The organism is Collinsella sp. An307 (assembly GCF_002161805.1).
GTDB lineage: Bacteria > Actinomycetota > Coriobacteriia > Coriobacteriales > Coriobacteriaceae > Coprousia.
In genome coordinates this window covers 1-114257 of the sequence record NZ_NFIP01000009.1, presented here as the reverse complement: position 1 = coordinate 114257, position 114257 = coordinate 1, and the positions used below count along the sequence as shown (strand labels likewise).

The window sequence follows — 114257 nt, the reverse complement described above, 5'->3', positions numbered from 1 at the left end:
TCATTACCAACCCGCACACGCTCGCGGAATCGGTGTCGCTGCATTCCGTATGCCACGATGCCGTCTACTACGAGTACAGCTTCAACCTTGTGCATCTGCTGCAGTCCAAAGACCGCATCCATCGCCTCGGCCTGCCTGCCGGGCAGGACACTCGCTATTATTTCCTGAGCGAGACATACGACCAGGGAGGAAAGCCCTACTCCATGGATCAGGAAATCTACGAGAGGCTGCAGATGAAGGAACAAACGATGCTTCGCGCCATCGACGCCGAGCTCATCGAGACGCAGCCTACCACCGAAGAAGACCTGGACGCCATCTTCGCTGGCCTATTCGACGACTAACCGCACCCCACAGCCGACCTGCCATCGCCTAAAGGACCCTGCATGAAGCCCATCGAGATACAGAAGCGCTTGAACAGCCTCTTCCAAACAAGTCCTGTCATCATCTGGAATGACGCCGGCGCTGAGTTTGCCGAGACCCTTGCGGAACTCGACTTGCCAGGCGTTGAGGTATTCAGCGATGTAGACGGCGATAGGTTCGTGCTCAAAGAGACGCTTAACAACCTGGCACCCAACGCGCGCCTTTTGATCTATCGCCCAAATGCATCCGCAAACGAACCCGACTGGTTAGCGGACGCCGTAAGCTATGCCCCCGCTTTTGCCGCAGACCGCGTTACGCTTCTTCTTGATGAGCTGCAGGCAAGCGACACGCCTGAGATGCGCTCGGCACTTGCCACCTTCTCCTCGTTCCTATCGGCCAAAGGACGCCTACGCCACGTTCAGGAGCTTAGATCGCACTACGCCACACCGCAGCAGCTTGCTCTCGCCGTTATGGCAACAACGCTTGGGCGAGATGTTTCAGCAGACCCCGGCTACGTCATCGTTGCCTATCTTTGTCGGGCCTATGAGCAAGGGGGCGAAGGGGCTCAAGAACTGCTAAAGCGTTCTGGCGTACTGCCGGCATTCTGTCAATTGCTTGAGGACTATGTTGGCTATGCCGGCGACGTTGCTTGCGAGCAGGACCTCGCTACGCACGTGCTGCTCTCAACGCTAACGCCCCTCGCAATTCCAAATCTTCCCTCATCTGCCTGCAGCGAAATGGACCTTCGCCATGCCAACGACATCGCACGCCTCTGGCTGCGGCTCGCACAAGGTGACCCCACCGTTCGTAACACGCTTCTTCGCGCCGCCTCCTCTTTTGAGGCAACATATTTTCTCAAGGAGCATCTACGCCCATTGCCCAGCACTGAGCTTGCGGACATATCTTTCTTCCCGGTCGTTGACGAACTTCTCATCCGCCGCATCATTGTCGAGCTTGGCCGCACTAGCTTTGATTCGGACGCCTTGCGTACCATACTGGATCGCCGTCGCGCAGGCATCTGGGTCGAAACCTTCCGTACGTGCTACGCTGCCCTCGACGCTGCCCTCGCGCTGCGCACATTCGCTGTTGCACATCGTGGCTCTCTCGCCCAAGAAGATGCCGTTGCGGTCTGGCGGGAATATACGACCAGTTGGTCGCTTGTCGACACAGCCTATCGTCGATTCCACACGGCTTTTGCCGACATTCGGCTCAACGCACCTCGAGATCTCGATGCACCTTTTCATGACCTCGCCGAACAAATCGAAAGTTGGTATCGCGGCTGGTTCCTGCGTAAGATCTCATCCGCTTGGGAGACCTGCGTGGCAGAGCCCATCGCCCAACACGGCGCAGCCCCCGGCATTCCCCGGCTCACCGACTTCTATATCACGCACGTTGATTCCCTTGCCCGAAAAAAGAAGCGCACATGGGTCATCATTTCTGACGCACTGCGCTACGAAGTTGCACGGGAACTTGCTGAGGCGCTCGAAGCATCAACCCAAGGACAAACGGATCTTACAAGTATGCAGGCGCCCTTTCCGTCCATCACGCTCTGCGGCATGGCGGCCCTGCTTCCACACGATAGTTATCTATTATCGGCTTCCGGCACCTCTGCCCACAACGGCATCACAGTGACCGTTGATGGCATGCCCACCCAGGGCACGCCCGCACGCAGTGCCATCCTTGATCAATACCTCACTACGCATCAGTCAAACGCACAGGGTCTTGCCCTCCAGGCGGCAGACTTTACGCGTCTCAGCAAGGCGGAGCGGAAGGAAACCGTTGGAGAAGCGGCTGTTATCTATCTCTACCACAACCGCATCGATGCAACGGGCGACGACGCAACAACCGAAAACGATGTATTCCGAGCATGCACTGATACCGTTGAGGAGCTTTGCAAGCTTGTCTCGCTTATCGTTCGCGATTTTCGAGCATCTGACATTCTCATAACGGCGGACCACGGGTTTCTTTACACCTATCGGCCGCTTGCGGAGACCGACAAAATCTCTCAAGAAGAAGTCAGCGGGTCGGTCGTCGCCCTCGGCAGACGCTATGTTGTAGGCGACCGCGCACTTTCCTCCCCGGTAATGTTGCCCGTCTCCCTCGATCTTGTAAGCAACGGCGAGCTTGCAGGCCTCTGCCCGCACGAAGCGGTGCGCCTCAAAAAAGCCGGCGGCGGTGATAACTACGTTCACGGTGGCATCTCGCTGCAGGAGCTCTGCGTGCCCGTTATCCACTTCAAAAACTATCGAGCTGGCATGCTCGGTTTTGCCGAGCGTTCGCACGTCACGCTCTCACTCGTCACGCAGCTCTCGGCCATCACCAATCTCACCTGCTCGCTCGAGGTTCTGCAGAACGATCCGGTAGGCGGGAAAGCGCTATCCGCCACCTACGAGGTTTACCTGCAAACGCTTGGCGGTGAGCTCATCAGCGACGTGGCGACCATCCATGCCGATCGCACGAGTGCCGACGCCACCAAGCGCACGTTCGCGTTTGCCCTTCATATTCGGTCAGCATATCTTGGTAAGAGCGGCGTTCCTTGCCAGCTTGTCGCGCGCCTTGTAGCTGACAGTAGCGCGACCGTGCTTCCCGACGACCAAGGCCCCACTGTCCTCTCCGACACACAGCTGCAGATCGCCTTTGCACCAGAGGAGAACAGCACCTGGTGGTAGCCGTCCAACACACCCATCGGTGTCGGCCTACATCCGCGTTATATCGTCCGTTGCTTTGGCCGCCCTCAACGCATAGCTCACGCCACCGTCCCTGCACACGCAGGTGAATCCGGTCGCGTATCATATGCCGAGCGCATACGACGCGCAATCATAGGAGGACATTCATGAACGGAACCATGCTGCAGGGCTTCTCTTGGTACCTGCCCGCCGACGGGTCGCACTGGTGCCGCCTGGCCGAGCAAGCGCCCACCTTTGCCTACGAGGGCATCACCGCGGTGTGGATGCCGCCCGCCTACAAGGGCGAGCACGGCGCCGAGGACGTGGGCTACGGCGTCTACGACCTGTACGACCTGGGCGAGTTTGACCAGAAGGGCAGCGTTGGCACGAAGTACGGCACGCGCGCCGAGTACGAGGCCGCCATTGAGGCACTGCACGCTAACGGCATCCAGGCGCTCGCCGACATTGTCCTGAACCAGAAGCTCGGCGCCGACGCCTGCGAAGACGTGGTTGCCCGCGAGGTCCAAATGAACGACCGCAACGCCGTCGCCGAAAACACCCAGACCATCTCCGCCTGGACGCGCTTCACCTTCCCGGGGCGCGCGGGCGCCTATTCGGACTTTACGTGGGACTGGACGTGCTTCCACGGCGTCGACTGGGACGACAAAGCCAAGCGCAAGGCGCTCTTCCTTTTTGACGGCAAGCACTGGGACGCCACCGTCGACCATACCGAGAACGCCAACTACGACTACCTTATGGGCGCCGACGTGGACGTAAACGACCCGCGCGTGTACGAGGAGCTCGTGCGCTGGGGCACATGGTACGTGGACGCCTGCAAGCTCGACGGCTTCCGCCTGGACGCCCTCAAGCACATTGACCGCGGTTTCTACCTGCGCTGGCTTGCCGCCATGCGCGAGCACGCCGGTCGCGAGCTCTTTTGCGTTGGCGAGTATTGGAAAGACAGCATCGACGAGCTCGACACGTACCTGGGCCAGGAGCGCGCACTCTCGCTCTTTGACGTGCCGCTCCACTACCATCTCTACCAGGCGTCGTGCTCCAACGGTAACTTTGATCTCTCCAAGATCTTTACGGACACGCTCGTCGAGCGCGACCCGGCGCACTCCGTGACCTTTGCCGAGAACCACGACACGCAGCCCGGCCAGGCCCTGCAGTCGTTTGTGCAGACGTGGTTCAAGCCCGCGGCCTACGCCCTCATCCTCTTGCGCGAGGCCGGCTACCCCTGCGTCTTCTACGGCGACCTCTACGGTATGCCCAACGACGACAACATTCCCGCCGTGCGCGAGCTGCCACTGCTGATGGAGATCCGCCGCCGCTTTGCCTTTGGCACGCAGCACGACTACCTCGACGCGCCCGACGTCATTGGCTGGACGCGCGAGGGCGATGCCGAGCATGCGGGCAGCGGCGTTGCCGTGGTGCTCACCGACCGTGACGGCGGCGAGAAGCGCATGTTCGTGGGCAGCGCGCACGCGGGCGAGACGTGGACCTGCGTTGTGGGTGAGCAGGACGACGTTGCCATTGATGCGGAGGGTTGGGGCACGTTCCACACTCTCGGCGGGCGCCTTTCGGTCTATCTGCCGGAGAAGACCGCCGATGCCCTCGAGCACGACCGCGAGCTCCATCGCATCGTCCGCGAAACGGCCGAGGATACCGAGGAGCTGCGCGCGTAGAGCCAAACACGAACTACAGGCGAGCCGCTCGAGATTATCGAGCGGCTCGCCACCTTTGACCTAAACGACACTCAGGGAACCCGTTACGGAATTGAACGTCACAGCGGTTGCGCCGTCACCGTATACGTAGGCTCCATCATCCCGCACGGTGCCGATCGTACGGCTGCTCGATACATCGCCCGAGACAGTTGCCGCCTTTACGGTAAAGCCAGCGTCTTCGGGCAGCTTCAATGTGGCATTTGCCCCTACAGAATCGAGAAGGATATCCCCTGGTAACGTGCCCACCAACTGGATGTTTTGCTTTCCTGAAACGGTGTTGATCTCTAGCACCGACGTCACCGTGCCATTTACCGTAACCGACCCGTGCACGGTATCGATGGAGACAACGTCCGCCGTGAAGCCACGTAGCGTGCACGCAGACGACGCTGAGTCGATCCCCACCTCTTCACACGTCACATTCTGGATGGAGATATCCGCCACGATGCTCTCGACCGAGATGGATCCAAGGGCCTTACTTGTCTCTTCAGGTAGCTCAATGGTGAGATGCGACGCAGGATAGGTGTCACCACCGTCGTCAGGGAGACGATCGTCGATCTGCAAAACCCCCTCATGCACGATATCGGCCGTCGCGCGCGTCGGGTCCATGATATAGCTGCCCGCCGGAATCTCTTCGCGCACGACTACTTCGTCAACCGCGCCGCGCTTAATCTCAACCGTGCCACCATGCCATGCGATATCGAAATCGCGCACAGAAGCCGCGTCGAACGTATGGGTGCGCTCTACAGGCTCTTCCAGCGTTGTCGGATCATATGAGGAACCCGGGGTTCCTTCTGAATCAAGGTGAATACCAAACAAGGGAAGTCGCCAACCGCCAGTGACGGCGTCTAGGACCGGCACCGCAACAACCGCGAGGATGAGCGCAGCCGCAACGGCGACCTTAATCTTTTCGGACTTGGTGAGCTTTGCCATGGTCACTCCTCCCCGCTATCGCTCGCAGGGCTATTGTCCACTGAGGGCCGTGAGGGACTGCACCCGCCGCCAAACTCGGTGTGTTCCTCGCGAGCGAGGGCGCCGTCCATAATGTTGGCAAGCCAGTGGTACAAAGGAATAGTTAGAAATATGAGCCACGACGTCCCAAACGAGCCCCAGAATCCCAAGACGAAGAACAACAGGGTCGCCACCACCCCATAGGGAAACGACCGCCACGGGCCGCGACGGTGCTTGCCCTCCACTGCGTTCTGGCTTGCCTGGGCGGCAGCCTCGGCGGCCCTGGCGGCAGCACGACTCGCCTGGGCCGCAGCCTCGGCAGCCTGCGCGGCAGTAGCGCGGTCTGCGGCGCGCGCCTCGGCATCCGCTGTCTCACGCTCGATACGCTCCGCAGCCATCGCCGCCTCACGCTCGGCACGCTCGGCGTTCTCAAACGCCACATCGTCCTCAACCTCAGGGGCAACGCGAATCAGCTCATCGAGGCTCACGCCATATAGCTTTGCGAGCGCAATCAGGTTCTCGGTATCCGGCGAGCTCTCCGCCCGCTCCCACTTGGACACCGCCTGGCGCGAGAGGCCCAGCGCGTTGGCAAGCGCCTCCTGGCTGTAGCCCTTCTTGCGCCTGAGCTCGGCCAAGCGCTGTGCAATCTCTACGTTCATGGTCTCTCCCACCCTACGCCGCTCCCGTCCGGACGGTCGCTCCTACATGGTATCGGTACCGCTTGTCTCCACCCTACGGAACGGGGGTTATACATGCCAGCATCTCTGGTGGGAATTTCCGCAACTTTCGGTTGCGGCCACGTTGAACAGCGGTTATTTGCTAAGCGCGGGCAGCCTCAATCTGGTCGGCGAGCCATGTGCTCCACGCGTCCATGCCCTCACCGGTGCGGGCGGACACGGCAAAGCGCGGCGCGGTGGGATTGAGGTCGTCGAGCACCGCGTTGTAGGCGTCCCGGTCGAAATCGAAGGCCGGCGCCACATCGACCTTGTTGAGCAGCTGCGCGCCCGCATGCTGGAAGATGCCCGGATACTTAACGGGCTTGTCGTCGCCCTCGGGAACCGAGAGGATCATCACAGAGAGGTTCTCGCCCAGATCAAAATCGACGGGACATACGAGGTTGCCCACGTTCTCGATAAAGATGACGTCGATGTTCTCGAGCCCCACGCCCTGGTCGAGCGCGTCGATGGCGTCGCGGATCATATTGCCCTCGAGGTGACACAGGCCGCCCGTGTTGATCTGTACGGCCGGCAGCCCGGCCTCCTTCATGGTCTGCGCGTCGACGTCGGAGGCAATATCGCCCTCAATAACCGCCGAGCGCAGGCCGCGCTCGCGCAGGCGCGCGTCGGTGGCGAGGATCGTGGAGGTCTTGCCCGAGCCGGGGCTCGAGAGCACATTCACCACAAAGGTGCCCGTTGCGCGGAAGCGCTCGCGCAGCTCGGCGGCGAGGCGCTCGTTGCGGCTCAGGATGGGGCTTTCGATGGTGAGGGTCTCCTCGGACATGGGCTATCTCCTTCCAACGGTTTGCGCAAACCGAGTCAGGCATTAGTCGGGGTGCTCGACCTCGATGGACACGATATCGAGCTCGCGCCCGTGCACAAGACGCGTGTCCGCGCTGCCGCAGACAGGGCAACGCAGATGAAAGCGGTCGTGGGAAAACACCGTGCCGCACGCGTTGCAGACGCTCTCGGGGTGCACGTCCTCGGTTGCAAGCTCGCAACCGTCTGTGAGCGGGTCCTCCTCGCAGAGGACCTCCCACGCAAGCGCCATCGCCTCGGGCACAACCTCGCGCATATCGCCAATGCGCAGGTTCACCTTGCAGATGCGCGAGGCCCCGGCGTTGCGCGCCACGGCCGTCACGCTCTCCAAGATACCGCTGACGATGCCCATCTCGTGCATGATGCGGGACTACTCGTCGTCGGCGAACAGGCTCACGCCGCGCTTGGTGAGACCGGCTTTGCCCTCGCGCGCCACGATGACAAAACGCGTGATCGCAAGCGCGATCTCGTAGAGCGAGATGAGGACGGCAAACATGAGAAGCATCGTGACCGGGCTCGCGTCGGGCGTGATGCAAGCGGCAACCACCGCAAGCACCACATAGATGACGCGCCAGGACGCGCGGAACGCGGCGTAGGGCACAATGTGGAAGACGGCGAGGTAGAAGACGATGAGCGGAAGCTCAAAGGCCACGCCAAAGCCAATCATAAGGAGCATCTCGGTGCCGATGTAGTCGTCGAGCATGGCGAGCGGGTTGGCGATGGCCGCGACCTCGCTCGTGAGCCACTCAAACGCCGGCGGCACGATGAAGAAGTAGCAGAAGATCATACCCACAAAGAAGAGCGCCGTAGCGGCGAGCACCGTCGGGACGACCCACTTGCGCTCGTTGGGCTTGAGCGCCGGCAGGAAGAACGCCAGCAGCTGCCACACGATCATGGGCGAGCACATCACGAGCGCCGTGCGGAAGCCGATGGTGAAGCGCGTGGTGAAGCCACCGAGCGCCGAGCCAATGTAGAACTCGTCGCCCACAAAGGGCTTGATGGGATCGGTGAGCAGGTCAATCACCGTGGAAGAGGCGAAGTACATAACAAGCGTGGTGGCGATGAGCGTCACGACCACGATGGTGAGGCGGCGACGCAGCTCACCCAGGTGATCCATAAGCGGCATACGCGCGGGTCCGATGGGCATTACTGCTCACCCCCTTCCTGGGCGGCGTCCTGGGTGGGCGCCTCCGGGGCGGCGTCGCTTGCAGCGGCATCGCTCGCAGCAGTGTCCGCGGTGGGCGCGGCATCCTCGGCGGTCGCAGCCTTGGCGCGCTTGCGCGGACGGCGAGCGTAGAGGTCGGCGGTGGTGCGGACGGCGTCCTCAGCAGGCGCGGAGGCCTGGTCTTCGGCGGCAGGGGCAGCCTCGGCGGGCGCGGCGTCCGCAGCGGGTGCGGCGGCCTCAGCGGCAGCGGGCTCGGTCGCCGAAGCAGCAGCCTCGGCGGCAGGTGCCTCAGAAGCGTCGTCAGCCGGAGCAGCCTCGGCCTCGGCCGCAGCCTTCTCGGCAGCAAGGCGGGCACGGCGCTCGGCAAAGGTCTCCTTGCGCGGAGCGGGCGCGGCGGACGCGCCGTCCTCGGCATCGACATCTGCGTCGTCCGCAGCGGCGGCGCTCGCGGCGGGCGAGGCCTGCGCGGAGGCGTTGATGGTCGCCGCCATGGGGTCGATGACCTCGGACTGCACCATGGACGTCATGCGCTGCTGGGTCTCGCGGAACTGCCTGAGGGCGCGACCGATCGTGCGGCCCATCTGAGGCAGCTTGTCCGGGCCAAAAAGCAGGAATCCAAAGATCACAATGATGAGCAGCTCGGTACCACCGATACTCACGAGTTACCTCCTGGGTGTTGCGAATCGCGTCCCGCGCCGGCAGCGCCGCGCGAGACATAACCGATTAAGTATAGCGTTCGCACGCGCCGGGCGTCACGCACAGACGGACTTACTGGGCGGAGATGGCAATCTCCTGGTCAACGCCGAGCAGCTGCGCCACGCGCATAACGCCCGCCTGAGCGTTGATGGCGCTAAAGCCCTTGCCGTGGTCGGCCGCGTGATGCGCCGCGCCCACGAGCACGCCAATGCCCGTTGAGTCGATGTAGGCCACGTCCGTAAGGTCGAGGCAAATCTCCTCGGTCGGCTGCTCGAGCGAGAAGTCGATGGCCTCGCGCAGCTTGTCGGCGTTAGAGATGTCCACCTCGCCGCTCACGCGGATGGTGTAGCGCTCCGGCGTGGGGCTGGTGCTGATGTTGAGTTCCATGTTTCTCCTATCTTGGGGCGTATGCCCTGGTCGTCGTGGTGGCCGAGTGGTCGGCGTGCCCGTCATACCGGGACGAGCAACGCGGACCGTCCGTGCCTAGCCGAGTGCGTCGAGGCGCCCCTGAGCGTAGTCGCGCACGCCATAGGCGTCGGTCTCGCCCGCCGCCTCGATGGCGGTCTCGTAGGCGTCTCGCGCCTCGTTGGTGCGGCCCTCGCTCTCCAAGAACATGCCGAGGTTTGCCCAGGCGGGAGCAAAGCCGGGGTCGGTGTTCTGGACGAGGTCCTCGAGCGCCTCGATGGCGGACGTGTGGTCGCCCGCGTAGAAAACGCAGATGGCGCGGTCCACCATGGCGGACTTGGCCTCCGGGTTATCGGCGAGGTAATCGTCGTAGTAGCCAACGGCCTGGTTGAGGAGCTCGATCGCGTGGGCAGAGCCCTCGTCGTCCGTTGCGTGGTTGAGAGCAGCCACGCCCCAGTCAAAGTAGCCGTTTGCCACGTTGAGAAGCGTCGTGGGGTTGGTGGGATCCTGCTCGTACTGGGCAAGAAGCGCCTGCGCGGCCGTGCCGTACTGGGCGTCGACCGTCTCCATCGCCTCGGCAGCGTCTGCAGAAGACGAAGTGCCCGCCGTGTCCGCGGCAACGTCGCCCAAGGTAGCGGGCGCAAGACCGCCCATGACCACAAAGGCGGCGAGCCCGGCCACAATCACCAGGGCCGCAATGAGCACCGCGGCGCGTGCGCGCGAGGCCTGTTGGGTGTTGAACGCCATGGGCCCTCCTACTCCGTCGCCTCGGTGCCCTCGGCAACATGCGCCGTGCCGTCCTCGTCGACCTCTACCTGCGGGTGCCCCGCGGGCAGGGCGTAGGCGTCACTCGAGGTATCGGTCGTCTGGGCCGCCTGTGCGTCCTCCTGGGCAGCCATCATGGAGCTCATAGCGGAGGAGGAGCCGAGCAGGTAGCCAATGATCACGCCCAGAAGCAGTGCGATTGCCGTGATTACGAGCACCATCCAGAAGGGCGGCGGTGTGGGACCGGTGCTGGCAGAAGACGCGTCGGCCGGCGCCTCGGTGCGCTTGGGGCGGCGCGCAGAGGCGTCCGCGGCAACATCGCGCTCGGGCACAGCAGCGTGATCGGGGTCAACGTCGCGAGCGGGGCCCTCGGCAGCGGCCTCGAGCTCGACCTCGTCATCAAAGAACTCGTCGGTCACCTTGTCCGTCATGCGGCACGCTCCCCTTGCGCGAGCTCGGCCGAGGTGAGCTTGGTTGCAAGCACGAGGATGTCGAGTGCCTGCTCAAGCTCGTCGACCGTGGGATAGGTCGGCGCGATGCGCAGGTTGGTGTCGTCGGGGTCGTTGCCGCCCGGCCACGTGGCGCCCGCCGGCGTGAGCGTGACCCCCATGTCGGAGCAGAGCTGCCAGATGCGCTTGGCCGAACCCTTGGGGCCATCGAACGAAACAAAGTAGCCGCCGCGCGGATGCGTCCAGCGGGCGCAGCCCAGACCGCCCAGGCCCTCGGTGAGTTTTCGCTCGACCGCCTCAAAGCGCGGACGAAGGAACTCGGCATGCTTGGCCATGTGCGCCTTGACCGCCGCCATGTCGGGCAGAAAACGCGCATGCATGAGCTGGTTGAGCTTGTTGGCCGAGATGAGGCCGACCTGCAGGGTGCGCGCGACCTCGTCGACGTTGGCCGGGCTCGAGCCAAAGAAGGCAATGCCCGCGCCGGGGAAGGTGATCTTGGAGGTGGAGGCAACCTCGAGGATGCGGTCTTCGTTACCCACCTCGCGCGCCACGTCGTGGATGTTCAGGAGCTGGTCGCCCTCGTCAAAGAGGTCGTGCACGGCGTAGGCGTTGTCCCACACGATGCGGAAATCCGGCGCCGCCTTCATGACGGCAAGGCGGCGGACCGTCTCGTCGGAATAGGTGATGCCCGTGGGGTTGGAGTACTTGGGCACGCAGAACATGCCCTTGATCGAATCGTCGGAGGCGCAGAGGTACTCGACCTGATCCATGTCGGGGCCCTCGTCGGTCATGCGCACCGGGATGTTCTCGATGCCGAGGTCCTGCGTGAGGCCAAAGTGACGGTCGTAACCGGGGCTCGGGCAGAGCCACTTGACACGGGGCAGCTTGCACCAAGGGGTGTAGCCGGGCACGCCCTTCTCCCAGTAGTGGATGAGGACGGACTGCATGATGTTCAGGCTCGAGGAGCCGAGCACGATGGTCTGCTCGGCCGGCACGCCGAGGAAGGCGCCTGCCAGGCGGCGCGCCGAGGGGATGCCGTCGAAGCAGCCGTAGTTGGAGCAGTCGATGCCCTCATCGGTAAGGTCGGAGTCGTGGGTGAGGATGTCGAGCATGGGGCGCGAGATGTTCACCTGAGCAGGGCTCGGCTTGCCGCGCGCCATGTCGAGCTTGAGGCCGAGGGACTTGACCTCCTCAACCTCAGCACGCAGCGCCTCGATGCTCTGGGCAAGCTCGGCGTCGTCCATACGCTCATATACGTTTCGGGTAAGCTCGGCTTCTGCCTTCTCGTAACTCGTCTGCATGCGCAAACCTCCTGCAGCTCATGATGCGGCGGCGTCGGGTGCCGCCCGCGGGCGCGTGCCCGCACCCGGGAAAGCCGGGTCAAAAGGTCAATCTGTACCAGTATAGCGGCACCCCCTCTGCCGGGCCTCTCCGGCAGCTTTGCGCGCAGGTGTTGTAACGATATCCCCATGAACGAACATAATCTGAGCACGAACGCGCTCGCCCTGCACGGGAGTTGCGGTGCGCGCCGGCGGGGCCTCCGCGTAGCCGCGGCGTGCAAGATGCGCGCATCGCCCGCGCGCACCGGGTAAGATAAGACGGCATACGAACGACGGCGAAAGGACCCCTATGACCGCCCGCAGCACCGCACGCATCGGCGCCGCGCTCGCCCTCGCCTGCCTTATAGGCGCAACCGGCTGCTCGGCAGCGGCGCCGGCCACCTCGGGGAGCGGCACCGCCAGCGCCGCCCGCAACATCAGTGAGGAGGATGCCATGTTTGAGAGCGAGGCCCTCGTCATCGCCTCCGATGAGGCCGGCCTTCTGTTTGTTGATACCGAGACGGAGACCCCCTATACGCCCGGCGACCTCGCGCAGGCGCGCATTGTGGGCACGGACGGCGAGGAGATTTCTGCGTCCGACCTTGCGCGCGGCAACCTGGTGCGCGTGGTTGGCAACGGCATCATGCTCGAGAGCTACCCCGCGCAGTACCCCGGCATCTCTGAGGTCGAGGTGCTAAAGACCGGCTCTGCTGCTGACGCCGATCCCTACAATGAGCTCGTGGCGCGGGTGCGCCCTACCAAGGACCCGGCCGAGCCGCCCTACGCCGCCCTCTCCTACCGCACCGATGACGCTGTGGTAACGGTCGCGCTCACGCTTGTTAGCTCCACGTGGCAGGACGGCGAGGACGCGACGGGCGAGCGTCCCGCGCCTGCTGTCGCACTTGCGCCGGACGCTCTTGCGGACGCGCGGATTCCCCACGCGCTCGAGGCAACCGTCGAGCTTGATACCCCGGCGACGGCGGTGCGCGCGGTGCGCTGGAACGAGAGCGACCTCGCCCGTGCGGCCGAGGCGGCCGGCGGCTACACGGCGCTTGAAGAGAACCAGCCCAACGAGGAGGTCGCCGTCTCCACCGCGGACGGCGCCGCATCACTCACGATCGAACCCGGCTGGCGCTACGCGCTCACGGTAGAGTTTGCCGACGGCGAGGTCACGTACGCCTTCACCGTTGTCGACCCTGGCGCCGCTGCCTAGCCGCCCGACCTGACCGCCGCTCTAGCTACCCCATCTGACCCACAGGGAGCCCATCATGCAGTTCCAGAACTTTCAGGCAGAGGCCTTTGGTGATCTCCAGCGCCTCGTGGACAGCCTCTTTACCGGCCGCGACGCCGTGGAGCGCCTCGACGTAGTGGTGCAGGCCGAGCTTGTGGACCTCGACGCCGACCTTATCGAGGTCGTAAACCTCCTGCCACCCGGCCGCTACAGCCGCCAGCGTCTCTGCGACCAACTGAACTCCGCGCTCGCCGCACACGGCTGGGGCGCCACGTACGGAACGGTGGAGTAAGGCGCCCCGGAGGAAGCGCCTTCGAGCAAACCACGTTTACCAGCGCATTTTTGGCCCTATTTCGCTGGTAAGCGTGGTTTCGTGAAGGCAAGCGCTGCAAACGCCGGGCGGAACTACGCCACGGGATTAGGCGGCGTGCTTGCGGCAAGCGACGCGCATATAGGCAAGCCCGATAAGTGCGGCCGAGACCGAACCGGCAAGAATGGCGGTCTTAGCAGCCAGAAGCTCGGCGGGGATCTGCGTGAAGGCAAGGCCAGCGATAAGAATCGACATGGTGAAGCCAATACCACCCAGAATGCCCACGCCTACGATGTGGCGCATCCCCACACCCGTGGGAAGGTCGGCCACATGAGTCTTGACCAGAAGAAACGTCATGCCCGCGATGCCGAGCGGCTTGCCGAGCAGCATGCCCGCGTACACGCCAATCGCAACGGGGTCGAACACGAGCGAGAGCGGATCGACCCCCACGAGGCGGACCTGCGCGTTCACAAAAGCAAAAATGGGCAGGATGAGGAAGTTCACCGGTGTGGCGATATAGTGCTCAAGACGCTGCAGGGGCGGCGTCACCCGGTGCACGACGCGCTCCACCCCGCGGGCCGCGTGGGTGAAGTCGTGCTGGCCGAGAATGTGCGCCTCGTCGTCAAAGCGGTCCTCGAGCTCGGGGAGCTTGGCGCCCAGCCAGCCGACGAGCTCGGAGGCAACGATGTCGGAGCGGGCGGGAATGGTAAACGCCAAGATCACGCCGGCGAGCGTGGCGTGGATGCCCGACTGGAACAGGCAGAGCCACAGCACCAGGCCGAGCACCAGATAGGGCGCCAAGCGGAAATGGCGTCGCACGTTGAGCAGAACCAGAAGCCCCGTCACCACCGCGGCAGCAGCGAGCCAGCCCAGATGCGGCGCGTGACCGTAAAACAGGGCGATCGCGGCGATGGCAAGAAGGTCGTCGGCGATGGCGAGCGTCGAGAAGAAGACCTTGAGCGCCGGCGGCACGCGGCTGCCCAAAAGCGAGAGCACGCCGAGGGCAAAAGCGATATCGGTCGCCATGGGGATTGCCCAGCCGTAGACCGCGCCGCCCCGATTGATAAAACCGTAGATGCACGCGGGCACGACCACGCCGCCCACCGCGGCGAGCATGGGCAGAAGCGCCTGGCGCGGGCGACGGAGCTCGCCCACCGTCATCTCGTACTTGAGCTCGATGCCCACGAGCAAGAAGAAGATCGCCATCAGAAAGTCGTTCACAAAAAGCTCTACCGATAGCGAGAAGTTCCACGGGCCAAAGGTGATGGCAACCGGCTCCTGCAAAAACGCGTGCACGGCGTCAAAGGCGGGCGTGTTGGCGCAGATGACCGCCGCAACAGCGGCAACAATCATAACGAGGGCCGAGATGGTGCCGTTTCCGGTAATGCGCTCAAACGTGCTGCGGCGCTCGAGACGGCGGCGCTGCTGCGGCGTGATAAGCGACGCCGGCGCCGTGACACCCCCAACCGGAAGCTCCGCCGCAAGCGCCTTGCGCTCAACCGCCTTCACGGTCGGACGGGCGTTCTTGCGTACGGTACGCTTGGCCATGTCGAGCTGCCGCCTTTCTTCTTGGGTGGGGCTTGGCGCCCCCTTTACATACATCGCGCCGCCATTAGGGCTGCGCTTCAAAAAAGACGAGGCACGCGGGGCGCCTCGCCTTTTTGTGTTGCATATATTGTTACCCAACCCGTGCCGTTTCAGCAGGGTCTTGCCGAGCGCATCCAGACCAAATCCACAGGTCTCTCGCGCTGCAAACTACTCGGCGGCAGCGAGGATGGGAGCTGCAACCTGCTTCTTGCGCGAAAGCACGCCGGGGCACCAGACGCCCTCGGCCTCGTCGGTGATGCCGAGGCCCTTCTGAGCGATGGCGGTGTCGCCCTCGAGAAGCACCTGCGAGCCCTCCTCCATGATGTCGGTCACGCAGAGCACGATGCCGTCGGCGCCCTTATCGGCCTGATAGGCGCGCATGGCCTCGCGAATCTCGGGCACCATGCCGAGCGCGCGGGACTTGTCGACCGTCTCGTACTGACCGATGAGGAGCTTCTTACCGCCGACCTCAAAGAGCTTGATGTCGTTGCCGACCATCTGCTCGGGCGTGAAGGAACCGGACGGGCGGGAGAGGAAAACCTCCATGCCAAACTTGACCGGATCAACGCCGAGCTGCTCGCCGAGCGCGGCCGCCACAACGCGATCAACCGCGGTGGTGGTGGGGCTCTTGAGCATGAGGGTGTCGGTCATCATGGCAGCGAGCAGGCACTTTGCTTGAGCGTCCGTGGGCTTCTGGCCCAAAACGTCAAAGAGCTTGGTGACGATGGTGCAGCTCGAGCCCCAGGGCATGGCCACAATGGTGAGCGGGGCTGCCGTGGTGAAATCGCCAAAGCGATGGTGATCGACCACGCCAACAACCTGAGCGTTCTCGATGCCGGCAACGGTCTGACCGACCTCGTTGTGGTCGGTCAAGATTACCTGCTGCGGCTCGTCTGCAGCCGGGATCTCCTCAAGGAGCGCCGGCTCGTCGATGCCGAGGTCGCCAAGGAGCTTGGCGGTCTCAGCCGGCAGCTGGCCCAGACGGCGGGCCTCGTAGGTATCACCGTTGTAGTTCACCTGGTTCAGAAGCTGGGAGAGAACGACCGCCGACATGATGGCGTCGTTATCGGGGTTGAGGTGTCCGAAGACAAGAACGTTGCTCATGGATGAGCCCCTTTCTGATGCGTATCGCCAGATATCCCTATCTTAGCGAAAAGCGCCGCCCCGGACAGGGCGGCGCCAAAAACGATGCGGATATGCGCAGGCGCAAGCCGCGCATGAACAGACGCTACTAGGCCTCGCGGCTCGCGCGAAGGGCAACGTAGGCCGCGCCGATGATGCCGGCGTCGTTGCCAAGGGTCGCAACCTCAATGGGCGTGTCCTTGCTCACCTTGAGGGCGCGGTCGGCAAACTTCTTGCGCAGCGTCTCCAGGTACACGTCGGAGGAGGCGGAGGCGCCACCACCGAGGACGTAGATCTCGGGGTCGACCACGGCGGAGATGGTCGTGAGGCCAAGGGAGAGGTAGTCGGTCATGGTCTCCATGGCCTCGAGCGCGACCTCGTCACCCTCGCGGCAAAGCTGGAAAACGGTGCGGGAATCGCTGGAGCCGGAGAGCTCGTGCGGCTCGACGCCGTGGGCCTTGCAGGCGCGCAGGTAGTTGGTGACCACGCCGGAGGCAGAGGCGTACTGCTCGAGGCAGCCGCGGCGACCGCATCCGCAGGTCTCGGTCTCGTCGGGGTTCACCGTAATGTGGCCGATCTCGCCACCTGCGCCAAAGGCACCACCGATGACGTCGCCGTTGACGACCACGCCACCGCCGAGGCCGGTGCCGATGGTCACCATGACCATGCTGTCGCGACCCTGGGCACTGCCGCGCCAAAGCTCGCCCATCGCTGCGGCGTTGGCGTCGTTGACGTAGCGGACCGCCGCCTCCGGGCAATGACCCTCGAGTGCCGCCTTGAGCGCGGGCGGATCGATCTCGATGTTGGCGGCAAGCGTAATCTCGCCAGAAGAGGGAACCGGGCAGGGCACAGCAAGGCCGACACCCTTGACCGCGGCCGCCGTGGCGTCCGCACCGGCAACGAGCTGATCGATGCCCGAGATGACCGCGTTAAAGCCCGCCTCATCGGTAAGCGGCGGCGTAGGCACGCTGATCTTGCCCAGAAGCTCGCCGTTCTCGTTGAAGAGACCCTCCTTGACGGAGGTGCCTCCCACGTCGATACCAATGTAGAGCTTGATATCGTCCGCCATGTGAATCCCCTTTCATTGCCAAGGGCGCCGCACATCCGGCACCCCGCATCCGTATGCCGTCTCCGATTGTGGCACAGCCACGGCATGAGCGGGAGATGTTTCCGGTGAACGCTCTCAACTATACTTGAAGAGGTACCAGCGAAGCCCGGGGCTATTAACCGGAGCGGGCGGCGCGGGTATTCCCGACTAGAGAGCCCGGTGGCACCCGGGTTCTACTAATTACTTAGTGGCGCTTGCCAAGCGCCGACAGGCAGATGCCGAGCACCATTCCCACAACGGCGAGCAAAACCCAGCCGAGCCCCATATCGGCAAACGGCAGGGCGTCGAAGATGACCCTCGTGCCGGGCGCAAAGGCGTCACGCAGGCTCACCACAACGCTCGAGACGCCCACAAGCCCAACGGTCACGGGCCACGTGAGCGGATAGGCGTCGAGCACGCGGTGCGCCATGCCGCCAATGACAAGCACGATCGCCACCGGGTAGAGGGCGTTTAGGAGCGGGACGGAAAAGGCGAGAATGGCATCGAGCCCAAAGTTGGAGATGACGCACGAAAACGCTGCAAACCCGATCGCCCAAACGCGGTAGGGCACGCGGGGCAGCTCCTCAGCAAAATAGGTGCCGCAGCAGCTGATGAGCCCGGTGCACACGTTCAGGCACGCAAGCAGAAAAATCGCCGCAACAACCGCCGTGCCGAGCACGCCGTAGTGCATCGTGGCGGACGCTGTGATGACCTCGGCACCGTTGGTCGCCCCTGCAAGCGCGGCAGAAAGGTCAAAGCCCACCACCGCAAGACCACCGTAGATCGCCATCATGAGCACGCCGGCGATGACGCCCGCACGGCACACCTCGCGCATGACGCCGCCCGTATCGGTCACGCCGAGGTTGCGGATGTTCGTGGCGATCACAAGGCCAAAGGTGAGTGAGGCGAGTAGATCCATCGTCTGGTACCCGGTAAGAAAACCCTGCACCGCCGCGTTGGCATCGTAGGGCGCAACCGGCGCGGGCGCCGCCTGGACCTGCCCGGTAGCGAGCGACACAAGCGACGGCACCACCACGCCAACGATAAGCAGGATAAGCGCGGGGCCCGTCACGCGGCCCAACAGGCGCGTAAGGCGCCCAGGGTGCATGGCGAGCGCAAACGAGAGCGCAAAGAACCCGACGGAGAATACGAGGCGCGCCACCTCGACGGAGATGCCGGCGGGCAGCAACGGGGCGAGCATCTCAAACGCCGTGGACGAGGTACGCGGGATGGCAAGGCACGGCCCGATGGCAAGATACACCGCCGCCACGAACACGCGGGAGAACACGGGATGCACGCGGTCGGCGAGCTCGCGCACCGTACCGGCGAGCGCCACCGCAACGATGCCAAGCACCGGCAGTCCCACACCCGTGATAAAGAACCCTATGGTTGCGGGCAGTGTTGCTGTGCCCGCCTGCACGCCGAGTAACGGTGGCAGGATGAGATTGCCCGCGCCAAAGAACATCGAGAAGAGCGTTGCGCCCACCATAAGGGTCGCTTTAGGGCTCAGAGCTTTTGCGTTGCCGGCCATGGTCTATCCCACCTTCACGATGGGGGCAAACCCCTTCATGAGCTTCTTGGTCTGACCGCTCTTCTCAAAGGTGACCTCGAGCATATCGCCCGCCACGCCAATGACCGTACCGGTGCCAAACGTCTTATGGCTCACCTTGTCGCCCACGGCAAAGGTCTCGGCGCGCTTGGCGGCGTCGGGCCGGCGCTGCTCGACCACATGACCGTCCGCACCCATAGGCGTGCGCCGCCGCGGCACGCCGCTGCCAAAGGTCGCGGGCTTGCGCCCCGCATCGGGGCTGATGCCCGTGTGGCGGGACACGCTCCCACCGGTCGAGCGGGTGTAGGAGCCAAAGACACGGCCGCCGTACATGTCCTCGCCCACGCCGGAGCCATAGGTGCCGCGGCGATCGCCGCGCTTCTCCCAACCGATGCCCTCAAAGCCCGCCGAGCCTACGCCCGTGAACTCGATATCCGCATCGGGAATCTCGTTCAGAAAACGGCTGCGTGGGTTTGCCTGAGTGGAACCGTAGGTGCGGCGCGTGGCCGCGTAGGTGAGAAAGAGCCTCTGGCGGGCGCGCGTGATGGCCACGTAGGCAAGACGGCGTTCCTCCTCGAGCTTGGCGGGGTCGTCCGCCGCGGCAAAGTTGGCCACGTGCGGGAAGATGCCCTCCTCAAGGCCCGCCACAAACACCGCGGGGAACTCCAGGCCCTTAGCGGAGTGCACCGTCATCATGGTGATGGCGTGGCTCTCCCCCGCAAGCGCGTCAAGGTCGCTGCGCAGCGCCAGCCACTCGAGGAGCGCGGGCAGAGCACGGCAGGCAAGGGCGCCATAGGTGCGCTCGATCTCTGCGGCGGTCTGGGCGGCATGCTGTGGCGGCACGGGGGCGGCGGCCAAGGTGTTGCCGGCGATGAGCTGGGCGAGCGCCGCTTGGGCGCCCGTCAACGCCGCATCCAGCGTATCGGCGGAAACGGACATCTCGACGCTGGCGGACGCAGGGGTCATGGGCGCTGCGGCCGCAGACGCCGCCTCGGCGGCGGGACCGGCAACGTGATCTGCACGATTTGAACCCGTCCCCAACGAAGCATCGGCGATGCCGGCGGCGCGCAGCTCCTCCAAGCTCTCGAGCGTGCCCTCGATATCGTCGTGCGTCTCCTCAAACTCGGCGGCAACGCCCAGGAATTCCTGAATGTTCTCGACGCGTCCCTCGGACTCTACCGTGCCCTCGGCACGCAGCGCCTGTATGAGGCCCGTCTTCTCGACAATGGCCTCGACCACGCTCTGAAGCTCGCCGTCCATGCGGCGCCCCTCGCGCACGATGGAGACAAAGTCGCCGAGGGCGGCGCGCACCTTGGCGGTAAAACGACCGGTCTCTGCAGTGGCGATCTCGCACGCTTGGAAGAAGCTGCAGCGGTTCTCGCGCGCGAGCTCCTCGATCTTTTGGATGGAGGTGGAGCCAATGCCACGGCGCGGCGTGTTGATGACGCGCTTGACGCTCATCTCGTCCGCCGGGTTTACGATCATCTTGAGGTACGCCATGACGTCGCGAATCTCTGCGCGGTCGAAGAAACGCGTGCCGCCCACGATCTTGTACGGCACGCCCGCACGCAGGAACATATCTTCTAGGATGCGCGACTGCGCGTTGGTGCGGTAGAAGACGGCGATGTCGTCATAGCTCATGCCGCCTGCATGCAGCTTCTCGATCTCGCCGGCAATCCAGCGGCCCTCGTCGCGCTCGTCCGATGCTTGGTAGGCCTGAATCTTGTCGCCATCGCCCGCCGCGGTAAAGAGGCGCTTCTCCTTGCGCTGCGAGTTATGGCGCACCACCGCGTTTGCCGCGGAGAGGATATGGCCCGTAGAGCGGTAGTTCTGCTCGAGCTTGACGACCTTGGCCGCGGGGAAATCCTTCTCGAAGTCGAGAATGTTGGTGATGTCGGCACCGCGCCACGAGTAAATGGACTGGTCGTCGTCGCCCACGACCATGAGGTTCTGGTACTTGCCCGCAAGCAGGTTTGCGATCTCGTACTGCACATGGTTGGTGTCCTGATACTCGTCCACCGAGATGTAGCGGAAGCGCTCCTGATAGCGGTCGAGCACCTCGGGGCGCGTGCGCAAAAGCTCGAGGGCGCGCACGAGCAGGTCGTCGAAGTCCATGGCGTTGGCCGCGCGCAAACGACGCTCGAGCTCTTGGTAGACCTGCGCCGCCTTCTGCTCTTGCGGGGAGCTGGCCTTTGCCTGGAACTCGTCGGGGCCGATCATGGCGTTCTTGGCGGCGCTGATCTTGCTCCTGATCATGTTGATGGGGTAGCTCTTCTGCTCGATGCCGAGCGCCTGCATGATGTCGCGCACCATGCGACGCGAATCGTCATCATCGTAGATGGTGAACTGCCCGGTGTAGCCCAGCAGGTCGGCATCCTCGCGGAGCATGCGCACGCACATAGCGTGGAAGGTGCACACCCACATACCACGCGTACCGTCCGGCAGAAGCGCCTGGAGACGCTCGCGCATCTCGGCCGCCGCCTTGTTGGTAAAGGTGATGGCGAGCACCTGCCAAGGGCGCACGCCCAAATCCGCAATCATGTGCGCGATGCGGTAGGTGAGCACGCGAGTCTTGCCCGAGCCCGCGCCCGCAAGCACCAGAAGCGGACCCTCGGTGGTCAAGACCGCCTCACGCTGGGCGGGGTTGAGCGAATCGATATCAACGGCATACGCAGCCATGGAGTGCATCTCCTCACAGACGGACGCCTTGGGGCGGCGTGTGTTTGAGCCTACCTAGTATACCGACCCGTACGGACAGGGGCCACGGTCGAGCCGCGGCCCCTGTGGCTTTTGGAGTCGTTAGCCTTGCGTTGCGCCTAGCTACGCAGCGATAAACAGAAAGTACGCGAGCACAATGGCGCCGAGCACGATGCGGTAGACGCCAAAGGCGATAAAGGTGTGCTTGCGGACAAAGCCCATGAGCCACTTGATGGCAATGAGCGACACCACAAAGGCAACCACGCAGCCCACGCCCATGATGGCGAGCTCGTTCATGCCAAAGGTGCCGCCGTCGAGCACCACGTACTTGACGAGCTTGAGCGCACTTGCGCCAAACATGACGGGGATAGCCAAGAAGAAGGTGAACTTGGACGCGACCGAGCGGGTGCAGCCCAAGAGCAAACCGCCGATGATGGTGGAGCCGGAGCGCGAGGTACCCGGAATGAGCGAGAGCACCTGGAAGCAGCCGATGCCAAACGCCGTGGAAACCGGCAGGTCCTCCACGCGCGTGATGGCGCCAAAGTCGTTGCCATCGGCGGGCTCGGCGGCCGCGGCATGCGCAAAGTGCGAGCCAGCGGGTCGGCCCGCGGGGGCAACGTCGCCCGAGGCGATGCGGCGCGCGAGCGTGCGCTTGCGCCACATCTCGATCACGATGAACGCAATACCGTAGGCGATGAGCGCGAGCGCGACCACCGTGCCGTTATAGAGGTGCTCCTCCATAAAGTCGTCGAGCGGGATGCCAATGACAGCGGCGGGTATGCACGCCAGCACGATCTTGCCCCAGAGCGCCCAGGTGGCGCGGCGCCCCTCTTTGCCCTTGCTCGGGCTGAAGGGGTTGAGCTCGTGGAAGAAGAGCGCGCAGACGGCGAGAATGGCGCCGAGCTGGATGACCACGAGGAACATGTTCAGGAATTCCTCGGTGACGTTCAGCTTCATGAACTCGTCGACGAGAATCATGTGGCCCGTCGAGGAGATCGGCAGCCACTCGGTGATGCCCTCGACCAAGCCGAGGAACGCGGATTTCAAAAGTTCGATGGGATCCAAAGATGCCTCCCCTATCGCAATACGGCAAGCGCGCAACACGAGCGTGCGGCGCGGCTGTGAACCATTATCGGACAGCGCGCACAACGTCTGGAGCTCGCAGGCCTACGTTCACGGAAACCCAAGAACGATTAGGGGCATTGCGGGTATAACTCGGGCGAGGCATAAACGTCCGGCGGCAAAACGCCCGCCACGACACAAGGGAGGCTCGTATGAAGGAAGGCTATTCGAAGGTGTTCGTTGCGCTTGACGGTACCGAGCAGCAGGACTTTGTCCTCGCGCGCGCCATCAAGGTCGCTGCCAACAACGGCGCCAAGCTCATCATCGGGCACGTCATCGATTCGACGGCGCTCGAGTCCGCAGGCGCCTATCCCGCCGATCTGGTGAAGGGGCTTGAGCAGGCGTTCCGCGACTCTATCGCCGCTCAGGTTGAGGAGGCAACCGCCAACCCCGATATCCCCGAGGTTGACGTCCTCATTCGCGCCGGCCGCATTCGCGAGACGCTTAAGGACGAGATGCTCGACGTGGTCCAGCCCGACCTGGTCATGTGCGGCGCGCGTGGCCTGTCGTCGATCAAGTACGCGCTTTTGGGCTCGATCTCGACGTTCCTGCTGCGCTGCACGGAGTGCGACATCCTGGTCGTGAAATAGGTTTTGCCCATCAAGGGGGTTGCAAACCCCGCCTGGCAATCTTTGGGGAGGGAGGCTCTCGGCGGCCTCCCTCCCCTTTTGTGGCGTCACTCGAAGTACTGGAACTTATTGGTGGAGAACCGCAGCGTAACGGTGAAGCCTTCGCCTTGAACCGAGGACGCACTAATACCCACGCCCATCTTGTCGCACAGCCGCTTCACCAGGTAAAGGCCAATACCCGTGGAGCGCTTGCCTGTGCGCCCGTTCTCCCCGGTGAAGCCCTTCTCAAAGACGCGGGGCAAATCCGCCTCCGACACGCCGCAGCCGTTGTCGGCAACCGTGAGCTCCACGGCCTCGGTCGCAAGCCCCTCGTCAACCAAGCGGGCGGAAAAGGAGATGGTGGGCTGCTCGGCATCGGCGTATTTGACGCTGTTTTGGATGATCTGGCCCAAGATGAACGCGCACCACTTCTCGTCGGTAAAGACCTCCAGGTCTAGGCCGTCGACCACCGGGGCCACGTGTGCGGCAATCAGCGACGGCGCGTTCGCTTTGATGGCGGCGTTCACCAGGCTTGTCAGACGATACTTGCGGATAAGGTAATCGCGCTCAACCGCCTCGGAACGCGCGTAGAACAGCGCCTGATCGATAAAGCCCTCGACGCGGCGCAGCTCGTCGCCCACCGCCTCGATACGCTCGTAGCCGAGCGTATCGCCCGCGCGCTCCTCGAGGTTCTCGAGCATAAGGTGAGCCGCGGCAAGCGGGGACTTTGCCTCGTGCACCCAGGTCTCGATGTACTCGCGGTATTCCATGAGCTGACGGCGACAGGCGGCCTCGTCGTCGCTTGCCGCCTTGGCGATCGCGTGCACTACATCGTAGACGAGCTCGCCCTCGAGAAAATCGGGGCGCGCAACGGTTTCGGCAACCCAACGGGGCTCCGCGTCCCCGGCGGTGGCCCGGGCAAGGTCGCCGAAAAAGGCCCGCTTCCGCATGAAGGAAAGCGCAAACGCAGCGACAATACCCGCAAAAACGAGCAGCGTCACGAGCGCGGTTATGTATGGGTTCACGCCGGCGACGGTAAGGATAAACGCCGCGAGCGCATCTACCGCAACGAGCGGTGCCCACGAAACAACGGTGTCGCGAAGGTATGCCCTAGCGGTCATGGCACCCTCCTATACCGAATACCCGCGCCCACGATGCGTGGTGAGGTAACCGGTGACGCCGATCTTCTCGAGCGTTGCGCGCAGACGGTTGATGTTTACGGTAAGCGTGTTGTCGTCGACAAAGGCATCGGAATCCCACAGCTCGCGCATGAGCGCCTCGCGCGAGACGATCGTGCCCGCGCGGCGCATGAGCAACGCCAAGATGCGCATCTCGTTTTTGGTGAGCTCCACCTGACCGCCCGCGGCGACGGCAACGGAGCGCGACAAGTCGAGGGTAAGTCCCTTGTGCTCGAGCCCGCTTTTTGTGTCGGGGCCGGCGGCACGGCGCAGCAGCGCCTGGATGCGCGCAACGAGCACCCGTGCGCTGTAGGGCTTAGGGATAAAGTCGTCCGCCCCCATGGTCATGCTCATGACCTCGTCAATCTCGGTCACACGACTGGTGAGGACGATGATGGGGACGTCGGAGGCGGCGCGCAGCTCACGGCAGATAAACTGTCCGTCGGTGCCGGGCAGCGTGAGGTCGAGCAGGACGAGGTCGGGATGCGCCGCGATGATGTCCTCGGTCACCTGCGCAAAGTCGGTGGTCGCCACGGTATCGAATCCGTTGCGCTCGAGCACCTCTATAAGCTCGCCGCGGATGGCGGCATCGTCTTCCACTACGTAGATGAGGGGCATGAGAACTCCTTTGCGGTGGGCATCCGTTCCACAGCGCGGCTAGACACGCAACTTATCGTAGCCTTGGGCGAGCATCTCGATAAAGGCCGATTCCTCGCCCGCGAGCGCAGCGTCGGTTGCAATGACGACGCCGTGCTCGTCGGACAGCAACGCAAGCGCACCCGCGCAGGCGCCCGAGAGCGTACGGTACGCGAGCGCCGGGTCCCGCTCGACGCGCAGGCCACGCGTCTCGGCAAGCTGGAGGGCAAGCGATGCCGTCCCGGCAAGCGCATCGTCCTCCGATACGCCAAGCACCAGCGCGCCGTCCGCAGCGCAGGCAAGCACCTCGGGCGCCACGCCCGTCTCGTCCGCCTCACGACGGGCGCCGAGCGCGCGGTAGGCAAGCGCCTCTGCCGCGATGTTGGCAAGCGGTTCGTAGACACCGGTCGACATAGCGGCATGCCCCGCCTTGTCGATAACGAGCATGAGCACGCCGTCGTCCGGCACGGCAACGGTCGTGTCATCCGCAAGCGACCACTCGATATGCTGCTTTGCCCACGACAGCAGGCTACGGGGCACGGCCTCTCCGTTGAGGCGCCGGGCACCGAGCGCCCGAATATGCCGGTTGAGCAGCGGCACGCGACGCGCCGTCATGCGCCAGCGGCACACCAGCGCAGGCTCGCCCAGCGTAAAGGCCTCTTCTTGGGGCGTAGGTTCCTGCGTATCCATACTGCTTCGCTTCCAATCGCTCGGGCCCTGCACACAGGGCGGATGGACGAGCGCCCCGAGCCGCCTCATGGGGCTCGGGGCGCTGTTGCACACGCTGCGGCTGCCTCCCGTATAAGAGGGCAGACGTTAGTGGCGGAAGTGGCGCGTGCCAGTGAACACCATGGCGATGTTGTGCTCGTTGCACGCCTCGATGGATTCGTCGTCGCGCACCGAACCGCCCGGCTGGATGATTGCCGTCACGCCGTGGGCCGCGAGCACGTCAACGTTGTCGCGGAACGGGAAGAAGGCGTCGCTTGCGCAGGCAAACTCGCCCTTCTCGATGCCCATGCGCTCGCACGCATCCTCCGCGCGCTCGCACGCAAGGAGCGCCGAGTCAACACGGTTAGGCTGGCCGGGGCCCATACCAATGCCGGCCTCGTTCTTGGCGATGAGGATGGCGTTGGACTTGACGGTCTTGACCACGCGCCAGGCAAAGAGCAGGTCGCGCATCTCGGCGTCAGTGGGCTTGCGCTCGGTGGGATACGTGAAGTTCGCGGGATCCTCCTCGACCGTGTCGACCTGCTGCAGGAGCATGCCGCCGTCGACAGAGCGGACCTCGAGGCGGGCATGCCCCTCGGCACCGCCCGTGGCGAGCACGCGCAGGTTCTGGCGCTTGGAGAGGCGCTCGAGGGCCTCGGCCGAATAGCTCGGCGCGATAAGGACCTCGACAAACTGCTTGTTCTGATCGGCAAAGTGCTCGACAAGCGAGAGCGGAACCTCACGGTTCACCGCGATGATGCCGCCAAAGGCGCTCTTGGGGTCGCACGCAAAGGCGCGGTCATAGGCGGTGGTGACATCCTCGGCGGTAGCGGACCCGCAGGGGTTCTGGTGCTTCAGGATGACCACAGCGGGATCATCGAACTCGCGCACCGCGTTCCATGCGGCGTCGGCGTCGAGGAAGTTGTTGTACGAGAGCGGCTTGCCCTGAATCTGCTCGGCACCAACCAGCGGGTTGGCGGAGCTGCCGTAGGCTGCAAACTCCTCGGAGAAGCGGTAGACCGCGGCAGCCTGATGCGGATTCTCGCCATAGCGAAGATCCTGCGTCTTGGCGAGGTTCAGGGTGAGCACCTCGGGCGTCTGGAAGCCCTCGTCCCCGCTCGCAGCGGCAACAGCGGGCTCCTCAGCGGCCAGGTAATCGTTCAGCCACGTGGAGATGGCCGAGTCGTAGGCAGCCGTGCGGGTGAAGACCTTGGCAGCGAGGCGGCGGCGCGTGGAGCGCAGCGTCTTGCCCTCGTGAAGGCGCATTTCCTCGAGGATGGCCTCGTAGTCGTTGGGATCGCAGACAACGGTCACGGCATCGTTGTTCTTGGCGGCAGAGCGGAGCATAGAGGGACCACCGATGTCGATGTGTTCGATGGCATCGGCAAAGGTGACGTCGGGGTTGGCAACCGTCTTCTCGAACTCATAGAGGTTCACAACCACCATGTCGATGAGCTGGATGCCGTGCTCGGCGGCCTGAGCCATGTGCTCCTCAGAGTCGCGGCGGGCAAGCAGCGCGCCGTGGACCTTGGGGTGAAGCGTCTTCACGCGTCCGTCCATCATCTCCGGGTAACCCGTGAAGTCCTCGATGGGACGTACCGGAACGCCCGCCTCCTCGATGGCCTTCGCCGTACCGCCCGTGGAGACAATCTCCACCCCGAACTCCTCGACCAGCGCACGGGCGAAATCGACAACGCCCGTCTTGTCGGTCACCGAGATCAGCGCACGCGCGATCTTACGCTCAGTTCCCATATATCCTCCTTGCCTCCTGCCGACCCCGCCCGATGCGGCGCCGCGAAAGAAGTCCCTCTAATGTAGCGCAACCGCGCACATCCGGCACGCGAGAGATGCCGCCGGCACCTTAAAAGGTACCGCCGCCTCCGCCACCGACGCCGCCTCCGCCGCCAAAGGAGAAGCCACCGCCCGTGCCCGCCGCGGGGCTTCCCGCGCTCACAGCAACGCTCGCCACGGCGCTGCCGTATGCATCGCTCGCGTCGCGCATAGGGCTTGCGTGCATACCGTAGTGCGGCCAGAACCACCACATGAGCGGATAGGGGTAGGATGCGACCCCCGCATAGGCAACGTCTGCCACACCAGCGGCGGCATGGGCAGAGGACTCGTCTGTCTGGGCCACAAGCCTGCGCAGCGCCCCCTCACCCACGCCGACCGCTGAGGCGTAAACGAGCATGAGACGCCCCTCCTCAGAATCGAAGTCAACCGCCTCGCCCGTCCGTGCTGCGCGCTCGATCCAATGGCGAAATGCCTCGCAGCGCGCTCTGAGCTCGGCAGCCTCACGCGTGACGATACGGGCGGTAAGCGCAATCACCAACGCGACGATGGTAAGTGCGAGACCGATGCCAAAGGGCAAGAGGGTCGCCCCGTCTGTGGCAAGAGCGAGAATGAGCGAAGCGCAGAACAGGACAGCCGCCGCCACGGTTGCGACGGACTTGAAGGTGTCTACAGACGCGACCAAGCCGCGCACCTTGAGGTCGCGCTCGACGGCGTCGGTGAATCCCGAGGTGAGCGCCTCCGCGGTGGAGGCATCACCCGACGTGCAGGTAGAGAGCGCCGCAAACGATGCCAACTGCGCGTCCTCGCGGAAGAAGAGACGCAGCGCCGCACCATCGATACCCGACTCCGCAAGGCGCGCGGGATCGCGCAAAACGAGACGGTAGGATGCCTCGCCCGCGGCATCTTTAGCCGGGTGATCGGATACGTCGATCACGCCCTCGTCGGTCAGCTTCATCAGCGTGACAACAAACGAGCGACGCCCCACGCGCCCGTCATCCATAGAAGCCGCGACGGTTGCCGGATGGGCATCGGTGGGCACCTCGCGAAGATACTCCTGCTGGAAATCCGCCTTAGGGGCACGGCAGCACAAGATGCGGTAGGCGGCGACCACTACGAGGAGCACCGCGGGAAGGGCAATCTGCGCGCCCGAGCCGACGGAGATGAGCGCCTGCATCTGGGCGCGACGCGCGTTGGCATCCTCCGCAAAACCCGCCTCCTCGGAGAGGACGCGGTCCATGCGCTCCGTCTGGGCGGCATCGCCCACCGGTGCCAGTCCTGGCACCCAGCTACGTGGGAAGACCACACGTACCTCGGCATATTCGCCGTCACGCACGCGCGGCACGGTTGCCGTCACGCTGGGGACAGCCCCGTCGAGTGCGACCTCGCCCTCAAGCGGGCCGTGCGCCCACGCACGAAAGTTCTCGCCCACAACGCCGTCCTCACCCGAGGCATCAGCGCCCGCAAAGCGGACCGTGAGCTCGACGTTCTCCGAGCTCTCCTCCCAGTCCGGCCCCACAAACTTCCAGTACAGCTCGGCCGTATCCGCCCACGCCATAACGGCACCCGTAAGGCCGTAGCTCAGGCGAAACGTTGCCTGTGTATCATCTGCGTGCGGCGAGAAGAGCTGGATACGAATCGCATCGTCCTCTTCTGTAACGGTAAAGACCCCGTCATCGCCCGGCTGCGCCTCGCCCACGCGCTCAAGCGCGCGCTCGGCGCCGCCCTCGTCCACAATAGCGGCACTCAGAGATGCCACATCTACCCAAGAGGGGCGCCCCTGCTCGTTTGAGGCAATGGGAATCGTCCAGAAGACGCCGTTCACCTCGTCATCAAACGCGAATGTGCGCTCCTCCTCCACATGAAGGGCGCCGTCCTCGAGCACCGTCGCCTCGATGCACACGCGCGGCATCTCGTAAGCTTCCGCAGACAGTGGCGTAAGGGCCGCAAGCGCGCAGGCCGCAACAAGGCAGGCAATCACAGCGAGGGTTCGCGTGACGATGGGCCGCAGCGCCGCCCGTGCAGGGATCGAGACGTTCATGTCGTGCATGGGGACCTCCCATCGCTTTTGGTTAGAGCCATTGTACCGTCGCGTGCGGACACCTATACGCCGCGCCCTCGCTTGCGGGGCGAGTGGCAATTGCGGAGAGGAGATGGGGCGGACGTGGGGGAATTGTGGACGCGTTTGAACGGCGCCACGCGGGTATACAGACAGTGCGACTCGGAATCGCACACACAACGGATGGGAAAGGAACACTCATGGCACTCACCGAACAGGTAACGACGGTCCTGAACGATCAGATCAACAAGGAGCTCTACTCCGCCTACCTGTATCTCACCTTTGCCGATTACTACGAGGATCGCGGCCTCAAGGGCTTTGCCAACTGGTACGAGATCCAGGCGAAGGAGGAGATGGACCATGCCATGGCCATCCGCCGTTACCTCCTCGATAACGACTTCACGCCCACGATGGAAGCCATCGCCAAGCCCGACAAGGTCTTTGAGAACGACCTCCAGCCGCTTGAGGCGGGTCTTGCACACGAGGAGTATGTGACGAGCCTCATCCACCACTGCTACGAGGTCGCGCATGAGCAGCACGACGTTCGCACCATGAAGTTCCTCGATTGGTTTGTAAGCGAGCAGGGCGAGGAGGAAACCAACGCCCGCGACATGATCACGAACATGAAGCTCTTTGGGTGCGACCCCAAGGGTCTCTACGACCTCGACCGCGAGTATCAGGCGCGCGTCTACACCCAGATGACCGCGCTTCCGCTCTAGCCTCCCTTCCTTTGCGGGGCGGCTCCCCCCTAGCCGCCCCGCACAAACCGTCCCCCCTTTTCCAGGAGCCCCCGGGTATGCAGGCCCGGGGGCTCCAGCCGTTTGCGGGTAGACGCCCGGCACGCCGCATACCATGACGGCACGCTTTTCTGGCCGCGAGCGCGGCAGCTCCCCTATACTCTCTAACCATGAGTAGCACATCCAACATAGTCGGGCGCTTTGCCCCCACGCCCTCCGGCCGCATGCACTTGGGCAACATCTACGCCGCGCTCGTGGCATGGCTATCGGTCCGCAGTGCCGGCGGGCGCATGGTGCTGCGCATAGAGGATCTCGACCCGCGCACCCAATCGGGACCGTGGACAGACTACCTGCTCGCCGACCTGCACTGGCTTGGTCTCGATTGGGACGAGGGACCCTACTACCAGCGTGACCGTGTTGAGGCGTATCAAGCCGCCCTCGAGCAACTCCGCGACGCGGGACTACTCTACCCGTGTTTCTGCACACGCGCCGAGCTCCACGCCGCAAGCGCACCCCACGCGAGCGACGGCACGCCCATCTACGCGGGCACCTGCCGAGGTCTCTCCCCCGAGGAGGTCGCGCGACGCTCTGCCGAACGCCCCGCGGCGCTCCGCCTTAGGGTGCCCGACCATGATGACCCCGCGGGCACGATTTCCTTTATCGACCGTGTCTTTGGCCCGCAAACCGAGGTCCTCGCCCGCGATTGCGGCGACTTCCTCGTCCGCCGCAGCGACGGCGTCTTTGCCTACCAGCTTGCCGTGGTAGTTGACGACGCGCTGATGGGTGTCACCGAGGTTGTCCGCGGACACGACCTGCTCAGCTCCTCCGCACGCCAGATCTATCTGCAGCGCCTGCTCGACTACCCAGAGCCCGCCTATGCCCACGTGCCGCTTCTGGTTGCCCCCGACGGACGCCGCCTCTCCAAGCGCGACCGGGATCTCGATATGGAGGGCCTGCGTGAACGTTTTGGCACACCCGAGCGCCTGCTGGGGTGGGTCGCCGGCACCGCTGGCCTTGCGCCGGATACCGAGCCGCGCAGCGCATCCGGACTTGCCGAGCTCTTCAGCTGGGACCTCGTCTGCGCGCATCGCGGCGATATCGCGGTAACAACAGCCAGCGACTTCTGTCAGTAGCCAGCAGATCTTGTCAGCAAGCGCACCGCTACGCTACGTGTTGCCCCTTTGCCTGGAGCACGATACTGCGAAGCTCTTCCGAGCGCGTCCAGCCATGGGCGAGGGCGCGCTCATCTACAAATGACATGAGGGATACGGGGAATCGCACGGTATAGGGCCGAACTTCTTCAGGGGCAAGCGATGGCCTTCCTCGGCGAGGTTTACGGAGCGTCTTTTCGTCCCACGTGTCCTCTTCGTACGACGTTCCACGCGCATCGGCTTCGGCTTCGGTCATCCCGATACTCTGCAGCAGTCTTTCATCGCTCATGGAAATCACTCCAATCCCAATTCACGGCGTGCTTTGGGCGTCGGCGGTGTAAAGGCATGCCAAATAACCCAGTCGCCGTTTTCGTTTGCTCTGCCCACCATTTCGATAAGCCTTCCGCGCGCATCGTAACCAACCGCAAGATATTCAAATGGCCTTGCATCGGAACGTGCCGCCGAAACAATGGCGTGCTCCCAAGCGTGCGCAACGTCCTCAGCTCTCAGTTCGGGATGGCGAGCATGAATCCTTTCCAAAACAAATACCATATGCCTGCTCCTTTATTGTAAGACAATATTTAAATGAGCGCATGCCTCCCTCCGTCCTTTCTCCTTGCTGCGGCCAGATAACAAAAAACGCCCGCCTCCCAGCAGGGAAACGGGCGTATCAAATTCGGCTGGCGGAGAGCTGGGGATTCGAACCCCAGATTCCCTTTGGGGGAATACTCGCTTAGCAGGCGAGCACCTTCGGCCTCTCGGTCAGCTCTCCGTTAGCAGCATCACATAATACCGTACTTGCGCGCCGCTGCACAAGTTGCATGCGGAACTTTCGCAAACACGTCGAGCATTCAGGCGGAACCACACGGGCAAACCGCCCGTCCGCGCCAGAGCGCGTCGCAGTCCCTATGCCTCGGCCAAAAGCCGCGCGAGCTGCTTACCGTCCGGCTCGTAGGGCTCGCGCACGTCATGGCGCAGCATAAAGGCATCGTTGCCCTTGCCGGTCACCACTACAACGGCCGGGCGCTTTGCACCTTCCACGGCACGCACGATAGCCTGAGGACGATCGAGCACAATCTCCCACCTGTTATGACCCTGTGCGCTCACCGCGCGGGCGATAGCGTCGCAGATGACCGCCGGGTCCTCGGGGCCGGGGTCGTCCTCCGTGATGATGATGCGGTCGGCGAGCTTGCCGGCTGCCTCGCCCATCGTGTCGCGACGATCGACGCCCTTGCCGCCGGTGGCTCCAAAGACCACCGTAAGCTCGCGGTCGGGGTAACTCTCCCGCATCTCGCCAAGCAGCGCCGTGAGGCTCATGCCGTTGTGCGCGTAATCGACCACGCCCACAATCTCGCCCGACGCACTCGGGTAGACCTCCATACGACCAGAGACGCGAACCTCGGCAAGACCCTGGACGATATCCTCAGCATCCACGCCGAGCGCCTCTGCGCACGAGATAGCCCCGAGCGCATTGGCAAGGTTGAAGTGAGCAGGGGTGGGGAGGTAAACGTCGCAGGTAAAGCGCGGCGTGCGGACCGTAAAGGAAATGCCCGAGCCCGCGCGCTCCCAGCGCGTGAGCACCACATCGGCGGCATCGTTCTCAAGCGAATAGGTCAGCACGCGCTCGCAGGACTGCGCCGCCTCAAGCACCTGCGGGGCTACCTGCATGTCGAGGTTCACCACGGCGGTACGGCAGTTGCGGAAGAGCATGAGCTTGCTTGCGAGGTAGTCCTCGACCGTCGGGTGCTCGATGGGCGAGATATGGTCCTCGCCAAAGTTGGTAAACGCGCCCACGGCAAACTCCACGCCGAGCGTGCGGTGGAGCTTAAGGGCCTGGCTCGACGCCTCCATCACAAAGATGTCGCGGTCCGCAAAGACCGCATTGGCAAGGCGCCGCTCGAGTTCGGGCGCCTCGGGCGTGGTAAGCACGCTCTCGCCGCGCTCCGCGCCGTCGTCGTACTCCACGCCGGTAATGAACGCGGCCTCGGGCGCACCCGTGCGCTTGGCGCGCGCCGCAAGAATGCTCCGCAGGTAATACACGCTCGTGGTCTTGCCCTTGGTGCCCGTGAACGCACAGACCTTGATGCGGCCCGAGGGGTGGTCCCACGCTGCGTCGGAAAGGATGCCGAGGGCACGCCTGATATCGCACGCATGAATGAAGGGGATATTGACCCCATAGTCGACCTCGGAGATGTAGGCAACCGCACCCGCCTCGATGGCATCGAGCAGGTAGTCGCGCTTAAAGGAGGCGCCTTTGCAGATAAAGAGCGTGCCGGGCTTTACCGCATGGGAGTCGCACGAAACCCAGCGGATGGGCAAATCGGCGAGAATCGGACCCGCCGGGGGCTCTGTCACCAGCGCGTCGTACGCGCGGAGGATCTTTAGGTAATCACGCAGCGAGCGGACTCTTTGAGATGCGGGCACAGCGCCTCTCCCCTCTTGTCTGCCGGCAATACGCCGCAGCCGTTGCGGCCGCACAGCGCCTGACGCTGCAGCTATTGCGCGCCAAGCGGGTAGCCAGAAACACCTTCGCGAGCTACCTTACCCCCGTAGAATCTCGCGGGCAAGACTCAAATCGCTTTTTACCTCAGGATAGCTGTCGCCACGGTGCTGGCGCGTCTCGTCCCCCTTGGCAAGCAAGAGCACGGCCGAGGGCCGCTCGTCGGCAAGGGCCGCGTGCAGAGCGTGCGCGACCGCCTCCTCGCGGTCGGGGATTATCTTGTAGGCAACACCTGCCGGCGTGTTTGCCGCAAGCTCGGCGCAGATGTCCTCCACCGCCTCGTGCGCGGGGTCTTCCTCGGTGTATATGAGCAGGTCAGCATAGGCGCCGGCAACGCGCGGCAAGGTGCTGCGGCGCTCTTGCGCCTTATCGCCCGGCGCACCAAAGACCGCAATGACCCGGCGATCTGGATACTGGCGCTTGACCGACGAGAACAGCGCGTCAAAGGAAAGTTCGTTGTGCGCGTAATCGACAATGGCGAGCACATGCCCGTCGCCCGAGCTCACGAGCTCCATGCGCCCGGGGACGCGAACATGTGCGAGGCCGCGGGCGATGGCATCGTAGTCAAATCCCATCAGGCGGGCGATGGCACAGGCGGCAAGCGCGTTGTCGACGTTGAAGAAGCCCGTCATGCCAAGCACGATGTCATGGCGCGTCGTGCGCATCGTGCCCGCCGCACCGCGCGCCTCCACCGTGAAGGCGATGCCCCCGTCAACCGTCTCAATTTCAGTTGCGCAAAAGTCGGCATTGCAACCGCGCGCGGACGCCGCCGAGCCCTCAGCCGAGACCGCGGGTGCATGATCGGTGTGCAGGGTTACCAGCCGCTTTGCCGAGGCGGATGCAGCAGCAAGTACCTCCTCTACGCGCTCGGTATCGAGGTTCACCACGGCGGTTTCGCACTGCTCAAAGATACGCAGCTTGCTCTGGAAGTAGTCCTCAAACGTGGGATGTTCGATGGGCGAGATATGGTCGCGTCCGATGTTCAAAAAGCAGGCGATTTCAAAGGGAACACCGAGCACGCGGCCGTACTTGAGACCCTGGCTCGACACCTCCATGAGCATCACGTCTCGCCCGGCATCCACCGTGTTGCGCAGATGCAGCCACAGGTCGGGTGCCTCGGGTGTAGTGTTGTGGCTCTCAAACGCGCACACGCCGTCGTCCGTCTCAATCGAGCCCAAGATGGACGGCGTCACGCCCGCCGCGCGCAGGATGGAGCGCAGCATGTAGACAACGGTCGACTTTCCCTTGGTACCCGTGATACCCACAATGGTGAGGTCATGCTCAGGATGCATGTAGATGAGCGGCGCCACGAGCGCCATGGCACGGCGGACCTTCCCCTGATACACTACGATGCAGGGTACGCCCGGTGCTTGGGCGGAGAGCTCCTCGGCCCGCTCATCGTCCTCACAGAGATACGCAGCGGCGCCGTGGCGCACGGCATCCGCAAGAAACGCGGGACAAAACGCGGCGCCCTTGCAAACAAAGAGGTTGCCCGGGGAGACCTCACGCGAGTCAATGGCCATCCCGTGCACCTCGGTACCTTCGTCGCCACAAACGCGTGCCCCCATGCCTCCCTCACCAAGAAGGGAAGCGGCCGCACGCAGCGAGACGGCGGGAAAACGATCGATAGCAGGCAGATGCTCACCCATGGTAGCCTCCAGATGGCTGTTGACCATGAAACGCGGACAGGACGCGACCTCGCTATACATAGAAGTATGCGGCCGGAAATGTATCCCGACCGCATGAATGGCATCCGTACATCGATTGTTCCGCACATCACCACATTCCGCACATCGCGGAACGGAGAGCGATTACTCGTCGATAAAGTAGCGCTTGTACCAGATGAGGAACGTGAGCGCGGTATAGATCTTGCGCTGGTTGAGTGCGCGACCCTCAAAGTGATCGTCGAGCATCTGCATGAGCTTGCTCGTATCGAAGAACTCCGACGCCCACGGAGCTGTGAAGTACTCCTTCACGTAGTCGTAGTACTTCTGCTCGCGCAGCCAGAACTTGAGCGGCACGGGGAAGCCCTTCTTGGGGCGCGTCGCCCACTCGTCGGGCAGGCAGCGGTTCGCCGCATGGCGAAGCACCTGCTTGTTGCCGTTCTCGTTCACGCGGAAGCGCGCGGGCACGTGCTCGGCAAACTCCATGACCTTCTTGTCGAGGAAGGGCACGCGCAGCTCGAGCGAGTGTGCCATGCACATCTTGTCCGCCTTGAGCAGGATGTCGCCCGGCAGCCACATGTTCATGTCGAGGTATTGCTGTTTGGAGAGGGCGCAGAAGTTCTTCACGCGCCCGTAGACCGGCGCGCAGAGCTCAAAGGCGTCCGGGCCCTTGGCGTACGCGGGCTTGAGCACGTCGTTTGCCTCGTCCTCGCGGTAGACAAACGCCTGGCCCACAAACCACTTCTCGGGCATCTCGGCGCCCTTGAGCAGGAAGTTCCTGCCCTTGAAGTAGTGCTTGTTCTCCACAAAGCGGCCCAGCGCGCGACGGATGGCGCGCGGCACGATGCGCTTGTAGCGCGCGACCTCGCGGGTGTCCTCGTACCATGCGTAGCCGGCAAAGAGCTCGTCGGCGCCCTCGCCCGAAAGCACAACCGTGACGTCCTTGGCGGCAAGCTCGGCCAAGAACCACAGAGGTACGCTCGAGAGGTTCGACTGCGGCTCGTCCATGTGGTACTGGATCTGCGGGAGCACGTCAAAGAACTCGTCTGCCGTAATCATCTTGCGGACGTTCTTGATGCCGAGCTTATCGGAGAGCTCGGCGGCGTAGTTGGTCTCGTTGAAGTCCTTGTAATCAAAACCCACCGAGAAGGTGGTATCGGGCATGAGGCAGGCGGCAATGTAGCTCGAGTCGACACCGCCAGAGAGGAACGAACCCACCTTAACGTCGGCGATGCGGTGCGCGGCCACGCTCTCGTGGACCACCTGGTCGCACGCCTCGACGTACTCCTCAAAGGTCTTGGAGTTGTCGTCGGAGAAATCGGCGTCCCAATAGCGGCGGATGTCGATGGAACCGCTCGCAAGGTCATAGGTGAAGCAGTGGGCCGCGGGCAGCTTGTAGACACCGGCGAAGAACGTCTCGTCGGTGGCGGGGAACTGCAGCGTGAGGTAGGGGCGCAGCGCCTGGGGGTTCACGGCCTTCACGAAATCGGGGTGCTCGAGGAAGCTCTTGATCTCGCTACCAAAGAGGAAGGCGCCCGTGTTGGGGCGGCCGTCGCGGCCGTCGGCGCGATAGTAATAGAACGGCTTGATGCCAAAGATATCGCGCGCGCCAAAGAGCTTGTGGGCGCGGCCATCGTAGATGACAAAGCCGTACATGCCGCGCAGACGGTCGACGAGTTTCTCGCCCCACTCCTCGTAGCCGTGGACGAGGACCTCGGTGTCGGCATGGCAGTGGAAGGTATGGCCGGCGGCCTCGAGCTCGACGCGCAGCTCCTGGAAGTTGTAGATCTCTCCGTTGAACGTCACAAATACGCTGCCGTCCTCGTTGCCCATGGGCTGAGCGCCTGCCTCGGAGAGGTCCAAGATGGAAAGACGGCGGAAGCCCAGGGCCACCTCGTCGGTGAGATGGCTACCGCCCATATCGGGGCCGCGATGGACAATGCGGTCCATCATGGCGTCAAGAACCTGCTGCCTGTTATCTATCTGGCCGGTAAAGCCGACGAATCCGCACATAGAGACGTTCCTTTCATGCGGTGTGCTCGCGCATAATCGCTATCTGAGTAAGCGTACCACGCCTCACCGCCTGCGCCTTAGGGTGCATGTAATCTCCGTGCTATGTAACCAACTGTGCATCTAGAAGACAAAGGCGCGCCGCCGGCTTCGTACCGGCGGCGCGCCTCACAAGCGTTCTATCGCAGAACAGCCAAAGCTACTCGGCGTCCTTCTTGGCGCGAGCCTCGAGGGCGGCGCGCACCTTGGCGGCCTTCTCGGGGTCCATGGCAGCGAGCTTGGCCTCCATCTTGGCCTTGCGCTCGGCCTCCGCCGGATCCACGTCGGCGGCAGGAGCCTCAGCGGGCTTCTCCGCCTCAGCGGGAGCCTTGCCGGCCTCAGCAGCCTTCGCGGCCTTCTTGGCAGCGGCGGCCTTCTTGGCTGCCTCAACGCGAGCCTGCTGCTCGGGGGTGAGCTCCTTCTTGGGCTTCGCGGCGGCAGCGGCACCGGCGGCGGCGCCAGCCTTGGCAGCGGGCTTTGCCGGCATGTCCTTGTGAAGCGTAATGGTCGAGAGCTCCTCGGCGGGCTCCGTCGGCCAGAGGCCCATCGTCAGGCAGTTCTTGGGGCACTCATGCGTGCAGCTCGCGCAGGCGATGCACATATACGGGTCGAGCACCCAATCGCCGGCCTTGCGGTCGACCGTGATGGCGCCCACCGGGCAGGCGCGCTGACACATGCCGCAGAGGATGCAGGCGTCGATATCGTTCTCAAGATGTCCGCGCATGCTCGGGAAGAGGTTCTCGATGTCGCGCTTCTCATAGGGGTAACGCACCGTCACCGGTTTGTGGAACAGCGAGCGGAGCGTCATCTTGCCCAGTTTGAAAGTTCCCATGCCGGCCTACCTTTCCGTGCAGCTGATGCACGGGTCGATCGTAAGGATGATCATCGGGACGTCAGCAAGGTCGACGCCCTGCAGCGCCTTCACCAGGCCGCCCAGGTTCTGCGAGGTGGGCGTGCGCAGGCGGAAGCGGTCGAGGTACTTGGTGCCGTTGCCGCGGACGTAGTAGAACGCCTCGCCGCGCGGCTGCTCGATGAGCACGTGGCTCTGGCCCTCGGGGACGACCTTGGCCTTGGACTTCTGACCAATACCATCGTGCGGGATCTTGGAGACGAGCTCCTTGATGATGTCGATGGACTGGATGACCTCCTCGGCGCGGACCTTGCAGCGCGCGTAGCAGTCGCACTCGGTGGAGATGATGGGCTCGAAGTGGTCGAGGTCGCCGTAGGCGCCGTAACCGGTCGAACGGATATCGTGCTCGATGCCGGAACCCTTGGCAAAGGGGCCAACCATCGAGAGCTCCATGGCGTCCTCAAAGCTGATGACGCCCACGCCGCACAGACGGCTCTTGACCGAGACGTCGTTCATCATGGTGTCCATGATCTCGAGGTAATCGCGCTTGATGCTGTCAAGCTTGTCGCAGATGGCCTTGAGGTCGGCGTCGTCGATATCGTGCGCCAGGCCGCCCACCACGAGGATGGAGAGGATGATGCGGCCGCCGCAAGTGCGCTGGAAGATGTCGAGAATGGTCTCGCGCAGGCGCCAGCAGTGGTTGAAGAGCGCCTCGAAGCCAAAGGCGTCGGCAAGAAGGCCGAGCCACAGCAGGTGCGAGTGCAGGCGCGTGAGCTCCTCCAGGATGTCGCGGATGTAGACGACGCGGCGCGGGACCTCGATGCCGAGGAGCTTCTCGGTGGCGCTCACGTAGCCGTAGCCGTGACCGTGGCTGCAGATGCCGCAGGTACGCTCGGCAACGTAGACAAACTGGTTGTAGTCACGCTTCTGCGTGAGCTTCTCGAGGCCGCGGTGGATGAAGCCGATCTGGGGGATGGCCTCAACGACCTTCTCATCCTCGACAACGAGGTCGAGGTGAATGGGCTCCGGCAGCACGGGGTGCTGCGGGCCAAACGGAATGACGGAACGGGTTGCCATGCTTACTCACCATCCTTTTGCGCGGCCTTGGCAGCAAGCGCGGCGCGAACCTTAGCGGCTTTCTCGGGGTCCATGGCGGCGAGCTTCGCCTCCATCTTGGCGGCGCGCTCGGCCTCCTTGGCAGCAGCGTCGCCAGCGGCGGCAGCCGGGTCGGCCTTGTCGGCAACGGCGCCGGCGCTCTTGCCGGCCTCGACGGCAGCGACCTTGGCGTCGGCGGCGGCGTCGGCCTCGGCAGCCTGCTTCTCCTCCGCGGCCTTGCGGGCCTTGGCGGCAGCGGCGGCGCGCTGCTTGGCGAGCTTGTCGCGCTCGGCCTTCATCTCGGGCGTGATGATCGTCATAGGAGCCTCTTCGGCGACGTTGAAGAAGTTGCCGCCAAAGTCGAGCTTCATGTTGGTGAAGTGCACGCCAAACAGGTCGTGCGTCTCGTTCTCGTAGCTAAACGCCGCGAAGTAGAGCTCCTGGATCGAGGGAACCTCGCTCTTCTCGTCGATACCGTAAACGCAGAGGTTGTAGGCGTTGTCGACCGTCTCGTCGTAGAACGTGTACAGCAGGTCGATGCCGGCCTCGGTGGTCTCGGCGCACATCTGGACAAAGCGGAAGCCCTGATGCTTGAGCGTCTGCACGCGATAGAGCAGCTCGCCCAGCGGGACGTCAACGAACTCGGTGGTATACATCCGCGCCCTCCTTAACGGTTCTTCTCGGAGGCGCCCATCTTGGCGGCCTTCTCGTCGAGGATCTTCACGGCCTTGAGCACCGCGTCGATGATGGTCTCGGGACGCACGGCGCAGCCGGGGGCGTACACGTCGACCGGGATCGCCTTGTCGGCGCCGCCGATGACGTTGTAGGCCTCCTTAAAGACGCCGCCCGTGCAGGCGCAGATGCCGCAGGCCACAACGACCTTGGGCTCGAGCATCTGCTCGTAGATGTGCTTCACCACGTTGACGTTCTGGTGGTTGATGGCGCCCGTGATGAGGAAGATGTCGGCATGCTTGGGGTTGCCCGTGTTGATGATGCCAAAGCGCTCCACGTCGTAAAGCGGCATCATCGAGTCGAGCACCTCGATGTCGCATCCGTTGCAGCTCGACCCATCGTAATGGATGAGCCACGGTGACTTAGATGAATAGCTCATAGCTGCGCTCCCTTAGATGAACGGGGTGATGAGGACGTAGAACAGGTTCACGACGCCCACCACGAGCGCCACGAGCCACGCGCCGGACAGGCAGTTCTGCCACTTCATACGCGCGAAGTTGTTGTCGATGAAGACCTCGAAGAACCACGCTGCGAGCGCCGCCACAATGGCGATCACGATCGAGATGGGGTTGTCCCAGACAAAGAACATGCCGACCCACATGAGGAAGAGCACGCTCTCGCACCAGTGCATGATCTCGACCTTAGCGAGGGTGCGACCGGTCATCTCGGTGGTGACGCCCTTGACGATCTCCTGGTGCGCATGGTGGCTGTAGGAGAGGTCAAACGGCGACTTGCGGAGCTTAATGGTCAAGATGAACATCAGGCCAAGGAAGATCGGGAGCAGCGGGATGATGATGGGCGACTCGATCTGGAAGAGGCGCGCCACATCGAAGGACTGCGTTGCGGTGAAGAAGCCCACCGTCATGATCATGAGCATCGGCTCGTAGGACATAACCTGCAGGCACTCACGGTCGGCGCCGGTGTCGGCGTAGGGGCTGCGCGCCGAGTAGGCGGCAATGACCATAAAGAGCGTGGCGAGCGTCACGAGGAAGACGCACAAAAGCAGGTTCGAACCGGAGATGAACATGCCGCCCGCGAGGATGGCAAAGATGAGTGCGCAGGTGACGTAGGCCTCGTCGACCGCGTTCACGCTCGCGTCCTCCTTACCGAGGAGCTTGCGCACGTCATAGTAGGGCTGGAGGATGCGCGGACCAACGCGACCCTGCATGTGGGCAGAGATCTTGCGGTCGCAACCATCGAGCAGGCAGCCCAGGACGGGGGCGACGACGGCAAAGACCACGACGCCGATGAGGATGCCGATGAGGTTGGGGCCAACGAGCAGCACCGTACGCTCCACAAAGAACGAGCCGCCCACAAGGAAGGGCACGGAAAGGATGAAGCACGCGGCGAAGGCCATGATGATGATGCTCGTGCAGAGAATCACGCCGAGCGGGGTCAGGCGGGACTCCGGGAAGACATCAGCCATGTACCAGTTGCGCTTGGACGAAGTCATGGTGCGGCCCATGGAGCCGTGATACTGGCGACCATCGGGGTCGGTGCAGGTGCCGCCGAGGTAGACCGCAACGCGGCGCTTGTCGGTGGCGCGGCCCCACGGGGTCAGAAGCACGATGGCGATGAAGACCACGATAGCGGCCATGATGAGCAGGTTGTCAACGCCAATGAGCTGCGGCACCACCTGGTACACGCCCTCGAGGTACGGGCCGACGACGACCTGGGAGATAACCGGGAGCAGCACGCAGCAGGCGAGCAGCAGCACGGAGATGAAGCCGATGGCGGCCCACTCGCTCTTGTGCACGCCGCCCTCGACGTTCTCGGCCTTCTGCGCCACGCCGGCGAGCTTGCCGAGCCACTTGGCCCAGAAGAAGAAGGTCGCGGCGGAGCCAAAGGCGAGCAGGATCAGGAACAGGATGTTGCCGGTCTCGGCGAAGGAGACGAGCGTTGCCCACTTGGAGATGAGCATGCCGAAGGGCGCCACGAACATGCCCATGATGCCGAGCATCATGAAGCGCGTGAGGCGCGGCAGGCGGCTGAAGAGGCCGTCCATATCCTCGATGTTACGGCTGCCGATGCGGTGCTCGACCGTACCGACGCACAGGAACAGAACGGACTTGGAAACGGTGTGGAAGATGATGAGGAAGATGGCCGCCCAGACCGCCTCGGCGGTACCCACGCCCGCGCAGGCGGAGATGAGGCCGAGGTTGGCGATCGTGGAGTAGGCGAGCACGCGCTTGGCGTTGCTCTGGGTGATGGCCATGAACGAGCAGAGCGCGAAGGTGACGCCACCGATGGACACGACCATAGCGGACGCGGCCGGGTAGACGAGGTACAGCGGCGCGAGCTTCACCAGAAGGAAGACGCCTGCCTTGACCATCGTCGAGGAGTGGAGCAGAGCCGAGGTGGGCGTGGGCGCCACCATGGCGCCGAGCAGCCAGCTGTGGAACGGCATCTGCGCGGCCTTGGTGAGGCCGGCGATGGAGAGCAGCATGATGGGCAGCACGAGGGTCGGCGAGAGGTAGGAGTTCGCGACCGTGGTGAGCGAGGCGAGCGACAGCGGCAGACCCCAGATCTGGATGATGAGGAGCGCCACGAGGAACGCGATGCCGCCAATCATGTTCAAGATAATCTGACGGAAGGAGTTCTTGATGGCCTCGGGCGTGCGGGTGTAGCCGATCATGAGGAAGGAGCACACCGTGGTGATCTCCCAGCCCGTGAACATCCACTCGAGGTTATCGGAGAGGACGATGACAAACATCGCCGAGAGGAACAGGAACATGAGGGCCGCGAAGAAATGGCGGCGGTCAGGAGCACCTGCCGGCTCATGATGCTGGAAGTCCTTCATGTAGCCCAGCGCATACACGCAGATGGCGCTGCCGACGAGGCCGACGATAAGCACCATGATGACCGAAAGCTGGTCAAAGTAGATGGGCGTGGTGAGCATGTGCTCGGCGCCGTGCGGAAGCGTAAGGTTGGCGAAGTAGATGACGCCGACCGTCTGCACGAGGCCGATAACAAGCGCGAGCTTGTTCTTATAGCGGATCGAGAACCAGAGGATCACCGCGCAGAGCACGATGTCGACCGCCGTCATCACAAGCGTGATGATGAAGCTCGTCTCCTGCGGGAGCTCGTACACGGTGTAACCGCCGAGCAGGTGCTGGAATGCGAAGATCGCGGACGCAACGCCCGTGATGCCCGCAGCCGCGATGGTGATGACAGCGCGCTGGCTCTCGCTCCTAAAGAGCATGAGCGCAACCGCGGCCACCAGAGGTGCGGCGACGAGAAATGCGATGAGACCCATAGCTTTTCCCCTCTTGACCTGAGATTCGAGCGCCTCTGCGCTCGAGCCAATATCCGCATTATTGTAACGGATATGCACACACACTTCGCCCACAAATGGCTGCTTCCGGGCGAGGGAGAGCCCCACGACGGACGCGCGCCTTCCTGTTAACAACCGATAGACAGGTATTGCACTTTAGTTTGGTAAAGAGTATGCTGCTGTCGTTTCGTAATTCACTTTAGTTTAGTAAAGTACTTTCTGGAAGGATAGCTCATGAAGACCATCTCCGCCCTCTCCCTCGACCGTCGCGCGTTCCTCGGCCTTAGCGCCGCCGCCCTGGGGTCCGTCGCCTTCCTCGCCGGCTGCTCCACGGGCGGCACGGCAACAGGCTCTGCCGGCGCCGGGTCCGCGCCGGCCTCTAGCGACGACACGAGCGCCGTTGCCACCGGTACGCTGATCGTTGGCTTTGACCAGTCCTATCCGCCCTACGGCTTTGTGGGCGACGACGGCGAGTACACCGGCTTTGATCTCGACCTCGCCCAGGCCGTTGCCGACCGCGAGGGCTGGGACGTCCAGCTCGAGGCCATCGACTGGGACGCCAAGGACGCCCTCTTGGGCTCTGGTGCCATCAACTGCATCTGGAACGGCTTCACGATGGAGGGGCGTGAGGACGGCTACACGTTCTCCGAGCCCTACATGCTAAACGGCCAGGTCGTGGTCGTGCGCGCCGACAGCGGCATCGCGAGCCTCGACGACCTTGCCGGCAAGGCCGTCATCACCCAGGTTGACTCCGCCGCACTCGACGTGCTCGAGGGCGACCAGGCGAGCCTTACCGCAACCTTTGCCTCGCTCGAGACCATAGGCGAGTACAACACCGCGTTTATGCAGCTCGAGAGCGGTGCGGTCGACGCGGTGGCGTGCGACCTCTCCATCGCCGAGTACCAGATGGCCGCCAACGAGGGCGCCTACACCCAGCTGCCCGAGATGCTTTCTGAGGAGCACTACGCCGTCGGCTTCAAGAAGGGCGACGACGCCACCGCCGAGGCCGTCAACGAGGCGCTGCGTGCGCTCGTTGAGGACGGCACGGCGCAGGAGCTCTGCGACAAGTACGCCGAGTACGGCATCTCCTTTGAGAACTGGGTCCTCGAGTAGACCCTCCCCTACCGGGCACGATACACTCATTCCTTGCGGCGCCCGCCCAACCGGCATGGGCGCCGCTCAGCGCAAATCCGCGTCTTGCTGCATCCGAAAGGCCGCGTATGTCCTTCTCCGTCATGCTGACGATGCTCACCGAGGGCTTCCTCGTGAGCCTCCAGATATTTCTCTTCACGCTTCTCGGCGCTGTGCCGCTCGGCGTGGCCGTGGCGCTTGCGCGCATGAGCCGCATCGCGCCCGTGCGCTGGATTGTGCGCGTCTACATCTCCATCATGCGCGGCACGCCCCTTATGCTCCAGATGTTTGCCATCTACTTCGCACCGTACTATGTCTTTGGCATCCAGCTCACACCTGACTCCAAGTGGCAAGCGACCATTGTTGCATTCATCGTCAACTACGCCGCTTATTTTGCCGAAATCTACCGCTCCGGTCTGCAGTCGATTCCGCGCGGCCAGATCGAGGCAGCCGAGGTGCTTGGCTACGCCCGCGCGCAGACCTTCTGCTATATCGTGCTTCCGCAGGTGGTAAAGCGCATTCTCCCCGCCATGGGCAACGAGATCATCACGCTCGTGAAAGACACCTCGCTTGCCTTCTCCATCGGCGTGGCCGAGATGTTCTCCACCGCCAAGGCGCTCGTCGCCTCGCAGGTGAGCATGGTGCCCTTTGCCATCGCCGCCGCGTTCTACTGGGTATTCAACTTCCTCGTCGAGATCGTGCTCGGCGCGGTCGAGAAGAGGCTGGATTACTACCATGACTGAGTACGTAATGTCGCTTGCCGGCGCCCGCAAGGCGTTTGGCGCAAACGAGGTCCTGCGCGGCGTCACCCTCGAGGTGAGCCCGGGCGAGGTCGTGGCCATCATCGGCCCCTCCGGCGGCGGCAAGTCAACGCTTTTGCGCTGCGCCACCCTGCTTGAGACCCTCGACGGCGGCAGCCTCGCCTTTGGCGACCTCACGGTGGCGCACGACGAGGCGGGGCGCACGGTATATGCCAAAGGCGACGCCCTCAAGGCAGCGCGCAGCCGCTTTGGCCTCGTGTTCCAGAACTACAACCTCTTCCCGCACCGCACGGTCCTGCAAAACATCGCCGATGCCCCGCGCCGCGTGCAGAAGCGCGATCGTGCGGAGGCCGAGCGCGAGGCGCGCGAGCTCATTGCCAAGATGGGGCTTGCCGGCTGCGAGGACAAGGTGCCCTGCCAGCTCTCCGGCGGCCAGCAGCAGCGCGTGAGCATCGCGCGCGCCCTCGCCCTCCACCCCGAGGTCCTCTTCTTTGACGAGCCCACGAGCGCCCTTGACCCCGAGCTCACCGCCGAGGTGCTGCGCGTCATCAAAAGCCTTGCCGCCGAGCACATGACGATGGTCATCGTGACGCACGAGATGTCGTTTGCCCGCGAGGTGGCCGACCGAGTCGTCTTTCTCGACGGCGGCCAGATTGTAGAAGAAGGCCCCGCCGAGCAGGTCATCGACCGCCCGCGCGAGGCCCGTACCAAGGCATTTCTCTCCCGACTCGCCGATTAAACGGAATGCTGCGGCGTCACCTCGGGCATGAGCTCCTCGGACATGACGGTGAGCATCTCCTCGAGCTTAGCGAGGTCCTCGGGCGAGAAGCGCTCCTTGATGCGCTCGATCACCTCGTGCACGTACGAGGCGCTCACGTTGTAGTAGTCGAGGTACTTCTGCGTGGGGCGCAGGTGGTACTCGCGCCCGTCGAGCTCTGACTGCACCTTCTCGACGTAGCCCTTGCGGATGAGGCTGCCGATCTTGTAGGCGGCGTTTGATGAGGATATGCGCATGAAGTCCGCAAACTCATGGATCGTCGGCGCACCGAGCGCGTAGATGGCCTCCATGGCAAAGGACTCGACCGTGGTGAGACTCGCCTCGCGATTCTGGAAACGCGCAAACGTCTCACGGTAGAAATGCAATTTGAACTTGCTGTACACCTCGTTGAACCGATCTTCGAGCATATAACCCCCTAGGTGCGCGGTCGCGCCTAGCGTACACCCTCACCGGAGCCCAGCGCGAGCGTGAGCTCGGCCGTGGCCGCGACCTTGCCGTCGACGCGTGCCTCGGCGTCGATAAAGGCAAAGGCGCCGCGGGTGCGGGTCACGCGCGCCTCGAGCTCGAGCACGTCGCCCGGGCGCACCTGCTGCTTAAAGCGAGCGTCCTTAATCTGGGCAAAGAAGCCGAGCTTACCGGTGTTCTCGGGAAGCGAGAGCATGGCCACGGCTGCCGTCTGGGCGAGGGCCTCGACGATGAGCACGCCAGGAAGCACGTGGTAGCTCGGGAAGTGGCCGCAAAACACCGGGCTCGAGGTGCTCACGCAGAGACGCCCCCGTGCCCATACGCCCGCCTCGCCATCGGTGATGCGGTCGACAAGCGCAAAGGGATAGCGGTGCGGCAGGATCTGGGCGATCTGGTTGGAGTCGAGCACAAGGTGCTGTGCGCTCGCCTCGGTAGCAACAGCGTTATCAGCCATGGGTTAGCCCTCCCATTTCTTGAGGAGCAGGCACGCGTTGTGCCCGCCAAAGCCGAGCGAGTTGGAAAGCGCGTAGGCAATGTCCGCCGCGCGGCCCTCGCCAGGAACGTAATCGAGGTCGCAGTCAGGGTCGGCCTCGGCGTAGCCGATGGTGGCGGGCAGGTACTGGTCGCGAAGGGCGAGCGCCGTAAAGATCGCCTCGACCGCACCTGCGGCACCGAGCATGTGACCTGTCATGGACTTGGTGGACGACACGGCAAGCTCGTAGGCGTGGTCGCCAAAGACGGTCTTGATGGCTGCGGTCTCGCTACGGTCGTTCAAGGGCGTCGAGGTGCCGTGGGCGTTGATGTAGCCCACTGCCTCGGGCGCGACGTGGCCCGCATCCTCAAGCGCCTGCGCCATAGCACGGGCACCGCCCTCGCCACCGGGAGCGGGCGCGGTGATGTGGTGCGCGTCGCAGGTGACGCCGTAGCCCACAACCTCGGCAATGATCTGGGCACCGCGAGCGCGGGCGTGCTCGAGCTCCTCGAGCACGAGCATGCCGGCACCCTCGCCCATCACAAAGCCCGAACGGCGCGCGTCAAAGGGGATGGACGCCGCAGCGGGGTCGTCGCCCGTGTGGAGGGCGCGCATGGTGGTGAAACCGCCGATGGAAAGCGGGGTGATGGCCGCCTCGGAACCGCCGGCGAGCATGACCTCGGCATAGCCATCACGGATGTGGCGGAAGGCATCGCCCACCGCGTTGGAGCCGCCGGCGCAGGCGGTCACCGGACAGGTGCACATGCCCTTGAAGCCCATCTCGATGGCAACCTCGCCGGCCGCCATGTTGGAGATGCCGGAGGGGATGTAGAAGGGCGAGCAGCGGTCGAAGCCGCGTTTCAAGCAGCTCGTCTGCTGGTTCTCGGTCTCTTCGACGCCACCGATACCGGAGGACACGATCACACCGGCGCGTGTAGCGTCGATAGCGTCGGTGTTAAGGGCGGCCTGGGCCACGGCCTCGCGGGCGGCGATAAGGGCAAACTGGGTGAAGCGCGCGAGGTGCTTGGCGCGCTGCTTGCCCAGAAGCTCGGCGGCATCCCAATCCTTCACCTCGGCGGCGAGCGTCACCTTGCGGTCGGTGGGATCGTAGCGGGTGATGCGGCCGATGCCGCAGGTGCCGGCGCGAACGGCGTCCCAGCTCTCGGCAACGGTGTGACCGATGGGGGTCACCGCGCCCATGCCGGTGATGACCACGCGGCGCTTCTCTGTGCTCATGGATGGCTCCTTTCGGGAGAGGTCAATAAAAATCGAAAGCCTTCGACAAACCTCCGGGCGCCTCGGGTGCGCCGGATCGCCACGAAAGCGGAGGGCATAGGCCCGAGGGCCATGCCCGAACGCTTGAGCGGCGAGGCGGCGTGCCCGAGTCGTCCGGCTACATGGACATGCCGCCGTCGATGGCTATAACTTGCCCCGTAATGTAGGCGGACTCGTCGGAGACGAGGAACGCGACAGCATGCGCCACGTCCTCGGGCTCGCCGAGGTGGCCCGCCGGAATCTGGGCGAGCGTTGCGGTGCGCGCGGCCTCGGACATAGCGTCGGTCATGTCGGTTGCAATGAAGCCGGGGGCGACCGCGTTCACACGGATGCCGACAGCGGCGACCTCGCGGGCGATGGACTTGGTCATGCCAATAAGGCCTGCCTTGCTAGCGGCGTAGTTGGCCTGGCCGGCGTTGCCGCGCAGGCCCACGACCGAGCTCAGGTTGACGATGGCACCGGCGCGGGTGCGCATCATCGGGCGCAGGACCGCCTTGGTCATAAGGAATGCGCCCGTGAGGTTAGTGGCGATGACGGCCTCAAAATCCTCGGCGCTCATGCGCGCGGCGAGCTTGTCGCGCGTGATGCCGGCATTGTTGACGAGGATATCCACCCCGCCGAGCTCCTTGGCCGCATCCACCAAGGTGCCCGCCGCCTCCGGGTCGGTCGCGTTGGCCTGGATAGCGCGGACCTCGACGCCGAACGCCGCAACATCTGCGCGGGTCTTCTCTGCCGCGGCGGCGTTGCCCGCGTAGCTAAAGACGATGTTTGCCCCGCGCGCTGCAAGCTCGAGTGCGACGGCACGGCCGATACCGCGGCTGCCGCCGGTGATGATGGCGCACCTACCGGCGAGGTTCTTGGGATAGTCCTGCATGGCGATCCTTTCTTGCGCGGGGCCGGCAAGCCGCCCCGCCCCTTTAGTCACCGTTGATTACTACGCGAGGGCCTCGACGTCTGCCACCGTCTCAACAGGCGTGCAGGTAATGCCGGGCTCCGTCTTGCGCACAAGGCCCGAGAGCACCTTGCCCGGACCGATCTCGATCACGCGGTCGACGCCGAGCTCGGCCAGGCGATGAATCGTCTCCTCCATACGCACGGCGCTTTGCACCTGGCGGACAAGGAGGCCGGGCACAACCTCGGCCGTGTTGCCGGTAAGTGATGCGGCGTCGAGCTCGGCCTCGCCCATCTCGCGCCCAAGGGTGTTAAAGAGCACCGGCACGCGCATGGCGCCAAAGCTCTCGGTCACAAAGCGCTCACGGAGCGCCTCGCCCGCAGGAGCCAGAAGCGAGGTGTGGAAGGGGCCGGAGACCTTGAGCGGGATGCAGCGGCGCGCACCCGCCTCCTTGGCGCGTGCCGCGGCGTCGGCCACAGGCGCGGCGTCACCGGCAATGACCGTCTGACCAGGGCAGTTGTAGTTGGAGACTTCAACGACCTCGCCCGCGGCAGCCGCTGCCTGGGCCGCCTCGACCGCCTGCTCCACCTGGGCGCGGTCCGCACCCAAGATGGAGATCATCGCGGTGTCGCGCCCCGCGGCGGCGTCGGCCATCGCGCGCCCGCGGAACGCCGCAAGCGCCACGGCCTGGGCCGGCTCGAACACGCCCGCGTAAGCGAGGGCGGAGTACTCGCCCAGCGAAAGGCCGGCGGCAAAGTCGGCCTCGATGCCGCGCTCCGCCAGCACCGCCGCCACGCCGCAGGCAAAGGCGACCATCGCCGGTTGGGTGTAGGCGGTATCGGAGATCTTGCCCTCGGGATCCTCAAACATAAGGGTCTTGAGGTCAAAGTCGACGGCCTCGTCCGCCGCGTCAATCACGCGGGCAAACGTCGGGTAGGCCTCGTACAGGTCGCGGCCCATGCCCGCATGCTGCGAGCCCTGGCCGGCAAAGAGAAATGCGCACGCCATGACGTTTACGCCTCCAATCCGGCAATGACCGAGCGGCAGCCGGCCATCATGTCCTCCAGAATGGCGCGGACGGGCCGCACCTCGTGCACCATGCCCGCCACCTGGCCGCACATAAAGCTGCCGGTGTCCACGTCGCCGTCAAACACCGCGCGGCGGAGGCTGCCGAGGGTGAGGGCCTCGAGCTCATCGCGCTTGGTGTCGGTGCGCTCGAGCTCCAGATACTTCTTGGTCATCTTGTTCTTGAGGCAACGCACGGGGGCACCCGCCGGACGGCCCGTGACCACGGTGTCGTTCACGCCCGCAGAGACGACCTTCTCCTTATAGTTCTGGTGGATGGGGCACTCCTCGCTCGCGAGCAGGCACGTGCCAATCTGCACACCGCAGGCGCCGAGCGCAAAGGCAGCCGCCATGCCGCGGCCGTCGGCAATGCCGCCCGCCGCGATGACGGGAAGCCCCGGCACGGCATCGACCACCGCGGGAACGAGCGCCATCGTGGTGGCCTCGCCCACGTGCCCGCCGGACTCGGTACCCTCGGCAATGATGCCGTCGATGGGCAGGCGCGCGAGGCGCTTGGCAAGAATGGGCGCGGCAACCACGGGGAACACCTTGATGCCGGCCGCCTTCCACGCCTCGATGTACTTAGCGGGGTTGCCGGCGCCGGTGGTGATGACCGAGACACCCTCCTCGATAACGACCCGCGCGCACTCGTCGATGTGCGGGTTCATGAGCATGAGGTTCACGCCAAACGGCTTGTCCGTCGCGGCGCGGGCAGCGCGGATCTCTTTGCGCAGGCTCTCGCCGTCGAGGCCGCCGCCGGCCACAAGGCCGAGCGCGCCGGCGTTGGAGCACGCGGCCGCAAACGCGCCGGTGGCGATATTGGCCATGCCTCCCTGGATGATGGGGAACTCGGTCCCCAGAATCTCGTTCAACTTCTTCATAGGTAGTCGCAACCCTTTCTATCGTTTTGCCGCCGCCTGTTTGGGGACGGGGTCGTTTTGCTCATGCCTTGCTGTCACGCTGGGGGCAGGCCGCTTCATGAGCAAAACGACCCCGTCCCCAAATGAGCGTCTATGCGAGCTCGGCCAAGCAGCCCGCCCAGGTGAGGCCGGCGCCAAAGCCTGCGAGCACCACGCGGTCGCCCGGGCCAAGGGCGCCCTCGCGCACGAGCTCATCCAAAAGGATCGGCACGCTCGCCGCGCTCGTGTTGCCCGTATGGTCGATGTTGCCGGCGCACTTGGCGGAGTCGAGCCCGAGCTTTCTCACGGCAACGTCCACGATGCGCTTGTTTGCCTGGTGGAATACGTAACGGTCGACGTCTGCGGCAGAGGCGCCCGCGCGCTCGAGCACCTCCGCGCAGCAGCGCGGCAGCACCTCGGTCGCAAAGCGAAAGACCGCGCGGCCGTCCATGGCGAGATACGACGGACGCACCGCACCCGCCTCGTCGCGCGCGGCGTTCACGCCCGGCGCGGCGAGCGCCTCGCCGTTGCCGCGCGAGCCCCAGACCGCGTGCAGGGAGGGATAGCCCTCCGCGGCCTTAAGCACGCACGCGCCGGCGCCGTCACCAAAGAGCACGCAGGTGGTGCGGTCGGCCATATCCATCACGCGGCTGAGCTCCTCGGCACCCACCACCAGGGCGTAGCGCTTGCCACCGCGGGCAAGCAGGCTCTCTGCCACCGCAAGCGCATAGACAAAGCCCGCGCACGCCGCGTTGACGTCCAGGCAGAAGGTGTCCTCGGCTAGGCCCAGGTCGCGCTGGATGAGGCAGGCCGCAGACGGCGTTGCCGCGCTGGCCGTGAAGGTCGCCACGAGGCACACCCCCACCTCATCGGGCGTGATGCCGGCAGCGTCGAGCGCGCGCTTTGCGGCGTCGCGAGCAAGCGTGTACTGGTTCTCGCCCGAGGCGCACCAGCGGCGCGAGCGAATGCCCGTGCGGGTGGAAATCCACTCGTCGGAGGTATCGACCATCTGCGCCATGTCGTCGTTGGTGACAACACGGCTCGGCAGCGCCGACCCGGTGCCGACAATCTTCACGCCCCTCATGCGCGCCCCCTCTTGACGGCGGCGGCGCCCATAGCGCGGAACTTGCGATAGCGATCCTCGGCCACCGCGGTACGGCTCATCTTGGTCACGCGCGCGAGCTCGCGAGTGAGATAGGTGTCGAGCACCTGGTAGAGCGCCTGCGGGTTCTCGTGCGCGCCGCCCTCGGGCTCGGGCACCACGGCGTCGATCACGCCGAGGGAGAGGAGGTCTGCCGCGGTGAGCTTCATGACCTCGCAAGCCTCGTCCGCGCGGCTCGCGTCCTTCCACAGGATGCTCGCGAAACCCTCGGGCGAGAGCACCGAGTAGACGGCGTTCTCGAGCATGAGCACGCGGTTGCCCACGGCGAGCGCGAGCGCTCCGCCCGAGCCGCCCTCGCCGGTGATGACGGCGATGGTGGGAACGGTGAGTGCGCTCATGAGCTCGATGGTGCGGGCGATGGCCTCACCCTGACCGTGCTCCTCGGCCTCGAGGCCAGGGTAGGCACCAGGCGTGTCAACAAAGGTGATGATGGGGCGGCCGAACTTCTCGGCGGCGCGCATGATGCGCTGCGCCTTGCGGTAGCCCTCGGGCGAGGGCATGCCAAAGTTCATTTCGACGCGCTCCTCAATGTTGGAGCCCTTGCGATGGCCGAGTACCGTGACGGGGACCCCGTGAAAAAGGGCGATGCCGCCCATAATGCTCGGGTCATCGGTGGAGGAGCGGTCGCCCTTCTGCTCGAAGAAGTCGCTAAAGAGGGCCTCCACAATCTCGGCCGTGCCGGGGCGACCGGGGTGGCGCGCCAATGCCACGCGCTCCGCCGCGGTGGGCGCGCCCACCGTGATTGCCGCGCGGGGTGCGCCAGCGCTTGCGGTCGTATCGGCGCTTACGGCCGTGACCTCATGCGTGTTCTCGTTGGTGCTGTTAGCGGACATATTCGGCACCTCCCTTGCCATGAAGCGCAAGCAGGCGGATGAGTGTGCGGCGTATGCGCGCACGCGGAACCACGGCATCGATGAAGCCGTGCTCCATCTGGAACTCGGCGCTCTGGAAGCCGTCGGGGAGCTTCTCGCCAATGGTCTGCTCGATCACGCGCGGGCCGGCAAAGCCCACAAGCGCGCCGGGCTCGGCAAGCATGATGTCACCGAGGCTCGCAAAGCTCGCGGTCACGCCACCCGTGGTGGGATGTGTGAGTACGGAGATGAAGAGGCCGCCGCGCGTGGAAAAGCGCTCAATAGCAGCGGAGGTCTTGGCCATCTGCATAAGCGAGATGATGCCCTCCTGCATGCGCGCGCCACCCGAGGCGGAAAACACGATAAGCGGCAGGTGCTGGCGCGCGGCACGCTCAATCAGACGAGTGAGTTTCTCGCCCACCACGGCACCCATGCTGCCCATGAGAAAGCGCGTGTCGAGCGCGGCCACGGCCACGCGCGCGCCGCCGATCTTGCCCGTCGCGGTGACGAGGGTGTCGGCGAGGTCTGTCTTTTTCTGCAGGTCACGCAGTTTCTCGGGATAGCCGGGGAAGTCGAGCGGGTTTTTGGAGACGAGGTTGCGGTCGAGCTCGCGGAAGCTTCCGTCGTCCAGCACGAGCGCGAGACGCTCGCGCGCGGGCATGGCAAAGTGGAAGCCGCAGTAGGGGCAAACGCGCTGGTTGGCGACGAGTTCCTCTTCAACCAAGGGCCGCCCGCAGCCCGGGCAGGTGCGGCGCTCGGCCTCTACCGCAGGCGCGCCGCCGCGAAGCTTCTTGAGCGCGAGCAGACGGCGCCGGCGCTCGGCAAGGATTCCGGACATCAGGCCTCGCCCTCCTTTGCAGCATCGGTTGCAGCGGCGCCCTCGGCCAGCTCCTCGTCCACGCCCGCGCTCCAAGCAAGAAGCGTTTCGAGGTTGGCGTCGATAAACGACGTGTCGTAGGTGCCGCGCACAAACTGGGGGTGGTACATGATCTGGTGCAAGAGGTCGATGTTGGTAGTGAGGCCGTCGACGATGGTCTCTTCCAGCGCGCGGCGCATCCGGCGGATGGCCTCGAGGCGCGTGGGCGCCCAGACGATGAGCTTGGCGATGAGCGAGTCGTAATACGGCGGCAGCTCACAGCCCGCATAGAGGCCCGAGTCCACGCGCACGCCCGCGCCGCCGGGCAGATGCAAAAAGCCCACGTGCCCGGGCACGGGCAAGAAGTTGCGGGAAGGGTCCTCGGCATTGATGCGGCACTCGATGGCGTGCCCGTGCGGGCGGATATCATCCTGCGTGAAGCTGAGGGTGAGGCCGGCGGCCACGCGGATCTGCTCGCGCACGAGGTCCGTGGCCGTCACAATCTCGGTGATGGGGTGCTCAACCTGAATGCGCGTGTTCATCTCGATGAAGTAGAACGCGCCCGAGGGGTCGAGGACGAACTCGATGGTACCGGCGTTCACGTAGCCGGCGGCGCGGGCTGCGCGCACGGCGGCGGCGCCCATCTCGGCACGGAGCTCGGGCGTGAGCTGGCGCGAGGGGGTCTCCTCGATCATCTTCTGGCCACGGCGCTGGATGGAGCAGTCGCGCTCGCCGAGCTCGACCACGTTGCCGTGGGCGTCTGCCATGATCTGGAACTCGATGTGGTGCGGGTTCAGGACGAGCTTCTCGAGGTACATCTCGTCATCGTTGAAGCACGCGCGCGACTCGGCGCGGGCCTCCTCAAAGAGGTCCTCAAACTGCGCGGGGTCAAAGACGCGGCGCATGCCGCGGCCACCACCGCCCGCCGCGGCCTTGATGAGGACGGGATAGCCAATTTCCTCGGCAATCTTGGCGCCTGTTTTGGCGTCCGGTACGCTGCCGTCGGAGCCGGGGACCACGGGCACGCCTGCGCTCTTCATGAGCTCGCGCGCGGCGGCCTTGTTGCCCATCTGCTCGATGACCTCGGCAGACGGACCGATAAAGGCGATGCCCTCCTCCGCGCAGCGACGCGCGAAGTCGGCGTTCTCGGAAAGGAAGCCGTAGCCGGGATGGATGGCGTCGCAGTGTGCCGCCTTGGCGACGGTGAGGATGGCGTCGACGTTGAGGTAGCTCTCCGCAGAGGGCGCCGGGCCAATGCAGTAGGCGTGCTCGGCGAGCTGCACGTGCAGCGCCTCGCGGTCCGCCTCGGAGTACACCACCACGGGCTCGATATCGAGCTCGCGGCACGCGCGGAAGATGCGGACGGCGATCTCCCCGCGGTTTGCGATCAGAATACGCTTGAACATGGCGGCCCCGTTAGTCCTCGCGATAGCGGATGAGCGGCGCGCCAAACTCCACGAGCTCGCCGTCGGCGACGAGCACCTCCTCGATCGTGCAATCGCAGGGGGCCTCGACCTCGCTCATCATCTTCATGGCCTCGAGCAGACAGACCGTGTCGCCCTTCTTCACGTGATCACCCGGCTGGACGTAGGGGTCCTTGTCGGGCGCGGGCGCGGCGTAGAACACGCCCACGAGCGGGGCGGTAATGGCGGGCGCGTCGCTCGCAACCGGCGCGGGCGCGGCCTCGGCGGGCGCCGGGGCTGCAGGTGCGGCTGCCGGAGCGGCAACGGGCGCGGGCGCTACAGCACCCGGCATGGCCGGCACGGCGACCGGCATGATCTGCGGCGCCACGGGAGCGGTCGCCCCGCCCTTCTCGAGCTCGAGCTCGACACCATCCCAATTGAGCTTGAGGCGCGTGGCGCTACCCGCCTCGAAACGGTCCATCAGATCGTAGATGTCCTGAGCTTTCACGCCCATGGGTCCTCCTTCACACGTGTGGCGCGCGCCCGCGCACCCTGACAAAAACGCACCTGCGCGGGGCCTAGGAGGCGAGGCGCAGATGCGTTTTTAGGCGATGCCTCACGGGCATCGAAACAGCAGTTAGGCGAGCTTGCCCTCGACGTAGTCAGCGAGGTCGCCCACGGTCTTGAACTGATCGAGCTCGGCATCGTCGATCTCGACCTCAAAGGCCTCCTCAAGAGCCATAACGAGCTCCATAGCGGCGAGGGAGTCGGCGCCGAGGTCCTCCTCGAGCTTGGCCTCGCGGGTAACCTTCTCAAGGTCGCAACCGACGGTCTCGGAGATAACCTCACGCATCTTCTCGAAATCCATGATCTGTCCTTTCCGGGCGCGAAGCCCTTCATCTCGTGTGAACGGAGCGCCACGCGGATCTGCCGACGCGCCGGAGTCTATTGAGAGCGGCTCACAACCAATTCTCTCAAAAAACTTAGTTAAAGTATTTTAGTTAAGGATTTTGAGATATAGCTGAGAACCTCGGATTTCTCCATTCTCCTTATGCTCTGCACAAATTGACGTTTATTGATATAGCGTCAATACATTTTGCTGCACATCGTTCTTGCGATTCGGCTGGGCTGCGCCCGCTTCAAATTGCCGCGCCCCTGTCTCAGAAATGCAGCTATTCAATAATCTCAGGCGAAAGGGCGAAGTATCCCCCCGCACCTTCCCCTGCGTCTATCTGGGAAATCCGACGCACATCATGCTGGATAGTCACGCACTCTGCGCAGGATTATTGAATAACTGAAAAACGTCTTCACATCAGGGCACAATTGCCTTGTTACGCGCCGCGCTAGAAGACGACAATCCGCTTCGGGAGGTTCACATGAAGCAGCTGCTCATCCGCGCCGATGACATTGGATATTCGCACGCGGTGAACGTCGGTATCGCCCGCACGGTCCACGAGGGACTCATCCGATCGGTGGGCGTTATGCCCAACATGCCCGAAACGGCGCGCGGCGTCGACTGGGTGCGGGATGCAGACATCGCCATCGGCCAGCACACCAACCTCTGCCTCGGCACGCCCTGCTCCGACCCTGCCGCGATTCCTTCTCTGATTGACGAGAACGGCCAGTTCAAGAGCAGCCGCACCTACCGCGAGGCGTTCAAGCGCGGCGAGGACTTCGTGGTCTTTGAGGAGGCCGTCGCAGAGATCGAGGCGCAGCTCGCACGCTTCCTCGAGGTCGTGGGACGCGACCCGGACTACTTCGAGGCGCACGCCGTGGTCTCCGAGAACCTCAACCGTGCCATCGAGCACGTTGCGCGCGAGCATGGCTACCGCTATCAGGCGGCATCGTTCGATCCGGCAGCAACGGTCACGTGCGGCACCACGCCCGTCCGCATGGTGATGCGCTCGATGACGCCCGGCTACAATCCTGCCGCCGCGATCCGCGAAACGGTGGAGGAGATGGGCACCGATGAGACCGTGGTATTTGTCTGCCACCCCGGCTACCTGGACCAGTTCATTCTGAGCACGTCCTCGCTCACCGAGGACCGCACCAAAGAGGTCGATGCCCTCGTCTCGCCCGAGCTCCGCGCTTGGCTCGAGGCCCAACCCGACCTCAAGCTCATCGACTACCGCGACCTGTAGGGCCGCCCAGGCAATACGCCCAACATAACGTCGAGTACTCGACGCAAGTTTTGTCGAGTACTCGACGTTTTGATTTGTCGAGTTGTCGAGTTTTATCGCACACAGGACTGGGTTTCCCAGGTGCCGCAGATCGGTGCGAAAGAGGAGGGCATAGGCCTTGCGGCCATGCCCAACGATTGAGCGCCGAGGTGCGGCGTCTGGGGAAGCCAGGCTACTCCGTGCGCAGGGCCGTGACCGGATCCTTCTTGGCTGCCATGCGGCTGGGCGCCAAGCCCGCCACCCACGAGAGCGCAACCGATATCACCACGAGCGCGATACCCGGACCAACCGGCACCGCCGCCAAGTTCTCCACCCCGGCGACCGCGTAAATGATCGCGTTCACGGGGATATCCAGAAGCACCGTAATACCTACGCCAAGCAGGCCGCTCACCAGACCAATAATGAACGTCTCCGCCGTAAAGATACGGCTCACGTCGCGCTTGCTCGCACCGATGGCGCGCAGGATGCCGATCTCCTTCGTACGCTCGAGCACCGAGATATAGGTGATGATGCCGATCATGATCGAGCTCACCACGAGCGAGATGGCCACAAACGCAATCAAGATGTAGGTGATGGCGTTCACGATGTCGGTCACGCTCGACATGAGCATGCCCACAATGTCGGTGTACTGGATCTCGGTCCCCTCACCGTCGGCGCGAATCTGCGCATTGTAGTCGGCGATGAGCTTGTCGATGGTTTCCTTCGCCTCAAAGTCGATGGGATAGATGCTGATGGTCGAGGGACTGTCGAGGTCGCCCTTGCCCAGCAGCTCGAGGTTGCCCTCGTAGGTGGCGTTGTCGGTCTGGTTCGCCATCTGCTCGGAAAACGCCTCGGCAATCTCGTCGTCCGTGAGGCCCTCGGCGCGGAGCTCGTCCACATAGGACTGCAGCTGAGCTGCCTGCTCGCCACCAATCTGGTCGAGCATGAGCTCGATGGCCTCCATCGTGAGCCCGGTCGAGCTCTCCTCAAACGGCAGGCCCGTAAAGATGTCCGTCGTGGGGTCCGCCTCCTGCGCCTTCACGGCGGCGCTCTCGTCACCAAGCTCAATCACATGCTCAATAAGCTCGGGCGTGTAGAGCAGCGTGCCCCAGTTGGTCTCGTCGTTACCCTCGGCGGGGCGCACGATACCTACCACGTGCAGCTCTTCGGCGGAGTTGATCACGTCCGCCATATAGGCATCGTCGTCGCTCTTATCTGCCCATGTGCCGTCCGCCTGCTCGGCATACTTCGACGCCTCGGGCACGAGCTTGAACGTGAGCCCCATGAGGTCGTCGTAGGTGTAGCTCGTCCCCTCGACCTCCTCCACCTCGCGGCCGGCGACCACGTCTGCCATCATGCCGCGCAGGTCGCTCTGGTCAAGCAGCCCCAGCGCATAGAGCGTGTAGTCGGAGATGCGCCCGTTCTCGTCCACGTACAGCACGACCTCGTCCCAGCTCTCGGGCATATGCCCAGCAAGGACCTCGTAATCGGTCTTCCACGTGTCACGGTTGGGCAGAAGCTCGGTAAAGACGTCGTAGGACGAGCCCATGGAAGAGAGCATCTCGCCCTGCGTCTCGCCAATGGAGAACCCCAGCGCGTCCATCACGGTCGCAGGGTTCACCTGCACGGGGCCGTCCGAGGTGTCGCTTGCGTAGATGTTGAGCGGCACGTCGTAGGTGTACTCGATCGCCGTGGTGATGTCGTCAATGTCATCGGGGTTGGAGTCGAGCCACTCCTTAATGGTGGGCATATCGTTCTCGTTGGCGCCATCGGCCACGCCGGTCACCATGTCGGTCACCAGGTCCTTGGAGGCGACCGTGCCCTCCTCCACCGCGCTCGCGGCGGTCTCTGCGGCAGAGCCCATCATCGAGGTCATCATGCTCGCCATGTCCACGCTCGTCTCGTTGATGGTGAGCGGGTAGCTTCCCATAGTGGACTGCTCGGTCTCGGCAATGTAGTTCTGCGCGCCGTCCGAGAGCGAGAGGATAAGCGCAATGCCAATAATGCCGATGGACCCGGCAAACGCCGTGAGCAGCGTGCGGCCCTTCTTGGTCATGAGGTTGTTGGCAGAAAGCGAGAGCGCCGAGCGGAAGCTCATCTGCCGCTTGCCCTTTTTGACGTCCGCCACGGCGTGCGCCTGAATCTCCTCGGGCGTGAGACGCTCGCGCGCTGCATCCACCGGCGCGGTGTCGCTTGTGATGAGACCGTCCGAGATGCGCACGATGCGGTCGGAGTACTCCTCCGCCAGCTGCGGGTTATGCGTGACCATGATGACGAGCCGGTCGCGCGAGAGCTCCTTTAAAATCTCCATCACCTCAACGGAGGTCTCGGTGTCAAGCGCGCCGGTGGGCTCGTCGGCGAGGATGATCTCGGGGTCGTTCACAATGGCGCGGGCGATGGCCACGCGCTGCATCTGCCCGCCGGAAAGCTGGTTGGGCTTCTTCTTGAGGTGCTCGCCCAGGCCCACCCGGCGCAGCGCCTCCTCCGCGCGGCGGCGGCGCTCGGCCTTGGGCGTGCCGGAGAGCACCAGCGCCATCTCTACGTTGGAGATGACCGTCTGGTGCGGAATGAGGTTGTAGCTCTGAAACACAAAGCCCACACTGTGGTTACGGTAGGTGTCCCAGTCGCGGTCGAGGTAGCTTTTGGTCGAGCGGCCGTTGATAACAAGGTCACCGCGGGTGTACTGGTCAAGGCCGCCAATGATGTTGAGCAGCGTGGTCTTGCCGCAGCCCGACTGGCCAAGGATGCTTACAAACTCCTGGTCGCGAAAGGTGACGGAGATGCCCTTGAGGGCGTGGACGACGGTGTCGCCCGAGGGGTAGTCCTTGGTGATGCCTTTGAGTTCGAGCACGGGTCGGGACCTTTCTTGCAAGGTGCGGGTGGCCGAGCAACGCGGCTGCCCGTCTATCTGTTTGCGCGGCGCATGCGCGCGTCGCACGGCGGTTCATGATGGTCATGGTACCCGCAAGCGGCGGGCTGAATCATGCGAGGGGCTCAAGTGGCAGCAGGTGACGGCGAACCTACAAACCTGTGTTTTTCGCAAAGCGCATGTTGCCTGCGCATAATAGAAATAACCAGCCGCTCACTCCCGGGCATCGCCCGGCGCATAAGGAGAGGACGCCCGCGATGCGCTCCCGCACCCAACGACCCGCGCAGAAGAAGCACAGCGCGCCCGCAAAGCACGGCGAACGCGCCAAGCAAGCCGCACACGCCAAACGCACCGCGCATACCAAACGCGCCGCGCAAAGCAACCAACCTGCACCGCGTCCCTCGGCATCTGCCGAGCGCCGCGCCCGCAAGGACGCCGCCGGCCCCTGCCCCATCATGCGTGCCTGCGGTGGCTGCGCGTGGATCGGCATGCCCTACAAAAAGCAGCTCGCCCACAAACAGGCGACCATCGAGGAGCTTTTTGCACCGCTTATCGCCCAGTTTGGGTGGGACGTTGTGCCCGACGCTGTGGCAGGCATGCGCGCCAACGTGGGAGACGCCGCGCGCGAGCCCGGCTACGACCCCCTCCGCGACGGGACCATCACCGCGGCTGAGGGCAAATGCCCCGCGCCCCGCGCTTTTCGCTATAAGGCGGCAACGCCCTTTGCGCCCGGCCCCAACGGTGAGGTGCGCTCGGGCTTCTACGCGCGCGGCACGCACGACATTGTTGCCGTCCCCGACTGCGTGGTCGAGGCCCCGGGCGCGCGCCGCACGTTGAACGAAGTTGCCCGCGCGGCAGAGCGCCTGGGCATTCCCGCCTATGACGAGGACCGGCGGCGCGGCATCCTCCGCTACGCCGTGCTGCGCCTGGGCTGGCGGAGCAGCGAGGGCATGCTCACCCTGGTGACCGCGCAGCGCGACGTGCCCGCGCTCGAGGAGCTCGCGCGCGAAATCATGGCCTTTGACCCGCGCATTGTCACCGTGGCGCAAAACATCAACGGGCGCGAGGGCAACGCAATCTTGGGCGCCGAGACGCGGCCCCTCCTGGGCCCCGGCACCATGAAAGATGGCCTTCTTGGCTGCACGTTTGAGATATCGCCCACCGCGTTCTACCAGACAAACCCTCAGCAAACCGAGGTGCTCTACCGCCTTGCCATCGACGGGATGGGCCTGCGCAGCGACGACGTTGTAGTGGACGCGTACTGCGGCAGCGGCACCATCGGCATCACCGCGGCGCATGCGGCACGTGCGGCAGGCGCAGAGGTGACCCTGCGCGGCGTGGAGCGCAACCCCTCTGGCATTGTTGACGCGCGTCGTAACGCCGAGCTCAACGGTATGGCCGATACCTGCGATTTTGTTGCCGAGGACGCAACGCACTATCTGCACCGTGCCGCGACAGAAGGCCTTGCGGCAGACGTGGTTGTGCTCGATCCGCCGCGCGCCGGCTCCACGCCGGAGTTTTTGGCAGCAGCTGCGGACATCGCCCCCAGGCGCATCGTCTACGTGAGCTGCAACCCCGTCACGCAGGTGCGCGACCTCGCGCTTTTGGGCGAGGCGGGCTACCGCATGATCCGCCTGACGCCTGTGGACATGTTCCCGCACACCGACCATATCGAGACCGTGGCGGTGCTTGAGCGCAGCTAGCTTTGGGGCGTACCCACAAAGCTCGCAAGCCATGCGATGTAGACGCTCGGATAGTGCGCGTACAGGAGCTCCCACGGGCTCACGCGCAAAGCAACGGTCGACGCCACCGACGCCACGCCGGCGGGCGTGTAGAGCTCCTCTACCGTCTTCACCTGGCCGGCGATGTCTGAGGTAAGGCTCTCGATCAAAAGCTCGTCGTCGGGGTTATAGGGCGAGGTCGCGCCCATAACCTGCTCAAAGGTACGCTGCATCTTTTCGTAGCGAGCGGCAAAATCGGCGTCCGTCACGCCGGGAAGCGTAACGTCCACCCCGTAGCGCGCGTATCCCCACTCCTCGAGCGGCAGGTGCGTCATGATGTCCGCCGGGTTGGCGATGTTGAAGATGTTTGCGTAGCGGGCGCATGCCGCATCGGCGGAAAGCGTCGTTGCCGGGGAGGCATAGGTGTAGGCGCGCACATTGACCCCGTCCCCAAATAGGGCATCGTCGGCGCGGGCGGCCACCAAGTTGGCGATTGCACCGCCGCGGCTGTGCCCCACGAGCAGAAGCTCCACAGCAAGACCCGCCTCTTGTGCGCGCTCGATGCGCGGCGCCAGTGCGCGGGCGACCTCGTCAGCCGCACCGGTGTAGCCGGGATGGTCCTCCCCGCCCATGACCGAGAGGTTGCTCAGCCATTCCGACCCGTAGCTGCCGCGGATGCTCGCCACAATGAGCTGGCGCTCCTCGCCCTCGTTGCTCACAATCCGCTTCTCGGCAATGCCAAAGGCCGCGCCGTCCGCCTCTTGCGTCACCAAGCCCAGCACCTCGTCCACCACCTCGCTGCGGTAGCGGTACGAATCGGTGGAGATGTTGGTCATGCCAAGCGCAGACAGGCCGAGCTCCATATAGGGCAGGCAATCGGAATCCGCCTGGTAGTAGCCGGACTCCGCATAGGCAAGGCTCGCAATCACCGAGCCCGCGCAGGCAAGCTCGGGGTTGTATGCCGTGCTCTCGTCAAAAAACCAGTTGTCGTCCCAGGTGAGCGCAATCTCGGTCTCGCCGTCGCCCGGCACGGCAAAATCCGTGAAGGCGATGTTTGCCGTGAAACGCCCCGCGCGCGCAAGGTCGTCGCCCCACGCGGTCGTGGCGTTGAGCACCGGTCCCTCCACCGCGCCGACGCCGAGCGTGCGCTGGCAGTGGCGGACGTAGAGCGAGATGGCCCCGATGAGCATCATAACGAGGACCGTGAGCCCGGCCGCGAGGACCAGACGGCCGAGCGCCTGGCGGACCGGGTGTGCTGTGGCTATATGCGAGGGGTGGCGGCGCACGGGTCTCCTTAAGGCTCAGACGTCGCCTGCAACGATGTCGTCCACAGAAAGCTCGGCACCTTCCACATAGTACACGTGCTCGCCGGCGCAGCGGCGGCAGTACACGTGGCCGTCACGCTCGATGCCGCGACCGTCGTGGATGCGCTCGCCGCAGCGCTCGCATACCTGCGTCTGGCGCGGCTTGCCCGGCAGGTCGTACTCGGCAAAATCGGGAAGCTCCACCTCGTGAACGCGGAAGAACTCGGCGTCCGAGAAGCGGGCGTAGAAGGCGCGCATGTCCTCCCCCTTGGGGCAGTGCGGCGAATCGGGCTGCTGCGAGATGCGGATAGCGCGGCCGCTCGCCAGGTCCAAGAAGCTTGCAGACATGATGCCGTAGTCGTACCACTTGAGGCGGCGGCGCCCCAGATGGCAATTGGCGACCGAGATCACCGCGTCGGCGAGGCAGCGGTCGCACTCAACAAAGGCGACGAGGTCACGGTAGGTGTCCGTGTCCTCGATACCAAAGTAGGTAAGGGCAAGGCGTGCCATGCGCGTGCCGATGATCTGCCCGCCACACAGGTGACCGTGGAAGGCGATGGCGCGGTCGAGGTCCTCGTCGAAAGTTCGCTTGAGCATGGTGATCCTTTCTTGCGGCGCGGGGGCGGGTGCGCCGGGCGGTGCGGCGCGTCGGATGCGCCGGGTCCGCCGGGTGCGTGGCCGTCAGCCTACTTGACCTCGAGCCCGGCTGCCGCCATGGCGCCAAGCAGCGCGTCGCGGCCGCGATTCATGATGAGCTCCTCGGGGAAGTGAATCTCCTCGAGCATGCGCTCGGCACACGGGAACTTACCGATGGCAGGCGCGATGTGCGCGTCGCTCGACACCACAATGCCCACACCGAGCTCGGCAGCGCGCTCGGCGATCTTTTGGCAGACGTCATGGTGGCGCCTGCTCTCGAGGCTGTGGTTGTTGATCTCGATAAGCTTGTGGTTCTCACGCGCAACGGTGAGCACCTCGTCAATATCAAAGGGAATACCGGAGCGGCCTGCATGGCCAAGCACGAGCACGCGTGGGCTCTCCAGCACGGCGGTGTACATGGCCGTGGTCTGGGCGACGGTGGCGCCGTCGGCAAACATGCCGTTGTGCACGCTCGCAATGAGGTAGTCGAGGTCGCGGGTCACGATGTCAAACAGCGTGCTGCCGGGGCGATTGAGATGGCCAACGATGCCCTCGGGACAGGGGATGTCCTGCCCAAAGAACGTGCCCGCAAGGGAGACGATGTCCACCTCGGCACCGTGCAGCACCGTGACGCCGTCCCACTCGCGCGGCCAGATGCCCTGGTTGATGAAGAACTGAAAGTTGCGGATGTGCTGCTCGGGGTAGAGCATCATGCTGAAGTGGTCGGTCGAGCCCAGCACCTCGACCCCGGCGGCGCGCGCGGCGGCGACGTTCTCGCTGATGGTCGCGTAGGCGTGGCGCGAGGCCAGTGTGTGGGTGTGGATATCGCCAGCGATGGTGTAAGGCACGGTACCGTCCTTCCCGCGATGGGCCATGTACCCGCGTGCGCGGGCCGCCGCTATTGTCTCACGTATGCGGGCGCGCGGAGGCGTGAGTGCGCTTCTAGCGGTAACTCTCCGCAAGGGCGCGCCACGCGGGAAGCGAGCGCTCGATGGTCTCGGGGGCCACGCAGTAGCCCACGCGCACCCAGCCGCCCACGCCAAAGCTGTCGCTCGGTACCGGCAAAAGCTCAAAGGCGCGCGCCCGCTCGCAGAAGGCCTCCGCATCGGGCTCCAGCGCACGCACCCACAGGTAGAAGGCGCCGTCGGGCTCCACATAGGTGTAGCCCGCCTCGGCAAGCGCTTGCGTGAGCATGCGGCGGTTGCGGGCGTAAGCCTCCACATCGGTGGGCGTATCCACGCAGTCGATGACCACGCGCTGGAAGAGTGCCGGGGCGCAGACAAAACCGAGCGCCCGCGCCGCGCCGGCAACTGCCGCCATAACGCGGCGGGCGCCCTCGCTTACCTGCGGGACCAGAATCCAGCCCACGCGCTCGCCGGGAAGCGAAAGCGATTTGCTGTAGGAGTAGCAGACCACCGTGTGCTCGTAGAGCGCCGGCACCCAGGGGACCTCCGCGCCGTAGGTGATCTCGCGGTAGGGCTCGTCGGAAATGAGAACGACGGGCTGCGGGTGCCCCAGCTGTTGCTCGCGCGCTTGGTTGACGAGCTCAAGCTCGGCGGCGAGCGCTTGGAGCGTCTCGCGCGGGTAGATGGCGCCGGTGGGGTTGTTAGGCGAGTCGATAATGACCGCGGCGGTGCGTGGTGTGATGGCCGCAGCGACCGCTGCCGGATCTATCTGGAACGTCTCCTGGTCCGCCGGGACCTCAACGCAGGTCGCGCCTGCCGTCTCAATCCACACGCGGTACTCGGGAAAGTAGGGCGCGATAACGATGATCTCGTCACCCGGGCAGGTGACGGCGCGCAGCGTGCACGAGACCGATGCCGCGGCGCCCACCGTCATGAAAACGTCCGCGGCGGTGTAGGCGGTACCAAAGCGCCGGTTGAGCGAGGCCGCAACCGCCTCGCGCGCCGCCGGCAGGCCGGGCGCCGGCGTGTAGCCGTGAAGCTCCGCGGCGGGCACCTCGGCAAGCGAACGCTCGATGCTCTCGCGCACCGCATCGGGCGCGGGGATGGAGGGGTTGCCCAGGCTAAAATCGAACACGTTCTCGGCGCCGATCTCTGCCTTGCGCGCGCAGGCGTAAGAGAAGATCTCGCGAATCTTGGAGCTCTCCGCTCCGTAGGCGTACATCTGCTCGTTGATCATGGGGCCCCTTCCTATCACGTTGCGACGCGCAACGGCGCTCCGCCGTTTCATTGTAGGCCGAAGCCCAGCGCGGGCAGGGCCCGAAGCGCACCTGAGACCTTACGGTAACCAAAACGGGGGAGCGGCGCTTGCCACTCCCCCGCATGCGCTAGCGCTTATGGGCGCGTGTGCACGTTTTGAACCCGTCCCCAAATGTGCAACTAAGCGCGGGCGTCCTCGATGACCTTGGCCACCGTCTCCTGCAGCGCAGTGAGGTTCTCCTCGCTGGGGATCCACTGCTGCGCCACGACCGGGCACGCCATGTTGAACTTCATGTTCTCCATCTCGGTGTAGACCTGCTTGGGACCAAGCGGCGCCCAACCGTAGGAACCAAACGCGATGCCGATGCGCTGCGTGTTCACCGGCGAGAGACCGCGCATATAGGTGAGGAAGCTCGCCATGGTGGGCATCATGTTGGAGTTGAGCGTGGGCGAGCCGCAGGCAACGTAGCGCGCGTCGCACAGCTCGAGCATGATGTCGGAGATGTGGGTGTGCTTGACGTCGATGAGCTCGGCCGGCACACCCTCGCGGATGAAGGCGTCCACGATCTCGCGCGCCATAGACTCGGTGGAGTGCCACATGGAGTCAAAGACCACCACGGCCTTCTCCTCGGTCTGATAGGTACTCCACGCCTGATACTTCTCGAGAATCTTGGCGATGTTGCTGCGCCAGATGACACCGTGCGACGGGGCGATGAGCTTGATGTCGAGCCCGCCGAGAGCGCCAAGCGCCTTTTGCACCTGAGCGCCGTAGGGCCACACGATGTTGGCGTAGTACTTCTTGGCCTGCTTGAAGACCTCGCAGAGGTCGTTCTCGTCATCGAAGCGCTTGGTCGAGGCAAAGTGCTGGCCAAAGGCATCGTTGGAGAAGAGGATGCCGTCCTCGGGGCACCAGGTGACCATGTTGTCCGGCCAGTGCACCATGGGCGTCTGCACAAAGTGGAGCGTGCGCTCGCCGATGGAGACGGAATCGCCGGTCTTCACACCCTCGACCTCAATGCCGTAGTGGGCGCGAATCTCGTTCACGCCGGCGGGGCCGCTCGCCACCAGGCGGGCGTTGGGCGCGAGCTCGTGGATCTTGGGGAGGCTCCCGGAATGGTCCATCTCCACGTGATTGGTAACCACAAGGCCGATCTTGGCGGGGTCGACCACCTGGCTGATGCGCTGGAAAAACTCATCGGTAAACGTGGCCTTGGCCGTGTCGATAAGGGTGATGGTCTCGTCCATGATGAGGTAGGCGTTGTAGGTGATGCCACGCTCGGTGGTGTAGCCGTGGAACGAGCGCTCGTTCCAGTCGATGCCGCCAACCCACCAGACCTTGGGCGAGATCTCGATTGCGTTAAGCATGACGCGTCCTTTCTGCCGCCCCGGGCGGCGTTGCCGCATGCCGCGGCGAGGTTGCTTTGCACCCATCATACCACGCGCAAACCCGCGAACCTCCTGCTAGAAGGGCAGTTGCGGGTTTACGCATAAACGCTACATTGCTTCTATCATTTAGATGTCGTCGCGGCGCTCTCCGCTGGCAGGACGCCGACCACGGCGCTTCTCCACTAACGCGTCGGCGCCACCGTCGCGGTACTTGCGGCACCACATCTTTACCGAGGACTCGCTTGTCACCCCGTGGGCAATCATGACCTCGCGAACCGACTTACCGCGCTCGACACGGTCGCGCGCAACGGCGAGCTTGGTCTCAAAATCGTATGCCCTGTGGTGTGACCCGCCGTTCATCACCGCGTCCTCACCGCCCGCGGCAAAGGCGCGCGCCCACTGGCGCGCCGTAGCGTCGGGAATGCCCAGCTCGCGCGCAAGCGAGCGATGCCCGGCGCCCTCGCTCAAGATGCGCACGGCCCGTCGGCGCATCTCCTCGCCATACGCGTTTCGTCCTGCTTGTGCCATAGCTATCAGATCCCATCGGCCGCACCGCGACCCTCAGACGTGCAGAGTTGCTACCGCTCGATATGCCCAGCGTGAGGCAGCCTATACCGGCAAGCGCCCGGCGCCACGCAACAACAACAGCTTCATCACGCACCGTCACAAAACGGTAAGGAATCCGTAAGAGCTCTCTGCGTTTTACGCGAAGTAGCGCCGCCGACCGCCGGTTTGCGGTATCGTCTGCTGCCAGCTGCGGCAAAGACCTATCGCGGCGCCGCCCGTGCGCGGCGCGCAGAAACCGCAAAGGAGGTCCCCGTGATTACCTGCTACAAGACCGACCTCAATGGCATCACCTCGCTTATCGAGGCGCCCGAGCCCGGCGCGTGGATCAACGTCGTCGCGCCCACGGACGAAGAACGTCGTTGGCTGGAAGACGAGATCGGCGTTCTGCCCGAGTTTGTGCGCTCCGCCCTCGACGAGGAGGAGACCTCCCACATCGACTACGACGACGACGTCAACCAGGCCCTCATCATCGTCGACTACCCCTGCGCCGAGGATGCCGAGGACATGCAAGACCCCACGATGCTGCAGTACACGACGCTGCCTATCTCGTTTTTCTCGCTGCCCGAGAAGAGCCTCGTGGTCACGGTGAGCCTAGACGAGAACGCGATCGTCGCCGACATGGCGGCCGGGCGCGTGCGCGGCCTCAATACGCGCCTGCGCACCCGCTTTCTGCTGCAGATGCTGCTACGCATCTCGCAGAGCTACCTTGTGCACCTGCGCCGCATCGACAACCTCTCCACCGCCACCGAACAGCGCCTCTACGGCTCGATGCGCAACGAAGAGCTCCTGCAGATGCTCTCGCTCGAAAAGTCGCTCGTCTATTTCTCGACCTCGCTTAAATCGGCCGAGGTCACGCTCAATAAGATTCAGCATGGGCACATCATCACCCTGTACGAGGACGATCAGGACCTGATGGAAGACGTCATGATCGAGGTCCATCAGGCGCAGGAGATGTGCAACATCTACTCGAACATCCTCTCGGGCACGATGGACGCCTACGCGAGCGTGATCTCCAACAACCTGAACATCGTCATGAAGGTGCTCACGGTCATCACCATCGTGATGGCAATCCCCAACATGGTGTTTGGCTTCTTTGGCATGAACGTCACGCTGCCGCTTGCCGGCGCGGGCGGCGACAGCTGGATCTTGCCGACCGTTATCACCGTCGTTGCCTGCGTTGGAGCGGCCTACGTCTTCAAGCGCAAAGGGCTCTGGCGCTAAGGCGCCGAGGGGCCGAGCGCTTGGGGCCGGGCTCCCTACGCTCGAGCTGCCGAGCGCTCCGTAGTCTAGGCGCCAAGCTAGAGCTCGACCGTAGAACCGCAGGCGAGGTAGCTTACGCGCGGGCCAAGCTCGTCGCGCAGAACGCTGTACGCGGCGAGCCCGGTGCAATGGAATGTGAAGTAACGTGCGGGGTGCGCGGCGAGCTCTCGGGCGAGGGCGCGCACCGTCGCATCATCCGCCGTGCCCAGCGCCGAGGGCGCCATAAGGTGAAAGCCGGCAACAACCACATCGAGCGGCCTGGCCGCCAGACGCTCGGCCTCGTCCATGATGTTCAGGATGCCCGCGTGCGAGCAGGCGGATATGAGGACCGTGCGCCCACCCTCGCGCACGAGCAGGCTCTGCTCGTGGGAGAAGTCATCTGCAACAACCTCCGCGCCTGCGGCATCTGCCGACGTGCCGGCCGGCACGGCAAAGAGCCGAGCGTTGGAGGCGGGCTCCGGATGCGGGCGAGCCGTCGTCGCAAACAGCGTGAGGCCAGGCGCGATGTCGAGGGCATCTTCTGTAACCGTCACAAGGCGCGCCGCGCCTGCAAGCGCGGGGTCGAGGCTGATGGCGTGGCGGCGCTCCCCCGAGCCCGAAAGATGCACGTCAAAGGCATGGGCGCGCACAAAGATCGGCACTTGCGCGCTGCGTGCGTCCGCCGCTGCAAGGTATGCGCCGAGGCCACCGCCGTGATCGGCGTGACCGTGGGAGAGCACTACGGCATCCGCCGTGGCCGCATCGATGCCGAGCTCCTCGGCATTAGCCAAAAACGCAGCGTCCGGCCCCATATCAAAGAGGATGCGCCGGCCCGCCGCCTCGACCCAAAGCGCAAGGCCGTGCCGCGCGGCAAGGCGGCTCGTGGGCGTGGCGTTCTCTAACAGAACCGTGACCTTCATGCGCTCCCCTTTCCCCTTTGCCTTGCTACCATAGGAGCATACCAGTCAAAACACCCCCGCAGAAAGGGCTCCCATGAAGCACCTCTACCTCATGCGCCACGGCGAGACGCTCTTTAACCTCCGCCACAAAATCCAGGGATGGTGCGACTCGCCGCTGACGGAAGAGGGCATTGCCCAAGCGCGGCGCGCGGGAGAGGCGCTGACCGAGCGCGGCGTTGTGCCCAGCCTTGCCTTTTCCAGCACGGCGGAGCGCGCCTGTGACACGCTTGAGATCGTGCTCGGGACGCTCGGCCGCCCCCTTGTCTACGAGCGCGTCAAGGACCTGCGCGAGCGCTACTTTGGCACCTTTGAGGGCGAGAGCGAAGACCTCAACCCCGCGCCCGAATACTACGACAAGCTCTTTCCCCTATACGGGGGCGAGACGCGTGCCGAGGTCCGCGAGCGCATGCGCGGCGCGCTGACCGAGATTATGGAGCGCCCCGAGAGCGATACCGTGCTTGCCGTCTCGCATGCCGGCGCCTGCATGAGCTTCACCTCGCACCTCACCGATCCTCGGGAGCTGATTGGCGGGCGCCTGCCCAACGGTGGCATCCTCCACTTTGGCTATGAGGACGGGGCGTTCTCGTTTATCGAGCTCATCAGGCCTTAGCGCGCAGCGGCGCTTTATTTCTGACGGAGGCGCCTGGTGACGACACCCGCCGCCGTAAGCACGGCGCCCGCCGCCACCAGCGCGGCGATGACAAAGAACGCAAATGAGAAGCCCGCGAGGAAGAGTTCGGGCTCTCCCGGCACATACGATGAGACCGTGTGTCCGGCGAGCGCGCTCATGCGCCCGTAGAGAAGCGCCGTGCCCCCGGTGATGCCCACCGCCATACCGAGGTTGCGCACAAGCGAGACCATGCTCCCCGCAAAGCCAAGGTTAGCGGTATCAACCGTGCCCATAACGAGCGAGTTGTTGGGCGCCTGGAACATGCCGGTGCCAAGCGACATAACCACAACGGTGAGATAGATGCGCGCCGCGCCCGCGTCGGTGGGAAGCACGCCCACCACCGCGATGCCGATGGCGTAGATCCCGAGCCCCACGAGGCACGGGATGGCGCTGCCCACACGGTCGGACACCGCGCCCGCGATAGGACCTACCACCGCCATAGCAAGCGGGATAGAGGTGAGCATCACGCCGGCAACATCGGGCGAAAAACCGCAGGCGTCCTGCAAAAAGAAGGGCAGCAACAGCTCGGTTGAGCCCACGGCAAAGAAGCAGAGAAACATCGTCACGAGGTTAAGCGTGAAGGCACCGTTAGCAAACAGGCGCCAGGGCGAGGAAGGCGCCGCCGGCTCCAACGTGGCCGCGGTACTGCACCCGTCGGCGGGCGCGCGCCGAGGCGCATCCGCCGGCAGCGTCCACAGTCCTGCCGCAAAAGCGGCAATGCCAACCGGCACGTTGACCAAGAAGATGGACTCCCAGGGGAAAGCCGCCACGAGCATGCCGCCGAGCACCGGGCCGCACATGAGGCCGAGCGACACGAACGTGCTCACGATACCAAGGGCGCGTCCGCGCTCCTGCGTGGGGAACGTCTCGGTAACGATACCCATGTTGTTAGAAAGAGCGCTCGACGCACCGACGCCCTGCACCACCCGCGCCGCCACGAGCACGGGCAGCGTTGTTGCAAGGCCGCACAACAGCGAGCCCAGCGTGAAGAGCGCCACACCGAGCTGGAAGTAGCGCACCTTGCCGCCGCGATCGCCCAGCCGGCCAAAAGGAACGGCGGCGGCGCAGCAAACCAGCAGGTAGACGCTCGACACCCACTGGATGTCGCCCGCCGAGACGCCGAGCTCGCGTTGCATGGCGGGAAGGGCAACGTTCACGACGCTACTGTCGAGCGTCGACATGAACGACATCACAACTACCGTGAAGAGCACGGCCCATTTGTTATACGAATCTGCCTGCGTGCGTCGGGCGCGCATGATACCCATGGCTTCCTCCTCCAAACGAGCTGAGTTGGTACGCGCCATGGCTGCGCGCCTCCCCGGCAAAGCCGGGCGCTATAGTGCGGCATCGCCGCGCGCGAGGCGCTGGGCCCCGACGCGCCAAACCGCAATTGGCCACGTGATGATACCAGATTCGCAGCTGGGACAAGCGTGATGAGCCTATTTGCCCCACAGCCACCCGAACGATACAAGTTCGAGTCGATAATGGGTATCAAAATGAGTTTCGTTCCAAGTACGCTTTATCTTTCTAAAGTACTCCCTGCGGATTTTGCTCCGCATTCAACCGATAGAAAGGGCGCTCCGCACGCAATCGATTATTTGATGCCCACTTCCGGGCCCAGCCCGCCGCGCAAGGGCGCCAAAGCAAACACGGCGCGGCAAAAAGACGCCCATTTACTTGAAGGCGGCGAGCAGGACCCCCATGCACGCGCTGCTCCGCACACAAAGGAGGCCCAGCCGGGATTCCCTAAGCGAACATTCCGCAGGCCGCAAGGCCGAGGACGTTCGCTTGGGGAACCCAAGCGAGGCCTCCCGATAAGAATCGAGCGCGTTGCTCGTTACTTGTTCACCTGGCCGGCACGCACCGCGGCCTTCTTGCGATCGGTCGCGTTCAGGATGCGCTTACGCAGGCGGATGTTCTTAGGCGTGACCTCCACAAGCTCGTCGTCAGCGATGTACTCGAGCGCCTCCTCAAGCGTGAAGGTGCGCGGCGGGGTGAGCTGCACCGCAATGTCGGCAGTGGAGCTGCGCTGGTTGCCGAGGTTCTTGGTACGAGCGATGTTGACCACCATGTCGCCCGGCTTGTTGCGCTCGCCCACGAGCATGCCCTCGTAGCACTCGGTACCGGGCTCCACAAAGAGCTGGCCGCGCTCCTGCAGCGTGCCGAGCGCGTAGGCAACGGCCTTCTCGGTCGTCATCGAGATCATGGCGCCGTTGTTGCGCCCGCCCAGATCACCCGCAAAGAGGCCGTACTCCAAGAAGGTGTGGTAGAAAACACCCTCACCGTGGCTGACGTTCAGGATGCGGTTCTTAAGACCCATGATGCCGCGGGTGGGGATGCGGAACTCAATGTGGGTCACGGTTGAGCCCGCGTTCATGCTCGTCATGGTGCCGCCGGCGTTACCAAAGACCTCGATGACCTTGCCCGCGTACTCGTCGGGGCACTCCACCACGGCCTGCTCGATAGGCTCGAGCTTGTTGCCGTGCTCGTCAGTCTTGATGAGGACGCGCGGACGGCCAACCTGGAACTCGTAGCCCTCACGGCGCATGGTCTCCATAAGAACCGACAGGTGCAGGATGCCGCGGCCCGAGACCTCGACGCCGCTCTTGTCCTCGAGCTCCTCGATCTTCATGGTCACGTTGTTCTCGGCCTCGGCAAAGAGGCGCTCCTTCAGCTGGCGCGCGCCCACAATGTCGCCGTCGCGGCCCACGAGCGGCGAGGTCGACGCCTCAAAGACAACCGACAGCGTCGGCGGGTCGATCTCGATGGGATCGAGGTACACGGGGTGCTCCGGATCGGTGTAGACGTCGCCGATATCGGTGCGGTCGATACCCACCACCGCGGCAATGTCGCCCGCCTGAACCTCCTGGCACTCGGTGCGGCCGAGGTAGTCAAAGGTGTAGAGCTGCTTCACCGTGGCCGTGGAGCTCGAACCGTCGTTTTTGACCACAAGGATCTGGTCGCCATTGTGGATGGTGCCGGAGTACACGCGGCCGATGCCAATGCGACCGACGTAGCTCGAGTGGTCGATGGTCACGCATTGCATGGCGAGCGGCGCGCCCTCCTCCACCTCGGGCGCGGGCATCTCGTGGATGATCATGTCGAGAAGCGGATACATGTCGTCGCCGTCGGCGAGCGGGTCGAGGCGCGCGTAGCCGTTCACCGCGCTCGCGTACACCACGTGCTCCATGGCAAACTCGAGCTGCTCGTCGGTAGCACCGAGGTCGGCCATGAGGTCGAGGCAGTCGTTGTAGGCGCGATCCGGCTCAGCACCCGGGCGATCGATCTTGTTGATAACGATCATAATCTTGAGGCCGCACGCGATGGCGTGAGAGAGCACAAAGCGCGTCTGGGGCATGGGGCCCTCAAAGGCGTCCACCAGAAGCAGGGCGCCGTCGGCCATCTTGAGCACGCGCTCGACCTCACCGCCAAAGTCGGCATGGCCGGGGGTGTCGATGACGTTAATCTTCACGCCCTTGTACTCAATGGAGCAGTTCTTGGCGAGGATCGTGATGCCGCGCTCGCGCTCCTGATCGTTGGAGTCGAGCACGCGCTCCTCGACCTGCTGATTGGCACGAAACGCGTCCGTGGCGCGCAGCAGCTTGTCGACGAGCGTGGTCTTGCCGTGGTCGACGTGTGCGATGATGGCGATGTTCCTCAGGTTCTCGACGCGCATACTTGCAGTTCTCCTTGCCTCTTCTATCCCCAAAGGTTGCCCGGCGCCGTACTCTTCTCCCGCGCTCAGCTTCGCACAGCTCAGAAATCGCGCGGAAGAAGAGCGCGGCGCCGGGCACGCCGGGTTGTAGACGATATCAATCAGAATGCGCAGTAGGGCCATCGGCCGGGTAGGACCAACAGGTCATAGGGGCCAAGGCGTCTCTAGCGCAAACGGTACTAATAGTAAACGATGTGCCGGTCAGCGGTTGTTTGCGTTCTGTAAACGCAAGGCGGCTCCACACACCTAGATGAGCGCGGGCTCCTCGCCTGCCGGCTCCGGGTCGCTCCAGCCAAAGCGATCCCCTGCACCGGGGTTCTCGTACAGAACGTAGGCGGAATAGCCCGTGGGCAAGGCGCGCTCGTAAAAGCTCACGAGCACAGCATCGCGATAGGCGCCCCCAATCTCAACGGCACCCGTGCAGGCAATGGCATAGCGGTCGATAGCGCGCAGCCCTTCCTCGGCATTGCCGCGGGCGTTATCCGTGATAAACGCCTGCGCCGCCTCCAGACAGGCTTCCTCGCCGTCGTCGGTAAAAACGGCCTCAATGCGCCCGTCCGCCTCGTCCTCTGCGCAGGCAGCGGTGCCGGGGTCGCGCCCCTCGGCAAGCTCGTCGAGCATATAGCCGATGAGGTCGCAGACCATCTCGTCGAGTTCCGGCGACACGGCGCTGGGGTTCGAGTTGTGGTTCGTCATGTCGCAGGTCCTCTCTCTCGCAGGGCCATTCTAGCACGCAAAACGTATCTGGTCGCGGGCCGCCTACAGCTCGCGGGCGCGGCGCGCAATGTCGGCGGCGCTGTCGCGCTGGCGCAGAAGGTTCTTGGCGCGACGGTCGAGCACGCGCGTCTGGCTGGCAATCATCACCACATCGACGATTCCCCACACCGTGAGCATAGACGCCACCGAGAAGATGAGCGTGCCGAGGGTGCCGCGCATGCGCATGGTAACGAGCATAACAAGCGCCGAAACCACAGCGAGCGTGAGCATCCCGCCGCGGCGCTCGCGCAGCGTCCGCGCCTGGGCCACCACGGCAAGGCGCGCCGTCTCGGCGGCATGCGCCCGGACCTCCGCCTCAAAGGCGATGGAGGCCGGCGTGCGTGAGGCACCTGCAGAGGACCGGACGCCGGAGGCAGCGGGGCCGCCCGCGGACCGCGCACGTTGCCCAAAACCCTTGAGCAGCATATCGCGCGCCTCGTTGATGGAGCGCATCTGCGCCTCGGCACGCTCACGCAGGCGCTTGTTATCGGCAAACTTATCTGGATGGAGCATTTGGGCGAGCTCGCGATAGGCAACCTGCACCTCATCGCGCGTGGCACCGGGCTTGAGCCCGAGCACCTGCAGAGCTTCGTCGTGGGTCATCGTTCGCCCCTCGCCATCGCACCCCGATACAAAAAAGGCTCCGCAAGCGCGGAGCCGTCGATTCTATGGTGGAGGTTAGGGGGATCGAACCCCTGACCTCAGGCTTGCAAAGCCCGCGCTCTCCCAGCTGAGCTAAACCCCCGATGTAATAAACACCCCAGCGGCGACTCGGCTCTCGCTGGGGTGTTTATTGCGAAAGGAATGGTGGACCTGACAAGATTCGAACTTGTGACCTCCCGGTTATCAGCCGGACGCTCTAACCAACTGAGCTACAGGTCCAACGCACTCGGAAATATTACCTCGTGCCCCCGTACCAAGTCAACAAGTTTTTTTGAACGACTTTGCCAATGCCGAATTCCTGTATTCTGCGTGAAGACTTGTGGGCAGACCGGCGCGGCCCGCGCCGTCGCTCGCTTTAAAACATGCCCTTTTACCTGCGCGGTTAGAAAAGACAAGATTCCTTTTGGACCGCCGTTTGCCCTTAGTTAGAGACGCCTTTATTTCTGTTAGAGCACCGGGCGTATCCTTCCCTCCCGTTTTCGAGGGGAAGGAGAGCCATGGGCACCAAGCCATTCAGGCCACGCCAGAGGAGCGCGTATTCAGGTAGACATGCAAGATCCGCTATGCCGCCAGGGTCGTATTGCCGCAACCTAAAACCAACGCTACGCAGGGCAAAGAGGCGCGGGGTGCGCCTAAAGGGCCTTCTGCCCCTCTTGCTCGCTCTGCTCGGCTGTACCGTCGCTGCGCTTCTTATCAGCCAAAGCGCCCGCGCGGCAACCACGCTCACCATCGACCAGGCCCTCGGCTGCACGCGCACCATCCAGTCTGTTCTCGAGGCGCACGCGTCAGACAGCTACTATCTGGGCACGCCGTACGGCAACACCGGCCCCAACGGCGAGGGCGGCCTCAAGGCCGACTGGGACTGTCGCTGGCCCAACGGCAGTCCCAAACCGGGCGTGGGCGCCTACATGAACTGCGCGGGCTTTGTCTCGCGTGTCATCATGGATGCCGGCGGCGACGTGTCGGGCGTTGCCACCTGGCGCTCGTTCGCGAACGGCGCGAACCCCGACTACAAGAGCAACGATACGAACGCGCGCAAGTGGTACTACTGGGCGCTCGACCACGGTGTAGCGACCTACCGCTTCGCGACCAAAGCAGAGATGCTCGCCTCCGGCGTGTTGGAGAAGGGCGATATCATCTTCATCGATACCAATCGAGCAGTGGCGGGAAACGATTATCATATCGGCTTCTTTTGGGGCAACACGCCCTCTGAAGACAAGTTCTGGCACAGCTCGAGCCACGGCGACGGCCTTACTGCCGGTTCCCAGCCGGGCAACATGATTTCCCAGATAACACCGAAAAGCCCCGCAACAGGGTTTCTCGTCATCAAAACACAGCACACCATTGAGATAGACTTTCAGAAAGCCTCTTCCATGCCCGAGGTCAACACAACGGGAACGTTCTACAGCCTCGCTGGAGCAACCTACGAGATCCGCCGCACGCAGGATGACACACTTGCCGGCACAATCACCACAAATGCCGACGGTCGCGCCTCAATAACGCTCAAGGCAGGGGAGTCGTATTACGCACAAGAAACCAAGGCGCCAAAAGGCTATGTGCTCAATCCCGAACGCATCTCGTTTACCGCTGGTGACACAGCAAACGTCGTGCTGCCCGAGGAGCCATATGTTCCGGTGACGTTTCGAAAGGTAAGCTCCCTTCCGCAGGTTGATGTAACGGTTGAGGGCTACTCAACTGCTGGAGCCGGTTACGACATCTTTATGAACGATGGAACGAAGGTTGGCTCCTACACAACCGGTGATGATGGAACGTTCATGCTACACCTTAAACCCAACACCGATTACTACGCCGTAGAGACCAACGCCCCGGAAGGTTTCACGTTGAACCCGGAGAAGATCGCGTTCAACACCGGCAGCGGCAGTACCGTCGCCCTGCCCGATGCCCCACATGTGACCGTTACCTTTACGAAAGTGTCAGCGGATGCGACCGTAAGCGACGGCAACGAAGAATATGCCTACGCTGGAGCGGTCTATGAGATATTCCGGGCCTCGGACGACAAGCACATGACGACTATCACTACTGACGACGCAGGCCACGCCAGCTATCGGCTCGATGCAAACGAGCGCTATTACGCTGTGGAGAAGCAGGCGCCCGTTGGGTTTGCGAAAAACCCTGAGCGCATCGCATTTGCGACCGGCAGTGCGTCCTCCTCCGTTACTCTCACCGACGAGCCCGGCACCGTCACGCTGCGCATCGCGAAAAAGGACTCTGCAACCGGCGGCGCACCCCAGCCGGGCGCCTCGCTCGAAGGCGCAGTATACAAGCTCATCGATGCCAACGGCGACACCCATACCGCAACGACCGACAGCGCCGGGCACGCCAGCTTCAATCGCATCCCCTTGGGCAGCATACGAGTGATGGAGGACGAAGCGCCTGAGGGCTACAAGCTCGACAGCACGGTCCACACTTACGTTGTCCATGCGGGACAGATAACGGATGCCGGCACATTTGTGCTCGAACCAGAGGACGATTTTGTTGAACACCCGATCGCCTTCGACATCGAACTCGTAAAGTACCTCGACACGGGCGAGGAGGGCTCCGGCCTCCAGCAAGCCGCTGGGGGCGTGCGCTTCGAGATCGTGAGCAACACCACCGGTAAGGTCGTGGGCTCCCTCGTAACCGACGAGAACGGCAAGGCCACGACAGACGGCCTCTGGTTCGGGGAAGGCGAACGCAATGGGGAAATCTCTGGCGCGCTGCCCTACGACGCCAAAGGCTATACCGTACGCGAGGACGCCTCAACGACGCCCGAAGGCTTCGCCGCGGCGGACGAGTGGCAGATTGGGCCCGACCAGATGGTCGACGGTGCCACGCTGCACTACATCGTGGACAACGCGCAGGTGCAAGGCAGACTCCGAATTGTGAAAACCGACGCCGAGACCGGCCTCACGGTCCCTGCCGCCGGCTTCACGTTCCAGCTCCTCGATAAGGACAAGAACCCCATCACGCAGGAGGCATGGTACCCCAATCATGTCGAGCTCTCCGAGTTCGCCACCGATGAGACAGGATCGGTGACCTTGCCCGAGCCGCTTCAGGCCGGAACCTACTACATCCGTGAGACTGCCGCCTCGCCGGTGTATCTCCTCGGCGGTGAGGACCTCGAGATCGAGATTTCCGGTACCGCGGTCGCCGCCCCGCTCGCCGCGGTCGCATTCCCCGACGAGCAGGCCATGGGCCGTGCGACCGTCACCAAGACCTGCACCGATGGAGAGCTCGATGGCGAGCACGTACATGACGAGGGCTGCGCCGGCACGCTCGCCGGCGCGGAGTTCGACGTCGTCGCGATGCAGGACGTCATCTCCCCCGACGGGACCGTCCGCGCGGTCGAGGGCGAGGTCGCCGACCACGTCGTGACCGGCGAGGACGGCAAGGCGACCACCAAGGACCTCTACCTGGGCGCGGGATCCGCGACCTACGCCTTCGTCGAGACCGTCCCGCCCGCGGGGCACGTGCTCGACGAGACGCCGCACGAGTTCACGCTTGCCTACGCCAACGCCGAGACCCCGCTCGTGGAGGTCGGCGTGGAGGTCTCAGACGCCCCGACCGAGATCGTGCTCGACAAGACGGTCATGGGCCACAGCGACGCCCTCCCCGGGGCGGAGTTCGCGGTGTGGAGCGCCGATGACGAGCTCGCCGTGACGCCCGACGAGGGCATGGCCGCCCTCGCGGTCGACGCCGACGGCGCCGGGCACAAGATCGAGCTCTCGTCGCCGGCCGCCTACGCGGAGCTCGCGGTCGAGATTCCCGACTCCCTCGCCGCCACACTCACCGGGGAGGACGGCACCAGCTTCGCTGTGGAGGCTGGCACCGTCGCGCTCGATCCGGGCAAGTACGCCCTCGAGCTCCTCGACCCCGAGACCGGCGAGGCGGCGGAGTTCGACGGCGACGACGAGCTCGAGCTTGCAGCCGACACGTCCTACACGCTCACCGTATCGGAGAGCTTCTTCACGGGGATCACCTCGGCCCTCGCGACGGACGGCCGGGTCTCCGAGACCGTCGAGGTAGCCTACGACGAGGATCTCGGCGCCTGCGTCGCCACGTCCCTCGAGCCCAGAACCTACCGGGTCGCGGTCGACGGCGAGGACACCGGCGGTATCAACCTCATCGCGGGGGAGACGAAGGTCTACGGGCTTGGCGAGGAGTGCTCGCTCACAGAGCTTCCCGCGCTGCTCGCCGACGGGACCGCGCCGCAGACGGTCACGACCGGCGATGACGGCCTCATAACGATCCGCCACCTAGCCGAGGGCAGCTACCGGATCTGGGAGACGTCCGCGCCGGACGGGTTCCTCCCCGACGGCGTGGTCCACTACTTCACGGTTGACCGCAACGGAATGACCGAGGGGCAGCCGAGCTACGGCATCCACATCGAGGACGACTTCACCAAGGTCGACCTCTCCAAGCGCGACATCACCAACGAGGACGAGATCCCCGGGGCGACGCTCACCGTCCTCGACTCCGAGGGCAACGTCGTCGACACCTGGGTCTCCACCGAGGAGGAGCACCGGATCGAGGCCCTCGCCCCCGGCGACTACACGCTCGTCGAGGAGATGACGCCCCACGCCTACGACGAGGCGACCGCAGTCGAATTCACGGTCGAGGAGACCGGCGAGGTCCAGCGCGTGGTCATGTACGACGAGCCCATCGAGATTAGCGGTGAGATCGACAAGCGCCAGCAGATCGCCGACCCGACGCACCCCTACACCGACGCCGACGCGACGGCCGATGAGGGCGGCAGCAACAATGCCCCCGTCACGGTCTCCGAGGACGGCAGCTACGACTACACGGTCGACTTCCGCAGCACGAGCAGCACCTGGGTCGACGAGTTCACCGTGACCGACGAGCTCCAAGCGGTCGCCGACGGCTTCGCGGAGCTCACGAGCATCACCACGGCCTCCGCCGGCGAGGACTACGACGGCCTCGTGAACGTGTGGTACAAGACGAGCGCAACCCCCGCCGACTACGTCGACCCGAGCGGCGCCAACGCCACGCTCGGCGACGGGCACGACAACCCCTGGCTCTCCGACGAGACGACCGCCGAGCGCCTAGGCGACGACGGCCGGGTCATCGACTACACGGGCTGGCGCCTCTGGGCGGCGGACCTCTCCGCCACCGAGGCGACCGAGCTCAGCGTCTCCGACCTGGGGCTTGCCGACGGGGAGACCGTGACCGCCGTGCGCCTCGAGTACGGCCGTGTCGAGGAGGGCTTCACCACGCGCGCCGGCGGCTGGGACCGCGACGGCCTCAAGGACGCCCACGACGACATCGAGGGCATCGGGGAGGACGAGGCTGGGTCTCCGCTCACGCTCCACATGGCAGTCACGGACTCGTACCGTGCCGGCAGCGGGCTCGAGAACTCCGCCTCCGTGGCGCTCTACCGCAACGGAGGCAACATCGAGGAGCACGAGCGCCTCGAAGATAATGACGAGGACCGCGTCGAACAGACTCCGGTCGAGGCGCTCCCCCGCATTTCTACTGCACTCGTCAATGCGGATGCAGGCACGCATGAGGCGGCGCCCGGATTCGTCAAGCTGATTGATACCGTCACGTTCTCTGGACTCGAATGCGATGTCGAACACGTTCTGGTCGGCACGCTTTATGACCGCGAAAGCGGACAACCCTTACGCAACGCCGACGGAGACGAGTTGAGCGAGTCCATTGTCTTTGCACCTCATAAGCGCGAGGCCGCCATTGAGATGGGATTTCACATAGACGCCGCGGAGCTCTCGGGCCACGATATCGTGGCGTTCGAACGGCTATATCTAGTCGATGATTCGAAACCGGACAGCAGGCGCCTCGTTGCCGAGCACGCCGACCTTAACGATGCAAACCAAACAGTCTCCATCAAAGAAAGCGAGCCGGAAGAAAACCCGGCGCCCGATCTGCCTCAAACGGGGACTTTCAGCATCTGGCCAATCCTGCTCAGCATGGGCCTTATTATCGGCATCGGTCTCGCGGCGACGCCTGCGCGAAAAGGCGGACACCCCAAACGTAACCGCCGGGCACGATAGGAGGATACGTGGATCCTGCCCAGAGCCGCGAACGCGGTAGAAAACCGTTGCGAAATCTCGTACGCATAACCAGCGTCGGCCTCTGCATCTGCGCCGGCATAAGCGCCGGCATCGCGTCCCTGGGCGAGATCCCCTACATGCGCCTGCAAGACACCGTCGCGTACCAAAGCGCCGCTGAGGTGATGACATCACTTGACGGCGACAACGTTTCACACGCCTGCGCTTGGCTTGAAGTCGCAGGCACAGATATCGCCTATCCTGTCATGGAGCTCAGCGCCCAAGATCCCGACGATTATTTCCTCACACACGACGCCTGGGGCGCCCCATCCCCTATGGGGTGCCCCTTTCTCGATCGACGCACGAACCCGGACGGCTCCCATCTCATGGTGTATGCTCACAGCGCTTTTGGCAGCAGCGCCATGTTCGGTCCGCTTCACCGCGCGTACTTGCCTGACATCTTCTCGTCGATTGGAAACGCTGCCTGGCACGATGCTCGGGGCCAAGTAACAAAGTTCCGCCCGCTATGTGCCCTACAGGTTGATAAGCGGTTTGCAGCGATACAGCAGTTTGACCTTACGGACGATAAATGCGCGCACCTCGTATACGATCTGGCACAGCAAGCAAGCGCGCGCTCGACGCGATGGGAAACTCAGGCCGCATCTTGCGCCCGAATACTTACCCTTGTGACCTGCTCACAAAATGCGCCCCGCTCAGCGGGGCGCACCCTCGTCATCTTCACGGCGACGGCGTGAGAACACGCTCAGTCCGCAGCAACCTCTCCTGCCTCATCAACGACCTCACCGGAGAAATCGTTCAGGCCCTCATCGACGCTGCTGAGCTCATTCTCGCGCTGCTGCTCGCTCTCGCGACGCTCCGCCCGTACGTCAACGGGCGTCGACCCGATTACACCGACAACATAGGAGGCGCTGAGCCCAAGCGCAACGGCAACCGCTACGCCGATCAAATAGATGAGCCAATGCTCCTTGATATATCTGAGCACGGTGCCCCCTCTCCCTAATTACGAGCGACGAATGACCTCGGTCACAACGTCAGCTACGCGATTGATATTATCCACATCGAGGTTAATCGGCAGGTCTTCCTCGCTATGCGAGCATGCAAGGCAAGAACCCTCCACGCCAGCTATGGTGAGTGAGCGCAGGCTCATGTTCATTGCCACATATGCGTCGGTAGCGAGATAGGGCATCTCAACAGAGCCGATCTCGTGATGGAGTGCCGAGGAAACGCGGCTCACCAGATTCATGATGCGCTTATCGCCCTTAAGCACACGCCGATCTCCTTCAGTTGCAAGCATGGCGAGCTGACCCGCGCCCACGCACTCGAGATTGATGAGGAACACGCCGCGCAGCTTATCACGATGGGAGGCGAGGAACGCCTCAAGCCCGGCGTTTCCGTACTCAGATGCGCCCGTTGCCACAAACCAGATATCATGTCCGAGAAGCTCGTCATCACCAAGCGAGGTCACCGCATCACGAAGCTCGTCAGCCCCGACGCCCGCAGCACCGGCTGCGCCACCTTTCCAGCCATCATCCTCGAAGTTCTCCCACGAGCCAATGTTGCGACCGGAACGCTTGGCGTCGAAATCATCGTCGACACCCAAGTACTCGCTCATGGAGGACTCATCCTTCTTCTTGCGACGAAAGAGGCCGCCAAGGCCATGGCGCTTCTCCTCCTTCTGATAGCTCACCATCGGCGCGTCGGAGGAGATCACCTCGAAAGCACCCGTTGCGGTGGCAGGAGCCGTGACGGGGGCAGAGGGTGTAGGCGACGGAGCCGCGGCAGGGTCAATTACGTTGAACGAGCGACGCTTGCCGGGCGCTTCGGAACGGGCGACCGCGGGCAGCGACCCCGTAGCACTCTGCGGCGCGAAGGGATCCACCTCGGGCGCCGAGGGATCGGGAAGATCAAACAGCGACGACCGACTAGCAACAACTGGCTGATTTAGCGAGGGATGCTGAGGGTCAGGAATGACCATGCTCGGGCGTTGTCGCGGCATATCGGACGGGTCAAGCTGCGCCACGAGCGCATCCATCGTATCGCCAAGGTTGGGCGCAACAGGGACGCTCTGCGAAGCGGGTCCCGCCGCAGTGGACATCATCTCGGAAGACGGCGTCGTAAATGCTGCCGTCTCACCCAGAAACGGACCTGTGCTCGCGTCCTCATTAGTGGTGACGGTATCGTCGGAAACCTCCGACGATACCTCAAACGAGGGGAGATCCATCGGATCGACAGCGTCTTCGGGCTCATCCTCAGACACCTTGCTCGTCATGGAAATCTCAGCGGCACTATCCCCATTGACGGGGCCTCCATCGGCAGATTCGTCGACGGCGTAATCCTCACCAGCGAGATCCTCGGCAGTAGCCACGTAGCTCTCATCCTCCGGCAAAGCATCCTCTACCGTCTCCGCTGAAAGATTGGAATCTACCTCGTCGTCGACGACATCGCCATCATCCTCAGTAGAAACCGGAGTGAAGACCGCCGTGCTTTCCGTGGTCTGGCCGACAGAAGACAGCTCGGGCGCGGTGTCGATGGCCTCGGTCGCTGAAAGCGCCGTATCCGGGATGGCCTCGTACGCAACGGTCGGCTGGTCGACCGTTGAGACCTCCTCACCCTCGAGATCTTCCTCATCATTGTCGAACCCGATAGTCTGATCGGAGAACAGCTCCTGCTCATCGAGCTCGGAACGCTCATCGGCAAAATCGTCCACGCGCTCGGCAGAAGAACCTAAGCGCCCGGCCATATCGCGAGCGGTGTCCTCGAGGTTACGCAGGGCTTCCCTACCACGATTGAGCGCGTCACCAAAGAAGCGTGACGCACCGGCACCTACCGCAGAGAGTGCTCCCGCGATACCCGTAGCACCACCGCCGAAACGTGCGAGGCCGTTCGTATCGTAGGCAGAAGGCTGATAGGCAAAGTCGGAGAACTCACCGTCATAGTCGTCGTCCTCGTCCTCGCCCGCGTCCTCAAAGTTATCGTTCGCATCCGCGTAACTGCCGTGGCCATCATCGTCATAGTCGTCGTAATCGTCGCCGAGGTAGTCTTCCTCGTCGTCGGTGTAGGCGTCGGCATAAACGTCTGCCTCGTCGGCAACCTCGTCCTCGGCAAAATCGCTCGCCTCGGCCTCGGTCTCCTGCTCGGCCTCGTCCTCAACAGGAGCAGGGGCAGGCGCGGGAGCGGGCTCCGCCACGGGCTCGGGAACCGCGGGCTCCTCATACTCGAGAACACAGGACTTGGAAACCATTCCGAGCGAGCGGATGGTTTCCTCACCAAAGCGATAGTTTCCGGCGGCGTTGAGAATGCTGGGCTCCGCAGGGGCAGCCTCCACAGGGGCAGGCTCCTCCACTGGCTCCTCGTCAGCCTCATCGTAGGCAGCATCGACGTAGAGATCCTCGGGCCCTGCCGTCTCCTCTGCAAACGCGTCGGCGTCGGCCTCGCCCTCAGCTTCGGGCGCCTCGTCGGCATTGGCAATGCCCTCGGCAATCGCACCCGCGGCAGCACCAACGAGCGTAGCCCCAAGCGCGGCCTCGGCCACCTCGGTAGCATCGACAGCGGCACCCTCGGGCGCCTCGTCAACAGCGGCAACGTTGGCAGTGGCAACGCCAGCGGCGGCAACGTCTTCAACGGGCTCGCCATGCTTGGCCGCCTTGGCGGCAGCCTCCGCAGCAGCGGCCTCAGCAGCGGCACGGGCCGCAGCCTCGGCGGCACGACGCTGCTCGCGCATGTACTTCTTGAACGGAACGTCAGCGGGGAACTCCTTGTCGCCCTTAAACGGGGCGACGGCGTTCATCACACCGAGCATGGCGGCAACGGAGGACTTATTGCACACCGCGCCGGAGGTGTAGGGCAGCACGAAGCGGTTGGCGAACGTGGCAACCGCGGCCGCGAGGGGCACCAGCGCAGCGACGATCGCGAGGACCCAGAGGACAACCTTAAGTGCGCCCGGAAGCGGCAGCAGGCGAACGATGGAGATAACCGCAGGCGCCAGCATGGCGTAAGGCAGGAGCTTGACGATCAGCGGTCGGTACGCCGCGTAGGGCATCTGCGAGAGCAGGTCGGCGCGCGGAGAGTCGTAGTGGGCGACCACCACAACGGGGCGGTTGCGCGGCGAGGCAAGCGGGCCGGACGCCTTGTGGTAGGCAATCACGTTCTGGGAGAGACCCGCCGCACCAATGCTCGACAGCGACGTTTTGCCCATGCGCTCGAGCGTAAAGAGCACACCGCCGGCGATGGCCAACAGAATGCCGATGAAGCCGATAGCACCGCCGATGCCCATGAGCAGGGCGCCCAAAAAGACAAGCACGCCCAAGACCGCGTTCACGATCTTCTTTGAGCCCGAAGCGCTGAACTCCTGCAGCTCCGGCTCGAAGCCGTGGTTGCGGAAAATCTGCGCCAGGTCCTCGGCGGCAAGGCGCTCCTCCTCGCTGCATGCGGGCGTGATGCCCGAGCTCTGGAGCAGGTGGTTGATATAAGGGCGGACGTTAGCCATAGGGGACTCCGCATCGCTGTGTTCTCAGATGCTCCCGCCGGGGGCGAGGCATTCTCCGTATGTAGTCGAAAGTATAGCGCGAGTTTGCTGTTTCTGCAGCTATCGACCCACCCGTTATGGTGAGAACGCGATGGCGCGCGCCGCAGCGGGCGCATCGTCTAGAATGGGGCACCGAGACAGGCGCCGCGAGCGCCCTTGAGCGTTGCCCGCACAACCGCACGGAGGGAGGCCGCAATGGCAGATCGACACGCAGCCGAGGCGCATGACGACCCCGAGCCGATGCCCGTCGACGAGACGGCTCAGCGCCTGCTGAACCTCCTGTTTGTGCTCAATGCCGCCGTGCGCCCTCTTGCCACCGAGGAGATTGTCTCTGACTCGGACCTTGGTTACGGGTCGGGCAACCGCGCCTCAGACCTGCGTAAGTTCAGACGCGATCGCGAGAAACTCGAAGAGCGCGGCGTGTATATCGCCGAGCTTAAGACCCCCGGCTCTTCCGAAACCGAGCAGAGCGCATGGGCGCTCGACCGCGCGCGCACCTTTGCCACCGGCGGCCTCGTGCGCGAAGAGGACGCGCGCCTGCTCGTGGCCACCATCGACGCCCACCTCGCCGTGCCGGGCTCGCCGTTCGAGCCGCCGCTGAGGGCAATCCGCACCAAGGCGCTCGAATCTCTCGAAGCGGTGGAGGGTGAGCTGTCGGTTGAAGACGGAGCAACGAGGCGCGATTGCACCGCGCGCGACGCCATAACCGACGCGCTGTGGACCGCCTTCTCGCTCCGCCGAACGATCAAGATGCGCTACACCGATGCCGCCGGCAAACAATCGGAGCGCGTGATTGCGGTGTACGGCATCTTCTCACACGAGTCTGCCGGCTACATCGCCGCGCTCGACGATGCATCTGGCGAGGTCCGCACGTTTCGCATCGACCGCATCGCGCGCCTTGGTGCACTCGGCAGCCCCTATGAAATCCCCGATGGGTTCGACGCCCGGGCCTATCTGTTTTTGCCTTTTGACCTCGCAAGTGGCCCCACGGCAACGGCGGTGTTCACCCTACCCGCCGAGCGCACCGAGGCAGAGGTGCAGGCGATTACCTACGGACGCGGGCGCGCCCAGCGCGAGGCCGACGGCACCTGGAGCTGGACGGTGGAGGCGCGCGATGTGAATGCGGCGGCAGCCTTTGCCCTTTCGCACGCGCACGATGGCATGCGCCCCCAGGGACCCGCGCCTCTCGTCGACGCATGGCGAGCGCATATTGAGAGGACGGTGGCCGCACATGCCTCGTAAGCCGCGCAAGCAGCAGCGCAACACCGCGCTCACCCTCTCCGACACCCGCGTTGACCGGGCCATTCGGCTGCTCGAGCTTCTCTCCTCCACAGAGGACTCGCTCGTAGCTGCCAACGAGGCAGCTCGTCAGCTCGCCTGTACAGATGCCCAGCTGGACGAGGCAATCGAGCTCATCTCAGCCCTTGCCGACCGCGAGAGCGGTGCTCGCGCGGTCATCTTTCGCGACCATGGCGACATCGTGCTTGCCGGCGACGGGGCGCACCTCACACCGCTTCGCTTAAGCCTGGGCGAGGGCGCCGTTCTGGCGCACGTCATGGGCTCGCTCGCGCTCGATGCCAACGTGCGCGACCGCCTGAGCCGTGCACTCCTGCCCCTTGCGCACACGGGCGGCGACGCTCCCCTCGTTGCCGGTTCGACCTCGTTTGGCACGCACTACCCCGCGCTCAGGCGCGCTCTTGAAGGCCATCGGCGCTGCCGCATCTCCTACCGCTCCCACGGCGAGACGGCACCGCGCGAGCGCGTAGTCGACCCGCTCTCCATCGACGTCACCGGCGACGGCGCCTACCTGCTTGCCCAAGATGTCGAGAAGAACGCCCCGCGCCGCTATCGCCTTGAGCGAATCGGCCGCGTCGAGGTTCTTGACGAGCCTGCGCGCAGCGCGACGTGCGCTGTTCCCGCTGTGGCGGACAGCCTGCGCGCGAGCGGGACCGCCATCGAGCTCGAAATCGCACCCGACAAGCCCGTCCCCGCATGGAGCGGTATTGAGCAGGCACGCCCGCTGGCAGACGGCAGCACGCGCTTTACGGTACGCACCAGCTCGTTGCCCTGGCTTTACGACCATGTGCTCGCTGCCGGCGGAGCCATGCGCATCATCGCCCCCGCCGATGCACGCGAGGGCCTCGTCTCCTACGCTCGCAGCCTGTAAAACGCCGCCGCGCCACGCCGTGCGGACACCGCGCATAGCAAAAGGGGCCGCAGCGCAGAGCTGCAGCCCCTTCTAACCAGAATCGGTTTCACCGAGAGCGTTCGCTACTCGGCGGCCTCCTCGGTCTCAACCTCGGCGACCTCGGCCTCAGCGGTCTCGGCCTCAGCCTCAACCTCAGCAGCGGCCTCCGCGGCGTCCACGCCCACGAGAACCGTGACCGTGGCGCGCACCTCGCGATAGAGCGAGATGTCGACCTGGTGGGTGCCGGCAACCTTGATCGGCTTACCGAGCTCGACGCGCTTGCGGTCGACCTCGACGTTCAGCTGATCCTTGATCGCGTCGGCGATCATAGCGGCGGTCACCGAGCCAAACAGGATGCCCTCGTCGCCAACCTTGGCGTCGACGGTGACCTGCTTGCCCTCGAGGGTCTCCTTGAGCGTGTTGGCGTCCGCCATACGGACGGCCTCGCGCTTAGCGATGTTGTTGCGGCGCTCCTCGAGCTGCTTGAGGTTGCCCTTGGTAGCCGCAACGGCGAGCTTCTTCGGGAAGAGGTAGTTCTCGGCGTAGCCCTGGGCCACGTCTACGACGTCGCCTTCGCCACCCTTGCCCTTGATCTCACCAAGAAGAATGACTTTCATGAGATCTCCTTTAGTCAAGCGCCACTAGCCGCGACGACGCTCACCGCGGGAAGAAACCACGGGAACGGTGTACGGCAGCAGGGCCATCTCGCGGGCGCGCTTGATGGCGTTCGCGATATCGTGCTGATGCTGCGTGCAAGCGCCGGTGACGCGACGCGGCTTGATCTTGCCGCGGTCGGTCATGTACTTACGGAGGAGCTGAGTATCCTTGTAGTCGATGTACTCAGTGCCCTCCTTGCAGAACTGGCAGTACTTACGACGCGGCTGACGTGCTGCAAAATCATTAGCCTTAGCCATGTCAAAATACCTTTCTTCTGGCGAAGCGTGGGCGCTTTCGCCTGCGGCGCGGCTCTCTGCCGGCCGCCTTACCTTACCGACATTCCGCCAAGCGGATACTAGAACGGAATGTCCTCATCGTAGACATCCACCGCAGGCGGAGCCTGGACGGGTGCCTGGGGCTGCTGGGGCTGAGGTGCCGGAGCGTAGCCTGCCTGCGGAGCCGGGGCGTAGCCACCCTGACCCTGCTGGCCCTGCTGGCCGCGGCTCATGAACTCGATCTCATCGACGATGACCTCGAGCTTGCTGCGGCGCTGACCGTCGCGCTCCCACGAGGAGTAGCGGAGCTTCCCCTCGATGGCGACCTTGCTGCCCTTGGCGAGGTAGCGGCTCACGGCCTCCGCCCGGGAGCCGAACATGGTGCAGTCGACAAAGTTGGGGTAGTCCTCCCACTCGCCGGTCTGCGGGTTGCGGCGACGGTCGTTGACCGCCACGCCGAACGAAAGCACCTGCGTGCCGCCGGAGGTCATGCGGACCTCGGGGTCGCGGGTGAGGTTGCCGGAGATGTTCACTCGGTTGATGCTCATGTGAATTCACTACCTCTCAAAGATGGGCCGCGCTCATGCCGCACAGCCCGGCGTCGCGCTGGCATCGGCGCCGCGCGACCTTCCAAACGCATTTACTCCATGTCGTCGCGACGGACGATCATGTGACGCTCCACCGCATCGGTGATGCGGAGAACGCGGTCGAGCTCGGCGATCTGCGCCGGGTCTGCGTGGAAGTTGATGAGGGTGTAATCACCTTCGGTGAGGTCGTTGATCTCGTAGGCGAGCTTGCGCTTGCCCCACTCGTCAACCTTGTCAACCGTGCCGTTGCCCTCAGCAATCGTGGTGTCGATACGCTTCATCACCGCGAGACGAGTCTCGGGATCGAGTGCAGGATTGACAAAAAACAGCAGTTCATAAGCCTTCATGTGGTCACCTCCTCTGGGCATAAGGCCCCGGGTCGTGAAGGTGCGCTCGGGGCAGGAAAGGACCTAGCTACTATAGCCGCTTCTGCCCGCGCGCTCAAGAAGACCCGGTCACCCCTCATGACCTCCACATCTGCTCTGTCCTACAGGCCCGAGTATCCCGCTCGCGTCTTACAGATTTCACGCGGAATATGCCCGCGGTCTCACAGACGTTTGACCACTTTCTGATCGGTTTCTGATTTCCGCTGGTAAAGCCATCGTAACGTGCCGCGCTCTTGGCCGGCACCTCGGCAATCGCAAGAAAAAGAGCCACGATATCAACACACGAAAAAGGCCCGATGCCGCATTGGCGCCGGGCCCATCCCTCATATGGAGCGGGCGACGGGATTCGAACCCGCGGATACCAGCATGGGAAGCTGGGGCCTTACCACTTGGCGACGCCCGCGTGCGTCTTCGCCGGAAGGACCGGCGCAGGGGATAGTATACCGTGCCCGTTTTCGCAGGACAAGGCATCGCCGCGGAAACGAGCACGATCCGCACGAAAACGGCTCACGCGGCGACTGCCTCAACCCTGCCCATGTAGCGGTTCGAGAGTTCAGCGCTTGTCGACGGTATGTACCCGACATAGAGGTCGAGGGTGTACGACGGGGTCGCGTGGCCAAGGACGACCGAGATGGTCTTGATGTTCTCCCCGTAGGCGAGATTGAGGGTGGCAAAGGTGTGCCTGAGCGCATAGGGCCTCGTGCCGTCGAACCCGGTCTTCTCGATGAACTTGTGCCACTCGTTGATGAAGGAGCTGTACGGCTTGACCGCGTCGAGCTCCGCAACGACGGGCAGCCCGTCAACCGACCTGATTCCCATTCCCCTCAGCCGCCTCCGCTTCAGGTCGAGCCACTCGCCGACCGCTTCGGCGGTGTAGTCGTCGAGCGGGACGGTCCGACGCGACGTGCTCGTCTTCGTGTACTCCTCGACCTCGTTGCTGTCGCGCCGCACGGCACCTGTGATTCGGGCCGAAGGCGCCCCACGGAGGGAGAGCCCGCTCGGGCGCACGCCCAACATCTCCTCCGGCCTCATGCCGCTCGAAAAGAGGAGCAGCACCTCGACCTTGAAGGAGCACAGAGGGAGCGCCTTGACCTCGGCGAGAAAACGGGCAGCCTCCTCCTCCGAAAGAGGGTCTATGAGCGGGCGGCCCTTCCTGAAGTTCTTCGAGAGGAATCGAGACTTCGCCACGTTGCGGTCGATGACCTCACGGTCGACAGCGTCGTTTAAAACCTCCCGGAGGAACTTGAGGACCTTGTGTTGGAGGTCGGGCCCTCCAACCCGCAGGGGGCCGAACGGCTTCTTCACTCGATGGTTGCCCTCGCGCTCGAGCCTGCGCCTGTTCTCCTCGTACTCGCGCCTCTTCTCCAGCGCCCACTCCTTCGAGAGCCTTGGGACGGCAAGGATGCAGCGCTCGACGTCCTCGGAGCTCAGAAGCCGAAGCGCCACGTCGCCTATCGACGCCTCGACATACTGGGCGTAGCGCTTCTCGCTCGTGAGCGTCTGCCTCGAGATCGCCCCGGAGCTTCGAAGCTCAACATAGCGATCTATGTAAGCGGCGAGCGAGCTCTCGCCTGTAAGGGATGATCTGGCCTCGGTCCTTATCTGCACCTTGCCGAGCAGGGCTTCGAGCTTCGCGTTCTGCTCGTCCTCGAAGTCGTGCACTTGGGTGCGCAGGTCATCCTTCTTGTTGAGCGCGTAGACGGTCTTGGTGACCTTCTTTCGGCCCATGACGGTCTGGTACTCGTCGGGTATCCTGATCGCTAGCTCGTAGCACGTCGTCTTGGGGTTCGCGCGCTTCTTCTCGGCAGCCCCTTCCGCTTCCTCGCCTCGTCCACGTTATACGGCTTGTCACACCTCAGCCTCACCATAGGCCCTCCCGTCAGTCGCCCGCCTACTGGCGGTTCCCGTTCAGGTAGCGCAGGAGACAGACCTTCGGGATGACCCAGCGTGCGCCCATTCTGCTCCCCTGGAGCTCCCCGCCTGCGAGGAGCTTGCGGACGCCCGCCGGGGTCGTTTGGGTGAACGACGCGACCTGGGCGGGCGTCATAAGGTAGGGGAAGCCTGAGAGGGCGTCGATGAAAATCCTCTCGGGGTCGGCATCCGCGAGGAGTCGCTCGTCAGCCTCGACTGGGCACTTATGCGCGGACATGGTGGTCACCCGGCCATGCTTCGCGCGCATCCGGCACCGCCTTGCGCCACGCCATATCCTCATTTGAGAAGAGGCGGGACGCCATGATGCGAGGCGTGCGATTGCACCCTTGACAGCTGTGCATCACGGTGTCCCCGCCCCCTTCTCGACGAAGTAGTCGAAGCCGGGCCGCGAGCCGCAGTACGCGCACGACTCGCCCGAACGCTGCCCGGGGTCGACGCGCGTGACCTCGTACCCGCCGTCGTTGCGGAACGTCCGGGCGCACCGCCCGCAGAGGGTCATGACGCCGGCCGTCCCCCTGAGGCCGAGGCTCACCGCGATCGCCGCGTCCACGCGCCGCATGGGCGCCCGGTCGAGCGAGCCGATCGACCGCAGGAGCCGGGACTTGTCGATCGTCCTGATCTGCTCGAGCATCACCGTCGGACCCCCGCCCCGCCGGCTCCCGCGGGCAGCGCGACGTGCGTCGGCAGACCCGGTTTGCACCTGCTTGTGAGCGCCGCGACGATGACCGCCCCCGCGTGCCGATTGCCCGCGTTGTTCTGGATGACGAGCACCGGGCGCACCCCGCCCTGCTCGCCGCCTACCACCGGGTCGAGGCCCGCGAGGAATATCTGACCGCGTCGGATCCCATCCACGTGAGACCACCCCCGCTCCTTCCTTCGTCCTGTCGGTATGTACGGGGACGGCGCGGCGCCGCCCCCGGATCGCCGCTGAAAGCGGCTCCCGCCCGCCCCCCGAGGGCCCTCATCGCGTGGCGCGCTCATGCCCTTGCCGTTGCGGACGGGTATGCGGTTCTCAAGGTCCATGAGGGGAGCGCCCCCCTCATCCATACGGACAGGGGGCGCTCAGGAGGGGAAGCCCTCGGGGAGGATTTCTTTCATCTTTCTCCTCGCCTTCGCGAGGCTGCACTTGACGGCGCGCTCGGAGCACCCCTCGCGACGGGCGATCTCCCTGACGGGGAGCTGGGCGACCGCGTGCATGAGGAGGCGGCGGAGCTGCACGGCGGGAAGCTGGGCCAAAGCCGCAACGAGCTCGCCCTTCCGGCACTTGCTCAAGAGGTCGAATCCCGGCTCCGACTTCGGGCCGGCGGATGGGACAAATGAATCCATCGCGTCGAGGCTGAGCGTGTGCCTGGCCTCCCTGCGCTCGATCCGCCATGTCTCGCGCTGCATGTCCCTGAGGGCGCTGGCGACCTCGTCCGTCACCTCGACGGAGACTCTCGCTCCGCCGGGGAAGGCCACGGTGACGGAGGCGCCGCGCGCGCCACGTCGGACGGAATCGTGGGAGTGCTCCATCCTGCCCCTCTTTCTTTGAAGAGAAGCACGGTACACAAAAAGACGGCCCCTCTTGCCCTTACGGACAAAAGGAGCCGCTCAGGGGAAGCCTCATGACATAACTTGGCGCACAGGAAACTGCGCCGGGCAGACAGGTGCCCGGAGGCTATCGCTCGCGCACGAGCCTTCCCCGTTTGAGACGGAAAACGCGGTCTGCCCGACGGGCGAGGTCGCGCGAGTGCGTGACCGCGACCACGCAACGCCCCTCGTCGTGCGCGGCCGCCACGAGCAGGTCGGCGACCTCAGCGGCGGTGTCCTCGTCGAGGCTGCCCGTGGGCTCGTCGCAGAGAAGCGCCCGCGCGTCGCTGCCCAGCGCCCGGGCGATGGCCACGCGCTGCTGCTGGCCGCCCGAGAGCGCCAGCACGCTGCGCCGCGCGTCCTCGGCGGAGATCCCCACCTTCTCGAGGAGCGGCAGCGCGGGCAGGCGCGTGGCGAGCGCCACGTTCTCCGCCGGCGTCAGGTAGTCGACGAGGTTGTAGCCCTGGAACACGAAGGCGACGTTCTCGCGGCGGTGCCGGGCGAGGTCGCCCCGCCCGAGCGGCGCGCCGGCGGCCGCGACCTCGCCGGACACGGGCACGTCGAGGCCGCCCAGGAGCGAGAGCAGCGTGGACTTGCCGCAGCCCGACGGGCCCACGACCGCGTACATCACCCCCTCCTCGAACGAGGCGCTGACGCCGTTGAGGATCTTGAGCCGCGGGCGCGAGGCGTAGGCGTAGGACACGTCGCGCAGCTCGAGCGCGGGGGCGCCGCTCCCGTGGGCCTCAGGGTTCTTCTCCATGGTCTTCCTCCCTAGCTGAGCGTTGACAGGATCTCGCGGGGCCCCATGCGCCTGAGCGGCAGGCTGGCCAGAAGCACCGCGGCGGCCGAGACGGCGAGCCCCACGCCGAAGAGCGCCGCGACGGACTCCGGCCCCACCTCGACCTCGATGTCGGTGAACGAGGCACCGTCGACCTCGAAGGTCGGCGCGAAGGGGTCGCCCGAGACGGTGGACACGCCGTCGGCGGTGCTGACGCCTCCGTCGCCGCCGCCCGTCTGGACGCTCTCGGACGCCGAGCCCAGGAGGGCGTCCCCCATCGTGCGCGCCGCGATCGAGCTCGCCGGCACGGCGAGGGCGAAGGCGACGGCGGCCACGAGCAGGACCTCGCAGAGGTACTGCCCCACCACCGAGGCGCGGCTGAGCCCGAGCGAGAGCAGCACGCCGCTCTCGTGCAGGCGGTCGCGCACGCGCCCGGAGAGCACGAGGTAGAGGACCACGGCGCCCACGGCCACCGACGCCGCCGCGAGCGCGGTCACGAGGCGGTCCATGTTCTCGAGCGGCGCGCTCACCGCGTCGACGTCGGAGGTGTCGGCCGAGACGAGGTAGCCCTTGCCCGCGAGGGCGTCGAGCCCCTCGACCTCCCCGGTGATGCGCCCGAGCTCGGCGGGGTCGTCCACCTGGAAGGTCACGCGGTCGTAGCCCTGCTCGGCGGTGCCCTCGCGGGCGTGGTCGAGCGTCGAGATGGTGCCGAAGATGGCGTTGTCCATCGACCAACTGGCGAGGTCGGCCTGGGACTTGGCCGTGGGCTCGAAGACGCCGGCGACGCGCACCCGCGTGCGGGTGTCCTCCACGTCGATGCCTGCCATCTGCGCGTGGACGGTCGCCCGGCGCACGCTGAACTCGTCGCCGACGGCAAGGCCGTTCTTCTCGGCGAACTCCCGGCTCACGAGCACCCCGTCGCCGGAGTCCTCGGTGACGGGCTCTCCCTCGACGAGGCGCAGGTAGCCGTTGGCGAAGTAGGAGTCGAAGGCGCTGTCGCTCACGGCGAAGAACTGCACCGTGCGGCCGAAGTCGTCGCCTGCGTAGGCGGCCGCGAGCGAGGAGTCGCCATCCGCACCCTCGACGAGCTCGAGCGCCGCCGAGCCGTCCGTCGTCTCGGGGATGAGGACGTTGGACACGCTGCCGGAGCCGCCGCGCACGCCGTCCACGCCCTCCACGACGTCGCGCACGAAGTCGGCCGTGAGCGGCTCGCCCTGGAACGTGATCTGCGAGCCCGTGCCCACGCTCGAGCTGCCCCAGTTGGACATGTTGGAGGAGTCTGGCTCCACGGTGAACGTGCCGCCGAGCGCCTGGCGGACGTTCAGCTGCGCCGTCTGGGCGGCACCTCGGACAGACCAGCTCGTGAGCGCGAGGACCGCGACCACGAAGAGTAGGGCAAGCAGCGTGAGCGTCTTGCCACGCTTGCGCGCGAGGTAGAGCAGCGCGCGTCTGGGAAACGACATGGAACCACCTTTCCATCGGGTTCGGCGGCCGCAGCCGCCCTGACGCCCCCGATGGTGGCGCGCACCCGTTCGCGCACGGTCCTCGTTCGGTTAGTCTTCCGTTCGCGCCGGCGCGGCGAGGCCGGAGAGGTCGGCCTCGAAGACGAACGTCCCGTCCTCACAGGAGAGCTCGAGTGGAGTACCCAGACGCTCGAGGGCACGTGCGGCGAGGTGAAGCCCCAGGCCGGAGCCGCCGCCGTCGCGCGAGCGCGAGGCGTCTGGGCGGAAGAAGGGCTCGGTGAGCCGGGCCGCGACCTCGGGCGGCAGCGGCTCGCAGCGGTTCTCCACGCGCAGGTGGCCGCCCCCGAGCGAGACGGTCGCGCGGGTCCCGGGCAGGGCGTGGCGCGCGGCGTTGGAGACGGCGTTGGAGACGGCCCGCTCGAGCTGCGCGCGCTCGGCCACCACCGGGCAGGGCGCCCCGGGGAGCAGCGCGAGCTCCACGCCGCGCGACGCGGCGAGCTCCCGCGACGCCGACACCGCCGAGGCCGCGACCTCGCGGGCGTCGAGGGCCTCGGGCGCCGCCGCGGGAGCGGACTCGGCCCGCGCCGCCGCGAGCATCTCGCGCACGAGGGCGTCCATGCGGTCGAGCGCCGCGAGCGCCCGCGGCAGGTGCGCCTCATGATCCGCGAAGTCGCCGATGCCGAGCATCATCCCCTCAACCTGCGCCCGCGCCGCGGCGAGCGGGGTCTTGAGCTCATGGGAGGCGGCGGCAAGGAAGTCGCGGCGCTCCCGTTCCCGTGCGCGAGCCGCGTCGGCCTCGGCGCGCAGGCGCTCGTTGGCCCCCCGGAGCTCGCCGATGGTGCGCCCGAGCCTCGCCGCCATGGCGTTGAGGCTCCGCGCGAGCACGCCCACCTCGTCTGCGCGCCGCTCGTCGCAAGACCACGTCATGTCGAGGCGCGACAGGCGCTCGGAAACGTCGGCGATCTCCACCACGGGCCGGGCAACCAAACGCGTGCATGCCCAGGCGCCCACAGCGGAGAAGGCCAAGATGAGCAGGGCCGCCGGAGGAAAGAGGCGCAGGAATGCGTCGCCGATGATTCCGAGCGCACCCGATGAGTCGGTGATGGTGAGCAGCTCGCTCGACCCGTCGGCCAGCTCGACGGCAACGGACACGGTGTAGGCGGAGCCCTCCGAAGCCCCCTCCCCGGCGGCCGCGGTGCCGGGCTCCCCGGAGAGCGTCACCGCCGCGCCGTTCTCAGCGGCGAAGCGCTCGACGATGCCCGCCGCCTCCCCGGCGTCCGCCTCGGAGAGCTCGGCGGCGAGCGCCGCGGCGGCCTCCTCGGCGCGGGCTGCGGAGAGGGCGCGGTAGCCGCCCGGCAGCGCGAGCGCGACGGCGACGTAGAGGGCAAGGCACCCGACGGCGAGGAGCGCCGCCGTGAGCAGGAACACCTTCGCGGAGAGGCTGCTAGCGATCGCGCGGCACACGGTAGCCCACCCCCCTCACGGTCTCGACGACGTCGGCCCCGAGCTTGCGGCGGATGTTCATGACGTGGAGCTTCACGGCCGACTCGCCGGCGGTGGGGTCGGCGGGGTCGGCCTGCCCGCCCGCGGAGGCGAGCTCGGCGCGGGAGAGCACCCTACCCGGCCGCGACATGAGGGCGAGCAGGACGTCGAACTCGGTCCTGGTGAGCCCGACGGGGACCCCGCCCCGCGATAGTTCGCGCGAGGCGGGGTCGAGCACCACGTCGCGCCACGCCAGGGCGGCGTCCGCGGGCGCAGGCCGCGCTGAGGAGCGCCTGAGCAGCGCGCGGGCGCGCTCGAGCACCACGGGCAGCGAGAAGGGCTTGGACACGAAGTCGTCGGCGAGCAGGCGGAAGGCGCGCAGCTGGTCGTCCTCGCCGTCAAGGGCGGTGATGACCATGACGGGGACGTCGGAGGAGGACCTGATCGCCTCGCAGAGGGTAAAGCCGTCGATCCTGGGCATCATCACGTCCAGCATGACGAGGTCGAAGGGCACGCTCCGAAGGGCCTCCTGGAACGCGCGGAGCCCCGCGAGCCCATCCCTCTCGCCCCGCACCTCAAAGCCCGCGCTCGCGAGCAGCTGGACGAGCGCGTCCAGCACGTCGGGCTCGTCCTCGACGACGAGCACATGCTTCGCCATAGATGCACCCCTTCCGGCATCACCCAGCGCAACGGTAGGCCAGATCCGTTAGCTTTTGGTTAGCGGCCCGCATTTCGCACGGGCCGGCCCAAGGGCCTACTCCACGTTTACGGCAAGGGTGGGCGCTCGGAAGACGGCCCGCTCGCCGAGGGCGTAGGCAAGACGCACCAGGAGCCAGCACACGAGGACGAAGAGCGCAACCGGCGCCACCGGCATGCTGGCGAGAAACACCAACGGCTCAACCGGGCTCGCGGCAATCGCGAGAACGGCGATGACGACGTTGAGGGCGAGCGCCCACGCCAGCGGCCTGGCGATGATAAGCACCGACTCTGCCGTGAACATGCGCGAGGCCTGCCTGCGGTCGATGCCTGCCGCAAGGAGCTGGGACATCTCGCGCCGGCGCGCCGGAATCCTGCCGAGGACGCTCGCGAACACGTCCGCGATCCCAACGCAGGCGAGCACTCCGGCCAGCACGTCGACGAAGAGGCGAAGGCCGGCCCGCACGCTCGCGTCGCGCGCCGCCTCGGCGCGAAGGCTCAGCACCTCAACGTCGTCCCGCCCCGCGAAACGGCGGGCGAGCTCGTCGGCGACGCGCGCCTCGGACGCCGCCGAGTCGGTCAGGACGTTATAGAACAGGTCGCCCGAGCCGACCTTGTAAGCGTCGCCGGTGGAGACGCCCGTCACGCCGTCGGTCGCAAGCAGCTCGTCTACAAGCGCCTGGTCGGGACCCGCGGCCTCGGCGCCGTCCACGGTGACGCGGACGTCCCAGACGCCCGCGTAGCGATCAAAGTACGTCACCTGCGTCGAGAGGTGCGAGAGCGTCTCAAAGTTGAGGAGCGTCACAAAGGCGAGCACGGCCAGGGCGATCGACACGTTCGCGGTGCGCATGCCGCGGCGCCGGGCGCGCAGCGACGACGCCGCCAGCTGAAACTCGATGCCGAGGCCGCTCCCCATGATGCGGGCAAGGACGCCGGGCCGCTTGGCCGCGCGACAGTCGTCATCGCCCTGCCGCATCGCCTGGACGATGCTCACGCGCCCGATGCGTCGCGCCGGGAGCAGGGCGGAGACAAGGACGGTCGAGACGGCGACGGCGAGCCCGAGGACGACCGTCTGCGGCGCGATCTCGACCACCGGGTCGTATGTGCGGCTCTGCGCGGTGGCAGACACCACGGCGCTCACCAGCGCGAGCGCCAGCCCAAGGCCGACAAGCACGCCGGCGGCGGCCGCGGGAAGCGAGAGCGCGCAGCCCTCGGCGAGCAGCAGCCGCCTGACCTGACCGTCCTTGGCACCCATGCTCTTGAGAAGCCCGAGCTGCCTGATGCGCGCGCTCATGGAGACGTCGAAGGCGCTCTTGAGCATGAGAACAACGGCGACGGCCGCCAACGCGATCACGAGGCCGAAGGCGATGGTCGACCCGGTAACGTCGGGGGCCTGGCCAAGCGCCGCCATGCGCACGAGGTAGTCGGTGACCATGAGGCTGCCCACGCCCACGATGAGCCCGAGCAGGACGGACGCCACAAACGAAAGCGAGGCGAGGGCGGCAACGGGCGCCCTGTTGTGGCTGATGTACGCCTCAAGGTAGGAGCGAAGCACTGCTCAGCCCTCCTCGACGACGCGGCCGTCCGAGATGCGCACAACGCGGTCCGCCGCGGCGGCGACGCTCTCGTCGTGCGTTACCAGAACGACGGTGGTCCCAAAGCGGTCGCGCGCCCTGCCGAGCAGCTGCACCACGCGCCCTCCGTTCGCACGGTCGAGGCTGCCCGTCGGTTCGTCCGCAAGCACCACGGCGGGCTTGGCCGCGAGCGCCCGGGCGATGGCGACGCGCTGCTGCTGCCCGCCCGACAGCTCGGAGGGGAGACTCTGCTCGCAATCGGCTATGTCGAGAAGGTCGAGCAGCTCCGCCACCTCGGAGGGGCCGGGCCTGGCTCCGTCGAAGCGCAGGGGCAGCTCGATGTTGTCGCGCGCCGTGAGGAACGGAACGAGGTTGTGCGCCTGGTAGACGAGCCCGACGGTGTGCCGGCGGAAGAGCGCCAGCGCATCCGGCCCCAAGGTGGAGAGGTCCATGCCGTCAACCACGACGCGGCCCGCGGTGGGCGCGTCGACGCCGCCCAAGATGTGCAGGAGCGTGGACTTGCCCGATCCCGAGGCCCCCATGACGGCGACGAACTCCCCGCGGCGCACCGTGAGCGAGGCGCCGTCGAGCGCGCGGCGCTCGGCCGCCCCCTCGCCAAAGACGCGCGTCACGCCCTCGACGATGACTGCCGGGTCGGCGTGGTTGGCGCCCACGGCGAGCGACGGCACGGACGCCCGTGCTCCCGCCGCGCCGTCGAGCGAAACGTCGAACGGGATGCGCCGCTCGCGGTTGACCTTCTTGGCGAAGAGCGTGAACGCCGTGGTCATGCTCATGCCGAGGTCTCGACAGACACCCTCCATCGAGCGCTTGGTGTCCTGATCGAGCCGGAAGTTCACGAGGGTCGTATCAGCCATGCGGCACCTCCTTAAAGACAATGTCTTTACATTGTCTGCTTAGCGAGGAGCCAGGTCAAGAAGGCGGTCGGCAAACGCTACGCCAGCCGGTCGCGCTCGGCGGCGAGCTCGCGGGCGAAGCGGCGGCACCCCCGCGCGGCGAGCGCGGCGGCAGCTGCCGTCCACGCGACCGCGAGGGCGGCGAGGACGGGGGCCGGCGCCGCGGTGCCCGCGCCGCACGCGGCGCGCACCGCCTCGGCGGCGGGGCCCAGGGGCCAGAACCACGTGAAGGACCGGACCGTCCCGGAGACGAACGAGAGGACGGGGGCGACGGCGACGACCGTGAGCGGCACGGCGAGCAGGCTCGAGGCCATCTGCTCGCGCGCGTAGAGCCCGGAGGCGAGGCCGGCGAGCAGGAGGGGCTGGGCGCCCGCGGCGGAGAGCGCGAGGAGCGCGGCCGTGGTCTCGGGCGGGAGCCCCAGGAGCAGGCACGAGACCGCCTGGGTGACGAGCGTGGCGATGGTTCCGGAGGCCCACTTGGAGATGGCGATCTCGCCCGGGGCCACGCCCGCCTCGGCGAGCGTGACGTAGGCGCCGCGCTCCCGCTCCTCCGCCATGACGTAGAGCTCCACCACGCAGCCGGCGAACGCCGGGGCGATGCAGAGGGCCGCGACGAGCGCGAACGCGTCGCCTTCGGCGGCGGAGAGCCTTGGCGCGCCGGCGACCACGCGCCCGAAGAACGCGGCGACGAGCGCGCCCGCGGCGCACGACATGAGCGTCGTGGGGTTGCGGACGGCGTCGAGGAGGTCGCGCGCGACGAGCGCGCGTATGTTTCGGAGTGCGCTTGTTCCCATGCGCCCCATGATACCCGATATACTTGGTTTCGCTTTCCATTGGACGAGGGACCGGGAGGGGCACGTGCCGGACACAGCATCGTACGAGACCGTCGAGGACCTGCTCGCGGACCGCGAGGGCGAGAGCGTCCACCTCGAGTGCCGCCGCGAGACGGTGGACCGCGCCGTGCGCTTCGTGCACGGGCGCTACGCCCGGCGCAGGTGCGCGTTCTACGTGAGCACCGACCGCGGCTTCGACCGCGAGACGGTGCGCTCCTACCTCAGGCTCTTCTCGCGCCTCGCGGGCGGCGCCGTCGCGCCCGAGGACGCCATGGCCCACTTCGGCCTTGCCCCGGCGGCGCGCACGCAGGTCAAGAACCTCACGAACGAGCAGCGGGCGCTGCTCAACTTCGCGCGCATGAGCCTCTCCGAGCCGGAGGTGGTCTTCTGCGAGCGCCCGCTCGCCGACGTGACGCCCGCCACGCGCGGCCTCGTCACCGCGTGGATGGGCCAGGTCGCGGACGCCGGCGGCGTCCTCATCACCGCGGGCGAGCCGCTGCGCGAGGCGCTGCTCATGCCCGGCACGGCGTTCTACGAGGAGGACGGGGTCCTCCGCGAGGCCAAGACGGCCGTCGAGGGGGACGAGGAGGACGGCGCGGGGTTCGCCGGCGACGAGGTCCGCGTCTTCAAGGTCCCGGCGAGGTCCGACGGGGCGACTCTGCTGTTCGACCCGCGCGAGGTCGACTTCGTGGAGAGCGTGAACCGCGCCAACTTCGCCTCCGTGCGCGGGGAGCTCTACCCCGTGAGCATGACCCTCGACGAGCTGGAGGCCGAGCTCGAGCGCTACGGCTTCTTCCGCTGCCACCGCTCCTACATCGTGAACGTCCAGAAGGTCGCCAAGGTCGAGCGCTTCACGCGCAACAGCTTCAACCTCACGCTGGCCGACGCGGCGGCGACGCAGATCCCGCTCGCCAAGGGGCGCGCCGAGGCCATGCGCGACCGCTACGGCTGGAGGTAGGCGCGCCCCCCGGCGCTCCTCTCGTGGCCCCTATTGCTCCTCTCGTCGTTTCCGCAGCTCCTGATGGTCGAAACCCCTTGAGGCGGCGTGTCGCGCCGGCGAGGATGGTGCCATCGGAAAGGCACCCGGCTCCGCCCGAGGGGGCGCCGGGGAGACGAGAAGGGAAACGCCATGACCGAACAGCAGATCCTCGACATCGTGGCCGACGCGCTGGGGCCCAACGCACCGCTCACGCTGGAGCAGCTCTCCGCGCTCCTCATGGTGCTCGCCATCGCGACGGTGCTCCTCGCCGCGGGGCTCGGCTACCAGATCGCCCGCGCCGAGAAGCGCATCAAGAGCCTCGAGGCCGCGCTCGCCGCCGGCAACCGCACCGCGAGGGAGGCGATGTAGCATGGACCCCGCGATCATGGGCGTCATCATCATCGCGTGCTGCTTCGCCGCCGGCGTGTTCGAGACCGGCAGGCGCAAGAAGAACCGGAAGGACGAGAAGGGCGGGAGCGGGGAGGCTCCCCGGAAGGAGGGCGACGATGGCCGCGACGCATAGCCCCGTGCTCTCGATGGAGGGCGTCTGCCTCTCCTTCGGCGCCAAGCGCGTGCTCGACGGGCTCACCTTCGCCGTCGCGCGCGGCGAGTGCTTCGGGTTCCTCGGCCCCTCCGGCGCCGGCAAGACCACCACGATCAAGCTGCTCACCCGCCAGCTCTCGGCGGACACCGGGCGCATCACGCTGTTCGGAAGGCCCATCGAGAACGCGTCGGGCGCCGACTACGACCGCATCGGCATCCTCTCGGACACGAGCGCCCTCTACGAGCGGCTCACCATCGAGGAGAACCTGCGCCTCTACGCGAAGGTGCGCGGGCGCGGCGAGCGCGGCATACCGGCGCTCCTCGAGCGCGTGGGCCTCGAGCGGGACCGCAAGACGCTCGTCAAGAACTGCTCGAAGGGCATGCGCCAGAGGGCGGCGCTGCTCGCGGCCCTCGTCCACAGCCCGGAGCTCGTCTTTCTGGACGAGCCGACGAGCGGCCTGGACCCGGCGGCCCGCGCCGAGGTGCACCGGATGCTCGCCGAGCTCCGCCGCGCCGGGACCACGGTCTTTTTGACCACGCACGACATGGCCGAGGCCGAGGGCTGCTGCGACCGCCTGGCGATCCTCAACGAGGGACGCATCGCGGCGACGGGGGCGCCCGCGGAGCTCACCATGGAGCACGCGCGCAACCGCGTCGTGGTCGCCACGCGCACCCGCGGCGCCGTCGAGCTCACGAAGGACGCCGCGTCCGCCGACGCCGCGCGCGAGCTCTTCGCCGCCGGCGAGGTGCTGTCGATACACTCGGACGAGCCCGACCTCGAGGAGGTCTTCCTCGAGCTGACCGGAAGGGAGCTGTAGGATGGACGCCACGATGAGGCGCATCGGCGCGCTCGCCGCGAAGGACCTCGCCGACCTCTTCAAGAACCTCACGATGCTCGTGGTGCTGCTCATGCCCATCGGCTTCATGCTGCTGTTCCGCCTCGTCATCGGCGACACGGCGGCGGACGCGGGGCTCGCCGGCGCGGGGCTCGCCGGCGCCGAGGGCGAGTTCCAGAAGTTCCTGCTCGGCTCCGGGCTCTGCATGAGCGTCGGGATGGTCGCCTCGATGGTGCTCATCTACGGCATCGCCGAGGAGAAGGAGAAGCACACCCTGCGCACCCTCATGCTCGCCAACGTCGGGGCCGGCGAGGTGGCCGCGTCCAAGGGCGGAGTGACGCTCGCCGCGGTGGTCGCGGTCGGCGCGGCGTGCTTCGCCGTCGCGGAGGGCGACCCCGCGCTGCTGCCCGTCTACCTCGCCCTCACCGCGCTGGGCGCCGTGCCCGTGGTGCTCGTGTCGCTCGTGCTCGGGCTCGCCTCGCGCGACCAGATGACGGCGGGCTTCTACAGCGTGCCCGTGCTGCTGCTGGCCCTCGTGCCCACCTTCGGGACGGCGAACGACGCCGTCGACGCGATTGCCGCGTTCACGCCGCTCGGGGGCGTCTACGACCTGCTCGGCCTCGCCGTCGACGGGCGCCTCCTCACGACCGACTCCCTGGCCCCGATGGCGGCGACGCTCGCTTGGGCCGTCGCCGGCGCCGCGGTCTTCGCGGCCCTCTACCGCAGGCTCGCCCGGGACAACTAGGCCAGGGCCCAAAAGACAGTCCCCACGAGCCCCGGTCCCTGGGCGAGACGCCCCCGTGGGAGAGATCCCGCGGGGGCGGCCCAGGGGGTAGAATGGGCGGGAAGCCCCGCCGGAAGGAGACCAATGAGAGCCCGCGCCGCCATCGCCGCCCTACTCGCCGCGACCGTCGCGCTGCCCCTCGCGGGGTGCTTCGGCCTGCCCGGCCTCGACGACGTCGCCGACCAGGCGGAGGACTTCGCCTCGCAGACGCAGGAGCTCGCCGACACGCTCTCGGACGTCGATTGGGGCAAGGTCTCCCGCCTCGTCGTGAGGGACGCCCAGACCGGCGAGGTCGTGCGCGAGCTGACCGACCAGGACCAGATCGAGGGCGCCTTCGACCCGCTCTCCGACGAGAACGGCCTGGCCGCGGAGCCGGACGCCGACGCGGAGTACGCCTTCGAGCTGTGGCAGCCGGAGACGCAGAAGCTCGGGCAGAGCGCCGACGACCTCGACGAGGTCAAGGTGCTCGAGGTCACCACCTACGAGGGGTCGCCCGTCGTGGGGCTCGAGGTGAGCCCCATCGGGCTCAGGCTCCACATCACGTCGCGGGCGGCAGCCGAATCGCTGCGCGCGCTCGCGGGGTAGCGCCTACTCGCCCGCGACCTCCCGCTGCACGCGCTTGGGCAGCTTGGCGAAGACGAGGTCGTAGCTCATGTCGCAGAGGTCGAGCATGAGCTTCTCAGACAAATCGGCGTCAAGGTCGACCGAGACCCACGTGCGACCGTCGGAGTAGTAGCCGGGCAGCACCGCGCCCGGGTGCTCGGCGCGCAGCTCCAGGATGCGGTCGGGGTCGCACTTGAGCGAGAGCAGGTGGCGCCCCGCGTAGGGCGGCTTGGCGTCGGGAGAGGCGGTGAACTCGCAGGCGAACTGCCTTCCGCCCACCCAGTAGACCATCCAGCCCCACTTCTCGTGGAGGTCCTTGGTTGCGCCGGAGCGCGAGAGCAGGCGGGCGTCTATGCGCGAGAGGTCCATGGTCGTCCCTAAGCTACCGGGTGCCGGATGACGGTCCTGAGGTTCTCGGGCTTCGTGCGTCTGGGGTCGCCCAGGTAGATCTCGTGGTGGAGGCGGACGGCGGGGACGCCGCCGTCGCAGTCGAGCGCGCCGAGGATGTCTCTCGGGCGCGAGCCTCCCACCTCACTGATGTCGAGGCGAAGGCTCTGCGCGCCGATGAAGGCGGCGAGCTTCGAGATCGTGGCGCCCTCCTCGTCGTAGGGGCCTCTGTGCATGGACTGCGCGCAGCGCCCTTCCGAGAACCGCACGAGGCGGAGCTCGCCCGACTCGAGGGCGCCCGCCAGGTCGGGCTTCTTCTCGGCAGCCATCTCGCGAATCGCGGGGAGGGTCCCGGGCGTCACGAAGTCGGGCTGGCGGATGAGCGACACCCACGAGAGGGCCGCCTTGTCAGCGACACCCGTCCCGTCGAACGCGCCCTCTCCGCCCCACCACAGGCCCTCGAGCGGCGGCACAACGTAGTCGAAGTAGCCCTCGGGCTGCCAGTCGCCCATCTTCGACATCTTGACCGTGTAGGAGAAAGCGTACAGGAGCTCGAGGGCGCGCTTGTAGGCGCCCCCCTCCTCGTTGGGATCCCCCGCTCCGGCGACGGCGGCGAAGGTCATCGCCGGAACGTCGACGAGCGCCGGGGCGGTCTTGGGCTGGTACAGGTCGCGGAACTCCCTCTTGAAGTCGTACGCCATCGTGGCCTCCGTCCTCGCTTGTGGTAGCATCATGGTACAGGAACATACGTTCGTTAACAAGGGGGTCATCATGAGAAGAGAGCTGGGGATCGCGCGGTGCGGGCTCGCCTGCTGCCTGTGCTCGGAGAACAACGGGTGCGACGGCTGCGAGTCCGAGTCCTGCCCGGACGCCGCCACCTGCGAGGTGAGGTCGTGCTCAAAGGGACGGGGGATCGCGCACTGCTACGAGTGTTCGAGCGTCTGCGAAGCCATGGCGGGAGCCCAGCTCAAGGCGCGCGCCTTCGGCGAGTTCGCGCGCAGGTTCGGAGAGGGGCACCTCCTGGACTGCCTCGAGCGGAACGAGGCCGCGGGGGTCGTCTACCACCGCGGGGGGCATCACGGGCGACTACGACGACTTCGACGACCTCGAGGAGCTGATTGTATTCATCGAGACCGGGCGCCCTGTGTCCGCGCCCTAGCCGCCGCAACCTCGCCCAATGCCGCCTTTGGTTGACGGATCGCCAACCGTCGTTGGTGGCGCCAGGGCCCGCTCTGCGGTTCCATGGTCTCGCACCAAGGCGGTGCGGACCGCAGGACCGACCGAAAGGAGCGACCATGAACTTCAACGACAGGCTCGCCGACCTCAGGAGGAAGCGGGGGCTCTCGCAGGAGCGGCTGGGATACGAGCTCGGCGTCTCGAGGCAGACGGTGTCGAAGTGGGAGCTCGGGCAGTCCTACCCCGACTTCCAGCGGCTCGTCCTCCTGTCCGACTACTACGAGATGAGCCTCGACGAGCTCGTGAGGGGCGTCGACGTGGGCGACGTGCGCGCGCTCAACGAGTCCGAGAAGCAGATCTCCTCGATCTACTCGGACGTCGAGCGGGGCAAGGAGGCGGCGCTCAGGGCCTGGCGGGCGTTCCTCGTCGTCGGCTACGTCGTCCTGGCGCTCTTCGCCCTGGTGGTGGCCTACGGGGTGTCACAGGGCGGCCTTTTCGTGAGGTAGGCGCCGGCGGGAGGCGCGGGGCGCGATGCTGAGGCGATGGGGGCGGACCGTGGCGACCCGCCCCCCGCTTCTCTCTACGGCCAGCCTACTCCCCGTGTGCCACGCATGCGATGCGCATGGCCCCGTAGGCGGCCGCCACTCGAGCGTAGCGCGGGGTCGTAGCCGATGCGGTCGATCTCGGCGACGTCGTGCGCATCCTTCTCGCGCCCGCTCGCGACCTTGGCCGCGCGGACGGACTCGAGCGTGGCGCAGCCGATGACGGTGCCGCCCGGCAGCGCGCGCACCTCGAAGAGGTCGCCCTCCTCGACGCAGGGAACGACCGCCTCGAGCAGGGCGTCGAAGCCGTCGGTCGCCGCGAGCGCGGCGTTGCGCTGGCGGAGATCGCCGCCCTCGAAGCGGAACGGGCAGAAGCTCACGAGCACGCCGCCCGCCACGGCATGGACGCCGAAGTCCCCGTGGCCCGCGTTGCACGGGAGGTTGAGCGAGTCGAGTGCGGGATTGTACAGGCCCTCGGCGGCGAGCCATGCGCGCACGGCCGGCATGTCGGCCATGCGAAGCGAAATGTCCACGTCACCGTGAAGGCGCCCTGAGTCGCGCCCGGAGGCGACCCAGGGAACGAGGCCTCCCTCGATGGCCTTGAGCATGGGCATCCCGCTCACCTCCCCAGCGCGGCGATCACGCTCCCGCTCAGCGCGGAAACCTCCTTGCGGAGGGATTCGATCCCGGGCTGCATCCCCGCCAGGGTGCGCTCCGCCCGCGCGAGCTCCTCCATGACCTCGGGGGCGTCCATGTCGTTGGACCTCAGGTAGTAGGCGATGGCGTTGAGCGCGTGCACCGCCTGGTTGTAATGATGGCCCCAGCGCGTCATCTCGCGGGATATCCTCGCCGCAGTCGTGCGGTCGACGACCACGAGGGAGCCGCCCCCGCGGACGGCCTCGGCGGGAAGCTGCAGGAGGACCCGCAAGAGGTCCGAGACCGTCATCTCGAGCTCCCGCGCGAGCCGTTTCGCCGAGGCGATCTCCGCCTCGGACATCCTCACGTGGAGCTGCTTGGGGTGCCTTTCCATCTTCGCCGGCTCGCCTCCTCGAACCCCGTTCGCGGGGGCGGGCCGGCGCCCTAGGGGCGCGGGGGATCCCCCGCACGGAGCGTAGCGGAGCCGAAGGCGGCGCGTGCGGACGCCGCCCCGGACGGGGACGGTTCGTCGCGCTCCGGATGACGCCGGGAAGGCGCCGTCGGCGCGTCCCGCAGCCGCCGCCCGGAGGCGGCCAAGAGCTATTCCGTGGACCTGTGTACACGGAATAGGCCTCTTGCTTTGCTTTGTTTAATCCAAGAGACTTAAGAACGAAAGATTACGCTAGCCAGGTTCGGAAACGATTCATCAGTAAGGTGGGATAGGGCTCCAATACATGTTCGATCTGCGCTCGTTTTATCAAGGCATTCAGTTTTAAGGCCACACTTCTATTCGTTGCAGACGGCCCTAAAACAGCGGCGATCTCTTTGACAACCAGTCTGTCGTCAAAGAGCTCTTCGCAAAGCTGGGCTTCTACCATCCCGCTCACGCCGTATTTTAAACGCTTTTGGAGTGCAAGAAGGTTTTCTTCGTGCTCTTTGGTTCCGAGAACAATCGACGAGGCGTCACTAACCTGCGAGACGAAATGGGACAAATCATAGCTTACGGTTTCTGCGGTGACCTTGCTGATCGATTCTAAGCTCGGACGGCTTCGCTTCGACGAGGCGCAATCGTTTTCAACCTGTGCGAGGATTGACTCAATGTTCGCGCCCTCTATCCACATGCGGGCAATAGCGGCAAGCCCTTGAGCAGTCAACCATTTTTGATGATTCGGATGCTCAATATCGAAAAACGCATCGACGAGCAGCGCAAGGTTGCTGCAGCCGCCTTTCAAGAAAGAGGAGCATTCTTCCGTAACTATCCAATTTCGCAGCGCGGTCGACTTACGAATTCCCGCTTGGGTTTTCGCCACCATCGCAATCCTCTGCTCGCCATCCTGCTCTTCGAAGTGGTCGTAGATTGCTTCAAAGAGTTTAATCAGAAGCTCTTGCTTGTCATCGTCCATGCAGAAATAGGCATACGTGTTCGAGCAAATCGTTTTAGTTTCCGACATTTGCTCGCCTTTTGCATCCGCCATGTTGGCAACGTAGTTTTCCACTGCTTCAAGCGAGGTGATTTTCTCAGAAACGTTCCTGCTAATTTTCTCAGGCGCGCATCTGAAGGCTGATGCCAGAGCGTCGACGAGCTTCGATTCGAGGTCGCCGTCGTCGAAATGCTCCAAAATGAAGTTGGCTATATCCGAGCCTTTCACCCTTCGTTTCACTTTCCTGTCCCACAACGTCACATCTTCGAACAAACTGAGTATCGCGCTCTCGCATTTTTCTACTGCAGAAGCCTCGAACAGCCTTCGGTAAGCTCTTCTTGCACGCTGGTTCTCCAAATCGACATCGCAAACAATGATGCTTCCTTCGCTGTATTTTCCGGCGCGTGCAGTCCTCCCGATAAGATTCTGGAAGTCCCTTACAGTGGTGTTTTCGAAACCGTTTGACCTGTCCGTAACCAGCAGATATCGAATAGGAAGGTTGACGCCCTGCGCCAGCGTGGAAGTGCATGAGACGCATCTCACGGCCCCGGTTCTCATAGCGTGTTCAATGGCCTGCTTGAGCGCGCCTTGGAGAGTGCCGAAATGCGGGAGTATTCCCGATGATGCGCTTTTCGAGAAGGCGCAATGCTCTCCGTAGTGCAATGCGAACAACCGCGCAATTCTCTCCAACTCCTCGGGATCGCTAAGCGAGGTAATCCGGGAGAAATCAAGACCGAAGGAGGCTAATTCTGCTATACGTTCATGAAAAGCCCAGACGTTGCTGCGTTGAGGTATGAAGATGGCGGCCGGCCCCCCGTGGGCCAACCGTATTGAGTAGAACAAAGCCAGGTCGCCCGATTTCCGTCTTTTGGCAGATGCCTTCAAGTCGGGGAATTGCGTTGTCGTTCCGTCGTGCGATGGCGAAGGAAGAGTGAGAGCCGATATATGATAAGGGAGGAAATAATTCAGATCTGCAGAACCTCCGTATTGAAAGAAGTCTATGCTGCCCGTATTACGGGAGAGAAACCCTATCGTCTTTTCCGTGGACTCGATCCCATCTCCAGTGGTACATCTTGAGGGGTCGGAGAACGCCCATTCGGATAACCTGTCCGGATTCGATGTCACTGCGGAAATTAAGACGAGTTGGGCATTTTCCTTTGCCGCTATTATTTCTGCCAATAGCAGTTCATACGAGGGCCCTCGCGACGCATTGTCAATCAGATGCGATTCGTCGAATACGAATAGGTCAATATCCGTTGCCCTCAATTCGGAATGATGGAGCACAAATGACAGCTTTTCCGGGGTGAAGACAAGCACTTCCGGCTTGGAATCACCCAGATTAAGCCAACCGTCCAGTTCGAAGATGTCGCTCGCATGATGAACGCACGCCACGTCACCCAGGCTGTCTTCCAAATCTTTGGAGATTTCGGAGCAAAGGGCCCTTAGCGGAGCAACGACAATCGAAGTGTCGCAGCCTCCCGCAAGAATCCTCGATCGAATAATCAGCTCGATGCTCTTGGTTTTCCCGGATCCCGTCGGAAGCTGAATGAAGAGATCCTTGCCCGCAAAAGCACCCTTTTCCCCGATCCGCTGTTGCGCTTGCCATAAGAGCTTTCCGAACTTGTTCGATTTTAGAGACGGCTCCCAGGAACTTAGGGGTATCCCCGAATAACGAGGAAGAAGAGTTGCCGCAGCATACTCCATGGAGAGGGCTGTGCAAGTGCTGACGACGTCGGCAAAAAAGCTATCTGCTGCGTTGTCCTCGGTCAGATTCTGTCTCACCTCTTCAGCCACTTCCCGCTTGTCTTCAAAGCGCCCTTCCATATATGAGACAAAAAGGGAAAGCGGAAACGATTCGTCTTTTGCGCAGTTGAACAGGTAGTCTATTATGCTTAAAAAGAGACGTGCGTTGTGCCCCAACACGTCCTTCGAGCTTATTCTACTCAGAGCAAATTTTGAGCTTCCGTAGTTTCCGAGAAGGAAGTATGCCGTGCAAGCCAAAGCCCAGTAGCTGTCGGCTTTTTTAGCGTGCCTATTTTCATTTGCGGCGGCATTGAGGAAAGAGGCCGTATAGGACAGATCTCTTTTGGGTCCGTCATCCAGCTCGCCTTTTTCCGAAAGAAGATCCAAAGCGTCGGAAATTGCTAGAACGCTTTCGAAGCAAAGGGTGTCAGAGTCGAATGCGAATTCCGGCATTTCGTCGGAGTCCACCATGAACTCATCGATCTTTGCCCTGGTTCGAGCGTATTTCAACCCTCGTTCCGATCTTCTACCGAATATCATTTCACGCACCTGTCGTAAACGCTATGCACTAGTTCCATCAGTTTGCTTCCGTGGACCACAATCAGCCTCTCGTCTTTCGAAAGCCCTAAGGACTCAAGGGAATAGCCCTCGAGGGCGGTGACGTCTTCCAGCGAAACCATAACCGCAGAGCCCCTTTTGAAAGTAAGGGGATACTCCGTGAGGTTCATAAGCCTCCTGCATTCCAAAGCAGTGAGGTCATCGCCCGCCGCCCTACTTCGCTTTCCGATAGCCTTCAATGAAAACGGGACCCTAAAATCCTCACCGGGCTCATCCTTCTTTGAATGCTCGCCGGCGTTTTTAATAACTTCCTCTAGTTTCACCGAACCCGTCAGCTTCGCTTTGACTTCAACAACAAGCAGAAGGTCGTCTCTTTGCGGGTTGCCGGGATCATCGACTTTGTATGCGACTACGTCCGATCCTGGATCGGATATGTTCGGATTGGTTCTCTCGATTTGTTTGTATCGGGGAACGCTTAACCCCTCGATGAACTGCAGCAAGTCGCTAACGACAATTTCGGCGAAATCGCCAGCCCGGACCGCCGGTCCGCGCTTGTCTCGCTCGTAGCGCATCGGAATGCATAATGTTGAGAGATAGTCTTCTACGCTCATCTCGTTAAATGAGCTGTCTTCGAGCAGTTCGTCGTCACGAACGTAATGCCTTCTTACGTGAAGGGCCCAAGCCTCAAGTTCGGCTTCGTCAATAGTCCAATCAAGAAAATAGCAGTCGGTTGGAATCCCGGGAACATGTTTCTTCTCGCGCAGAAGCCACTTAATATAGCTCGGTCGAGGAAGATCCCGGATATTGTCTCTATTGATTGGTGCAGATGGATCGGCTATCGCCAAATGCTCCTCCAATCGCCCATGCCGCAAATCGTATATAGCGAAATTATATTCCATGGTGATCGGACTAGACGTTCGTTCGTGCATCGTGAAGCGATTTCGAGGACGCCAACCCGCAAAGCGATAAGGTAACGCTCGAGACGATGGAGAGCCCCAGCCTGACGGCCGAGGCTCTCTCGAGAGGAGCCAGGAGGTCTTAGACGACCCCTGAGGGAAGCGCGTTACCGGCAACGTCCGGAATCGCGTCGGAGAGGGCGTTGATGTGGTGGCGGAGGAAGGCTTTGCCCTCGCTGAGGACCACCAGGCTCACGTTGTCGAAGCGGACAGGGCGGTCGACGCCCTCATGCTCCGCCAGGTACGCGATGGCGGCAGTCTCGCGGCGCCCGCGGTCTTTGGGGCCACTGCTCTCCGGGAAGCCTCCCTCGGCGGCGGTTCTCGCCGACACTTCAACGAGCACGAGGATATCGTCCTCCATCGCCACCACGTCGATCGCGCCCGCCGGGCACTTCCAGCCCGTTTCGACGACCTCGTAGCCGCGGCGCTCGAGGAAGAGCTTTGCTGCCTTGATTGCGCGTTCCTTCAGATTCTTCATTTCGACCTCCTTCGTCGTTCGGCGGAGCCCCTTTCGCCCCGCCTCGTGACCCGTTTCCCGCCGACTGCCCCTGCGGGCGCAAGGGAGACAAGCGAAACCCCGGAGGGGCCTCGAGTTTTCGCGC

At 64.7% G+C, this 114257-nt stretch carries 105 protein-coding genes and 4 tRNA genes (1 of these 109 running past the window's edge); 26 read left to right on the top strand and 83 right to left on the bottom strand.

All coding sequences use genetic code 11. The annotated features are described in order from the left end of the window. The 3 genes from B5F89_RS08600 to B5F89_RS08590 all read left to right on the top strand — a co-directional run. A protein-coding gene (locus B5F89_RS08600) for a DEAD/DEAH box helicase (protein WP_087431370.1) crosses the window boundary here: on the top strand, positions 1 to 341 show its 3' end. It extends 1537 nt beyond the left edge of the window; only the last 341 of its 1878 coding nucleotides appear in the window; its start codon lies off the left edge, out of view; the stop codon is at positions 339 to 341. 42 nt (positions 342 to 383) lie between these two features. Beyond that, the gene (pglZ, locus tag B5F89_RS08595; protein WP_087431369.1) at positions 384 to 3029 is read left to right on the top strand and encodes a BREX-1 system phosphatase PglZ type A; all 2646 of its coding nucleotides are present in this window, start codon (positions 384 to 386) and stop codon (positions 3027 to 3029) included. A gap of 164 nt (positions 3030 to 3193) precedes the next feature. Further along, positions 3194 to 4714, top strand: a complete 1521-nt coding sequence (locus B5F89_RS08590; RefSeq protein WP_087431368.1) for an alpha-amylase — start codon at positions 3194 to 3196, stop codon at positions 4712 to 4714. 60 nt (positions 4715 to 4774) lie between these two features. Here the strand turns inward: B5F89_RS08590 and B5F89_RS08585 are convergent, their stop codons facing one another. From B5F89_RS08585 to B5F89_RS08540, 10 genes are all read right to left on the bottom strand, one after another. Beyond that, the gene (locus tag B5F89_RS08585) at positions 4775 to 5683 is read right to left on the bottom strand and encodes a DUF4097 family beta strand repeat-containing protein (protein ID WP_087431367.1); all 909 of its coding nucleotides are present in this window, start codon (positions 5681 to 5683) and stop codon (positions 4775 to 4777) included. A gap of 2 nt (positions 5684 to 5685) precedes the next feature. Continuing rightward, positions 5686 to 6360: a helix-turn-helix transcriptional regulator gene (locus B5F89_RS08580; protein ID WP_087431366.1), complete on the bottom strand. Its 675-nt coding sequence runs from the start codon at positions 6358 to 6360 to the stop codon at positions 5686 to 5688. Between the two features lie 160 nt (positions 6361 to 6520). Then, positions 6521 to 7201, bottom strand: a complete 681-nt coding sequence (hypB, locus tag B5F89_RS08575) for a hydrogenase nickel incorporation protein HypB (RefSeq protein ID WP_087431365.1) — start codon at positions 7199 to 7201, stop codon at positions 6521 to 6523. Between the two features lie 42 nt (positions 7202 to 7243). After that, the gene (locus tag B5F89_RS08570; protein WP_087431364.1) at positions 7244 to 7597 is read right to left on the bottom strand and encodes a hydrogenase maturation nickel metallochaperone HypA; all 354 of its coding nucleotides are present in this window, start codon (positions 7595 to 7597) and stop codon (positions 7244 to 7246) included. A 9-nt stretch (positions 7598 to 7606) separates the two neighbouring features. Next, complete coding sequence (gene tatC / locus B5F89_RS08565; RefSeq protein ID WP_204230655.1) at positions 7607 to 8383, bottom strand: twin-arginine translocase subunit TatC; 777 nt, start codon at positions 8381 to 8383, stop codon at positions 7607 to 7609. After that, positions 8383 to 9060 carry a twin-arginine translocase TatA/TatE family subunit gene (locus tag B5F89_RS08560; protein WP_087431363.1) on the bottom strand — a complete coding sequence of 226 codons (678 nt, stop codon included), beginning with the start codon at positions 9058 to 9060 and terminating at the stop codon, positions 8383 to 8385. The genes tatC and B5F89_RS08560 overlap by 1 nt, the downstream gene beginning before the upstream one ends. Positions 9061 to 9169: 109 nt before the next feature. Next, positions 9170 to 9484 (bottom strand): STAS domain-containing protein, encoded by a 315-nt coding sequence (locus B5F89_RS08555; protein WP_087431362.1) that lies wholly within the window; start codon positions 9482 to 9484, stop codon positions 9170 to 9172. A 96-nt stretch (positions 9485 to 9580) separates the two neighbouring features. Further along, positions 9581 to 10249, bottom strand: a complete 669-nt coding sequence (locus tag B5F89_RS08550; RefSeq protein ID WP_087431361.1) for a tetratricopeptide repeat protein — start codon at positions 10247 to 10249, stop codon at positions 9581 to 9583. Positions 10250 to 10257: 8 nt separating this feature from the next. After that, on the bottom strand, positions 10258 to 10698 hold the full coding sequence (locus B5F89_RS08545) for a hypothetical protein (RefSeq protein ID WP_087431360.1): 441 nt from the start codon (positions 10696 to 10698) through the stop codon (positions 10258 to 10260). Then, positions 10695 to 12017 carry an aminotransferase class I/II-fold pyridoxal phosphate-dependent enzyme gene (locus B5F89_RS08540; RefSeq protein ID WP_087431359.1) on the bottom strand — a complete coding sequence of 441 codons (1323 nt, stop codon included), beginning with the start codon at positions 12015 to 12017 and terminating at the stop codon, positions 10695 to 10697. The genes B5F89_RS08545 and B5F89_RS08540 overlap by 4 nt, the downstream gene beginning before the upstream one ends. Before the next feature lie 328 nt (positions 12018 to 12345). Between B5F89_RS08540 and B5F89_RS08535 the strand changes: the two genes are divergently transcribed. Both B5F89_RS08535 and B5F89_RS08530 read left to right on the top strand, forming a co-directional pair. Then, a complete protein-coding gene (locus tag B5F89_RS08535) occupies positions 12346 to 13248 on the top strand; it encodes a hypothetical protein (RefSeq protein WP_087431358.1) in 903 nt (300 codons plus the stop codon). 55 nt (positions 13249 to 13303) lie between these two features. Continuing rightward, positions 13304 to 13558: a hypothetical protein gene (locus B5F89_RS08530; protein WP_087431357.1), complete on the top strand. Its 255-nt coding sequence runs from the start codon at positions 13304 to 13306 to the stop codon at positions 13556 to 13558. A 126-nt stretch (positions 13559 to 13684) separates the two neighbouring features. Here B5F89_RS08530 and nhaA read toward each other — a convergent pair whose 3' ends face one another. From nhaA to B5F89_RS08500, 6 genes are all read right to left on the bottom strand, one after another. Then, positions 13685 to 15124 carry a Na+/H+ antiporter NhaA gene (gene nhaA / locus B5F89_RS08525; RefSeq protein WP_087431356.1) on the bottom strand — a complete coding sequence of 480 codons (1440 nt, stop codon included), beginning with the start codon at positions 15122 to 15124 and terminating at the stop codon, positions 13685 to 13687. Positions 15125 to 15331: 207 nt separating this feature from the next. Then, on the bottom strand, positions 15332 to 16267 hold the full coding sequence (locus tag B5F89_RS08520) for a DHHA2 domain-containing protein (protein WP_087431355.1): 936 nt from the start codon (positions 16265 to 16267) through the stop codon (positions 15332 to 15334). Positions 16268 to 16394: 127 nt separating this feature from the next. Next, positions 16395 to 17354, bottom strand: coding sequence for an ROK family protein (locus tag B5F89_RS08515; protein WP_087431354.1), 960 nt, complete (start codon positions 17352 to 17354; stop codon positions 16395 to 16397). Positions 17355 to 17577: 223 nt separating this feature from the next. After that, entirely contained in the window at positions 17578 to 18903 is a 1326-nt protein-coding gene (gene brnQ, locus B5F89_RS08510) for a branched-chain amino acid transport system II carrier protein (RefSeq protein WP_087431353.1), read from the bottom strand. A gap of 3 nt (positions 18904 to 18906) precedes the next feature. After that, on the bottom strand, positions 18907 to 21600 hold the full coding sequence (locus B5F89_RS08505; protein WP_087431352.1) for a UvrD-helicase domain-containing protein: 2694 nt from the start codon (positions 21598 to 21600) through the stop codon (positions 18907 to 18909). Between the two features lie 141 nt (positions 21601 to 21741). Further along, positions 21742 to 22683, bottom strand: coding sequence for an undecaprenyl-diphosphate phosphatase (locus B5F89_RS08500; RefSeq protein ID WP_087431351.1), 942 nt, complete (start codon positions 22681 to 22683; stop codon positions 21742 to 21744). Positions 22684 to 22892: 209 nt separating this feature from the next. Between B5F89_RS08500 and B5F89_RS08495 the strand changes: the two genes are divergently transcribed. After that, positions 22893 to 23330 carry a universal stress protein gene (locus B5F89_RS08495; protein WP_087431350.1) on the top strand — a complete coding sequence of 146 codons (438 nt, stop codon included), beginning with the start codon at positions 22893 to 22895 and terminating at the stop codon, positions 23328 to 23330. An 86-nt stretch (positions 23331 to 23416) separates the two neighbouring features. Here B5F89_RS08495 and B5F89_RS08490 read toward each other — a convergent pair whose 3' ends face one another. From B5F89_RS08490 to B5F89_RS08470, 5 genes are all read right to left on the bottom strand, one after another. Continuing rightward, positions 23417 to 24469 (bottom strand): sensor histidine kinase, encoded by a 1053-nt coding sequence (locus B5F89_RS08490; protein ID WP_087431349.1) that lies wholly within the window; start codon positions 24467 to 24469, stop codon positions 23417 to 23419. A gap of 9 nt (positions 24470 to 24478) precedes the next feature. Then, the gene (locus B5F89_RS08485; RefSeq protein ID WP_087431348.1) at positions 24479 to 25144 is read right to left on the bottom strand and encodes a response regulator transcription factor; all 666 of its coding nucleotides are present in this window, start codon (positions 25142 to 25144) and stop codon (positions 24479 to 24481) included. 39 nt (positions 25145 to 25183) lie between these two features. Continuing rightward, positions 25184 to 25852 carry a hypothetical protein gene (locus B5F89_RS08480; protein WP_087431347.1) on the bottom strand — a complete coding sequence of 223 codons (669 nt, stop codon included), beginning with the start codon at positions 25850 to 25852 and terminating at the stop codon, positions 25184 to 25186. A gap of 126 nt (positions 25853 to 25978) precedes the next feature. Beyond that, positions 25979 to 27622: a bifunctional phosphoribosylaminoimidazolecarboxamide formyltransferase/IMP cyclohydrolase gene (gene purH, locus B5F89_RS08475; protein ID WP_087431346.1), complete on the bottom strand. Its 1644-nt coding sequence runs from the start codon at positions 27620 to 27622 to the stop codon at positions 25979 to 25981. Positions 27623 to 27731: 109 nt separating this feature from the next. Next, positions 27732 to 29708, bottom strand: coding sequence for a DUF2207 domain-containing protein (locus B5F89_RS08470; protein WP_087431345.1), 1977 nt, complete (start codon positions 29706 to 29708; stop codon positions 27732 to 27734). Between the two features lie 209 nt (positions 29709 to 29917). Here B5F89_RS08470 and B5F89_RS08465 point away from each other — a divergent pair, with 209 nt between their 5' ends. Beyond that, positions 29918 to 30436 (top strand): ferritin, encoded by a 519-nt coding sequence (locus B5F89_RS08465; RefSeq protein ID WP_087431344.1) that lies wholly within the window; start codon positions 29918 to 29920, stop codon positions 30434 to 30436. Positions 30437 to 30624: 188 nt separating this feature from the next. Beyond that, positions 30625 to 31587, top strand: a complete 963-nt coding sequence (gene gluQRS / locus B5F89_RS08460) for a tRNA glutamyl-Q(34) synthetase GluQRS (RefSeq protein WP_087431343.1) — start codon at positions 30625 to 30627, stop codon at positions 31585 to 31587. Positions 31588 to 31899: 312 nt separating this feature from the next. Here the strand turns inward: gluQRS and B5F89_RS08450 are convergent, their stop codons facing one another. The 10 genes from B5F89_RS08450 to B5F89_RS08405 all read right to left on the bottom strand — a co-directional run bounded on the left by B5F89_RS08450 (position 31900) and on the right by B5F89_RS08405 (position 43751). After that, entirely contained in the window at positions 31900 to 32157 is a 258-nt protein-coding gene (locus B5F89_RS08450; RefSeq protein WP_087431341.1) for a hypothetical protein, read from the bottom strand. Positions 32158 to 32286: 129 nt separating this feature from the next. Continuing rightward, positions 32287 to 32377: transfer RNA gene (locus tag B5F89_RS08445), tRNA-Ser, on the bottom strand. A 134-nt stretch (positions 32378 to 32511) separates the two neighbouring features. Further along, on the bottom strand, positions 32512 to 34029 hold the full coding sequence (locus B5F89_RS08440; RefSeq protein ID WP_239286725.1) for a UDP-N-acetylmuramoyl-L-alanyl-D-glutamate--2,6-diaminopimelate ligase: 1518 nt from the start codon (positions 34027 to 34029) through the stop codon (positions 32512 to 32514). Between the two features lie 117 nt (positions 34030 to 34146). Beyond that, the gene (locus tag B5F89_RS08435; protein WP_087431340.1) at positions 34147 to 35754 is read right to left on the bottom strand and encodes a UDP-N-acetylmuramoyl-L-alanyl-D-glutamate--2,6-diaminopimelate ligase; all 1608 of its coding nucleotides are present in this window, start codon (positions 35752 to 35754) and stop codon (positions 34147 to 34149) included. A gap of 162 nt (positions 35755 to 35916) precedes the next feature. After that, positions 35917 to 37782, bottom strand: a complete 1866-nt coding sequence (gene asnB / locus B5F89_RS08430; RefSeq protein ID WP_087431339.1) for an asparagine synthase (glutamine-hydrolyzing) — start codon at positions 37780 to 37782, stop codon at positions 35917 to 35919. Positions 37783 to 37978: 196 nt separating this feature from the next. Next, complete coding sequence (locus tag B5F89_RS08425) at positions 37979 to 38650, bottom strand: 4Fe-4S binding protein (RefSeq protein ID WP_087431338.1); 672 nt, start codon at positions 38648 to 38650, stop codon at positions 37979 to 37981. Between the two features lie 6 nt (positions 38651 to 38656). Then, the gene (locus B5F89_RS08420) at positions 38657 to 39745 is read right to left on the bottom strand and encodes a nickel-dependent hydrogenase large subunit (protein WP_087431337.1); all 1089 of its coding nucleotides are present in this window, start codon (positions 39743 to 39745) and stop codon (positions 38657 to 38659) included. A 2-nt stretch (positions 39746 to 39747) separates the two neighbouring features. Next, the gene (locus B5F89_RS08415) at positions 39748 to 40419 is read right to left on the bottom strand and encodes an NADH-quinone oxidoreductase subunit C (RefSeq protein ID WP_087431336.1); all 672 of its coding nucleotides are present in this window, start codon (positions 40417 to 40419) and stop codon (positions 39748 to 39750) included. 11 nt (positions 40420 to 40430) lie between these two features. Then, a complete protein-coding gene (gene nuoB, locus B5F89_RS08410; RefSeq protein ID WP_087431335.1) occupies positions 40431 to 40874 on the bottom strand; it encodes an NADH-quinone oxidoreductase subunit NuoB in 444 nt (147 codons plus the stop codon). A gap of 12 nt (positions 40875 to 40886) precedes the next feature. After that, a complete protein-coding gene (locus B5F89_RS08405; protein ID WP_087431334.1) occupies positions 40887 to 43751 on the bottom strand; it encodes a proton-conducting transporter membrane subunit in 2865 nt (954 codons plus the stop codon). Between the two features lie 252 nt (positions 43752 to 44003). Here B5F89_RS08405 and B5F89_RS08400 point away from each other — a divergent pair, with 252 nt between their 5' ends. From B5F89_RS08400 to B5F89_RS08390, 3 genes are all read left to right on the top strand, one after another. Further along, a complete protein-coding gene (locus B5F89_RS08400) occupies positions 44004 to 44882 on the top strand; it encodes a transporter substrate-binding domain-containing protein (protein ID WP_087431333.1) in 879 nt (292 codons plus the stop codon). 107 nt (positions 44883 to 44989) lie between these two features. After that, the gene (locus tag B5F89_RS08395; protein WP_087431332.1) at positions 44990 to 45643 is read left to right on the top strand and encodes an amino acid ABC transporter permease; all 654 of its coding nucleotides are present in this window, start codon (positions 44990 to 44992) and stop codon (positions 45641 to 45643) included. Continuing rightward, the gene (locus B5F89_RS08390; protein ID WP_275532098.1) at positions 45636 to 46400 is read left to right on the top strand and encodes an amino acid ABC transporter ATP-binding protein; all 765 of its coding nucleotides are present in this window, start codon (positions 45636 to 45638) and stop codon (positions 46398 to 46400) included. The genes B5F89_RS08395 and B5F89_RS08390 overlap by 8 nt, the downstream gene beginning before the upstream one ends. Here B5F89_RS08390 and B5F89_RS08385 read toward each other — a convergent pair. The 12 genes from B5F89_RS08385 to acpP all read right to left on the bottom strand — a co-directional run bounded on the left by B5F89_RS08385 (position 46397) and on the right by acpP (position 56647). Beyond that, complete coding sequence (locus B5F89_RS08385) at positions 46397 to 46846, bottom strand: winged helix DNA-binding protein (RefSeq protein ID WP_087431330.1); 450 nt, start codon at positions 46844 to 46846, stop codon at positions 46397 to 46399. The genes B5F89_RS08390 and B5F89_RS08385 overlap by 4 nt on opposite strands. A gap of 26 nt (positions 46847 to 46872) precedes the next feature. Then, positions 46873 to 47358, bottom strand: coding sequence for a 3-hydroxyacyl-ACP dehydratase FabZ (gene fabZ / locus B5F89_RS08380; RefSeq protein WP_087431329.1), 486 nt, complete (start codon positions 47356 to 47358; stop codon positions 46873 to 46875). A gap of 3 nt (positions 47359 to 47361) precedes the next feature. Beyond that, positions 47362 to 48612 (bottom strand): beta-ketoacyl-ACP synthase II, encoded by a 1251-nt coding sequence (gene fabF, locus B5F89_RS08375; protein ID WP_087431328.1) that lies wholly within the window; start codon positions 48610 to 48612, stop codon positions 47362 to 47364. Between the two features lie 157 nt (positions 48613 to 48769). Further along, entirely contained in the window at positions 48770 to 49525 is a 756-nt protein-coding gene (gene fabG, locus B5F89_RS08370) for a 3-oxoacyl-[acyl-carrier-protein] reductase (RefSeq protein ID WP_087431327.1), read from the bottom strand. A 60-nt stretch (positions 49526 to 49585) separates the two neighbouring features. Beyond that, on the bottom strand, positions 49586 to 50551 hold the full coding sequence (locus B5F89_RS08365) for an ACP S-malonyltransferase (RefSeq protein ID WP_087431326.1): 966 nt from the start codon (positions 50549 to 50551) through the stop codon (positions 49586 to 49588). Between the two features lie 5 nt (positions 50552 to 50556). Further along, positions 50557 to 51489, bottom strand: a complete 933-nt coding sequence (locus B5F89_RS08360; RefSeq protein ID WP_087431325.1) for a nitronate monooxygenase — start codon at positions 51487 to 51489, stop codon at positions 50557 to 50559. Positions 51490 to 51619: 130 nt separating this feature from the next. Continuing rightward, positions 51620 to 52591 carry a beta-ketoacyl-ACP synthase III gene (locus B5F89_RS08355; protein WP_087431324.1) on the bottom strand — a complete coding sequence of 324 codons (972 nt, stop codon included), beginning with the start codon at positions 52589 to 52591 and terminating at the stop codon, positions 51620 to 51622. Then, positions 52588 to 53502 (bottom strand): acetyl-CoA carboxylase carboxyltransferase subunit alpha, encoded by a 915-nt coding sequence (locus tag B5F89_RS08350; protein ID WP_204230654.1) that lies wholly within the window; start codon positions 53500 to 53502, stop codon positions 52588 to 52590. Before B5F89_RS08350 ends, B5F89_RS08355 begins: the two co-directional genes overlap by 4 nt. After that, positions 53492 to 54358, bottom strand: coding sequence for an acetyl-CoA carboxylase, carboxyltransferase subunit beta (gene accD, locus B5F89_RS08345; protein WP_087431322.1), 867 nt, complete (start codon positions 54356 to 54358; stop codon positions 53492 to 53494). The genes B5F89_RS08350 and accD overlap by 11 nt, the downstream gene beginning before the upstream one ends. Further along, positions 54358 to 55782: an acetyl-CoA carboxylase biotin carboxylase subunit gene (gene accC / locus B5F89_RS08340; protein ID WP_087431321.1), complete on the bottom strand. Its 1425-nt coding sequence runs from the start codon at positions 55780 to 55782 to the stop codon at positions 54358 to 54360. Before accC ends, accD begins: the two co-directional genes overlap by 1 nt. 10 nt (positions 55783 to 55792) lie before the next feature. Next, complete coding sequence (accB, locus tag B5F89_RS08335) at positions 55793 to 56293, bottom strand: acetyl-CoA carboxylase biotin carboxyl carrier protein (protein ID WP_087431320.1); 501 nt, start codon at positions 56291 to 56293, stop codon at positions 55793 to 55795. Between the two features lie 123 nt (positions 56294 to 56416). After that, complete coding sequence (gene acpP / locus B5F89_RS08330) at positions 56417 to 56647, bottom strand: acyl carrier protein (protein ID WP_087431319.1); 231 nt, start codon at positions 56645 to 56647, stop codon at positions 56417 to 56419. Between the two features lie 508 nt (positions 56648 to 57155). On the opposite strand from acpP, the gene B5F89_RS08325 reads away from it, so the two are divergent. Further along, complete coding sequence (locus B5F89_RS08325; protein WP_087431318.1) at positions 57156 to 57920, top strand: ChbG/HpnK family deacetylase; 765 nt, start codon at positions 57156 to 57158, stop codon at positions 57918 to 57920. Between the two features lie 211 nt (positions 57921 to 58131). On the opposite strand, the gene B5F89_RS08320 is transcribed toward B5F89_RS08325, so the two are convergent. Beyond that, positions 58132 to 60789, bottom strand: a complete 2658-nt coding sequence (locus B5F89_RS08320; RefSeq protein ID WP_087431317.1) for an ABC transporter ATP-binding protein/permease — start codon at positions 60787 to 60789, stop codon at positions 58132 to 58134. Positions 60790 to 61064: 275 nt separating this feature from the next. On the opposite strand from B5F89_RS08320, the gene rlmD reads away from it, so the two are divergent. Then, the gene (rlmD, locus tag B5F89_RS08315; RefSeq protein WP_343206329.1) at positions 61065 to 62510 is read left to right on the top strand and encodes a 23S rRNA (uracil(1939)-C(5))-methyltransferase RlmD; all 1446 of its coding nucleotides are present in this window, start codon (positions 61065 to 61067) and stop codon (positions 62508 to 62510) included. On the opposite strand, the gene B5F89_RS08310 is transcribed toward rlmD, so the two are convergent. From B5F89_RS08310 to B5F89_RS08285, 6 genes are all read right to left on the bottom strand, one after another. Further along, positions 62507 to 63814 carry a hypothetical protein gene (locus B5F89_RS08310; protein ID WP_087431316.1) on the bottom strand — a complete coding sequence of 436 codons (1308 nt, stop codon included), beginning with the start codon at positions 63812 to 63814 and terminating at the stop codon, positions 62507 to 62509. The genes rlmD and B5F89_RS08310 overlap by 4 nt on opposite strands. A gap of 15 nt (positions 63815 to 63829) precedes the next feature. Further along, positions 63830 to 64429 (bottom strand): FmdE family protein, encoded by a 600-nt coding sequence (locus B5F89_RS08305; RefSeq protein WP_087431315.1) that lies wholly within the window; start codon positions 64427 to 64429, stop codon positions 63830 to 63832. 89 nt (positions 64430 to 64518) lie between these two features. After that, positions 64519 to 65316: a PHP domain-containing protein gene (locus tag B5F89_RS08300; protein ID WP_204230653.1), complete on the bottom strand. Its 798-nt coding sequence runs from the start codon at positions 65314 to 65316 to the stop codon at positions 64519 to 64521. A gap of 94 nt (positions 65317 to 65410) precedes the next feature. Continuing rightward, positions 65411 to 66610, bottom strand: a complete 1200-nt coding sequence (locus tag B5F89_RS08295) for a pyridoxal phosphate-dependent aminotransferase (RefSeq protein WP_087431313.1) — start codon at positions 66608 to 66610, stop codon at positions 65411 to 65413. Positions 66611 to 66810: 200 nt separating this feature from the next. Further along, a complete protein-coding gene (locus B5F89_RS08290) occupies positions 66811 to 67995 on the bottom strand; it encodes an FprA family A-type flavoprotein (RefSeq protein WP_087431312.1) in 1185 nt (394 codons plus the stop codon). A 147-nt stretch (positions 67996 to 68142) separates the two neighbouring features. Continuing rightward, positions 68143 to 68544 (bottom strand): helix-turn-helix domain-containing protein, encoded by a 402-nt coding sequence (locus B5F89_RS08285; protein ID WP_087431311.1) that lies wholly within the window; start codon positions 68542 to 68544, stop codon positions 68143 to 68145. A gap of 291 nt (positions 68545 to 68835) precedes the next feature. On the opposite strand from B5F89_RS08285, the gene B5F89_RS08280 reads away from it, so the two are divergent. After that, entirely contained in the window at positions 68836 to 69804 is a 969-nt protein-coding gene (locus B5F89_RS08280; RefSeq protein ID WP_087431310.1) for a magnesium transporter CorA family protein, read from the top strand. Between the two features lie 77 nt (positions 69805 to 69881). On the opposite strand, the gene B5F89_RS08275 is transcribed toward B5F89_RS08280, so the two are convergent. Beyond that, positions 69882 to 70742 (bottom strand): MBL fold metallo-hydrolase, encoded by an 861-nt coding sequence (locus B5F89_RS08275; protein WP_087431309.1) that lies wholly within the window; start codon positions 70740 to 70742, stop codon positions 69882 to 69884. A 73-nt stretch (positions 70743 to 70815) separates the two neighbouring features. On the opposite strand from B5F89_RS08275, the gene B5F89_RS08270 reads away from it, so the two are divergent. Beyond that, complete coding sequence (locus tag B5F89_RS08270; RefSeq protein WP_087431308.1) at positions 70816 to 71391, top strand: histidine phosphatase family protein; 576 nt, start codon at positions 70816 to 70818, stop codon at positions 71389 to 71391. A gap of 14 nt (positions 71392 to 71405) precedes the next feature. On the opposite strand, the gene B5F89_RS08265 is transcribed toward B5F89_RS08270, so the two are convergent. The 6 genes from B5F89_RS08265 to B5F89_RS08240 form a co-directional block, all read right to left on the bottom strand. Continuing rightward, positions 71406 to 72755: an MFS transporter gene (locus B5F89_RS08265; protein ID WP_239286724.1), complete on the bottom strand. Its 1350-nt coding sequence runs from the start codon at positions 72753 to 72755 to the stop codon at positions 71406 to 71408. 533 nt (positions 72756 to 73288) lie between these two features. Further along, a complete protein-coding gene (gene typA, locus B5F89_RS08260) occupies positions 73289 to 75127 on the bottom strand; it encodes a translational GTPase TypA (protein ID WP_087431307.1) in 1839 nt (612 codons plus the stop codon). 285 nt (positions 75128 to 75412) lie between these two features. Further along, entirely contained in the window at positions 75413 to 75862 is a 450-nt protein-coding gene (locus B5F89_RS08255) for a hypothetical protein (RefSeq protein WP_087431306.1), read from the bottom strand. A gap of 63 nt (positions 75863 to 75925) precedes the next feature. After that, on the bottom strand, positions 75926 to 76525 hold the full coding sequence (locus tag B5F89_RS08250) for a J domain-containing protein (protein ID WP_087431305.1): 600 nt from the start codon (positions 76523 to 76525) through the stop codon (positions 75926 to 75928). A gap of 66 nt (positions 76526 to 76591) precedes the next feature. Continuing rightward, positions 76592 to 76667, bottom strand: a tRNA-Ala gene (locus B5F89_RS08245). Positions 76668 to 76727: 60 nt separating this feature from the next. Beyond that, positions 76728 to 76804, bottom strand: a tRNA-Ile gene (locus tag B5F89_RS08240). A 407-nt stretch (positions 76805 to 77211) separates the two neighbouring features. Here B5F89_RS08240 and B5F89_RS08235 point away from each other — a divergent pair. Then, positions 77212 to 82614, top strand: coding sequence for a SpaA isopeptide-forming pilin-related protein (locus B5F89_RS08235; protein WP_087431304.1), 5403 nt, complete (start codon positions 77212 to 77214; stop codon positions 82612 to 82614). Between the two features lie 8 nt (positions 82615 to 82622). Continuing rightward, positions 82623 to 83366 carry a class B sortase gene (locus B5F89_RS08230; RefSeq protein ID WP_087431303.1) on the top strand — a complete coding sequence of 248 codons (744 nt, stop codon included), beginning with the start codon at positions 82623 to 82625 and terminating at the stop codon, positions 83364 to 83366. A gap of 8 nt (positions 83367 to 83374) precedes the next feature. Here the strand turns inward: B5F89_RS08230 and B5F89_RS08225 are convergent, their stop codons facing one another. Next, positions 83375 to 83614 carry a hypothetical protein gene (locus B5F89_RS08225; protein WP_087431302.1) on the bottom strand — a complete coding sequence of 80 codons (240 nt, stop codon included), beginning with the start codon at positions 83612 to 83614 and terminating at the stop codon, positions 83375 to 83377. An 18-nt stretch (positions 83615 to 83632) separates the two neighbouring features. After that, complete coding sequence (locus B5F89_RS08220) at positions 83633 to 87118, bottom strand: M28 family peptidase (protein WP_087431301.1); 3486 nt, start codon at positions 87116 to 87118, stop codon at positions 83633 to 83635. 234 nt (positions 87119 to 87352) lie between these two features. On the opposite strand from B5F89_RS08220, the gene B5F89_RS08215 reads away from it, so the two are divergent. Continuing rightward, positions 87353 to 88399 carry a WYL domain-containing protein gene (locus tag B5F89_RS08215; RefSeq protein WP_239286723.1) on the top strand — a complete coding sequence of 349 codons (1047 nt, stop codon included), beginning with the start codon at positions 87353 to 87355 and terminating at the stop codon, positions 88397 to 88399. Next, positions 88389 to 89324, top strand: coding sequence for a WYL domain-containing protein (locus B5F89_RS08210; protein ID WP_158098450.1), 936 nt, complete (start codon positions 88389 to 88391; stop codon positions 89322 to 89324). Before B5F89_RS08215 ends, B5F89_RS08210 begins: the two co-directional genes overlap by 11 nt. A gap of 104 nt (positions 89325 to 89428) precedes the next feature. On the opposite strand, the gene rplI is transcribed toward B5F89_RS08210, so the two are convergent. From rplI to B5F89_RS08130, 17 genes are all read right to left on the bottom strand, one after another. Then, positions 89429 to 89962, bottom strand: coding sequence for a 50S ribosomal protein L9 (gene rplI, locus B5F89_RS08205; protein WP_087431299.1), 534 nt, complete (start codon positions 89960 to 89962; stop codon positions 89429 to 89431). Positions 89963 to 89986: 24 nt separating this feature from the next. Then, positions 89987 to 90259 (bottom strand): 30S ribosomal protein S18, encoded by a 273-nt coding sequence (gene rpsR / locus B5F89_RS08200; protein WP_087204217.1) that lies wholly within the window; start codon positions 90257 to 90259, stop codon positions 89987 to 89989. A 98-nt stretch (positions 90260 to 90357) separates the two neighbouring features. Then, on the bottom strand, positions 90358 to 90825 hold the full coding sequence (locus B5F89_RS08195) for a single-stranded DNA-binding protein (RefSeq protein ID WP_087431298.1): 468 nt from the start codon (positions 90823 to 90825) through the stop codon (positions 90358 to 90360). Positions 90826 to 90917: 92 nt separating this feature from the next. Continuing rightward, positions 90918 to 91211 (bottom strand): 30S ribosomal protein S6, encoded by a 294-nt coding sequence (gene rpsF / locus B5F89_RS08190; RefSeq protein ID WP_087204219.1) that lies wholly within the window; start codon positions 91209 to 91211, stop codon positions 90918 to 90920. A 367-nt stretch (positions 91212 to 91578) separates the two neighbouring features. Beyond that, a tRNA-Gly gene (locus B5F89_RS08185) sits at positions 91579 to 91653 on the bottom strand. A 104-nt stretch (positions 91654 to 91757) separates the two neighbouring features. Further along, positions 91758 to 92978: a site-specific integrase gene (locus B5F89_RS08180; protein ID WP_204230652.1), complete on the bottom strand. Its 1221-nt coding sequence runs from the start codon at positions 92976 to 92978 to the stop codon at positions 91758 to 91760. Between the two features lie 163 nt (positions 92979 to 93141). After that, positions 93142 to 93399, bottom strand: coding sequence for a helix-turn-helix domain-containing protein (locus tag B5F89_RS08175; RefSeq protein WP_087431383.1), 258 nt, complete (start codon positions 93397 to 93399; stop codon positions 93142 to 93144). A gap of 123 nt (positions 93400 to 93522) precedes the next feature. After that, positions 93523 to 93813, bottom strand: a complete 291-nt coding sequence (locus B5F89_RS10330) for a type II toxin-antitoxin system PemK/MazF family toxin (RefSeq protein WP_275532097.1) — start codon at positions 93811 to 93813, stop codon at positions 93523 to 93525. Next, positions 93813 to 94034, bottom strand: a complete 222-nt coding sequence (locus B5F89_RS10250) for a type II toxin-antitoxin system PemK/MazF family toxin (protein ID WP_275532096.1) — start codon at positions 94032 to 94034, stop codon at positions 93813 to 93815. The genes B5F89_RS10330 and B5F89_RS10250 overlap by 1 nt, the downstream gene beginning before the upstream one ends. A 210-nt stretch (positions 94035 to 94244) precedes the next feature. Further along, positions 94245 to 94694: a sigma factor-like helix-turn-helix DNA-binding protein gene (locus tag B5F89_RS08165; protein ID WP_087431297.1), complete on the bottom strand. Its 450-nt coding sequence runs from the start codon at positions 94692 to 94694 to the stop codon at positions 94245 to 94247. Positions 94695 to 94839: 145 nt separating this feature from the next. Continuing rightward, a complete protein-coding gene (locus B5F89_RS08160) occupies positions 94840 to 95511 on the bottom strand; it encodes an ATP-binding cassette domain-containing protein (RefSeq protein WP_087431296.1) in 672 nt (223 codons plus the stop codon). Between the two features lie 11 nt (positions 95512 to 95522). After that, on the bottom strand, positions 95523 to 96992 hold the full coding sequence (locus B5F89_RS08155; RefSeq protein WP_087431295.1) for an FtsX-like permease family protein: 1470 nt from the start codon (positions 96990 to 96992) through the stop codon (positions 95523 to 95525). 90 nt (positions 96993 to 97082) lie between these two features. Next, positions 97083 to 98456 (bottom strand): HAMP domain-containing sensor histidine kinase, encoded by a 1374-nt coding sequence (locus B5F89_RS08150; protein WP_087431294.1) that lies wholly within the window; start codon positions 98454 to 98456, stop codon positions 97083 to 97085. Continuing rightward, positions 98437 to 99132 carry a response regulator transcription factor gene (locus B5F89_RS08145; RefSeq protein ID WP_087431293.1) on the bottom strand — a complete coding sequence of 232 codons (696 nt, stop codon included), beginning with the start codon at positions 99130 to 99132 and terminating at the stop codon, positions 98437 to 98439. The genes B5F89_RS08150 and B5F89_RS08145 overlap by 20 nt, the downstream gene beginning before the upstream one ends. A gap of 96 nt (positions 99133 to 99228) precedes the next feature. After that, entirely contained in the window at positions 99229 to 100725 is a 1497-nt protein-coding gene (locus tag B5F89_RS08140) for an ABC transporter permease (protein ID WP_075279412.1), read from the bottom strand. 3 nt (positions 100726 to 100728) lie between these two features. After that, the gene (locus tag B5F89_RS08135; RefSeq protein WP_087431292.1) at positions 100729 to 101619 is read right to left on the bottom strand and encodes a type II toxin-antitoxin system RelB/DinJ family antitoxin; all 891 of its coding nucleotides are present in this window, start codon (positions 101617 to 101619) and stop codon (positions 100729 to 100731) included. 77 nt (positions 101620 to 101696) lie between these two features. After that, a complete protein-coding gene (locus B5F89_RS08130) occupies positions 101697 to 102452 on the bottom strand; it encodes an ABC transporter permease (protein ID WP_087431291.1) in 756 nt (251 codons plus the stop codon). Between the two features lie 64 nt (positions 102453 to 102516). On the opposite strand from B5F89_RS08130, the gene B5F89_RS08125 reads away from it, so the two are divergent. The 6 genes from B5F89_RS08125 to B5F89_RS08105 all read left to right on the top strand — a co-directional run bounded on the left by B5F89_RS08125 (position 102517) and on the right by B5F89_RS08105 (position 106218). After that, complete coding sequence (locus B5F89_RS08125; RefSeq protein ID WP_239286722.1) at positions 102517 to 103449, top strand: LytTR family transcriptional regulator DNA-binding domain-containing protein; 933 nt, start codon at positions 102517 to 102519, stop codon at positions 103447 to 103449. Between the two features lie 171 nt (positions 103450 to 103620). After that, on the top strand, positions 103621 to 103839 hold the full coding sequence (locus B5F89_RS08120) for a hypothetical protein (RefSeq protein ID WP_087431290.1): 219 nt from the start codon (positions 103621 to 103623) through the stop codon (positions 103837 to 103839). A gap of 1 nt (position 103840) precedes the next feature. Continuing rightward, positions 103841 to 103993 (top strand): hypothetical protein, encoded by a 153-nt coding sequence (locus B5F89_RS10055; RefSeq protein ID WP_158098449.1) that lies wholly within the window; start codon positions 103841 to 103843, stop codon positions 103991 to 103993. Continuing rightward, on the top strand, positions 103977 to 104831 hold the full coding sequence (locus B5F89_RS08115) for an ABC transporter ATP-binding protein (protein ID WP_087431289.1): 855 nt from the start codon (positions 103977 to 103979) through the stop codon (positions 104829 to 104831). The genes B5F89_RS10055 and B5F89_RS08115 overlap by 17 nt, the downstream gene beginning before the upstream one ends. A gap of 1 nt (position 104832) precedes the next feature. Next, positions 104833 to 105594: a hypothetical protein gene (locus B5F89_RS08110; RefSeq protein WP_087431288.1), complete on the top strand. Its 762-nt coding sequence runs from the start codon at positions 104833 to 104835 to the stop codon at positions 105592 to 105594. 123 nt (positions 105595 to 105717) lie between these two features. Next, positions 105718 to 106218 (top strand): hypothetical protein, encoded by a 501-nt coding sequence (locus tag B5F89_RS08105; protein WP_087431287.1) that lies wholly within the window; start codon positions 105718 to 105720, stop codon positions 106216 to 106218. A 3-nt stretch (positions 106219 to 106221) separates the two neighbouring features. Here the strand turns inward: B5F89_RS08105 and B5F89_RS08100 are convergent, their stop codons facing one another. Then, positions 106222 to 106605 carry an MmcQ/YjbR family DNA-binding protein gene (locus B5F89_RS08100; protein WP_087431286.1) on the bottom strand — a complete coding sequence of 128 codons (384 nt, stop codon included), beginning with the start codon at positions 106603 to 106605 and terminating at the stop codon, positions 106222 to 106224. A gap of 8 nt (positions 106606 to 106613) precedes the next feature. Continuing rightward, entirely contained in the window at positions 106614 to 107324 is a 711-nt protein-coding gene (locus B5F89_RS08095) for a GyrI-like domain-containing protein (protein WP_087431285.1), read from the bottom strand. A 594-nt stretch (positions 107325 to 107918) separates the two neighbouring features. Between B5F89_RS08095 and B5F89_RS08085 the strand changes: the two genes are divergently transcribed. Then, positions 107919 to 108305, top strand: coding sequence for a helix-turn-helix transcriptional regulator (locus tag B5F89_RS08085; protein WP_087431284.1), 387 nt, complete (start codon positions 107919 to 107921; stop codon positions 108303 to 108305). A 74-nt stretch (positions 108306 to 108379) separates the two neighbouring features. On the opposite strand, the gene B5F89_RS08080 is transcribed toward B5F89_RS08085, so the two are convergent. The 5 genes from B5F89_RS08080 to B5F89_RS08060 form a co-directional block, all read right to left on the bottom strand. Next, positions 108380 to 108955 (bottom strand): hypothetical protein, encoded by a 576-nt coding sequence (locus B5F89_RS08080; protein ID WP_087431283.1) that lies wholly within the window; start codon positions 108953 to 108955, stop codon positions 108380 to 108382. Between the two features lie 5 nt (positions 108956 to 108960). Then, positions 108961 to 109371, bottom strand: a complete 411-nt coding sequence (locus tag B5F89_RS08075; RefSeq protein WP_087431282.1) for a hypothetical protein — start codon at positions 109369 to 109371, stop codon at positions 108961 to 108963. Between the two features lie 283 nt (positions 109372 to 109654). Beyond that, on the bottom strand, positions 109655 to 112612 hold the full coding sequence (locus B5F89_RS08070; RefSeq protein WP_158098448.1) for a DEAD/DEAH box helicase: 2958 nt from the start codon (positions 112610 to 112612) through the stop codon (positions 109655 to 109657). A gap of 65 nt (positions 112613 to 112677) precedes the next feature. Beyond that, complete coding sequence (locus tag B5F89_RS08065) at positions 112678 to 113544, bottom strand: hypothetical protein (protein ID WP_087431280.1); 867 nt, start codon at positions 113542 to 113544, stop codon at positions 112678 to 112680. 193 nt (positions 113545 to 113737) lie between these two features. Further along, positions 113738 to 114133 (bottom strand): YraN family protein, encoded by a 396-nt coding sequence (locus B5F89_RS08060; protein WP_087431279.1) that lies wholly within the window; start codon positions 114131 to 114133, stop codon positions 113738 to 113740. Positions 114134 to 114257: the final 124 nt, after the last annotated feature.

Coding starts and splice junctions, on each gene's coding strand:
- pglZ (WP_087431369.1), top strand. CDS start 384: ATGAAGCCCATCGAGATACAGAAGCGCTTGAACAGCCTCTTCCAAACA.
- B5F89_RS08590 (WP_087431368.1), top strand. CDS start 3,194: ATGAACGGAACCATGCTGCAGGGCTTCTCTTGGTACCTGCCCGCCGAC.
- B5F89_RS08585 (WP_087431367.1), bottom strand. CDS start 5,683: ATGGCAAAGCTCACCAAGTCCGAAAAGATTAAGGTCGCCGTTGCGGCT.
- B5F89_RS08580 (WP_087431366.1), bottom strand. CDS start 6,360: ATGAACGTAGAGATTGCACAGCGCTTGGCCGAGCTCAGGCGCAAGAAG.
- hypB (WP_087431365.1), bottom strand. CDS start 7,201: ATGTCCGAGGAGACCCTCACCATCGAAAGCCCCATCCTGAGCCGCAAC.
- B5F89_RS08570 (WP_087431364.1), bottom strand. CDS start 7,597: ATGCACGAGATGGGCATCGTCAGCGGTATCTTGGAGAGCGTGACGGCC.
- tatC (WP_204230655.1), bottom strand. CDS start 8,383: ATGCCCATCGGACCCGCGCGTATGCCGCTTATGGATCACCTGGGTGAG.
- B5F89_RS08555 (WP_087431362.1), bottom strand. CDS start 9,484: ATGGAACTCAACATCAGCACCAGCCCCACGCCGGAGCGCTACACCATC.
- B5F89_RS08550 (WP_087431361.1), bottom strand. CDS start 10,249: ATGGCGTTCAACACCCAACAGGCCTCGCGCGCACGCGCCGCGGTGCTC.
- B5F89_RS08545 (WP_087431360.1), bottom strand. CDS start 10,698: ATGACGGACAAGGTGACCGACGAGTTCTTTGATGACGAGGTCGAGCTC.
- B5F89_RS08540 (WP_087431359.1), bottom strand. CDS start 12,017: ATGCAGACGAGTTACGAGAAGGCAGAAGCCGAGCTTACCCGAAACGTA.
- B5F89_RS08535 (WP_087431358.1), top strand. CDS start 12,346: ATGACCGCCCGCAGCACCGCACGCATCGGCGCCGCGCTCGCCCTCGCC.
- B5F89_RS08530 (WP_087431357.1), top strand. CDS start 13,304: ATGCAGTTCCAGAACTTTCAGGCAGAGGCCTTTGGTGATCTCCAGCGC.
- nhaA (WP_087431356.1), bottom strand. CDS start 15,124: ATGGCCAAGCGTACCGTACGCAAGAACGCCCGTCCGACCGTGAAGGCG.
- B5F89_RS08520 (WP_087431355.1), bottom strand. CDS start 16,267: ATGAGCAACGTTCTTGTCTTCGGACACCTCAACCCCGATAACGACGCC.
- B5F89_RS08515 (WP_087431354.1), bottom strand. CDS start 17,354: ATGGCGGACGATATCAAGCTCTACATTGGTATCGACGTGGGAGGCACC.
- brnQ (WP_087431353.1), bottom strand. CDS start 18,903: ATGGCCGGCAACGCAAAAGCTCTGAGCCCTAAAGCGACCCTTATGGTG.
- B5F89_RS08505 (WP_087431352.1), bottom strand. CDS start 21,600: ATGGCTGCGTATGCCGTTGATATCGATTCGCTCAACCCCGCCCAGCGT.
- B5F89_RS08495 (WP_087431350.1), top strand. CDS start 22,893: ATGAAGGAAGGCTATTCGAAGGTGTTCGTTGCGCTTGACGGTACCGAG.
- B5F89_RS08490 (WP_087431349.1), bottom strand. CDS start 24,469: ATGACCGCTAGGGCATACCTTCGCGACACCGTTGTTTCGTGGGCACCG.
- B5F89_RS08485 (WP_087431348.1), bottom strand. CDS start 25,144: ATGCCCCTCATCTACGTAGTGGAAGACGATGCCGCCATCCGCGGCGAG.
- B5F89_RS08480 (WP_087431347.1), bottom strand. CDS start 25,852: ATGGATACGCAGGAACCTACGCCCCAAGAAGAGGCCTTTACGCTGGGC.
- purH (WP_087431346.1), bottom strand. CDS start 27,622: ATGGGAACTGAGCGTAAGATCGCGCGTGCGCTGATCTCGGTGACCGAC.
- B5F89_RS08470 (WP_087431345.1), bottom strand. CDS start 29,708: ATGCACGACATGAACGTCTCGATCCCTGCACGGGCGGCGCTGCGGCCC.
- B5F89_RS08465 (WP_087431344.1), top strand. CDS start 29,918: ATGGCACTCACCGAACAGGTAACGACGGTCCTGAACGATCAGATCAAC.
- gluQRS (WP_087431343.1), top strand. CDS start 30,625: ATGAGTAGCACATCCAACATAGTCGGGCGCTTTGCCCCCACGCCCTCC.
- B5F89_RS08450 (WP_087431341.1), bottom strand. CDS start 32,157: ATGGTATTTGTTTTGGAAAGGATTCATGCTCGCCATCCCGAACTGAGA.
- B5F89_RS08435 (WP_087431340.1), bottom strand. CDS start 35,754: ATGGGTGAGCATCTGCCTGCTATCGATCGTTTTCCCGCCGTCTCGCTG.
- asnB (WP_087431339.1), bottom strand. CDS start 37,782: ATGTGCGGATTCGTCGGCTTTACCGGCCAGATAGATAACAGGCAGCAG.
- B5F89_RS08425 (WP_087431338.1), bottom strand. CDS start 38,650: ATGGGAACTTTCAAACTGGGCAAGATGACGCTCCGCTCGCTGTTCCAC.
- B5F89_RS08420 (WP_087431337.1), bottom strand. CDS start 39,745: ATGGCAACCCGTTCCGTCATTCCGTTTGGCCCGCAGCACCCCGTGCTG.
- B5F89_RS08415 (WP_087431336.1), bottom strand. CDS start 40,419: ATGTATACCACCGAGTTCGTTGACGTCCCGCTGGGCGAGCTGCTCTAT.
- nuoB (WP_087431335.1), bottom strand. CDS start 40,874: ATGAGCTATTCATCTAAGTCACCGTGGCTCATCCATTACGATGGGTCG.
- B5F89_RS08405 (WP_087431334.1), bottom strand. CDS start 43,751: ATGGGTCTCATCGCATTTCTCGTCGCCGCACCTCTGGTGGCCGCGGTT.
- B5F89_RS08400 (WP_087431333.1), top strand. CDS start 44,004: ATGAAGACCATCTCCGCCCTCTCCCTCGACCGTCGCGCGTTCCTCGGC.
- B5F89_RS08395 (WP_087431332.1), top strand. CDS start 44,990: ATGTCCTTCTCCGTCATGCTGACGATGCTCACCGAGGGCTTCCTCGTG.
- B5F89_RS08390 (WP_275532098.1), top strand. CDS start 45,636: ATGACTGAGTACGTAATGTCGCTTGCCGGCGCCCGCAAGGCGTTTGGC.
- B5F89_RS08385 (WP_087431330.1), bottom strand. CDS start 46,846: ATGCTCGAAGATCGGTTCAACGAGGTGTACAGCAAGTTCAAATTGCAT.
- fabZ (WP_087431329.1), bottom strand. CDS start 47,358: ATGGCTGATAACGCTGTTGCTACCGAGGCGAGCGCACAGCACCTTGTG.
- fabF (WP_087431328.1), bottom strand. CDS start 48,612: ATGAGCACAGAGAAGCGCCGCGTGGTCATCACCGGCATGGGCGCGGTG.
- fabG (WP_087431327.1), bottom strand. CDS start 49,525: ATGCAGGACTATCCCAAGAACCTCGCCGGTAGGTGCGCCATCATCACC.
- B5F89_RS08365 (WP_087431326.1), bottom strand. CDS start 50,551: ATGGCGTGCGCATTTCTCTTTGCCGGCCAGGGCTCGCAGCATGCGGGC.
- B5F89_RS08360 (WP_087431325.1), bottom strand. CDS start 51,489: ATGAAGAAGTTGAACGAGATTCTGGGGACCGAGTTCCCCATCATCCAG.
- B5F89_RS08355 (WP_087431324.1), bottom strand. CDS start 52,591: ATGAGGGGCGTGAAGATTGTCGGCACCGGGTCGGCGCTGCCGAGCCGT.
- B5F89_RS08350 (WP_204230654.1), bottom strand. CDS start 53,502: ATGTCCGCTAACAGCACCAACGAGAACACGCATGAGGTCACGGCCGTA.
- accD (WP_087431322.1), bottom strand. CDS start 54,358: ATGTCCGGAATCCTTGCCGAGCGCCGGCGCCGTCTGCTCGCGCTCAAG.
- accC (WP_087431321.1), bottom strand. CDS start 55,782: ATGTTCAAGCGTATTCTGATCGCAAACCGCGGGGAGATCGCCGTCCGC.
- accB (WP_087431320.1), bottom strand. CDS start 56,293: ATGGGCGTGAAAGCTCAGGACATCTACGATCTGATGGACCGTTTCGAG.
- acpP (WP_087431319.1), bottom strand. CDS start 56,647: ATGGATTTCGAGAAGATGCGTGAGGTTATCTCCGAGACCGTCGGTTGC.
- B5F89_RS08325 (WP_087431318.1), top strand. CDS start 57,156: ATGAAGCAGCTGCTCATCCGCGCCGATGACATTGGATATTCGCACGCG.
- rlmD (WP_343206329.1), top strand. CDS start 61,065: ATGCGCTCCCGCACCCAACGACCCGCGCAGAAGAAGCACAGCGCGCCC.
- B5F89_RS08305 (WP_087431315.1), bottom strand. CDS start 64,429: ATGCTCAAGCGAACTTTCGACGAGGACCTCGACCGCGCCATCGCCTTC.
- B5F89_RS08295 (WP_087431313.1), bottom strand. CDS start 66,610: ATGATCAACGAGCAGATGTACGCCTACGGAGCGGAGAGCTCCAAGATT.
- B5F89_RS08290 (WP_087431312.1), bottom strand. CDS start 67,995: ATGCTTAACGCAATCGAGATCTCGCCCAAGGTCTGGTGGGTTGGCGGC.
- B5F89_RS08285 (WP_087431311.1), bottom strand. CDS start 68,544: ATGGCACAAGCAGGACGAAACGCGTATGGCGAGGAGATGCGCCGACGG.
- B5F89_RS08275 (WP_087431309.1), bottom strand. CDS start 70,742: ATGAAGGTCACGGTTCTGTTAGAGAACGCCACGCCCACGAGCCGCCTT.
- B5F89_RS08270 (WP_087431308.1), top strand. CDS start 70,816: ATGAAGCACCTCTACCTCATGCGCCACGGCGAGACGCTCTTTAACCTC.
- B5F89_RS08265 (WP_239286724.1), bottom strand. CDS start 72,755: ATGGCGCGTACCAACTCAGCTCGTTTGGAGGAGGAAGCCATGGGTATC.
- typA (WP_087431307.1), bottom strand. CDS start 75,127: ATGCGCGTCGAGAACCTGAGGAACATCGCCATCATCGCACACGTCGAC.
- B5F89_RS08255 (WP_087431306.1), bottom strand. CDS start 75,862: ATGACGAACCACAACTCGAACCCCAGCGCCGTGTCGCCGGAACTCGAC.
- B5F89_RS08250 (WP_087431305.1), bottom strand. CDS start 76,525: ATGACCCACGACGAAGCTCTGCAGGTGCTCGGGCTCAAGCCCGGTGCC.
- B5F89_RS08220 (WP_087431301.1), bottom strand. CDS start 87,118: ATGGCTAACGTCCGCCCTTATATCAACCACCTGCTCCAGAGCTCGGGC.
- B5F89_RS08215 (WP_239286723.1), top strand. CDS start 87,353: ATGGCAGATCGACACGCAGCCGAGGCGCATGACGACCCCGAGCCGATG.
- B5F89_RS08210 (WP_158098450.1), top strand. CDS start 88,389: ATGCCTCGTAAGCCGCGCAAGCAGCAGCGCAACACCGCGCTCACCCTC.
- rplI (WP_087431299.1), bottom strand. CDS start 89,962: ATGAAAGTCATTCTTCTTGGTGAGATCAAGGGCAAGGGTGGCGAAGGC.
- rpsR (WP_087204217.1), bottom strand. CDS start 90,259: ATGGCTAAGGCTAATGATTTTGCAGCACGTCAGCCGCGTCGTAAGTAC.
- B5F89_RS08195 (WP_087431298.1), bottom strand. CDS start 90,825: ATGAGCATCAACCGAGTGAACATCTCCGGCAACCTCACCCGCGACCCC.
- rpsF (WP_087204219.1), bottom strand. CDS start 91,211: ATGAAGGCTTATGAACTGCTGTTTTTTGTCAATCCTGCACTCGATCCC.
- B5F89_RS08180 (WP_204230652.1), bottom strand. CDS start 92,978: ATGGGCCGAAAGAAGGTCACCAAGACCGTCTACGCGCTCAACAAGAAG.
- B5F89_RS08175 (WP_087431383.1), bottom strand. CDS start 93,399: ATGTCCGCGCATAAGTGCCCAGTCGAGGCTGACGAGCGACTCCTCGCG.
- B5F89_RS10330 (WP_275532097.1), bottom strand. CDS start 93,813: ATGCTCGAGCAGATCAGGACGATCGACAAGTCCCGGCTCCTGCGGTCG.
- B5F89_RS08165 (WP_087431297.1), bottom strand. CDS start 94,694: ATGGAGCACTCCCACGATTCCGTCCGACGTGGCGCGCGCGGCGCCTCC.
- B5F89_RS08160 (WP_087431296.1), bottom strand. CDS start 95,511: ATGGAGAAGAACCCTGAGGCCCACGGGAGCGGCGCCCCCGCGCTCGAG.
- B5F89_RS08155 (WP_087431295.1), bottom strand. CDS start 96,992: ATGTCGTTTCCCAGACGCGCGCTGCTCTACCTCGCGCGCAAGCGTGGC.
- B5F89_RS08145 (WP_087431293.1), bottom strand. CDS start 99,132: ATGGCGAAGCATGTGCTCGTCGTCGAGGACGAGCCCGACGTGCTGGAC.
- B5F89_RS08135 (WP_087431292.1), bottom strand. CDS start 101,619: ATGGCTGATACGACCCTCGTGAACTTCCGGCTCGATCAGGACACCAAG.
- B5F89_RS08130 (WP_087431291.1), bottom strand. CDS start 102,452: ATGGGAACAAGCGCACTCCGAAACATACGCGCGCTCGTCGCGCGCGAC.
- B5F89_RS08120 (WP_087431290.1), top strand. CDS start 103,621: ATGACCGAACAGCAGATCCTCGACATCGTGGCCGACGCGCTGGGGCCC.
- B5F89_RS10055 (WP_158098449.1), top strand. CDS start 103,841: ATGGACCCCGCGATCATGGGCGTCATCATCATCGCGTGCTGCTTCGCC.
- B5F89_RS08115 (WP_087431289.1), top strand. CDS start 103,977: ATGGCCGCGACGCATAGCCCCGTGCTCTCGATGGAGGGCGTCTGCCTC.
- B5F89_RS08110 (WP_087431288.1), top strand. CDS start 104,833: ATGGACGCCACGATGAGGCGCATCGGCGCGCTCGCCGCGAAGGACCTC.
- B5F89_RS08105 (WP_087431287.1), top strand. CDS start 105,718: ATGAGAGCCCGCGCCGCCATCGCCGCCCTACTCGCCGCGACCGTCGCG.
- B5F89_RS08100 (WP_087431286.1), bottom strand. CDS start 106,605: ATGGACCTCTCGCGCATAGACGCCCGCCTGCTCTCGCGCTCCGGCGCA.
- B5F89_RS08095 (WP_087431285.1), bottom strand. CDS start 107,324: ATGGCGTACGACTTCAAGAGGGAGTTCCGCGACCTGTACCAGCCCAAG.
- B5F89_RS08085 (WP_087431284.1), top strand. CDS start 107,919: ATGAACTTCAACGACAGGCTCGCCGACCTCAGGAGGAAGCGGGGGCTC.
- B5F89_RS08080 (WP_087431283.1), bottom strand. CDS start 108,955: ATGCCCATGCTCAAGGCCATCGAGGGAGGCCTCGTTCCCTGGGTCGCC.
- B5F89_RS08075 (WP_087431282.1), bottom strand. CDS start 109,371: ATGGAAAGGCACCCCAAGCAGCTCCACGTGAGGATGTCCGAGGCGGAG.
- B5F89_RS08070 (WP_158098448.1), bottom strand. CDS start 112,612: ATGGTGGACTCCGACGAAATGCCGGAATTCGCATTCGACTCTGACACC.
- B5F89_RS08060 (WP_087431279.1), bottom strand. CDS start 114,133: ATGAAGAATCTGAAGGAACGCGCAATCAAGGCAGCAAAGCTCTTCCTC.